This window comes from Curtobacterium sp. 9128, assembly GCF_900086645.1.
Taxonomy (GTDB): domain Bacteria; phylum Actinomycetota; class Actinomycetes; order Actinomycetales; family Microbacteriaceae; genus Curtobacterium.
Map to the genome: position 1 here is coordinate 226,483 of NZ_LT576451.1, position 114,623 is coordinate 341,105.

The window sequence follows — 114,623 nt, forward strand, 5'->3', positions numbered from 1 at the left end:
TTGTCCGCGTTCACGATGATGACGTAGTCACCCATGTCCATGTGCTGGGCGAAGGTGGCCTTGTGCTTGCCGCGCAGGAGCGCCGCGGCGTGGGTGGCGAGACGGCCGAGGACGACGTCGGTCGCGTCGATGACGATCCAGTCGTGCTGGACGTCTGCCGGCTTCGGTGAGAACGTGCGAGTCACAGGAGTGCTGCTTTCGTGTCGAGGTGAGGAGTCCGTGAATCCCGCTCCGGTCGGGGTTCCCCGCGGCAGAAGCCGGTGGAACGCCCGGGTGGAGGGCTCATCTGACTGTCCGGCGCACATGGCGCGCAGACCAAGGTGAGAGCCTACCGGACCGGCCTCCCGCTGGTCAAACGCGACCGGATCGGTCCGGGCGGCCGAATCGCGCGTAGGAGGTCGAAACGCGCGTAGGTGGCCCGAACTTCCGACCACCTACGCGCGTTTCCGCTTTCCACCGCGCACGCCATGGGTTGCAACGCGCGCACACGGCGGACGGGAGGCGCGGTGCCAGCTGGCACCGAGCCTCCCGTCCGGCATCTGGTCACGCCCAGGGCGAGACTCGCGCCCGGCGACAGTCCTCGCGGCCCACACCGCGAGAACCGTCGCTCACCCCGAGACTCGGCCCCCCACCCCACGACGACGCGCCACCAGCACACCGGCACCAGCCGCGAGGAGCAGCAGCGCCGCAGCGATGCCACCCGTCAAGTCGGCACCCGTGAACGCCAGCGCACCCGTGACCGGGTCGATCGTGATCATCGTCCACCCGATCACCGACCCGTCAGCCGCCGTCACCACGATCCGGTGCGACCCCGCCGGAGCATCCGCCGGGATCGTCACCCGCACGCTCCCGTCAGCCGCGACCGTCACCGTCCCGAGCAACGTGGGCGTGGAGAACATCCACACGCTCACCCGCTGCCCCGCGTACTGCACCCCCACACCGATCGTGATCGTCTCACCCGGACGCGCCGACGACGGCGCCGTGACCGTGCCACGGTTCGCATCCGTCAGCGACGACTCCGACGGAGCAACCGGCGCCGAACCAGCACCAGGAGTCGGAGCCGGCGTCTGACCGGCACCCGGAACCGTGCCAGGGTCCGACGGGCCGGTCGGATCGGTGCCCGGGTCCGTGGGGTCCGTGCCCGGGTCCGTCGGGGTGGTGTCGCCGGTCAGGTCGAAGCCGACCAGGATCGGGTCGTGGTCGCTCGCCCGGTACACGTCGTCCGTGTACAGGTTCGTCGCGTTGTAGTTGTAGCGGCTGTACTCCAGCGCCACCGACTCGACCGAGTTGATGTTCCAGATGTCCACACCCGTCACCGTCGCGAGTGCCGCTGGCGAGGCGAGCACGTGGTCGAGCGACCCGCTCAGGCCGCTGTACACGTACGACCACTCCGCCGAGTCGAGCGCCGGCCCGAGGTCCGTGTAGCCGGCATCGTCGAGGACGACCATCGGGTCCTCCTGGCTGTAGGCGTTGAAGTCGCCGAGCATGAACACCTTGTCGGTGCCGTACTGCGTCTGCATCTTCGTGGAGAACGCGGCGAGCGCCGTCGCCTGCTTCACGCGGTCGGCGTTCGACGCCCCCTGGCCGTCACCCTGGTCGGCGTTCTCGCCGGTGCCGGACCCCTTCGACTTGAAGTGGTTCGCGATCACGAGGAACTCGTCGTCCGCCGTGCCCCCGACCGGACGGAACGCGTCCGCGACGGGCTGACGGGCGTTCGTGAACGCCGGATCGATGAGGATCGTCGACTCTCCCGTGGGTGCGACCCGGTCCTTCTTGTAGATCAGTGCCAGGCGGATGACGTCCTCGCTCGCGGGGAGCGTCTTCGGGGACTTGACGCACGCCCAGGTGTCGGCACCGGTCGCGGCGTTGAGCGCGCCGACGAGGGTGGCCACGGCGGCGTCGCGGTCCTGGCCGAACTCGGCGGAGTTCTCGATCTCCTCGAGCGAGACGACGTCGGCGCCGAGACCGTTGATCGCCTTGACGATCTTGACCTGCTGGCGCTCGAAGTCCTCCTGCTCGGCGGCGCCGCGGGCATCGCAGCCGGAGTTCACCGTGACGGGGTCGCCGTCGCGGTCCGTGTAGTACGAGCAGCCGGTGAGCTGGTCGCCGGTCGTCGGGAAGTAGTTGAGGACGTTGAAGCCGGCGAGCTTGAGGTCGCCGCCGACGTCCTGGGGCTTCGCCGTGCGGACGTTCGAGAAGGTCGCGGGCAGATCGGTCTTCGCGGTCGCGCCGGTGATCGGCGACGTGGGCTGGAACTTCCACGAGTCGTTGCGGTAGTCGAGGACGACGGGCTTCGTGAAGGTCGCCGCTGCTCCGACGGTCACGGGCCCCTGCGTCAGCCAGGACACCGGGATCGACTTGTTCGCCTGGGTCAGGAAGTTCGTGCTGCCGCCGTCGTCGAGCGTGACCTTGCGGGCGGCGTTGTCGGCCTCGACCGCCTTGGCCGCTGCACTGCCCGGACGGGCGACCTCGGTGGGCTGGATCAGCCGCTTCGTGCCCGACGCCAGGACGATCTCGCCGTACTGGTTCGTCGTGTAGTTGTCGGCGACGGTGTAGTCGCCCTGCGGTGCGACGAGCATGCTCTCGAGCGACTCGCGCTGTGCGTCCGAGGACGGGAACGCGACGGTGGCGGCCTGCGGAGCCGGCACGGTCTCGGTGAGCTTCGTCATGCCGCTCGCGGCGACGTTCAGCTCGGTGAGGCCGTAGTACTCGCTCACCGAGCCGGTGAGTTCGACGTAGTCGCCCGCTGCGACCCGGGACGCGGTGGCCGAGGAGAACACGAAGACCCCGTCGGACGCGGTGTGCGTGCCGAGGTCGATCGCACCGCCGGTGCCCGGGGTCTGCACGGTGTAGCCGTTGAACCCGCCGGTGGCGTACACGGCGGTGACGACGCCCTTCGTGACGACGGTCTTGCCGACGTACGGCGAGGTGTCCGTCGTGCCCTGCAGCTGCGCGATGGTGACGGCCTCGGCAGGAGCACCGGGGTCTGTCGGCTCAGTCGGCTCCGTCGGGTCCGTCGGCGTCGTCGGCGCGGTCTCACCGGCTGCGTTCGTCGGCGTGAGCGTCGTCGTGACGGAGAAGTCCGCGGCGTTGTCGTCGCTGTCGACCGTGCCCTGGCGGACCAGGCCGTTCGGGACGGTGTTCCCACCGTCGACGGTGCGCACGTGCCCCTCGAAGGTGTTCGACGCACCGTAGCCGAGGAGGTCCACGACCCCGGCGGTGCCCGCCGCGATCGCGCCGGTCGGCAGGGTGAGCGCCTGGGACTGGTCGGACAGGACCAGCGTGCCCGTGGTGCCCGAGGTGTTCAGGGTCGCGGTGTCGTCCGCGGCGGGCAGCTCCGCACCCGTCGCGCCGTTGCCCGCCATCGTGACGAGGAACGTCCCGTTCGCGGGGACGGTGCCCGCGAGGCCGCTGGTGCTGAACGCGGCCGAGCCGGTCGCCGAGCGGTACTGCAGCGACCAGCCGTCGAGCGAGACCGGGACGTCGGTCGGGTTCGCGATCTCGACGAACTTCTTGTTGAAGGCGGCGTTCGCGCTGCCGCCCTTCAGGTAGGCCTCGGCGATGACGAGGCCCGTGCCTGCGGTGTTCGCACTGGCGACTGAGACGGAGGCGAGTGGCGCTGCGAGGAGTGTCGCGGCCACCGTGGCGCACAGCAGAGTGCGGCCGACGATCTTGGGCATGCTGACCTTCTGGTCGGAGACGTGGATGGTCAGACCGTACCGACCTGCAGAGTCCCTCAGGTTGCGCCCAGGTAAATGATTGCGATCGACAACATCACGACCCGACGGGTACCCACTCCCGCCCGACCCGGTGCACCGCCGGCCCGTGCCCCGGCAGCACGATCTCCGGGATCGGCAGCGCCCGGGCGGACTCGAGCGCCACTGCCTGGTCCGCCGTGAAGAACGGCGTGATCATCCGCGGCCTGGGCGTCCACGACGCCGGCTGCGTGTCGTGCCGCGAGACGACGGCGTCCCCGGTGACGATCGCGTCCGCGGCCGGCAGGAGGTACGCGGTGGACCCGTCGGTGTGCCCGGTCGCCGGGAACGGCGTGATCGCCCGGCCCTCGAAGTCCGCTCCGGTGAAGGCCCGGACGCTCGGCACCGTGGTCGGCCGGAGCGCGTCGGACCGGATCGCGCGGGCGAGCCACCGGAGCACCCGCGCCGACGCCAGCCGGCCGCCGATCTCCGCCGGCGTGACCTGCTGCCGCGAGGGTCCTCGGACGTTCGACAGCTCGTCCGCGTGCGCCAGGACCTCGACGTGCGGGTGCTGTTCGAGGATCCCGGGGATGCCACCGACGTGGTCGACGTGCCCGTGCGTGACGTAGATGCGGCGGAGGTCGTCGAGATCGTGTCCGGCGTAGCGCACGGTGTCCAGCACCAGGTCGGTGTCAGCGGGGTAGCCGGCGTCGATGAGGGCGACGCCGTCTTCTTCCGCGAGGACGACCCAGTTCGAGACGGGCCCCTCGACGAAGACCACCCCTGGTGCCACGGAGACGACGGACCGGGGTTCGCGGGAGCTCATCCCCCGACGCTATCCGAGCCGGACGGTGCGGAGCGCCGCGCCCGCGTCTGCGATGCCCGCGCGGCGAGCTCGTCGTCGGCCGGGTAGCCGACCTCGGTCAGGGTGAGACCGCGCGCCGGCGCGACCTTGAAGGCGCTGGTCCGCTCCCCCGCGACGCGCAACTCCTCGAGACGGTCCGGTCCGAAGCGCCCCTCGCCGACGGCGATGGTCGCCCCCACCATGGCGCGCACCATGGAGTGGCAGAAGGCATCGGCCTGGAGGCTCGCCACCAGCACGCCGTCCGGCTCACGGTCCCAGCGGAACTCCTGCAGCGTCCTGATGGTCGTCGCGCCGTCGCGCGGCTTGCAGAACGCCGCGAAGTCGTGCAGCCCGAGCAGGGTCAGCGCACCGCGCTCCATCGCTCCCGGGTCGAGATGCCCCGGGTACCAGGTCGTGTGCCCCCGACGGAGTGGATCGCGGGGGGCGTCGAGGTCCGCGACGCGGTACGTGTAGCGGCGCCAGAGCGGGGAGAACCGGGCGTCGAACCCGTCGGGCGCGACCGAGACCCGGCTGACGACGACGTCCCCGAGCGGCCCCGCGAGCCCGTTCAGGCGCTTGACGAGCCCGTCCAGCGGCGAGCGCCCCGATCCCCGCTTCGTGCTGAGCGCACCCCACTGCTCGGCGGACAGGTCGAGGTGCGCGACCTGCCCGGTGGCGTGCACTCCGGCGTCGGTGCGTCCGGCGACGGTCAGCTGCGGCGCGCTGCCCCAGCGGCTGAAGACGGTGGCGAGCGCGTCCTCGAGCGCGCCCTGCACCGTCCGCAGTCCCGGTTGCTTGGCCCACCCGGAGAACGCGGCGCCGTCGTACGCGACGTCGAGCCGCAGCCGCACCCCGCTCTGCAGCCCGTCGCTCTCGCTCACACCCCAACGGTACCGATGTCAGCGCCGCGTCAGTGCCGTGTGAGCGCCCGGCGGCAGCATCGTCCTCGACATCGACGAAAGGAACTGCGATGACGACGACACCACTCGCGGTGGAGGCCACCGGCCTCGTCAAGACCTTCGGGCAGAACCGCGCCGTGGACGGAGTCGACCTCCGCGTCGAGGCCGGCACCGTGTACGGCGTGCTCGGCCCGAACGGCGCCGGCAAGACGACCACGATCAGCATGCTCGCGACCCTGCTCAAGGCGGACGCCGGCGAGGCCAGGATCTTCGGCCACGACGTCCGGCGGGAGCCCCAGGAGGTCCGCCGGCTCATCGGCGTGACCGGCCAGTACGCCAGCGTCGACGAGACGCTGAGCGCGACCGAGAACCTGGTCGTGTTCTCGCGGCTGCTCGGGCTGTCCCGGGCCGAGTCGAAGCGGAAGTCCGCCGAGCTCCTCGAGCGCTTCGGCCTGACCGAGGCGGCGAAGCGCCCGCTGAAGAACTTCTCCGGCGGCATGCGTCGTCGGCTCGACCTGGCGGCGAGCCTCATCGCGCAGCCGCCGCTCATCTTCCTCGACGAGCCGACGACGGGCCTCGACCCGCGGACCCGTGCGCAGATGTGGGACACGATCCGGGAGCTCGTCGCGACCGGCTCGACCGTGCTCCTGACGACGCAGTACCTCGACGAGGCCGACCAGCTCGCCGACCGCATCGCCGTGATCGACCACGGCAGGGTCGTCGCAGAGGGCACCGGCGACGAGCTCAAGGCGTCGATCGGCACCGCGTCGCTGCAGCTCCGGCTCGCCGATGCGCTCCGACTCGACGCGGCGAGGACCATCGTGCGCCAGACGCTCGGCGTCGACGCCGTCGCGAGTCCGGAGGGGTCCCGGCTGACCGCGCCGATGGCCGAGCCGGACCGTGTCACCGACCTGCTCGTGTCGTTCCGCGACGCGGGCATCTCCCTCGCCGAGATGAGCGTGCAGAAGCCGACGCTCGACGAGGTCTTCCTGACCATCACGGGCAAGCCGACCGCCGACGCGGCGGACGAGGACGCCCAGCGCGAGCTCGAAGGGAGCATCGCATGACCACGCTCACCCCGCAGGCTCCGACCACCCCACGCATCACCCCGCGACCCGGGGTCGGCGGCACGGGCATCGGTGCCACGATCCGGCAGTCCTTCACGATGGCGTACCGCGGCCTGATCAAGGTCCGTCGCACCCCGGAGCAGCTCTTCGACGTGACGCTGATGCCGATCGTCTTCACCGTGATGTTCACGTACATCTTCGGTGGCGCGATCTCCGGCAACGTGGCGTCCTACCTGCCGATCATCATCCCGGGTATCCTCGTGCAGACGAACATCACGTCGTCGATCGTCACCGGCGTCCAGCTCCGCGAGGACATGGACAAGGGCGTGTTCGACCGCTTCAAGTCGCTGCCGATCGCCCGCATCGCCCCGCTCGCCGGAGCGCTGCTCGCCGACACCGTCCGCTACGCCATCGCGACGACGATCACGTTCATCACCGGCTTCGCGATGGGACTCCGACCAGAGGGCGGCTTCGGCGCGGTGGTCCTCGCCGGTCTGCTGGTCATCGTCGTCGCGTGGGCGATCAGCTGGATCTTCGCCTACTTCGGCGTCGTCGCCCGCACCGCGTCGAGCGTCTCGGGCATCTCGAACCTCGTGCTGTTCCCGCTGACGTTCCTGTCGAACGCGTTCGTCCCCGCCGACACACTGCCGGACTGGCTGCGTTGGTTCTCCGAGGTCAACCCGATCTCGCACCTCATCACCGCGGTCCGTGAGCTCGTGAACCACGGAGCCGTCGGCGGCGACCTGGTGTTCTCGCTCGTCGGCGCAGCGGTCGTCGTCGCGGTGTTCGCCCCGCTGACGGTCCGCGCCTACATGCGGAAGGCGTGACGATCAGGCGCTGAAGCGCAGCTCCTCGAGCAGCACGCGCGCCCGCGAGACGGCCTCGGCCCGGTCCCATCCGGCCGAGGCCGTCTCGGCGTCCGCGAGGGGTCCGGCACCGACGACGGCGCCGAGGACCCCGCGCAACCGGTCGTGGGCGAGGACCGCGAAGTCCTGTCGCGAACCGAGCCGTCGTGCGAGGCCCCAGCACCGGGCCGCGTGGTCCGCCGCACCCTGCCGTGCGGCGGCGACCGCCAGCCCGAGCAGCGTGGTCCCGATGACGGGCAGGTCGATCCACCACGGGTGCAGTCGGAGCATCACGAGCGCGCCGACACGCAGGCGACGCGGCACGTCCGATCCGGACGGGAGGCCCGGTTCGGCTCCTGCGGGTCGGCTCGCCGCCGCCTCGTCCTCTGCCGCGATGCGTGCCGCGCCCGCCATCAGAGTCCAGTTCGGCGTCTGCTTGCGATGCGCGGTCACGGCGTCCCAGGCCCGCGCGTACTCGGCCGCCCCTGAGGCCACGTCGCCGTCGCTCCGTGCGCACTCGGCGGCGATCGCGATCGCGAGGACGGCCATCTGCACGGCTTCCCCGTCGGGACCACCGCGGTTCGCCACCGGCTGGTTCGCGAGGTCCGCTGCGACCTGCCGCGCGCGGACGACGTCGCCCGTCGCCGCCGCGCACAGCCCGACGGTCCACCCGATCTCGTAGAGGTCGTCCTCGGCGCCGAACACCTCGAGGCGGGTGCGCGCGACGTCGGCGACGACGAGCGCGTCCGCGTGCCGTCCGGTCTGCGCGAGCAGCTGGGTCATCGTGACCGCACCCGACCCCAGCGCCCATGCGTCGTCGGTCCTGGTGGCGAGTGCCTCGGCGCGCTGGGCGTAGCGGAGCGCGTCGTCGAACTCCCCGTCGTTCTCCGCCAGCGGGGCGCTCAGCATGCACGCCAGGCAGGCCACGCCGTCGTCCGGGTCGTCACGGAGCGCGGCGAGCAGCCGCAGCCCGTCGTCCGGGCGGCCGAGCGTGAGCAGCAGTGCCGCCTGCGCGTCGAGGACCGGGAAGCCGGTGGTCCCCTGCCGGACGACCCGGCGGAGCATCGCGATCGCGCGCACGGAGGTCCGGCGGTCCGAGAACGCCGCGGAACCGCCGATCAGGACGAGACCCAGCGTCGTGGCGGCTCGATCGCCGGGGGGCGGCTGAGCGGTCCTGAGCAGCGCGACGACCTCGGCGGCGACCGCGACGACCTCGCCGTGGGCACCGCGCAGGGTCCAGTACCCGCCGAGGGCCGCGAACACCTGCGCGAGCGCCGACCGGTCCTCGGCGACGAGGCTCCAGCGCAGCAGCGTCACGAGGTTGTCCGCCTCGCGGCCGATCTCGCGAAACCACCGTCGCTGCGGTTCCCCGGTCGCGGTGAAGACGTTGCGGGTGGCGGCGAAGTCCCGCCCCCAGCGGATCATCGCTGCGCGGACCTCGTCGGTGCGCCCGCGTTCGTCGAGGCGGGCGGCACCGAACTCGCGGACGGTCTCGAGCAGCCGGTACCTGATGTCGGCACCCTCGTGCTCGACGAGCTGGACGAGGGACTGCTCGACGAGCTCGGCGAGGGCGTCCAGTGCGTCGTCCCGCTGCTCGGGTGCCGCGACGGCCTCGACCGCGTCGACCGCGAGGCCGTCCGGGAAGAGTGCCAGCCGGGTCAGCAGGTCCTGGGCACCGTCGTCGAGGAGCCGCCAGCTCCACTCGATGACGGCGAGCAGGGTGCGGTGCCGCTCGGGTGCGCTCCGGTCGCCGCCGCGGAGCAACGCGAAGCGGTCGTCGAGCCGCCGTTCGATCTCCTCGACGCCCATCCCGCGGATCCGCGCGGCGGCGAGCTCGATCGCGAGCGGCGACCCGTCGAGCCGTGTGCAGATGCGCCGCACGGTGTCGAAGGGCAGGACGGCACCGGGGCGGGCGGCTCGTGCGCGGTCGGTGAACAGCCGGACCGCCGCGCCGTCCGCGTCGACGGGCAGCGGTGCGAGGGGCGCGACGACCTCGCCGGCGATGGCGAGCGGTGCACGCGACGTCGTGAGGATGCGGAGGGACGGGAGCTGGGCGAGCAGGTCGGCGGCGAACGCGGCGACGTCCTCGACGAGGTGCTCGCAGTTGTCGAGCACGAGCACGGTGGGTTCCTCACCGAGCGCACGGAACACGCGGCCCCGCAGGTCGGCGACGACGGCGTCCCGCAGCGCCCGGGCGGACCGTACCTCGGCGATCCCGAGCAGCGCGCCGAGGGCGGGGACGACGTCCTCGCCGGCGGCCAGTGGTGCGAGCTCGAGCACCACGACGCTGCGGTCGGCCGGGAGCGCCGCCGCGACCGCCTGCGCGAGCCGGGTCTTCCCGAGCCCACCGGCACCGAGGACGGTCACCAGCCGTTCGCGGGACAGGAGGTCCATGACGGCGGCGAGGTCGGCCTCCCGTCCGACCAACGCGTTCGGCGCGGCACGCAGGCCGATCCGTCGGACGCTCCCGGAAGCGGACGCCGTCCGGCGGAGCAGGTCGGCGTTCAGCCGCACCAGGTCGGCGGACGGGTCGGCACCGAGCCCGTCAGCCAGCCGCTCCCGGTGGGCCGCGAAGACCGCGAGCGCTTCGCTGGTCCGGCCGGCGGCGGCGAGCGCGCGCATCGATCCCGAGACCGCGACCTCGTCGAACGGGTCGGAGGCCGCTTCTTCGTGCCACAGCCCGACGGCCGCGTCGGCGTCACCGGCGTCGAGCATCGCCGTGCCGAGCGCCCGGCGGAGCGCACGTCGCGCCACCTCGGCTCGTTCGGCGAGCGCCGTCCCGAGGTCGCCGTCGACATCGGCGCCCGGATCTCCCCGCCACAGGGCGAGCGCCGCCCGACTCGTGTCGTCGGACGTGTGCCGGGCCTCGGCGACGTGTTCGGCACGGACGAGGTCGACGTCGTCCGGTCGGACGTCGAGCGCGTACCCGGTGCTCGTCGACACCACGAGCCCCTCGGCCGTGCTCCGCCGGAGCCGGGACACCAGGGTCTGCAGGGCCGCCCGCGCGCCCCTCGGCGGTGCGTCGGCCCAGAGCTCGTCGATGAGCGCGTCCGTCGTCATCGCATGACCGCGGGCGAGCACGAGCGCGGTCAGGAACGCCCGCGGGAGCGCCCCGGGGACGGGCACCGCCGCGCCGGACGGGTCCTCGACGAGGACCGGTCCGAGGACGGCGATGCGGGGCTGCTGCGGCACGGAGCGAGTCTACGGACGGTGTTGTGCGATCGTGATGCGGGCACCGATCGGCGGGTACCACGGCGTCCTAGCCTGAGCGTATGCGCATCTTCACGAGGGGGGTCGTGGCCGTGGCGCTCGCGACCACGGCGATCGTCACCGTCGCCAGTTGTTCCACCGCGTCGTCCGCAGGGCCGACACCGGCACCGTCGCGCAGCGCCGCACCGTCGGCCACGCCGACCGAGACGGCCTCCGGCGTCGACTTCGGTCCGTCGCCGGAGTCCGACGGCGTGCCGACCTGTGCGCAGCTGCTGCCGTCGGACCTCGTCACCCGAGCGGTCCCCGGCACCACCGTGCTCGACCCGATGACGACGCAGGACCACGTCCTCGGCGCCTGGACGACCGCGACGACCAGTGGCGGTACCGACTGCTGGAGCACCAACGGTGTCTCGCTCCTCGACGACGTCAGCCCCGGCGGGCAGGGCGATCCGATGTACGAGGGCGTCGGGCTCTCGGTGCTGCCGGACGCGGCCCCCGAGCACGCCGATGCCACCGAGCACGTCGATCCGTCGACGGACCCCGCGTCGGTGTACTGCGGGGCCTCCGACGCCGCCCGCGTGAGCTGCAACGGGCGTGCGCTCGCCGGGAACGCTTGGATCGACCTCTCCCTGACCCGCCTGCAGACCACGGCCGACGCCACCCCGGAGCAGGTGCAGCCCGCGTTCCAGGCGCTGCTCGACCACGTCGAGGAGACCGTCGCCGCGGCACCGGTCGCGGGGGTGCAGACCGAACACGATGCAGCGTCCTGGAAGCCGAGCACCTGCACGGCCGACCGGGTGAACGCCGACACCGCCGTCGCACTGGTCGACCCGTGGTCGCTCGGCTCCGACGTCGGCGCCGAGCCGACCTACTACGCGCTGAACCGTCTGGGTGCCGCGGCGTGCTCGTTCGGTCCTGCCGAGCAGCCGTTCTCACGAACCGGAGCCTCGTACTCCTCGATGCCCGACTCGGGATGGGTCGTCAGCGCTCGCCTCGGCGACGGACTCATCGACCGACGCGACCGGCTCGAGCTCGACGGTCTCGCCGAGGACGCCGCCGCCTGGCGCACGTGCGACGAGGCCGCGTGCTCCGTCGACGTCGTGCAGGACGGCACCTGGACGCACTACGTCCTGTTCTCCTGGGCCGCTCCGAACGCGAGCTCGGCGATCGAGCGCTGGGCGGAGTCGTCCCTCACCGCCTGACGTCGCGCCGGTGACCGAACGCGGACGGCCCCGTCGACGTGTCGAGGTCCTCCGTCGCCCGCCGCTCGGACTCCACGATCCCCCGGAGCGACACCAGCGCAGCCGACGTCACCGCGACGTGCGACGGGTCCTCCTTGCTCGCATCGAGGGCCCGCTCGACCTCGGCGATCGCGTCGTCCCCTGCACTCTCCGGGCACTCGCCGCGGATCATGCACGCGAGTTCGCGGAACGCCTTCGCGAGCGGTTCGGCGAACGCCGGGTCCGGGCGGCCGAGTCCGTCGGACACCGGACCCGAGCGGGCGACGAGCTCGGTGAGGTCCGTCGTGTACCAGGCGGCCCGCTCGAGCGCCCGGAACCGCGCGCCGTCCTGCTGCAGCCGAGCCCGTGACCCGCGGAGCGCCCCGCGGGGGTTCAGCTTCCGGCTCTCGTGCGCGATCGAGACCCGGGACCGGACGTCGGCGATGGCCCGGTCGAGCCGGTCCTGCTGCCTGTCCCATGCCTTCTCGTCACGCTCGTCGGCCTCGAGCACCGCGGCGAGGCCGTCGAGGTGGTCGGCGAGCACCTCGTTGACCGCGTCGATCCGGTGTTCGGCGTCCCAGAAGCGCAGCGGCGGGAAGACCAGGAAGTTGACGAGCAGGCCGACCGCGACGCCGACGGCCATCTGCACGAGGTACCCGAGCGAGTACCCCTCCGCGTGCGCACCGCCGACGAGCAGGACGAACAGCGCCGCGGTGGACACCCACGAGCTGCCCTCGCCGAGGATGCGGAATCCGCCGACGAGCACTCCGATCCCCACGGCGAGGGCGATCGCGATGAACCCGGGGTCGCCGATCCACATCGTGAACCCGGCGATCACGATCCCGAGGCCGATGCCCACGAGGGTCTGGATCCCGCTCCTGAGCCCCGCGAACACCGTCGTCTGCATCGCGACCACGGCCCCGAGCGGCGCGTAGTACGGGTAGTCCGACGCGACCCCTGGCACGTGTCGAGCGATGAACCAGGCGAGACACGCGGCGAACGCGGCCTTCCCGGCGTGCAGCAGGCGCGGCTGTGTGCCCGAGGTCCGGCTCCAGCGCCAGACCCTCGTTCCCACCCCCGCGACGTGTTCGAATCCCATGGGTCCTCCGGTGTCGGCCCGCACCCGATGGGCCGACGGGTCACCCTACGATGCTGTGGCTGGGAACGACACGGCCCCCACAGCGTGCGCTGCGGGGGCCGTGTCGTGTGGTGCTGGGGTTACTTGTCGTCCGACTTCTCGTCCGACTTGCCCTCGGCGTCTGCCTCGACCTCGGCGGCAGCCTCGGTCTCGGTCTCTTCCGCGACGGGAGCCGACTCCTCGGTGGTCTCGGTCGACTCGACCGGGGCCTCCTCGGTCGTCTCGTCGGCCGCCGACTCCTCGGCTGCGGGCTCCTCGACCGGCGCGGCGGCGGCCGGAGCCGACTTACGCGAGACGGGGGCCGGCGTGCCCGAGACGGGCTCGAGGACGAGCTCGATCGACGCGAGGGGAGCGTTGTCGCCCTTGCGGAAGCCGAGCTTGGTGATGCGGGTGTAGCCACCCTGGCGGTCCTCGACCTGCGGGGCGATCTCGGTGAACAGCGTGTGCACGACGGTCTTGTCGCGCAGGATGCTGATCACGCGACGACGCGCGTGCAGGTCGCCACGCTTCGCGAACGTGATGAGACGCTCGGCGACCGGGCGGAGGCGCTTGGCCTTCGTCTCGGTGGTCGTGATGCGACCGTGCGTGAAGAGGGCGTTGGCGAGGTTGCTCAGGAGCAGGCGCTCGTGGGCGGGGCCGCCACCGAGGCGGGGGCCCTTGGTGGGCTTCGGCATGTCAGTTCTCCAGTGGTGAAAGTGGTGCGCGCTGCGTCAGCGGCACGCGTGCGCGTGAGCGCGAGGTCAGTTGTTGGACTCGTCCTCGTCGTACCCGCTGTAGAAGTGGGCGCCGTCGAATCCGGGGACGGTGTCCTTGAGGGACAGGCCGAGCTCGGTGAGCTTGTCCTTGACCTCGTCCACCGACTTCTGACCGAAGTTGCGGATGTTCATGAGCTGCGTCTCCGACAGGGCGACGAGCTCGGACACCGTGTTGATGCCCTCCCGCTTGAGGCAGTTGTAGCTGCGGACCGACAGGTCGAGGTCCTCGATCGGGGTCTGCAGCTCGTTCGAGAGCACTGCATCGACCGGCGCGGGGCCGATCTCGATGCCCTCTGCCGCCGTGTTGAGCTCACGGGCGAGACCGAAGAGCTCGACGAGCGTCCGACCGGCCGACGCGATGGCGTCGCGCGGCGTGATGGCCGGCTTCGACTCGACGTCGACGACCAGACGGTCGAAGTCCGTGCGCTCACCGGCACGCGTCGCCTCGACGCGGTAGGTGACCTTCAGGACGGGCGAGTAGATCGAGTCGATCGGGATCTGACCGGCCTCGCTGAACTCCGAGCGGTTCTGCGTCGCCGAGACGTAGCCGCGGCCACGCTCGATGGTGAGCTCGAGCTCGAAGCGCGCGGTGTCGTTCAGGGTCGCGATGACGAGGTCCGGGTTGTGGATCTCGACGCCGGCCGGCGCGGAGATGTCCGCAGCGGTGACCTGACCGGCACCCTGCTTGCGCAGGTACGCCGTGATGGGCTCGTCGTGCTCGCTGGAGACGACCAGGCTCTTGATGTTGAGGATGATCTCCGTGACGTCTTCCTTCACACCGGGAACGGTGCTGAATTCGTGGAGGACGCCGTCGATACGGATGCTCGTGACCGCAGCACCGGGGATCGAGGAGAGGAGCGTGCGGCGCAGCGAGTTCCCGAGGGTGTAGCCGAAGCCAGGCTCGAGCGGCTCGATGACGAAGCGCGAGCGGTGCTCGGAGATCGACTCCTCGGTGAGGGTGGGGCGCTGTGCAATGAGCACTGTGGGATTCCTTTCGGCGAAGTGTCCGCTATATGACACTTGGCGGTACGACGGGGCCGGCGAGGCCCCGACGGGTCTGTTGAGTTGTGATCACGCGCACCAGAGTGCGCGATCGAACGACCAGGAATGGCCGTCCCCGCTCGTTCCCGTCAGACGGGTCTTCCCCGTCAGGGACCGAGCAGGGGACGGCCGGTTGCTCCTCGCGTCAGACGCGACGGCGCTTGGGCGGGCGGCACCCGTTGTGCGCCTGCGGCGTGACGTCGTTGATCGAACCGACCTCGAGGCCGGCGGCCTGGAGGGAGCGGATCGCGGTCTCGCGGCCCGAACCCGGACCCTTCACGAAGACGTCGACCTTCTTGACGCCGTGCTCCTGCGCCTGACGCGCAGCGGACTCGGCGGCGAGCTGCGCCGCGAACGGCGTCGACTTGCGCGAACCCTTGAAGCCGACGGCTCCGGAGGACGCCCAGCTGAGGACGGCACCCGACGGGTCGGTGATGCTGACGATCGTGTTGTTGAACGTGCTCTTGATGTGGGCCTGGCCCACTGCGACGTTCTTCTTCTCCTTGCGGCGCGGCTTGCGCGCGGCAGTCTTGGGGGTAGCCATCGGGGTCTCCTATCGAGCCTTCTTCTTGCCTGCCACGGTGCGCTTCGGGCCCTTGCGGGTACGAGCGTTGGTCTTGGTGCGCTGACCGCGCACCGGGAGACCACGACGGTGGCGAAGACCCTCGTAGCTACCGATCTCGACCTTGCGGCGGATGTCGGCGGCCACCTCGCGGCGGAGGTCACCCTCCACCTTGAAGTTGCCCTCGATGTAGTCGCGGAGGGCGACGAGCTGGTCGTCGGTGAGGTCCTTGACGCGGATGTCACCGGAGATACCGGTGTCCGCGAGCGTCTTGACCGCGCGAGTGCGGCCGACGCCGTAGATGTACGTGAGTGCGATCTCCACGCGCTTCTCGCGCGGGATGTCGACGCCTGCTAGACGTGCCATGTGCTGGCTGCTCCTGTTGTCGATGGAGGTGTGGCGCAGTGCCGGTGCTCGGGCCTCCGACCCGAGGTGTCCCCCCGGGCGCGGCCGGAGCCGGACCAGGGTTCTGGTACTGCGTTTGCGGTGTTCAGTTGTGGATCCTGCGCAGGCCGCCTGTCGGCGTCCGGTCAGGCAGTTCCGGGGACTAGCCCTGGCGCTGCTTGTGACGCGGGTTGCTCTTGCAGATCACCATGACGCGGCCCTTGCGGCGAATCACACGGCAGTGCTCGCAGATGGGCTTGACGCTGGGGTTGACCTTCATTGCTGTTTCCTCGTGCTCGCTGGCTTCGTGCCCGGCAGGCTTGCCGAGTCGTTCCTTTCCAGCTCGCGGATCACTTGTAGCGGTAGACGATCCGGCCGCGGGTCAGGTCGTACGGGCTCAGCTCCACGATCACGCGGTCCTCAGGGAGGATGCGGATGTAGTGCTGGCGCATCTTCCCGGAGATGTGCGCGAGGACCTTGTGCCCATTGGTCAGCTCAACGCGGAACATCGCGTTGGGCAGAGCTTCGAGCACCGAGCCTTCGATCTCGATGACGCCGTCTTTCTTGGCCATAGCCTCACTGTCGCTTGGTTGGATTACCGGTGTGATCCCCGAGCCGGTCTGCGGGTCGGTCGCCACGCCGAGAGGGCATGACACACCAAAGATCGATCTTATGGGAAAGTGGTCCGATTGCCAAGTGCAGCCGGCGCGCCCCCAGAGCTGGGGTGTTCCTGAGGGACGGGCCAGCGTTCCACAGTGGTTCCACGGCGCGTTCGAGGGGATGGACATGGGTCCAGCCCTACGGTGACGATGCAGCCACCCGAACGGAGACCACGTGCCCGACGCCTCTCGGCCCTTCGCTCGTCACGGACGACTCCCGCGACGACGAGCCTGGACGACCCTCCTGTCGATCGTCGCCTCCACCCTCGCGGTGGTGCTCGTCAGCGGGACGAGCGTCGCGGCCATCGCCGGCGCGCAGCTCGCCGGCGCGCCGACGTCCGTGAAGCTCAGCACCGACGACCAGAGCGCCGCGAAGACCGCCGACATCACGGCCATCAAGGGCGGCGCGAACATCCTGCTCATCGGCAGTGACACCCGCGTCGGGCAGTTCGACGCGAACGAGGACGTCGAGGGCGCACGCAACGACGTGACGATGCTCATCCACGTCTCGCAGGACCACACCCAGCTGACCGCGGTGAGCTTCCCCCGCGACCTCATGGTGCCGATCCCCGCGTGCACCAACCCGGAGACGGGCACGAGCTACCCCGCAGCGACCTCGGCGCAGTTCAACACCGCACTCGGCAACGGCGGCGTCTCCTGCGTGGTGGACACCGTCGAGAACCTCACGGGATTGAGCATCCCGTACGCGGGCCTCATCACCTTCGACGGCGTGATCGAGATGTCGAACGCGCTCGGCGGCGTCGACGTCTGCGTGGCGAAGGACATCGACGACACCTACACGGGGCTGCACCTCACCGCGGGGTCACACTCGCTCGAGGGCTCCGACGCGCTCGCCTTCCTGCGGACCCGACACGGCGTCGGCGACGGCAGCGACCTCGCCCGCATCAGCTCGCAGCAGGTCTTCCTCTCGGCGCTGCTCCGCAAGGTCACCTCGGACGGCACCCTCTCGAACCCCATCACGCTCTACAAGCTCGCCGGCGCGGCCCTGAACAACATGGTCCTGTCCGACGGGCTGAACCAGCCGAAGACGCTGGTCGGCCTCGCGAGCATGCTCCGCGGGATGAGCACGTCGAGCATGCTGTTCGTCCAGTACCCCGTCGCCGACGACCCCGACGACAGCGCACGCGTCATCGTGGACCAGACGACCGCCCACACGCTCAACGTCGCACTGCAGACCGACGAGAAGACGACGCTGAGCGACTCGTCGACCGGTCGCGCATCAGAGGACCAGAGCGGATCCTCCGGCACCGCCCCGTCGTCGGCTGCGACGCCGTCGAGCGAACCGACCGGCACGAGCACCAGTACGAGCGCAGCGAGTCCGTCGTCGACGCCGTTGCCGTCGTCGATCACCGGACAGAGCGCGGCGGAGGAGACCTGCTCCGTCGGCAACTGACGCCGACGGGGCGGGGCCGAGCCGAGCCTCCAGGCCCTGGAGGCTCGGCTTACGGGATCGGGACCGGCGTCACTCCCAGCGGGGCCAGGGCAGCCGCCCCACCGTCGCTGGCCGTGAGGACCCAGATGCCGTCCGCGTGGACCGCGACGCTGTGCTCCCAGTGCGCCGCGTCGGCGCCGTCCAGGGTCCGGACCGTCCACTCGTCGTCGTCCGTCGTGCTGTCGATCGTGCCGGCGGTGACCATCGGCTCGATCGCGACCACCAGCCCGGGACGGACAGCGGGGCCCGCGCCACGGACGCGGTAGTTGAAGACCGGGGGTTCCTCGTGCATCGACCGGCCGATGCCGTGTCCGGTGTAGTCCTCGACGATGCCCCAGGCGCCGGTCTCGTCGATGGCGTCCTCCACCGCGTCGCCGACCTCGTTGAGGTGCTTGGCGTGCGCCAGCGCGGCGATGCCGTGCCAGAGCGACCGTTCGGTCGTGTCGCAGAGCGTCTGGCGCGCCGCGGTCACACCGGCGTCGCCACCGGGCACCACCGTGGTGAAGGCGCTGTCGCCGTTCCAGCCCTCGACCTCGGCGCCCGCGTCCACGGACACGATGTCGCCCGGTTGCAGGACACGGTCACCGGGGATGCCGTGCACGATCTCGTCGTTCACGGACACGCACAGGGTGTGGCGGTACCCGGGCACCAGCTGGAAGTTCGGGATGCCGCCGCCGTCACGGATCGTCCGTTCGGCGATGGCGTCGAGCTCGCCCGTGGTGGCCCCCGGTCGGATCGCCGAACGGACCGCGTCCAGCGCCGCCTCGGTGAGGAGTCCAGGGCGCACCATGGCGCGGAGTTCCTCGGGCGTCTTGTAGATCGAGGGCTTGCGGAAACGGACCACGCCGGGGTCAGACGCCGGCGGTGAGCCCGCGCGACGCGAGCGCTGCCTGGATGCGGTCGCCGACCTCGTCGATGGCGCCGAGGCCGTCGACCTCGACCACGAGACCGCGCTGCTGGTACGCCGCGACGATCGGGGCGGTCTGCTCGACGTAGACCTGCTGGCGACGACGGATCGTCTCCTCGTTGTCGTCGCTGCGGCCCTGGTCCTCGGCACGCTTCAGGAGGCGCCCGACGAGCTCGTCCTGGTCGGCGACGAGCTGCACGACGGCGTCGAGGCCGGTGCCCTGCTCGGCGAGCAGCGCGTCGAGGTACTCGACCTGCCCGACGGTGCGCGGGTAGCCGTCGAGCAGGAAGCCGCTCTCGGCGTCGGTCTCGCCGAGGCGGGACTTCACGAGCTCGTTCGTCAGCGAGTCCGGGACGTAGTCGCCCGCGTCCATGATCGCCTTCGCCTGGACCCCGAGCGGCGTGCCTTCCGAGACGTTCTTCCGGAAGATGTCACCGGTGGAGACGGCGGGGATCCCGAAGGACTCGGCGATGCGGCCGGCCTGGGTTCCCTTTCCCGCTCCGGGAGGTCCGACGATGATGAGACGTGCGCTCAACGGAGAAGCCCTTCGTAGTGACGTTGCTGCAGCTGCGAGTCGATCTGCTTCACGGTCTCGAGACCGACACCCACGATGATGAGGATGCTCGCGCCACCGAACGGGAAGTTCTGGTTCGCGCCGAACAGCGCCAGTGCTGCCAGCGGGATGAGCGCGATGAGACCGAGGTAGAGCGAGCCGGGCAACGTCACCCGGGTCAGGACGTAGTCGAGGTACTCGGCGGTGGGACGACCGGCACGGATGCCGGGGATGAACCCGCCGTACTTCTTCATGTTGTCGGCGACCTCTTCGGGGTTGAAGGTGATCGCGACGTAGAAGTAGGTGAACCCGACGATGAGCAGGAAGTACAGGACCATGTAGAACCAGTTGTCACCCGAGGTCAGGTTGTTCTGGATCCAGGTCACCCACGCGGCCGGCTCCGAGCCGTCGGAGGGCTGGTTGAACTGCGCGATCAGGGCCGGCAGGTAGAGCAGCGACGAGGCGAAGATGACGGGCACGACGCCGGCCATGTTCACCTTGATCGGGATGTACGTGTTGTTGCCGCCGTAGGTGCGACGCCCGACCATGCGCTTGGCGTACTGCACCGGGATCCGCCGCTGCGACTGCTCGACGAACACGACGGCCATCATGATCACCAGGCCGACCAGGATGACGAACAGGAACAGCTCGAACGACTGCGACTGCTCGATCGCCCAGAGCGCCGACGGGAACTGCGCTGCGATGGACGTGAAGATGAGGAGCGACATGCCGTTGCCGATGCCGCGCTCGGTGACGAGCTCGCCCATCCACATGATGAGGCCGGTACCGGCGGTCAGGGTGACGACCATGAGCATGATCGCGTACCAGCTGTCGTTCGAGATGATCGACGAGCAGGAGGCGCTGGCGTTCGTGCCGAAGAGCTGGCCGGAACGGGCCACCGTGATCAGCGTGGTGGACTGCAGCACACCGAGCGCGATCGTGAGGTAGCGCGTGTACTGCGTCAGCTTCGCCTGGCCGGTCTGGCCCTCCTTGTAGAGGGCGTCGAAGTGCGGGATCACGACGCGCAGGAGCTGCACGATGATCGACGACGTGATGTACGGCATGATGCCGAGCGCGAAGACCGAGAGCTTCAGCAGCGCGCCACCGGAGAACAGGTTGATCAGGTCGTAGAGACCGCCGGAGGACGATGCGCTCGCGAGGCAGGTCTGGACGGCTGCGTAGTCCACGTACGGGGCCGGGATGTACGACCCGAGCCGGAACAGCGCGATGATCGCCAGGGTGAAGCCGATCTTCTTGCGAAGATCGGGGGTGCGCATGATGCGCGCGACCGCTCTGAACACGAGAACTCTCCGAACTACTGGGACCGGTCTTGCCGATCGAGCCGGGCGAGGCCGCCCGTGGCCGGGACGCCGACCGCGCGACCCGGGACCGTCGGCACGTGGCCGACCAGCTCCGGGTCTGTCATCAAGGAAACCGTAACGGCGGCCCGTGCGCAAACGCACGGGCCGCCGACGGGACTACTGGGAGACGGTGCCGCCCGCAGCCACGATCTTGTCCTGGGCGGAGCCCGAGACCTTGTCGACCGTGACGGTGAGCTTCACGCTGATGTCACCCTGACCGAGAACCTTGACCTTCTCGTTCTTGCGGACGGCGCCCTTGGCGACCAGGTCCGCAACGGTGACGTCGCCACCGTTCGGGTAGAGCTCCGCGAGCTTGTCCAGGTTCACGACCTGGTACTCGACGCGGAACGGGTTCTTGAACCCGCGGAGCTTCGGGGTGCGCATGTGCAGCGGCATCTGCCCACCCTCGAAGCCGACGCGGACCTGGTAACGGGCCTTCGTGCCCTTGGTACCACGGCCCGCGGTCTTGCCCTTCGAGCCCTCACCGCGACCGACACGGGTGCGGTCCTTCTTCGAGCCAGCGGCCGGACGAAGGTGGTGCACCTTCAGGATCTGGACGCGCTCGTTCTTCTCGTCGCTCATGCGTCGACCTCCTCGACCTTCACGAGGTGCGCCACCGTCGCGATGTACCCGCGGTTCTGGGAGTTGTCCTCGCGCAGGACCGTACGGCCGATGCGCTTGAGACCCAGGCTGCGGAGCGTGTCGCGCTGGTACTGCTTCTCGCTGATGACGGACTTCGTCTGCGTGATCTTCAGCATGGCCATCAGGCACCTGCCTTCTCGGTCGCTGCGGCACGTGCTGCCGCCTCGGCCTTCAGGAGGCGAGCCGGCACGACGTGGTCCACGTCGAGGCCACGACGTGCGGCGACGGCGCGGGGTTCCTCGAGCTGCTTGAGGGCCTCGACCGTGGCGTGCACGATGTTGATGGTGTTCGACGAACCGAGCGACTTGCTCAGGACGTCGTGGATGCCGGCGCACTCGAGCACGGCGCGGACCGGACCACCGGCGATGACACCGGTACCGGCAGCGGCCGGGCGCAGGAGGACGACGCCAGCGGCGGCCTCACCCTGCACCGGGTGCGGGATCGTGTTGCCGACGCGCGGGACGCGGAAGAAGTTCTTCTTCGCCTCTTCGACGCCCTTGGAGATCGCCGTGGGGACCTCCTTGGCCTTGCCGTAGCCGACGCCCACGAGGCCGTTGCCGTCACCCACGACGACGAGCGCCGTGAAGCTGAAGCGACGACCACCCTTGACGACCTTCGAGACGCGGTTGATGGTCACCACGCGCTCGAGGAACTGGCTGTCGCCACCGCGGTTGTTGCGGTCGCGGCCCTGCTGACGGTCACGACCGCCACCACGACGGCCACGGTTGTCGGCCGAGTCGCGGTTGTTGGACGCGGAGCCGGCAGCGGTCTCGACCGGACGCTCGGCGACGGGGGCAGCAGCCTCCGCCTTGGCGTCGGTGGACTTGGTCTCCTCGGCGCTGGTGGCCTCGGTGGTCTCCTCAGCGCTGGTGGCCTCGGTCGTCTCCTCGACGGCCGGGGTCTCCTCGGCGTTGCTGTTGTTCGCGATGTCGCTCACAGGTTCAGCCCTCCTTCACGGGCACCATCGGCGATCGCGGCGACGCGACCGGCGTACTTGCTACCACCGCGGTCGAACACGACGGCTTCGACACCGGCGGTCTTCGCACGCTCGGCGAGGAGCTCGCCGACGCGACGCGCCTTGGCGGTCTTGTCGCCGTCGAACGAGCGGAGGTCGGCCTCCATCGTCGACGCGCTGGCAAGGGTGTGACCCTTGGAGTCGTCGATGACCTGCACGAACACGTGACGTGCCGAGCGGGTGACGGCGAGACGCGGACGTGCCTCGGTGCCGGTGATCTTCTTGCGGAGGCGGTTGTGGCGACGGGCCTTGGCAGCCGCCTTGCTCTTGCCTCGGGTACGAGTTCCGATAGCCATGATCACTTACCTGACTTTCCGGCCTTGCGGCGCACGTTCTCGCCCGCGTAACGGACACCCTTGCCCTTGTAGGGCTCGGGCTTCCGCAGCTTGCGGATGTTCGCAGCGACCTCGCCGACGGCCTGCTTGTCGATGCCGTTGACGGTGACCTTGTTGTTGCCCTCGACGGCGAAGCTGATGCCCGCCGGCGGCTCGACCGTGATCGAGTGGGAGTAGCCGAGCGCGAACTCGAGGTTCGAGCCCTTCGCCTGGACGCGGTAACCGGTGCCGACGACCTCGAGGCCCTTGGAGTAGCCCTGGGTGACGCCGATGATCTGGTTCGCGATGAGCGTGCGGGTCAGGCCGTGGAGCGACCGGGACTCACGCTCGTCGTCCGGGCGGGTGACGAGGACCTGGTTCTCCTCGACGTTCGCCTGGATGGGCTCCGCGACGACGAGCGCGAGCTCGCCCTTCGGGCCCTTGACCGCGACGTTCTGACCGTCGATGGAGACGGTCACGCCAGCGGGGATGTCAATGGGAAGACGTCCGATTCGTGACATGTTCGATCACCAAACGTAGGCGAGGACTTCCCCACCCACGCCCTTCTGCTCGGCTTCGCGGTCGGTCAGGAGACCCGACGAGGTGGACAGGATCGCCACGCCGAGGCCACCGAGGACCTGCGGGATCTCCGTCGACTTCGCGTAGACCCGGAGGCCGGGCTTCGACACGCGCTTGATGCCGGCGATCGAACGCTCGCGCTCGGGGCCGTACTTGAGCTCGATGGTGAGGGTCTTGCCCACGCGGGCGTCCTCGACCTTCCACTCGGTGATGTAACCCTCGCGCTTGAGGATGTCAGCGATGGTGGTCTTGAGCTTGCTGCTCGGAAGCGAGACGGCGTCGTGGTGCGCCGAGTTCGCGTTCCGCAATCTGGTCAGCATGTCTGCGACCGGATCGGTCATCGTCATGATGTGATTCCGTTTCTCGCCTGGTTTCGACACCCGTTCCACGAATGCCGACCTGAGCGATCGAGTGACTCCAGGGCGATTCCCCGGAGTCTGTGTTCGTGCGTGCGGGCCGGAGGACTCGAGAGTCCTTCGGCCCGCAGCGCCCGAAGTAGTTTAGACCGTCTGCTCGGCAGAGCGGAACGGGAAGCCGAGCTGCTTGAGCAGGGCGCGTCCCTCGTCGTCCGTCTTCGCGGTGGTCACGACGGTGATGTCGAAGCCGCGGACACGGTCGATGCGGTCCTGGTCGATCTCGTGGAACATGCTCTGCTCCGTGAGACCGAAGGTGTAGTTGCCGTTGCCGTCGAACTGGCGGTCGCTGAGACCACGGAAGTCGCGGATACGGGGAAGCGCCAGCGAGAGCAGGCGGTCCAGGAACTCCCACGCGCGGTCGCCACGGAGGGTGACGTGCGCGCCGATGGCCTGGCCCTCACGCAGCTTGAACTGCGCGATGGACTTGCGGGCCATCGTGACCTGCGGCTTCTGACCGGTGATCGCCGTGAGGTCCTTGATGGCCCCCTCGATGATCTTCGAGTCGCGAGCTGCCTCGCCGACACCGGTGTTCACGACGACCTTGACCAGGCCGGGGACCTGGTGGACGTTCGCGTAGCCGAACTGCTCGGTCAGCGCCGCCTTGATCTCGTTCTTGTACTTCTGCTTCAGGCGCGGCTGGACCTTGTCAGCCGTCGCGGCAGTCGTGTCAGTCATCAGAGCTTCTCACCAGACTTCTTGGCGTAGCGGACTCGGACGGTCTTCTTGACACCGTCCTTCTCCACCTCTTCGGTGCGGAAACCGACGCGGGTCGGCTTCTTCGTCTTGGGGTCGACGATCGCGACGTTCGACACGTGGATCGGGGCCTCGTGCTGCTCGATGCCGCCGGTCTTGGAGCCGCGCTGCGTCTGGCCGACGCGGACGTGCTTCGTGACGAAGTTCACGCCCTCGACGACGACGCGGTTCTTGTCCGTGAGGACCTCGATGACCTTGCCCTGCTTGCCACGGTCGCCGCCACGCTCCTGCGTCGCGCCCGTGATGACCTGGACCAGGTCACCCTTCTTGATGTTCGCCATGGCTTACAGCACCTCCGGCGCGAGCGAGATGATCTTCATGAACTTCTTGTCACGAAGCTCGCGACCGACCGGACCGAAGATGCGCGTGCCGCGCGGGTCGCCGTCAGCCTTGAGGATCACTGCCGCGTTCTCGTCGAACTTGATGTAGGAGCCGTCGTTGCGACGGGTCTCCTTCTTGGTGCGAACGATGACCGCCTTGACGACGTCACCCTTCTTCACGTTGCCGCCGGGGATGGCGTCCTTCACCGTGGCGACGATGACGTCACCGAGACCGGCGTAGCGACGACCCGAGCCACCGAGCACGCGGATGGTCAAGATCTCCTTGGCACCCGTGTTGTCGGCGACCTTCAGGCGGGATTCCTGCTGAATCACTGCTGTCTCCTATTTCCGCAAGCGGGCCGCGAGGCCTACTTGGCCTTCTCGAGGATCTCGACCAGGCGCCAGCGCTTGGAGGCGCTGAGGGGACGGGTCTCGCTGATCACGACGAGGTCGCCGACACCGGCCGAGCCGGCCTCGTCGTGTGCCTTCACCTTGGAGGTGCGGCGGATGACCTTGCCGTAGAGGGCGTGCTTCACGCGGTCCTCGACCTCGACGACGATGGTCTTGTCCATCTTGTCGCTGGTCACGTAACCACGGCGCGTCTTGCGGTAGCCGCGGGTGAGGGCGGCGGAGTCCTTCTCTTCGTTCGCCATCAGTTCTCCTCGGCGGTCTCGGCCTCGGTCGACTCGACCGGCTTGTCAGCCTTCTTCGTCGACTTCTTGGCCTTGGTTGCGGTCTCGACGGGCGCGGGGGTGGCACGGATGCCGAGCTCGCGCTCGCGGAGGACGGTGTAGATCCGGGCGATGTCGCGCTTGACGGCACGAAGACGACCGTGGCTCTCCAGCTGGCCGGTGGCCGACTGGAAGCGGAGGTTGAAGAGCTCCTCCTTGGCCTTCTTCAGCTCGTCAGCAAGACGCTCGTTCTCGAACGTGTCGAGCTCCGTCGGACGGAGCTCCTTGGAACCGATCGCCATTATGCGTCGCCCTCCTCGCGCTTGATGATGCGTGCCTTGAGGGGCAGCTTGTGAATTGCACGGGTCAACGCCTCGCGGGCGATGTCCTCGCTGACGCCGGAGAGCTCGAAGAGCACGCGGCCCGGCTTGACGTTCGCGATCCACCACTCGGGGGAACCCTTACCGGAACCCATGCGGGTCTCGGCAGGCTTCTTCGTGAGCGGACGGTCCGGGTAGATGTTGATCCACACCTTGCCGCCACGCTTGATGTGACGCGTCATGGCGATACGAGCGGACTCGATCTGACGGTTGGTCACGTAAGCGGGGGTCAGGGCCTGGATGCCGTAGTCACCGAAGGAGACCTTGGTGCCACCGGTCGCCTGACCCGAACGCTTCGGGTGGTGCTGCTTGCGGTGCTTGACTCGACGGGGGATAAGCATGGTTACGCCTCAACTCCTGCGCCGGCCGGCGCGTCCTGCGGGGCCTGCTGCTCGCGGCCGCCACGGTCGCCGCGGTCGCCGCCACGACGGTCACCGCGGTCGTTGCGGTCGCCACGCGGGCCTCCACGACGCTCGGGGCGCGACGAACGCTGGTTCGCCTGCTCGCGAGCGAGCTCCTTGTTCGTGATGTCGCCCTTGTAGATCCACACCTTCACGCCGATGCGACCGAACGTCGTCCGGGCCTCGTAGAAGCCGTAGTCGATGTTGGCGCGGAGCGTGTGCAGGGGCACGCGGCCCTCGCGGTAGAACTCCGAGCGCGACATCTCGGCGCCGCCGAGACGGCCGGCGACCTGGATGCGGACACCCTTGGCACCGGCGCGCTGTGCACCCTGGAGGCCCTTGCGCATGGCGCGACGGAACGCGACACGAGCGGAGAGCTGCTCCGCGATGCCCTGCGCGACGAGCTGGGCCTCGGTTTCGGGGTTCTTGACCTCGAGGATGTTGAGCTGGATCTGCTTCTTGGTGAGCTTCTCGAGCTCGCCACGGATGCGCTCCGCCTCGGCGCCGCGGCGACCGATGACGATGCCAGGACGCGCCGTGTGGATGTCCACGCGGACACGGTCACGGGTGCGCTCGAGCTCGATGCGGGCGACGCCGGCACGGTCGAGGGTCTTCTTCAGGTACTGACGCACCTTGATGTCCTCGGCGACGTAGTCGGCGTAGCGCTGACCCGGCTTCGTGCTGTCGGTGAACCAGTGCGAGACGTGGTCCGTCGTGATCCCGAGGCGGAAGCCGTACGGGTTGACCTTCTGGCCCATTACTTGCTCGCCTTCTTGCTCGTCGCGGCAGCAGCCTCGGCCTCGTCAGGGGTCGCGAGGACCACCGTGATGTGGCTGGTGCGCTTGTTGATCCGGAAGGCCCGGCCCTGAGCACGCGGCTGGAACCGCTTGAGGGTCGTGCCTTCGTCGACGAAGACGCGGCTCACGTAGAGGTCGCGCTCGTCGAGGAAGCTGTTCGTCGAGTCCGCCTTGACACGTGCGTTGGCGATCGCCGAGGCGACCAGCTTGTACACGGGCTCCGAAGCGCCCTGGGGGGCGAACTTCAGGATGGCGAGCGCCTCGTGGGCCTGCTTGCCGCGGATCAGCTCGATGACGCGACGGGCCTTCTGAGGCGTGACGCGGATGTGTCGCACGCGTGCGATCGACTCCACCATTTCGTTCCTCCTCTGCGTCGCCGCCTTAGCGGCGACGGCCCTTCTTGTCGTCCTTCACGTGACCGCGGAAGGTACGGGTCGGCGCGAACTCGCCGAGCTTGTGACCGACCATCGATTCGGTGACGAACACCGGGATGTGCTTGCGTCCGTCGTGCACCGCGATGGTGTGCCCGAGCATGTTCGGGACGATCATCGAGCGGCGCGACCACGTCCGGATCACGTTCTTCGTGTTGGCCTCGTTCTGCGTGACGACCTTGCGAAGCAGGTGCTCGTCGACGAAGGGGCCCTTCTTCAGACTGCGTGGCATCTTCTGAACTCCTACTTGCGCTTCTTGCCGGCGTTACGGCGACGGACGATGAGCTTGTCGCTCGGCTTGTTCGGCTTGCGCGTGCGACCCTCGGCCTGGCCCCAGGGGCTGACCGGGTGACGACCACCGGACGTCTTGCCCTCACCACCACCGTGCGGGTGGTCGATCGGGTTCATCGCGACACCACGCACGGTCGGGCGGACGCCCTTCCAGCGCATGCGGCCGGCCTTGCCCCAGTTGATGTTCGACTGCTCGGCGTTGCCGACCTCGCCGATGGTGGCGCGGCAGCGGGCGTCGACGTTGCGGACCTCGCCCGACGGCAGACGGAGCTGCGCGTAGGGGCCGTCCTTGGCGACGAGACGCACCGAGGCGCCGGCCGAACGCGCGAGCTTGGCGCCGCCACCGGGGCGGAGCTCGATCGCGTGGATGACCGTACCCACGGGGATGTTGCGCAGCGGCAGGTTGTTGCCGGGCTTGATGTCAGCACCGGGGCCCTGCTCGACGACGTCGCCCTGCTTGAGCTTGTTCGGCGCGAGGATGTAGCGCTTGGTGCCGTCCACGAAGTGCAGGAGCGCGATGCGCGCCGTGCGGTTCGGGTCGTACTCGATGTGCGCGACCTTGGCGTCGACGCCGTCCTTGTCGTGACGACGGAAGTCGATCACGCGGTACTGGCGCTTGTGGCCACCACCGATGTGACGGGTCGTGATGCGGCCCGAGCTGTTCCGGCCACCGGTCTTCGGCAGCGGACGAAGCAGGGACTTCTCCGGCGTCGAACGGGTGATCTCGGCGAAGTCGGCGACCGACGAGCCGCGACGACCCGGGGTCGTCGGCTTGTAGTTACGAATAGCCATGATGTTTTCCCTCTGGTCCTCAGCCGACAGCCGTGAAGATGTCGATCGAACCGGACTTGAGCGTCACGATGGCGCGCTTGGTGTCCTTGCGCTTGCCGATGCCGAAACGCGTGCGACGGGTCTTGCCAGGACGGTTCAGCGTGTTGATGCCGGCGACCTTGACGTCGAAGATCTTCTCGATGGCGAGCTTGATCTCGGTCTTGTTCGCGCGGGGGTCCACGAGGAACGTGTACTTGCCCTGGTCGATGAGGCCGTAGCTCTTCTCCGACACGACGGGCGCGATGATGATGTCGCGCGGGTCCTTGTTGAAGCCGCTCATGCGGAGATCTCCTTCGCGGTCTTCGACGCGATGAAGGCGTCGAGGGCGCTCTTGCTGAAGACGATGGCGTCCGAGACGAGGACGTCGTATGCGTTCAGCTGGCCGTACGAGAGCGCGTGGACGTTCGGCAGGTTGCGGATCGACTTGAGCGTGAGCTCGTCGTCCGACTCGAGCACGACGAGCACGTTCTTGACGGGCGCGACCTTCTCGAGGAGCGTGCGGGCGGTCTTGGTCGACGGCACCTCGGCCGCGACGAAGCCCTCCACAGCGGAGATACGGCCACCGCGGGCACGGTCCGAGAGCGAGCCGAGCAGCGCAGCGGCGATCATCTTCTTCGGGGTGCGCTGCGAGTAGTCGCGCGGGGTCGGTCCGTGGACGACGCCACCGCCGGTGTGCTCGGGAGCACGCACCGAACCCTGACGGGCGCGGCCGGTGCCCTTCTGCTTGAACGGCTTGCGACCAGCACCGCGGACCTCGCCGCGGTTCTTGGTCTTGTGGGTGCCCTGACGCGACGCGGCGCGCTGCGCGGTGACGACCTGGTGGATCAGCGGGACGTTGGTCTCGACGTCGAAGAGCTCGGCGGGGAGCTCGACGGAGCCGGACTTGACGCCAGAGACGTCGAGGACGTCGATCGTGGTTGCAGTCGTGGTGGCCATGATCACTTACCCTTCACGGCGGTGCGGACGAAGACGGAGCGACCGCGAGCACCGGGGACGGCGCCCTTGACGAGCAGCAGACCCTTCTCGGCGTCGACGGCGTGCACCGTGAGGTTGAGGACGGTCACGCGCTCTCCACCCATGCGACCGGCCATGCGCATGCCCTTGAAGACACGCGACGGGGTCGAGGAAGCACCGATCGAGCCGGGCTTGCGGTGGTTGCGGTGGGCACCGTGCGATGCGGAGACGCCGGCGAAGCCGTGGCGCTTCATGACACCCGCGAAGCCCTTGCCCTTGCTCGTGCCGACGACGTCGACCTTCGCGCCGGCTTCGAACGTGGCGTCGACGGTGAGCTCCTGGCCCAGCGTGTACTCGCCCGCGTCCGACGTGCGGATCTCGGTGAGGGTGCGGCGCGGGGTGACCCCGGCGGCCTCGAAGTGGCCAGCGGCCGGCTTGTTCACCTTGCGGGGGTCGATCTGGCCAGCGGCGATCTGGATCGCCTCGTAGCCGTCGCGCTCCACGTTGCGGATCTGGGTGACCACGTTCGGGCCGACCTCGATCACGGTGACGGGGATGAACTTGTTGTTCTCGTCCCACACCTGGGTCATCCCGAGCTTCTTGCCGAGGAGGCCCTTGACGGTCTTGGTTGTGTTCGCCATCAGTTCAGCCCCCTTACAGCTTGATCTCGATGTTGACGTCGGCCGGGAGGTCGAGACGCATGAGCGAGTCGACGGCCTTCGGCGTCGGGTCGACGATGTCGATGACCCGCTTGTGCGTGCGCTTCTCGAAGTGCTCGCGCGAGTCCTTGTACTTGTGGGGAGAACGGATCACTGCGATCACGTTCTTCTCGGTGGGGAGCGGCACCGGGCCGACCACGGTCGCACCGGCACGGGTCACCGTGTCGACGATCTTCCGGGCCGACGTGTCGATGACCTCGTGGTCGTACGACTTGAGCCGGATGCGGATCTTCTGTCCCGCCATGTGTTCTCTGTCCTCTCTGCGCCGCGCACCCTCGGGCCGCCTGACGCCGCCGGGTTCCGCCCTGTGCGGACCTGGCTGTTTGCGTGAATCACCGGACGCATCCGCTGGGGATGACCGCTGTTCTCCTGTCAACCGCGCGGACGGTCATGCCGTGTTGCACACGACGGCCCGCGTGGACGTATCGCCACCCCTGCTGAAGGACACGGGTGTCCGTCACGTTGTGGGGCTTCGATGTGTTCTGCTGCCTGCGGCCCAACCCAGCCCTGCTGGACAGGGGGGTTGTGCACTGCCAGTGCAGTGATCCTTCGGGGCGCGAACGCCCCGGGAATTTCGGAACCGGACAAGTCTCCCATAGCCCGGGGTTCCGTGCAACCCGGGCGTGTCGCGTTTCCCCGGGCGTGTCGAGACCAGCGTACTTCCCCGGTCTGCCGCGGATCCACCGGCCTGGAGGCCCGGCTCGCGTCCGCCCCGCAGCGCACGTCCCGAGACGCATCGGACGACCCCGCCGACATGCGTCGCGCCCCCTCCCGGACATCGCGCCCCGGTGTGGCGGGGTGCGGTGTTCGTGAGGGGGCGCGATGGGCAGCCGGGGTGCTCGGGTCAGTCCTCGTCGGGGACGACCGGCGGCACGAACCACGGCGGGAAGACCGCGACGCGCGGGACGTGCCCGCCGTGCTCGGACAGGATGTCCTTCACGGCGTGGCGTGCACGGTCGTTCGGCACGCCGATGACCGCGACCGACGAGAACGGCACGCTCGGCCCGGCGAGGACCTCCACGCCGTGCATCTCCGGGTCGGTGAGGTCCGTGCGGCGCAGCAGGTTCGCGGCTGCCTCCGGACCGACGGCGAACCGGACGTCCTCGGCGTCGGCGTCCGTGTCCGCCAGGATCACCGATGCACCGAAGGCGGCGGTGGGGACGACGAGCACGACGTAGTCGACGCCACGGGCGTGCCGGGCGGCGTCGGACCAGCGCTCGGTGTCGTGCGCCCCGCGTCGGACCTCGTCCCAGCGCGCGCCGTCGGGCGAGAGCGAGAACGGGACGTGGCTGGCGACGCTCGACCCGTCGGGAGCGGTCGCCGCCGCGCGGGCCGCGCGGGCAGCAGGGGCGCTGATGTCGTAGGACGGTGTGACCGCGTCGGACGCGAGGATCGCCCCGTCCGCGACGATCCCGTCGAAGTTGTCGATGTGGGTCACGTGGTGTGCGCGCAGGGCGCCGAAGACCCGGGCGGCCGGCATGTCCGGCTCAGCGGTGCGCAGCGCGGTCGCCTTCGCGCGGGCGGGCGAACCGCCGGGGGTCGACCGCAGCGAGGTGCTGACGCGGGTGCGCCGCGGCGCAGGGGCCTTGGGGACGTCCGGCACCTCGCGCTGTCGAGGCGCGCAGATGTCGCAGAGTTCGGTGGGGAATCCGTGGATGCACTCGTCGGTCACGACTGATGTGGGTCCTTCCGTGCCGCGTGGGGGTGGGACGGCACGAGGGTCAACGCTACGTCATCCCGGACGCGTCGCGGCACCGATGCAGGTCATTGGCGGTAGAGCAGCGCCCGGACCTCGGACTCCGCGGCGTGCTCGCGCTTCGGATCGATGGTCTCGCCGTGCTCGTACGCGTCGAGCAGGCGGGGGTCGACGTAGCTCTGCCTGGCCACCGTCGGGGTGTTGCCGAGGACCTCGCTCGCCGCCTTGACCGCGTGCGACACCGCACGCTTCCGCTTCGTCTCGCTGGACTGCGGCCCGGTCTCCGCCAGGTCGATCGCCGCCGCGACCGTGCCGTGCAGCGTGCGGAAGTCCTTCGCGGTGAACTCGTCGCCTGCACGCTCCTTGACGTAGGCGTTGATGTCCTCGGCCGACAGCGGCTCCCAGTCGGCTCCCCTGGTCGGACGGAAGGACAGCAGCCGCGCCGTTGGTCCGCGTCGCTTCATCCCGGCGATCACGCTCGACAGGTCGGCGTCGTGGATGGACGACGACCACTCCTGCCCGCTCTTGCCGGGGAAGGAGAGCTCGATGTCGTCACCGGACACGTGCGCGTGCGCACAGAGCAACGTGGAGAGACCACGGCTGCCGTGCTCGGACGCGTACCGTTCCGACCCCACCCGCAGCGATCCCTGGTCGAGCATCCGGAACGCCGCAGCGAGCGCGCGTCGCCGATCCGGCTCGGGGCGTCGCAGGTCGAGGGTGACACCGCGGCGTGCGCTCGGGAGCGACTCCGCCAGGGCGAGCGCCCGGTCGTACTTGATGCGGTCCATCCGCTCGCGCCAGGACGGGTGGTACATGTACTGCCGCCGTCCGACCGCGTCGATGCCGGTGGCGAGGACGTGGCCGTTGTCGTACGGCGAGATCCAGACGTCCTCCCACGCCGGCGGCACGACGAGGTCCTCGAGGCGCTGCCGGACACCGGGGTCCGTCACGGTCTGCCCGTCGGGGTCGCGGTACGAGAAGCCCTTGCCCGAGCGGACGCGGTGGTAGCCACGACCGTTGGTCGCGGATCTGCGGAGGCGTGTCACCCCTCCGAGCAAACACGACCCGCCTCAGCAGGGCAGCAGGAAGCGACGGATCGCGCACCGCGACCCGGCGGATCCCACCGGCAGACGAGGTGGTGGCGACCGACGACGGACGGGAGGACCGGTGCGGGCGTGCACCGGTCCTCCCGTCCGTCAGGCGGTCGCCGCCCGCCGCTCGGTCACCGCCCGCCGCTCGGTCACCGTGCGTCGCGTCGGCGGCGGATCAGGAGCAGCAGCAGGCCGACCGTGAGCGCGAGCAACGCGAGCGCTCCACCGAGTCCCAGGCCCGCCGCACCGGTGAACGCGAGCGCACCGGGCTGCGGGTCGGCGCGGACCGGAGCCGGGTCGCTCGCGCGGAGCGGATCCGTCGCGACCGCACCGGTCACCTGCGTCGTCGCGGACCGGACGGTCGCGACGTTGGTGATGCGGTCGGGGGCGTCCGCGGCGACCCGGACGGTCAGCTGGATCGCGATCCGGTCACCGCTGGCGAGCGGCTCGTCGAGCGTGCAGGACACCGTCGAGCCCGTCGTGCAGGTGACGGCGCGGTCGTCGACGCTCACGAAGGACAGTCCCGTCGGCAGTGGGTCGGTGACCACGACGGGACCGGGGTCCTCGGTGGGCCCGGCGTTCCTGACCGTGATCGTGTACCCGACCGTGCTCCCGCGGACCAGCTCGGCGGTGTGCGTCTTCGTCACGGAGAGGCTCGAGAGCGGCTGGACCGCGAGCTCGTCGTCGGCGTCGTTGTCCGCCAGCGTCGTCTCGGTGGTCGTCGTCGCGACCGTCGCCGTCGGCGTGACGCCGGGGTAGGCAGCAGCGGTCGGCGTCTGGTGCACCGTGATCGCCGGCGCCAGCGTGCCGGCCGGCAGCGTGCCGCTCAGCGCGAACGACACCGTCGTGCTGCCGTCGGCGTTCGTGACGACCCCGGTGACCGTCCAGGCCGGATCCGCCTCGGTCGAGACGTACGTCAGGCCCTTCGGCAACGTGTAGGTCGCGGTGACGGCCGCCGCGTCGGAGAGCCCGGCGTTCCGGACCTGCACCGTCTCGGGCAGGTCCTTCCCGATCACGGCCTTCCCGCTGTGCCCGATGCTGATCTGGACGTTCGCCACGGCGGCGACGGGCAGCGGGGCCACCGCGGTCCCACCGTTCGTCCCGATCGGCTCCGGCGTGCCCTGCGCGGTGATCGCCGCGCGGTTCTCGATCGCACCGGCCGTGTAGCCAGACGCGATCGCCGTGGTCAGCCAGAGTCCCGGCGCGTCGGTACCCGCCACGACGGTCGACCCCAGCGTGCACGTCACGACGGTGGTGTCCGTGGTGCCGTCACACGTCCAGACCGCACCGTCGGACTCCGCGGCCACGAACCGCATGCCCTCCGGCAGCTGGTCGGTGACGACGGTGTCCGGCTGCTCGTCGGACGGTCCCTCGTTGCGCACCTGCAGGTACCAGACCTGCTGGCCGCCGGCGGTGGTCGTCTTGGAACGGTCCGTCGACCCGGTCCGGTCGACCGGCGTCTTCGACAGCGTCAGCGCGGCGTGCGTGGTCACGTCGACGTCGGCCCCCGCGGTGTCGTCCGAGGGGTCGGGGTCGTCCGTCCCCGACGAGACCGTCGCCGTGTTCCGGAGCGTGCCGGCAGGCGTCCCCGAGGCGATCGCCGCCGTCACGTGGAACGTGGCGGACGCACCGGATGCGAGCGTGCCGGTGGACCAGGTGGTCGGGTCGACGCCCTGTTCCCACGCGTCGTCGTCCGTGGTGACCGCGGTCACGGTCATCCCGGCCGGAACCGTGTCGGTCCACGTGACGCGCTGGGCGTCCGAGGGGCCGGCGTTCGTCACGGTCACGTCGTAGGTCACGTCCGTGCCGGCGTCGGCCGTGGCCGCGCTGGTCCTGGTCTTCGTGATCGACAGGTCCGCGGAGGTGGTGACGTCGACGGTCGCGTCGTCGTGCGCGGTCTCCCCCTTCGCGGTGACCGGCGCGGCGGTGGCGGTGTTCACGATGGACGAGCCACGGAACGAGGCGGGGACGTGCACCACGACGCCGATGGTGTCCGGATCGGTCGCACCAGCGGCGATGCCGTCGGTGCTCACGAGGGTCAGGACGCCGTCGACGTTCGACTCCACGGTCCAGTGCGCGGCGGTCCCGTCGGTCAGCCCGACGTACTCGACGCCGACCGGCAGCGTGTCCTGCACGCGGACGCTCGGGGTGGTCGCGTCGCCCGCCGGCAGGTCCGACGGCCCGTCCGGGTTCGCGACCTGGATCGTGTAGGTGACGTCCTCACCGGCGTCGACCGACTGGACGTCCGCGGTCTTCGTGACCCGCAGTCCGACCGTCTGCGTCGCGGCGCTCGAGGTGCTCGCGGTCTGTGTGGCCGCGTTGTCCGAGCGCACCACGGCCGTGTTCGCGAGGGTGCCGGAGAGGTCGGCAGGCGTCGTCACCGTGATGGTGAACGACGACGTCGTCCCGGCACGCAGGGTGCCGTCGAGCACGCAGGAGACCGTGTCGTCCGACGTGCACGTCCAGTCGCCGTCGGTCTGGGACCCGCCCTGGAGGCTCGTCCCCGACTCGAGCGCGTCGGTCACGACGACCTTCCGCGCGTCTGCCGTGCCGGTGTTCCGGACCGTGATGGTCCAGTCCGCCGGCTCGCCCGCCACGAGGCGGTCGCTCGAGAACGCCTTCGCGATCGTCAGCGAGGTGGTGTCGTCGACCGGGGTACTCGTGTTGCTGACGTCGTTCGACGCCTTCGGGTCGGTCGTCGACGGGTCGACGGCGACGCGGGCGGTGTTCGCGATCGTCTGCGACGCCGTCGTGTCCGGCTGCACCGTCGCCGTGACGGTGATCGGCGGTGCGGTCGTCCCGTTCGCCAGGCCGTCACGGGTGCAGGTCAGGGTGTTGCCGTCGGTGTCGCACGTCCACCCGCTGTCGTCCGCGACGGTCGCCTGCTCGAGCCGCACGGTGCTCGGCAGCGTGTCGGTCACGGTGACGGTGCCGCGGGCGTCGGAGACGCTCTGCTCGGCCGGGTCACGGACGTTCTGCACCGAGAGGGTCCACGTCGCGGTCCCACCGGCGGTGAACCGATCGGCTGCTGCCGTCTTCGTGATCGCGAGGTCCGCGATCGCGACCGGGGTGGTGCTCGCCGAGTCGGAGTCGTTCGCGTCGTTCGGGTCGAAGGTCTGGCCGGTGCCCTGGTGGATCGTCGCGCTGTTGCGGATCGCGGTGAGCGGGGCGTCGGCGGGCAGCGTCAGTGCGACGTCGAGCTCCGGGAACGCCGAGCCCGACGCGACCACGGCGCCGTTGACGCAGGTCTGCTCGTCCGTGCCGGTCGTCGTGCACGTCCAGCCCGACCCGGAGAACCGAAGCGTGGCACCGTCCGGGAGCCCGGCGACGGTGTCCACCACGGTCGTGCCGTGAGCGGCGTCCCCGCCGGTGTTCGTGACCACGATCGTCCAGGCCTTCGCCGTGGTCGCGCCGGCCACGACGTCCGCGGTCGTCGCCTTCTTGGCGATCGACAGGTCGGCCGCGGCGATCGAGGCGGTCGCGGTCGCGTCGGTCCCCTTCGTGCCGTCCTGCTGCTTCGGGTAGGTGGTGAACGAGCCGGCGCCGCCGTCGTACCCGGTGCCGCCGGAGGCGTCCGTGATCGTCGCGGTGACGTGGTTCGTGTGCTTCGTGGCCGTGCCCGCCGCGGTCGCGGCGGCCGTCGTCGGGGTCGCGCGGTAGTGCAGGGTCAGGGTCTCGTTCGTCCCGAGTGCCCCGAGGTCCGCCCAGGTGAGCGTGGTCCCGGCCACCGACGGGTCGGGAGCTGCCGTGCTGGCGCCTCCGTTCCTGGCGGTCGTCGAGCTGCCGGCGTCGTAGGTCCACCCGTCGGGCAGGACGTCTCGCGCGGCGACGGAGGTCGCGGCACTGCCGGTGTTCGTGAACGTCACCGTGAAGTCCGACGGGACGCCGATGTAGGACAGGCCGCCGGCGGTGTCGTTCGACTTCGCCACGGCGACGGACGGGAACGACGGGGTCACCGACGCGCTCGCGGTGGTGGGGCCGTACGAGCCGCCGTCACCGTCCGAGAGCGAGGTGTAGGTGCCCGTCGAGGCGGTGTTCACCAGGGCGTTGCCGGTCAGCTCCGCGTCCTCGGCGAGCACGGCGTGGTACGTGTACGTGGTCCTGGAACCGGTGCCGAAGGTCGTGCTGGGCCAGGTGATGACACCGCCGCCGCACTTCGCATCGGTACTGAGCATGCCGCCGCCGGAGATCCGTGCGGGGTCGACCACGATGCCGTCCGGCACGCAGTCGGTGACGCTCGTGCCGTACGCGGGCGAACCGGAGCTCGAGACCGTCACCGCGTAGGTGATGTCCTGGCCCGGCTCGGCCTTCGCGGTGGTCGTGGTCTGCCCGGCCACCGTCGCCGACTTCGCGATCGCGAGGGACGGGGTCACCGCGGTCGCGTTCGCCTGGTTCGACGTCGTCGATGCGTCGGTCGGCTCGGCACCCTTCGCCGTCCGGTCGTAGGCGAGCTTCGCCGTGTTCGAGTAGGCGGTGCCAGACGACTGACCGGCACCGACCCGCACCCGGACGTCGACCGTGATCGTCAGCGGTGCGCCGAGCCCCGACGCGATGTCGGAGATCCGCACCGTGACGGTCCCGGACGCGACCGATGGGGTGACGGTGACCGAGGAGTCGCTCGCGGTCGCGATCGGGGTCCCGACCGCCGTCATGCCCTTCGGCAGGGTGTCCGTGATCCGGCCGTCGTACATCGCGACGTTCGCCGGGACGGTCGCGGTGATGCGGTAGGTCGCGGTGTCGCCCGCGCGGATCGGGAGCGCGTTCTTGTTCGCGGGGTTCGTCGTCGCGGTCCCCGTGCCGGCCCCGGTCGTGGCGTTCCACGTCGGCGCGGTGAGCGTCTTCGCGATGGACGGTCCGGACACGGTCACGGTGTTCGTCGTGGTCGCGACCTGGACGAACGACGTGTTCGCCGTGGCGTAGTCGGTGTCGAGGCTGGACGCGAGGACCCTGGCGGTGTTCACGTACTGCCGTCCGGCGGGGGCGGCCGTCCCCACCGTCGCGGTGACGGTGATCGTCGCGGAGCCGCCGGCGGCGGCCAGGGTGCCCACCGACCACGTGTGCAGCGTGGTGCCGGTCGGACAGGAGCCCAGTGCGCTCCGCTGCGCGCTCGTCGGCGTGCTCTCCGCACGCGAGCTGCTCGTGAGGGTGAGGTCGTCGGGGAAGCAGTCCGCGATCACGGTCGACCGCGCGTCCGCGGTGGACGCGGTGTTCTTCGCCGTCAGCGTCCACGTCACGGTGTCCCGACCGGCGACCGTCCGGCCGCCCAGGTTGTTGGTCTTCGTGATGCCGACCTGCGGGGGCTGGACCGCGATCGTCCTCGCGGCGGTGCTCGTCGACGGGGTACCGTCGGCCGGCTTCGACGAGAACGTCGCCGTGTTCGTGACCGTGCCGGGGGCGGTACCGGACGCGTCGTACTTCCCGACCCCCTTCGTCACCACGAGCCCGGATGCGGTCACGGAGAAGATCGCGTTCGAGTCCTCGGCGTTGTCGAAGGTCTCGGGGAAGACGACGGCACCGGCGCCGAGCGCGTTCCCCGTCCCGGTCAGCGTGTAGGTCTGCCCGGCGTAGGTCCCGTCGACGTCGGTGGACTGCGCCGAAGCCGGCACGGTGATCGTGCCGCCGTCCGGGAAGGTCAGGGTCCAGCTGCTCGCGGACGTCGTCGAGACGTCGGGCGGCAACGGGTCGCTGAGCGCGCCGTTGCCGACGCTGGTGTGCGCCGGGACGGTGGCGGAGTAGGTGTACGTCACGCCCTGGCCGGGCGCCGCGGTGTCACCGGAGAGGTTCGTCGTGGAGTCGGCGACCGCGCCGCCGCGCTTCTCGACCGCCACGGCCGGGATCGACACGGCTCGCGAGGCATCGGCGTTCGGCGCAGTCCCCTGCCCTGCCGCCGGCGTCGCGGTGAAGGTGCTCCCAGCGGTCTTCTCCGGGATCCAGGTGGTCGTCGTGTCCGCGTTCGTCGTGGTCGTGAAGCTCGTGACCGATGCCGTGTTGGCGTACGCCGTGCCGACGTACCCCGGGGTCGGCACGGTCAGGTCGTACGTCAGCGCCTTCGTGGCAGCGGCGTCGATCGAGGAGATCGTCCAGCGGAGGTAGCGCGAGGACGCGTACTGCGACGCGGCGCCGGTCGGAGCCGGACCGCAGGCTCCGTCGTCCGAGATCGCCGCGACGGCAGCACACTCGACGCCGGCCGGGAGCGCGTCCCACACGGTGACGTCGCCGATGGCCGCGCTGGTGCCCGTCGCGGGCTCGTTGCCGACGGTCAGGCGGTAGTGCAGCGTCGCGCCCTCGGTCGTCGTCGACGGGTTCGTGACCGCACCGCTGGCGTCGACGATGTCCTTCGCGAGGGTCGCGGTGGGCGTCCCGGCCACGGCGTAGCCGACCGAGGTGCGGAGACTCGTCACGGCGCCGGCGGTGTTCTGCTGGGCGACCTTCATGAGGTTGTCGGCGAGGTCGACCTTCGTCGCGCTCGAGCCCTGCGAGGTGATGCGCGCGGCGACGTAGAGCACGACCCGTGCACCGTCGGTGTCACCGTCCACGTACGTGCCGCTCGCGCCGGAGACCGTGTGCCCGATCGCGAACGCGCCCATCGTCGACGACGAGGACTTCAGGGCGACGTCCGACTCCGGGACCGTGCTCTCCGTCCCGTAGGACCAGTCGGTGTCCTCGGCCCAGCTGCTGCCGGCCGTGGTGTGCACGGGGAGCATGTCGGTGATCGTCGCGTTGCGGCTCTGCACGCCGGCCGGGAAGTCCACCTGCAGCTTGAAGCAGACCAGGTCCCCGAGCTGGAAGGCGTCGCTCGGGGTGGCAGTCACATAGGAGCCGGGCCGGCCGTCGGCGGTGCAGTCGGCGGAGCTCGTCACGCCGTCGCTCGCGCTCCGCGGCAGGACGGACTTCGAGATCACCGGCGCCTTCGACGTGATGGACGCACGGGAGTCGTCGACCACCTTCGTGTCGCCGCTGTCGCCGTGGACACCGGTGGAGGTGCCCGTCATCGCGACCGTGTTGTCGAACGAGTCACCGGCGGACGTCGGCCCGCCGGAGCCCGTGACCGAGTAGGTGGTCCGCATGAGCGCCTGGTAGCGGACGGTCGTCACGCCGTCTGCCGCCATGTCCGCGATGTGGAACGAGATCGTGAACTTCCCCGTGGCCGAGTCGTACGCGACACGGTCGACGGTGGCGTTCGTCATCTGCTGGTTCAGCGACGCGTTCATCGAGAGCGTGCAGTCCGCGGGGAAGGTCCCCGTGGTGGGCGTACCAGTCGGGAACGCGGGGCAGAGTCCGTCGCCGAGCGTGTCGGTGAACGTGATGCCCGCCGACGACTCGTACTCGCTCGCCCGCACGTCCAGCGAGTAGGTCGCGAACTTGCCGGCCGCGAAGGAGCCATCGGCCGGCGTGGTGACCGACTTCGCCACGGCGAGGTCCATCGCCTCGACGGTGAGTGCGGCGCTCGCGGACTGTGCCGAGGTCGCCGTCCCGCCGACCTTGCCCGTGTAGGTCCCGGCGGCGACGACGGTGTTCTCCTGCCCGCGGCCGTTCGACGTGGTGTCTGCGGTGTCCTGACGGGTCGAGGGGCCGTTGTTGTTGTCGAGGTTCGCCTCGTCGTGCAGGTCGGTGGCGGCCGGTGCCGACACGGCCCCGGCGGGCTTGCCCGTGCCCTGCCCGCTGAACGACATGGTGTTCTCGAACAGCGGCACGGCGGCGAGGTACTTGATGGTGACGGGGGTGTTCGTCAGCGTCGGGATCGACCAGACGACCTTCGTGAAGACCTTGCCGTTCTGTCCCGCGACGTCGTCCACCGTGGTCACGCTCTGCGGCGTCAGGCAGGCGCTCTGGTCCCACTCGCCCGTGGCGCCGGCCGCCGTGGCGGACTGCAGCGACGGCGCACCCTCGTACTCGGGCCCCGAGGTCGTGTTGTCGATCGTGCCGCAGCCGAGGAACTCCAGCCCCGCCGGCAGGAGGTCCGTCACCGTGACGTCCGTGCTCGGAGCCGTCGCGGTGTTCTGCACGGTGAGCGTGTACACCGTCGGGTGGTCGTGGACGCCGCGGACGAGCTCGTTCTCGGGGCTGCCCTCCGCCTTCGTGATGCGGATCGCGGAGATCGACGTCGGGTTCGAGGTCGCCGTCGCCGAGTTCGACGTGTTCGTCGCCGGAGCCCCGGTGGCGTCGAACGTCGGGATGTTGCGTGCGTCGCTGTTGACGGCGATCTGCGCCGTGCCGGTGAACGACGTGCCCACCGGGAAGACCGTGTCGGACGCGGTGACCTGGAACGCGATCGACTTCTGGTCGCCCGAGACCAGGTCGGACACGTTCGAGAAGACGAGGAGCGTTCCGCCGTCGGCGAGGGTCGTCGTGCTCGGATCCGGGAGCGCCGTGCCGTCCGCCGTCGCCTTGCCCGCGACGTAGGTCACGCCGGCCGGCAGCGTGTACGAGTACCCGAGGTTGTAGAGGTCCGTCCCCCCGGAGGCGTCGGCGGTGTTCTTCGCCGTGAGCGTCACCGTCGCCGGCGCCCCGCTCAGGACCGAGTCGTCGGCCTTCGCGGTCACGGTGACCGTCGAGGCCGCCGATGCGGGCTGCGCGATCGCGAACACCGCGAGGAGCCCGGTCACCAGGGCGATCACCACCGCCATCGCCACGGATCGGGGGCGTGCGGGCAGGAGGGACAGTCGCATCGGAGAGTGCTCCCGAGTCGTCGTCGGATGACGCGAGGCACAGCAGACCGCGCCGTCGACCGGGCAGGGCCGAGCAGCGTGAAGGGGGTGTTCGGGTCACCGCGGCACCCAGGGCGGTCCCGCGACTCCACGGTATCGAGCATGCAGACGGACCGATGCACCCAGATCGGGGTACACCGTTGTCCGCCGTCCGAGGGACGCGAACACCCGCCCGGCGAGAGCCGGACGGGTGTGGGGTCGCAGGAGTCGGCGCGGGGCTACTCGTTGCCGACGTGCTTGTCGACGTTCGCGGCGGCGTCGTCGATCTTGTCGTCGAACTTCCCGCCGGTGACCTTCTTCAGGCCGTCCGCGAGCCCGTGGATGATCTTGTCCGAGACCTCTTCCACCTTCTCGCTCCTGACGGCCTCCTCGATCTTGTCCTTGTTCTCGTCGACGAAGGCCTTCGCCTTGTCGGTGACCTCCTGCGCCCTCGCGGAGACGTTCTTCTGGATGTCGTCGAAGCCGGCCATGGTGCCTCCCTGTCGGCCGGGGTCCCGGCCATCCGATGGCCGGGTGGTCCGGCCGCTTGCGAGACATGTTGCCCGACCGTGCGCGATCTGTCCGCAGCACGCAGCACCGTCCCGGCAACGACGAAAGCGGGGCCGGACCCGAAGGTCCGACCCCGCTGACGCAAGGAACGAGCGTTACTTGATGATCTTCTCGACCGTGCCGGCGCCGACCGTACGACCACCCTCACGGATGGCGAACCGGAGGCCCTCTTCCATGGCGATCGGCTGGATCAGCTCGACCGTCATCGCGACGGTGTCGCCGGGCATGACCATCTCGGTGCCCTCGGGCAGCGTGATGACGCCGGTGACGTCCGTGGTGCGGAAGTAGAACTGCGGACGGTAGTTCGCGTAGAACGGGTTGTGACGACCGCCCTCTTCCTTGTTCAGGATGTACGCGTTCGCGGTGAACTCGGTGTGCGGCGTGACCGAACCCGGCTTCACGACGACCTGGCCGCGCTCCACGTCCTCACGCTTGAGGCCACGGATGAGCAGACCGGTGTTGTCACCGGCGACTGCCTTGTCGAGCAGCTTGCGGAACATCTCGATGCCCGTGACCGTGGTCTTCTGGGTCGGCTTGATGCCGACGATCTCGACCTCGGAGTTGAGGTCCAGCTCGCCGCGCTCGACGCGACCGGTGACGACGGTGCCACGACCGGTGATCGTGAAGACGTCCTCGATCGGCATGAGGAAGGGCTGGTCGGTGGCGCGCACCGGGTCCGGCACGTGCTCGTCGACCTGGGCCATGAGGTCCTGGACGGACTTGACCCACTTCTCGTCGCCCTCGAGCGCCTTGAGCGCCGAGACCTGCACGACGGGTGCGTCCTCGTCGAACTCCTGCGAGCCGAGGAGCTCACGGACCTCGAGCTCGACGAGCTCCAGGATCTCCTCGTCGTCGACCATGTCGGACTTGTTCAGCGCGACGACGATGTACGGCACGCCGACCTGGCGAGCGAGCAGCACGTGCTCACGCGTCTGGGGCATGGGACCGTCGGTGGCGGCGACCACGAGGATCGCGCCGTCCATCTGGGCCGCACCGGTGATCATGTTCTTCACGTAGTCGGCGTGACCAGGAGCGTCGACGTGCGCGTAGTGGCGCTTGTCGGTCTGGTACTCGACGTGCGAGATGTTGATCGTGATGCCGCGCTGGCGCTCTTCGGGAGCGTTGTCGATCTGAGCGAAGTCACGGGCCTCGTTGAGGTCCGGGTACTGGTCGTGCAGAACCTTGGTGATCGCCGCCGTGAGCGTGGTCTTGCCGTGGTCGACGTGACCGATGGTTCCGATGTTGACGTGCGGCTTGGTGCGCTCGAACTTGGCCTTGGCCACTGTGGGTCCTCCTCAGGACTCGGATGCGAGACCCCCGGGAGCACCCCTGTCAGGGATGCCGAACCGTTGGCACGCGGTGTGTGTGTCTTTACTTTACTTGGTGGCGAGGGGCCCGTCGCCGGGCGCCCCCGCCTGTGGAGAGCACGCTCGGAAGAGCGTCACTCCCCCTTGGACTTCGCGACGATCTCCTCGGCGACGTTGGACGGGACCTGGTTGTAGGTCTCGAACGTCATCGAGTAGACGGCACGACCGGAGGTCTTCGAACGAAGGTCCCCGACGTAGCCGAACATCTCGGACAGCGGCACGCTCGCGCGGACCACCTTGACGCCGGAAGCGTCCTCCATCGCGGCGATGTTGCCACGACGCGAGCTCAGGTCACCGATGACGTCGCCCATGTACTCCTCGGGCGTACGGACCTCGACGGCCATGATCGGCTCGAGGATGACCGGACCGGCCTTGCGAGCCGCTTCCTTGTAGGCCATCGAGCCGGCGATCTTGAACGCCATCTCGGACGAGTCGACGTCGTGCGCCTGGCCGTCCTTGAGGATGGCCTTCACACCGACGGTCGGGTACCCGGCGAGGATACCGACCTGCATGGCGTCCTGGATACCGGCGTCGACCGACGGGATGTACTCACGAGGCACGCGACCACCGGTGACGGCGTTCTCGAACTCGTAGACCTTCTCCGCCGTGACCTCCATCGGCTCGAGCGCGATCTGCACCTTCGCGAACTGACCGGAACCACCGGTCTGCTTCTTGTGGGTGTAGTCGTAGCGCTCGACGGTCTTGGTGAGGGTCTCGCGGTAGGCCACCTGGGGCTTGCCGACGTTCGCCTCGACCTTGAACTCGCGCTTCATGCGGTCGACCAGGATGTCGAGGTGGAGCTCGCCCATGCCCTTGATCGTCGTCTGACCGGTCTCGGCGTTGAGCTCGACGCGGAACGTCGGGTCCTCTTCGGCGAGCTTCTGGATGGCCGTGGAGAGCTTCTCCTGGTCAGCCTTGGTCTTCGGCTCGATCGCCACCTCGATGACGGGCTCCGGGAAGGTCATCGACTCGAGGACGACCTGGTCCTGCGGGTCGCACAGGGTGTCACCGGTGGTGGTGTCCTTCAGGCCGATGACCGCGTAGATGTGACCGGCGGTGACCGCGTCGACCGGGTTCTCCTTGTTGGAGTGCATCTGGAAGATCTTGCCGATGCGCTCCTTCTTGCCCTTGGTCGAGTTGATGACCTGTGCACCGGACTCGATGTGGCCGGAGTACACGCGGACGTAGGTGAGGCGACCGAAGAACGGGTGCACCGCGACCTTGAACGCGAGCGCCGAGAAGGGCTCGGAGGCATCCGGCTTGCGGATGATCTCCTTCTCCTCGTCCTTGACGTCGTGGCCGATCATCGGCGGGACGTCGAGCGGCGACGGCAGGTAGTCGATGACCGCGTCGAGCATCGGCTGGACGCCACGGTTCTTGAACGCAGAACCGCAGAGCACCGGGTAGAGCTCGCTGTTGACGGTGAGCTTGCGGATCGCAGCCTTGATCTCGGCCACCGAGAAGTCGGTGTCGCCCTCGAGGTAGCGCTCCATGAGCTCGTCGTCCGCCTCGGCCACGCGCTCGATGAGCTTCTCGCGGTACTCGGCGGCGCGGTCGGCCAGGTCGGCCGGGATCTCTTCGATCTCGTACTTGGCGCCCATCTGGACGTCACCCTTGGCGTCGCCGCGCCAGGTGAGGGCACGCATCTCGACCAGGTCGACGACGCCCTCGAAGGAGGACTCCGCACCGATCGGGAGCTGCAGCACGAGGGGCTCGGCGCCGAGGCGCTTCACGATCGTGTCGACGGTGAAGTAGAAGTCCGCACCGAGCTTGTCCATCTTGTTGACGAAGCAGATGCGCGGGACGTTGTACTTGTCCGCCTGACGCCACACGGTCTCGGACTGGGGCTCGACGCCCTCCTTGCCGTCGAAGACGGCGACAGCACCGTCGAGGACGCGGAGCGAGCGCTCCACCTCGACCGTGAAGTCCACGTGACCGGGGGTGTCGATGATGTTGATCTGGTTGTTGTCCCAGAAGCAGGTCGTCGCGGCTGACGTGATCGTGATGCCGCGTTCCTGTTCCTGCGCCATCCAGTCCATCGTGGCGGCGCCGTCGTGGACCTCACCGATCTTGTGCGTGATGCCCGTGTAGAACAGGATGCGCTCGGTGGTCGTGGTCTTGCCGGCGTCGATGTGCGCCATGATGCCGATGTTGCGGACCTTGTTCAGGTCGGTGAGCACGTCCTGTGCCACAGGGTTCCTCCGGAAGAGTTGTAGGAGATGGTGGTCGGCCGGGCGCCGTGGGTCTTGCCCTGACGGCGCCCGAACCGATCAGCCAGGTACGCCGGGATTACCAGCGGTAGTGCGCGAAGGCCTTGTTCGACTCGGCCATCTTGTGGGTGTCCTCGCGACGCTTGACAGCGGCGCCGAGACCGTTCGACGCGTCGAGGATCTCGTTCATGAGACGCTCGGTCATCGTCTTCTCGCGGCGAGCCTTGGCGTACGAGGTCAGCCAGCGCAGGGCCAGCGTGTTCGCACGGTGCGGCTTGACCTCGACCGGGACCTGGTAGGTCGAGCCACCGACGCGGCGGCTGCGGACCTCGAGGGTCGGACGGACGTTGTCGAGCGCCTTCTTCAGCGTGACGACGGCGTCCTGGCCGTTCTTCGACGAGACACCTTCGAGTGCGTCGTAGACGATGCGCTCGGCGAGGCCCTTCTTGCCGTCGAGGAGGATCTTGTTGACGAGCTGGCTGACGATCGGTGCGCCGTAGACGGGGTCTGCGACGACGGGACGCTTGGGGGCGGGACCCTTACGAGGCATCTAACTCAACCCTTCTTCGCGCCGTAGCGGCTACGCGCCTGCTTACGGTTCTTGACGGCCTGGGTGTCCAGTGCGCCACGGATGATCTTGTAGCGGACACCCGGGAGGTCCTTCACACGACCGCCGCGGACGAGCACCATCGAGTGCTCCTGCAGGTTGTGGCCCTCACCGGGGATGTAGGCCGTGACCTCGGTACCGTTCGAGAGCTTCACACGAGCGACCTTGCGCAGTGCCGAGTTCGGCTTCTTCGGGGTGGTGGTGTAGACGCGGGTGCACACACCACGCTGCTGGGGGTTCGCCTTGAGGGCCGGTGCCTTGGTCTTGACGACCTTGGGCGTACGACCCTTGCGAACCAGCTGCTGAATAGTAGGCAACTGTTCTCCTGGTTCTTCGCTCGTGTTCTCTGGCCGACGTGGTCCGTCGGCATCCTCGCCCACGCGAACGGCCGCCTGTCAGGCGGACGTGGTTTGGGGGCGGACTGTCCGGATCAGGTCGACGACCTGCCGAACTTTTCGGGCGCGCCCGAGGGCGCACACCCGGAAGAGCCTACCTGCGTACCCTCGCGAAATCAATCCGGGCGCGTCGTCCTGGAGGCCCGTGGAATCGGCCGTCGGCGAACGCACGTCCGCCGGCCGGTCGCGCCGGGCGCGGGGCGCGCCCTGGAGCCCGCCACGCGCTCCGGCGTGCTGCCGTCGGGGAGGCGGGTCGGGCCTCCCGTCCGGGACGGAGCCGACCACCAGCGTTCAGGAGCCGGTGTCCGACGACCCGTTGCCGATCGACGACTCGAACGTCGCGCCCGCGTCGGTGAAGCCCGTGATGTAGCCGGAGGCGTTCACGTTGATCGGACCGGCCGTCGCCGTGCCGGAGCCAGCCGGCCCCGTGAAGTTCGCCGTGAACGTCGCCGAGCCGTACGACGACGTGGTGACCATCCAGCCATCCGCGAGCCAGCCGTCCACCTGCACGGTCGGGCGGGCGTCGAGCGTCCACTTCTGGTCGGTGTAGGTGTTCGCCGGGTTCTCGCCGTACGCGTAGAAGCTGCAGCCGTCCGGGGTGGTCGATGTCGAGGCGATGCAGCCGTCCACCCAGGCGTTCACGGCATCCGTCGCAGCCGCTCTGCCGTCGTCGGTGAGCGTCGTCGTGATCGAGACCGGCGTCGACTCCGCCGCGGCGAACCCGCGGACGTCCGCCGTCGCGGTGTCGGCCGTGAACCACTTGCCGCCGTCGACCGCGACGTCGTACGAACCCGGGAGCGCACGCAGGGTGAGCCCGCCGGTCTTGTCCGTGGTCACCTTCTGGCCGGCGACCGCGACCGTGGTGCCCGCCGGGGCCTGCACGACGACGTCCACCGATCCGAGGTCGGGGGCCTGGAGCTCCCACTTCGGGAACACGCCCCAGTCGGTGCCGGTCTTGTCGAGGGTGAACGTGGCGGCGACCTGGCGTCCGCTCTGCGTCAGGTACGCGCCCACCGTCGCGGTGTCGCCGTCGGTCTTCGTGGCGGCGATGCGGTACCCCGTGACGCGCGACTTCGCCTTGGCGTACGCGGCGTCGGTCAGCAGGACGTCGTCCTTCGCGTGCTCGATGCCGGCGTCGGTCAGGGCCGCGTCGACCTTGCCGGACCGGAGGTGGTCGAGGAACGCCTCGACCTGGCGTTCCGGCGCGTGGCTGTTCGAGCCGACCGAGTAGCCGACCCCGCCCGCGACGGCCAGCAGCACCACGGCCGCTCCGCCCGCGATGATGCCGATGATTGCCCCGCGGCGCATCCGCTTGCGCGGCCGCGGTGCCGGCGCTGCTGCAGCACCCGTCGGCGCCGGCGCTTCGCGCGTGCCCGGCGCCGGCGCTTCCCGCGTGCCGCTGATGTCCGCGACCCGTGGGACGGATCCCCATCCGTCCTGCGGTGCGGTGTCGTCCGTGCTCATCGGTCCCCCGTGGTCTCGCTGCCGCGCTGTTCCGGCGGCACCGATATCCTACCGGCGACCGCCGTCAGTTCGACTGCTTGGCCTGGTGCCTGGCCATCGCGATCCCGCCGATCACGCAGAGCAGCGCGATCACGACCGAGCCGACCACGAACGGGCCGAGGGCGTAGCCCGCCGGGAACACCAGGAGCTCGGTGACGTCCTGGCGGATCAGCGCGTAGCCGACCGACCCGACGCCGAGCATCACGAGGTAGCTCGTCGCGGCTGCGACCAGGCCCGTGACGCCGGGGTTGCCGTCCGGGATGCCGAACGCCGTCGCGAGGAACACCACCACCGCGCCACCGAGGACCATCGCCGGGCCGAGGTACGGCGTCGCGTCGGTCTGGGAGATGATCGCGATGTCGGCGAGGAGGGACTCGAACCCGCTCACGGCGATGACGAGCGCGATGAAGAGGATCGACGTCATCGTCGCCACCAACCACCGGGACATGGACCGATGGTAGCGCCGGTGACGGATGTCGTGGCTGGTGTGGCGGGTCGGGTGGCGGGTTCCCGCACCGGACCGTGGAGCGGACACAGCACCACGACGATGCGCGGTGCGGTGTCCGTCGCGTGGTTCGGCGAGGTCAGCTCGCGGGCTGCTCCTGCTGCGCGCGGTCGTGCTGCTCGCGGTCGTGCTGCTCGTTGCGCTCGGCGCGGCGCTGCTCCTGCGCGGCGTTCACCAGCGCGATGGCGATCGCTGCGGTGATGACCGGGACGCTCTCGGTCATGGGGGCGGCGGCGGTCGTCGGTTCGGCCGGTGCGGCCGGTTCGGCCGGTTCGGCCGGTTCGGCCTGGAGGCTCGGGGGTGCGTCCGCCGTGTCGGTCACGTCCGGCTCGTGGTGCCGGACGGCGGGGCCGATGACGGGCAGCACCGCGGTCGTTGCCGCCGGCTCTGTCGAGAGCTCGTGGTGCGTCTCGAGACCGGCCCGCTTCGCCGTGCGACGCGCCCTGGCCATGCGGACCAGGACGACGACCGCGACGACGGCCCAGATGCCGTTCACGATGGTCGACGGCACGGCGTGGTGGGCGGCGACGTTGACCGCCACCGCGAGTCCGCCGACGAGGTTGAACAGCTGGTAGACCGGGCCGTTCGGGAGCTTGCCGGTTGAGAACAAGATGTAACCAGCGAGGACGGTTACGGCTCCGAACCATCCGAGGAATTCCACGATTCCAGACAACACGCGCGACTCCGGGCACGACGAGGAACGGCCGATTCGAGCCGACCGTTCGAGAGGGTGTGACGAGCCGCAGAACGCGGCATCGGGAGCATCGTACGCACAGCGGGAGCCGCCACGGAAGAGGCTTCGGCGTGGCGGCTCCTCCCCCAGTTGGCGGGGTGCTGGTCAGCCCTTCGCGGGGGTCGTTGCGGAGTCGGCGAGCACGTAGATCGTGCCGGTCAGCGACCACGACTGCGCCTCCATCGGCGGCTTCTCGTCCGTGCTCGTCGCAGCGATGCCGCTGACGAGGAACAACCGCGCCCCGCTCTGCGCCGCCTGCGTGAAGGCAAGCGCTTGATCGTACGAACCATCGACTGCGACGGTGACCGAGATCACGGAGAAGTTGGAGCTGGTGATCAGCGGATCGCTGTGCGGATCGGCCGCCTGCGGGGTAGCGGCAGCAGTCGGCGCCGCGGTGGACCCGGGTGCCGGTGTCGCACTCGCCGAAGCCGACGGAGCGGCCGTCGCGGTACCGGCCGGAGTGGTCGAGACGGGGACGTACTGTTCAGGGTCGCCGATCGTCACGCTCGTGATCGTCACGCCGGACGACGTGGCGAACCCGTTCAGCGACTCCACGAACGGGTCGGTGTCTGCAGTGGACGGGAGCGATGCCTGGAGCTTCGCGAGTTCCGCCTTCGTCGAGTCGAGGCTCTCGTTCGCTTTGGCAAGACGCTCCAGCTCCGTGCGGTTCCTGTCGTTGGTGGCGTCGATGGTCTCCTGTTGTGTCCCGTTGCTCGCCGCCTGTGCGAGCTGCGGCTGGACACCGAGGAACCAACCACCGGCGAGCACTGCCACGGTGACGACGAGTGCGATGACGAGGGAGAGACGGTTCTTGCTCATCGGTCTGCGTCCTTCGTGTACTTACCGTCGTAGGCCTTGTCGTCGAGTTCGATGTCGATCACCGAGCTGTAGCGGGCCGTCTCCTTCTCGTACGAGATCGAGGAGATCGTGGACCCGACGTACCCGCGTAGCGACGAGAGCCTGCCATTCCAGTCCGAGACCGACGGGATCTCGGAAGACTTCACGGTGATCGAGACGGTGGCGACACGTGACTTCGAGAGCGCAGCGGTTGATTGCGAGAACGGTTCGACCGAGTCTGCAGAGGCGATGCGCATCGCACTGATCTCGACGCCGTCCGGGAGGACACTCTCGACCTCGGACAGCGTGTCGTGCCAATCGATCTCGGACGCGCCGCCGACGGCCTGCCCGGCCTGGAGCAGCTGCGTCTGCTGCTCCGCGGTCCGAACATCGGCGAAGCGCTGCTGCTGCGCGAGCAAGGTGGACGTCTCGGCTTGCGCGGAAGCGAGTCCTGCCGCCGTGCCCAACTGGTGCGCGACGGCAGCGCCCGTACCGAGCATGACGGCGGCTCCGGCGACCACCACGCCGAACCAAGCCCGGCGAGCGATGCCGCGCTCTCGACGGTCGGCACGGACCTCTTGGGGCAGGAGGTCGACACGGGGCTCCAGGCCGACGGCCGCGGCGTTTTCCGAAGTGCGGTCACGATGCCCGCGGCGTTTCGAATCGTCCGCTTTCAGGGTGGGCGTCGGGCGAACTTCTGTGCTGGTCATGCTGCTTTGCCTCCTACCGCGAGCCCGTAGGCGACCGCGATCGTGTCGCCGTGGACGGCGATGTCTTCCTCACGGATCGAGCGGCCGACGCCGGCGGCCGCGAACGCGGAGCCGATCTCGACGGGCAGGTGCGTGTAGTCCGCAAGAGCTTCACGGAAGCCGATGAGACGCGACCCCCCGCCGACGAGCACGACACTCGCCACGGATTCGCCCGGACGCGTGTTCACGAAGTAGTTGATCGTGTTCCGGAGACTCGCCATGAGTTCGTTCACGGTGTCGAACGTCGCCGCAACCGCTCGGGCGTCGTCCGGTGTCTGTGCGACTCGGCCGATCCCCAGGTGACGCTTCACTGCTTCCGCCTGCTCGAACGAGATGTCGAGCCGCGCAGCCAACGCCTTCGTCACGTCGTTGCCGCCGGTCGGGATGATGCGGACGAACTGCGGGACGCCGTCGGTTGCGAGAACGACGCTCGTGGTGTCGGCTCCGAGTTGGACGAGCGCCGTCGTTCCCTTGCGCTGCTGCCGACCGACCACGACCCGCGTGAGGGCGAAGGGGATCAAGTCGACACCGACCGGGTTGAGCCCGGCGAGCTGGACGGCCTTCACGTTGGCGAGGACCGCGTCCTTGATCGCTGCGATCAGGAGACCGTGCAGCACCGGGCCGGACTCACTCACGCCTTCGGCCGTCGGGTAGAAGTCGAGGATGGCGTCGCCGACCGGGACCGGGAGCATGTCCTGGACCTGGAAGGGCAAGCTCTCACGGATCTGTGCGAGCGGAGCCCGCGGCACGGTCAGATCCCGCGAGAGGACGCGCTGGTTCCCCATTCCGAGCACGACGTCGCGGGAGCGGAACCTGCCGATCGACCAGAGCTGCTTGAGTGCGGCCGCGACGGTGTTCTGCTCGAGTACCTCGCCACGGCTCACCGCGCCCGCCGGGGTGGGGACCTCCGCAAAACGCACGACGGTAGGGCGAGGACGATCTGCGTCCGCTACCTCGACTGCACGGATCGATGACCCCGCGATGTCGAGGCCGACGATGCTCTTGCCCATGATGCTGCTTTCGTTGGTGGAGGTGGACAGTCGGGTCAGGCGACGCCGAGGATGGCGAGGTACGCACCCATGAGCCGGTCACCCAGGAGGATTCCGACCCAGGCGCCGACGAGCATCGACGGGCCGAACGGCAAGCCGCCGCGCCACCGCGCTCGACGGAGGATGATCAGACTGATCGCGACCGTACCTCCGACGACGAACGCCCCGAAAGCTCCCACTGCGAGGGGTCCCCATCCGAGGTACGCGAGGACGAGACCGAGCACGACGGCGAGCTTCACGTCGCCGAGCCCCATCCCACCCGGCACGGCGACGGCGAGCGCCAAGTACCCACCACCGAGGAGGACCGCACCCAGCAGCCCACGGGCGAGGGCACCCCAGTCACCGGTGAGCGCCGAGACCACGGCGAACAGCACGAGGAGGACAACCGCCGATGGGTACACGATCGCGTTCGGGAGACGGTGGGTTTCGAGATCGATCAGGGCGAGCGCAACGCTGATCGCCATCAGGTACAGGAACGCGACGAGGAGCACCGCCCGGCCGACGGCATCGCGCGGAGCGATCGCCTCGAGCGGAGACAGCGCGATGAGCCCGACGACCGCGAAGAGGATGCCTGTGCCGAGCTCCACGATCGGGTACCGGGGCGAGATGGACACGTCGCAGTCGCGACAGCGCCCACCGAGGACGATCCACGACACCACCGGGATGTTGTCACGCCGTCGGATCGCGTGCCCACAATTCGGACACGCGCTCGCCGGAGCGACGACCGACAGACCGGCGGGCACCCGGTAGACCACGACGTTGAGGAACGACCCGGTGACCAGCCCAAAGGCGCCGGCGAGCACCGCCGTGAACATCGACGCGGTCATCGGCACACCCCTGCCGTGGTCTTCGCGCACGAACCGTCCACCTGGTACGCGGACTGCACCTCGATCTGCGTCGTCACTCCGTACGACGTCGAGACCGGTTGGAGGAACTTCGGTGGTGCGGTCGTCAGGAGTCGCTGGTCGTACACGTAGTTCTTCGAGAAACCGGTGCCGCCTGTGGTCGCCACCGGACCTCGCCAGTTCTGCGCGATCGATCCGACGACCTTCAGCACACCGAGCTGCGGACCGATGTCGTAGTTCTGGTTCCAGAACGTCCCGGCGTTGCTCGCGATCGCTGCGCTCACCGTGATGCCGGCGCCCCGTACCCGGTTGAGCAGTCCGACGCCCGCGTTGTTGCAGCGCGAGTAGTCGGTCACGTACCCGGCCCACCAGGAGCCCGTCGTCGGGTACGAGGTGCACTTCGCAGGGTTGTAGATCTCGACGGCGTTCTGCCCGACGAGCCCGAGGATGTCGCTCGTGCCGTCGACGTAGGTGATGTCGCCGGTCACCCAGATCGTCCCCGACGAGGCGATGGTCATGGCTCCGGAGAACGCGCCACTGACGAAGACGTCTCCTGCCGTGCAGGAGTAGGTGTCCGACGCCGACCCGGTTTGGTAGGTGGATCCGGACCCCGAACTCCCGCCGTTGATCCACTCTCCGGACGCTGGGTAGCCCTGGCCGTTGCTGAAGGTCTGGTTCCCTGCGGTGCTGGACGAGCCGTTGCCGCGCACGGTGACGGTGGTCGTGCAGTACGTGTTCGTGTACTTGGACGGGTAGCTTCCGGCGGCCCAGGTGTTCACGTTGTTCGCGGCGGACGGGATGTCTTGGACGTACATGAGGTTCGAAGGGAGGGTGGAGATCGTCGCACCTGCGGCGCTCTGGAGGTCTCCGACGGCACCGCACAGCGCCGCGGCCTTCGCCGTGTCGTTCGTTTCCGTCACCGCACCGGACACGCTGTCGACCTTGACCTGCGTCGCCTTCGACCACGGCGACCAGACCGTCATCTTGCCGTTCCCGAGGAAGCTGACCCGAGTCGGCCCTGTGTACAGGCAGCCGGGACGGGGAACGGTCGCCGGGATGTCGGTCCGCGTCTCCTGGGACATGTTGGAGTTCAGCGCTGGCAAGCCGAGGTACGGCACTGCACTCGCCGCACCTCCGTTGAACATACCGTTGCACGTACCGCTCGACGCGCGGACCGAGGTGTCGTGCTGCTCGACCGCGCCGTTGAACGTCGTCGCGCACGCAGCGGTGAAGACGTCGTTCGTCCGGATCGGCCCGTTGAGGACGTCCGTACCCGCGAATTGGACCGCCTGGCACTTGTTGCTGACGCCTGACTGCCATTGGTAAGCGGTCGTGCATGAGCTGCCCGAGATCGCCGGGTTCGACGACTCGTAGTTCGTGAAGTACAGGTAGTTGATGAAGCCATCGCCCTTGAGGTTCGCGACGAGTGACCGGACACTGCCGCCGGACTTCCCGGTGACGCGCACGCGGAGGATGCCCTTGGACGAGTAGTTCGAGTTGTCGACCTCGTACCGGTACCACTGGTCCGACGACCCGACGACCGGCGCCCACGTCGAACCGCTGTTGGTGAACGCCGCGTTGTTGTCGTTGCCGGTGAACGTCGACCCGCTCGACTTGCTGAACTGTGCCGCCGCGTTGCCGTAGAGCGCGTAGCCGTTGTCGTTCGAGAGCTTGGCCTGGTAGTCCGCCAAGCCGGCGTACGCAGCGGTGATGGCGTTCTGGAAGTTCCTGTCGGCCGCCGACTTGATCGCGCCCGAGGTGGACACCGCCACCATCGTCGCGACCAGCAGCAGCATCACGGTGCCGAAGATGACCACGTTCGCGAGGACCATGCCGCGTTCGTCGCCGTGTTCTCTCCCGAGGCGTTCGCCGATCCACCGGATCATGGGGTCCCTCCGCTCGTCGTGCCGTACGCCACGTTGAAGAGGTACAGGGTGTTCTGGATCCGGGTGTTCCCGGATGCGCCGGCCGTGGTCGACCCGAGCTCGAGGTTGGTGCGCACGGCCCGGATCTTCCCGAGTTGTGCCGCCGCGAGCGAGCCGTCGGCTTGCGTCGGGAGGACGCCACCGTCGGCCCCGAGATAGGTGAACAACGGGTCACCCTCGACCGTCGGGGATGCGATGGGGCCACCGAGGACGGCTGACGTGTTCGGGGTCTGGGTCGGGGCCGGGAACGAGTAGAAACCTCCGGACGCCGTGCCGGCCCATTGGTCCTGGACGAGCTGCTTCGATGCGTTCAGCGAGTAGCGCACCTGGACCGGGTTGTCGGTGCTGCTGCCATCGAGGTTGATGTAGGCGTAGAACGTGAGCTGTGTGCCGCTCGCCTGTGTGACCGCCGATGCGTACGTCCCGTCCGACTTCGGCAAGAGGCTCGCAGCGTGGACGTACCTGGTGACGGAGTTCATCACGATCGACGCCGATCGGGCGTTCTGATCCGACGTCGTGTTCGTCGTACCGGCGCGGAGGGTCGCGGTGAAGAACCCACCGACCGCGACGAGGACGATCATCGAGATGCTCAGCGCGATGATCAGCTCGGACAGACTCACCCCGGACTGGTCGCGGTGGAACCGGGTCATCGAACGCATCATGATGTCTGCCCGCGCGGATCGAGGGTCAGCGTGTTGTCGTAGTTGATGACGACGAGGGCGGTCTTCTGGTTGACGTTGCCCGGTGTGACCGGCTTGACGTTCGACGCGTTCGACGCAATCTCGTTCTTGGTGGTTGAACCGAAACTCGTTCCGGAGTACAGCGTCCAGGTTCCGAACGGCAGGGCGATCGTCGCGGAGTCACCGGTGGTGACGGGGAACTTCATCGTCATGCCCGCGGAGCAACCAGGATCGCCTGCTCCGGGGTTCGCTGACGACACCGCTGTGATGTAGCGGTTCTTCACACCGTTGACCGTGGCCACGCCCATCATCACCGACGCGTTCGAGGGCGAGCCGGGACTGACGTTCACGGTCTGCGGGCTCACGCCGATTGCACCGGTCTGACTCGGCGTCGACCAGGACGACGGATTCGGGCTCAAGCAGCTCGTGCTGGCACTCGTGCTGTTCGAGTACGGACCGGCGTAAACGGTGTACCCGGAGGTGAACGGGAACACGGGGAGGTTGGGGGTGGACGCCGAGTTCACGACGAGCGAGCTGCTCGTGACGTCCCACGGCTTGATCGTGTCGAGGCCGCCAGCTGAACTGGAGAGCACCGTGACCATGTTCGTCGGGAGCGTCGCTCCGTAGGTCTGCGCGTACCGCAGCGTCAGCTGGCTCGCCTTGTCGTAGACGAACGGCACCGGTGAGCTTGCTCCAGCACTCACCGTGATCGGAGACTGGGTCGACGGCTGAGCCTGGTTGGTGTCGATCCCGCCGGAGACGTTCGCCGTCACGGAGTAGTCCCCCGGCACGACGTTCACGGCGTAGGAACAGCCCTGCGCGTCGGTCGGCAGCGGCGCGGTCGAGAGCGCTGCACCGCCGCTCACCGGAGTGATCGTCACCGAGACGCCCTGGAACGGGGCGCCCGATGCGTTGACGGCGGACACGATGACCGTCCCGTACCCCGGGTCGGTCACCGCGTCGCTTGGTGCGATCGCAGAGGTGACCGTTGTCGAGGACATCCCACTGCCCTGCTTGGGCCAGGACACGGTCTCGACCACGCTCTTGTACGCGAGCTTGCCGTTCGAGGTCCCGCACGCGCCGCTCGCGCCGTCGCTCTGCACCCACGTGACCGCGCGGTCGATCTGGTAGGTGACCCCACCGATCGTCTTGGTGTTGCTGGTACCGGCCTTGCTCACGACGTTGAAGATCCCGGCGGTCGACGCCGCAGCGGTCTGCCGCAGCATGTCGATGTCCTGCGACGCCAACGCGACCGCGGTCTCGCGTCCTCGACTGCTCTGCGTGAGTTGGAGCGTGTTCGCGATCCCGTAGGCGATGCCCACGGACATCACGGCGAACACCATCATCGCGACCATGACCTCGATGATCGACAAGCCCGCGTCGCGGTCGGTCGGGTCGATCGGACGCAGGACGCGCTGCAGTCGTCGGAACATGGTCACCTCCTTCAGTCGGGGTGTTCGTACGAGGGGCGGTCCGTCAACAGACGGACCGCCCCTCGGAAGGTCATTCAGATCAGCAGGTGCCAGTAGCCGCAGCCGTGGTGTCGGTGATCTTGTAGTCAGTGGCGGTGGCGCCCTTCGCGGAGATGCAGAAAGACGAACCCGTCGCAGCCGGCACGTAGGTGAAGACCGTGTCGGTGCTCTTGGTCCAGCCGTACGGGGTCATCGTGGCCGAAGTACCGAACTCCGTCGTCGTCGGAAGCTTGCCGTTCTTGTCGGTCTGGAACGCGATGACCGCAGTCTTGGCGTTCGCGAGGTCGGACTTGACGGTCGCGTCCTTGGCATTGTTCTGGACGTTGAGGTACACCGGGATCGCGATGGCCGCGAGGATACCGATGATGATCACGACGACGAGGAGCTCGATGAGCGTGAAGCCCTTCTCCTCTTCGGCCAGGAGACCCTTGCGGCGAGCGTCGAGCTTGCCCATGAGAGCGAAGTACATGGTTGTTTCCATTCGTTCAGGAATGTCGGGTGGAGTTTTGTTCGGGGCTTTGCTCGCCGCCGATGGCAAGCGTATTCGGGGCGGTTTCTGGGCATAATCCCGAGAACGGGGGTCACCGACAAACAAAATGCCCCCAGTAACGGGGGCACTCGTTGACCAAACCACCCCCGAACGGAGGTCGCGCGGTCGGGCTCGTCAGTGGACGAGCGACGTGATCTGGAAGATCGGGAGGTAGAGGGCGATGATCATGCCACCCACCACGACGCCCAGGAAGGCGATGAGCAGCGGCTCGATGAGCGACGTCAGCGCCTCCGTCGTCGATTCGACTTCCGAGTCGTAGAAGATCGCGATCTTCTCGAGCATGACTTCCAGCGAACCCGCATCCTCGCCGACGGCGACCATCTGCGAAACCATGCTGGGGAAGACCTTTTCCTTCGCCAGTGGATCTGCAATGGATTCACCTTTTCGGACGCTTTCTGAAACGCGTTCGAGAGCACGCTGCACGACGAAGTTGTTCGAGACCTCGCCGACGATCTTCAGTGCCTGCAGAATCGGAACGCCAGCACCGATCATGTTCGAGAAGTTCCGCGCGAACCTCGCGATCACGATCTTCTTCGTCAGCCCACCGAAGACCGGCATCCTGAGGAGGAGCGGATCACGGAAACTGCGGAACCGATCGGTGTTCTTGTTCGCGCGGTACCAGACCCACCCGACGACGACGGCGACGGCGAGGATCGGCGCCACCCACCGCATGGCGTGGGACAGCGTGACGAGGATCTGGGTCGGAAGCGGGAGTTTGCCCCCCAGGCTCGAGAACATGTCCTGGAAGATCGGCACGATGAAGACGAGCATCACCACGACGGCGACGAGTGACATCACCAGCACGACGACGGGGTAGGTCATCGCCGATTTGATCGTCGAGCGGAGCTTGTGCTCCTTCTCGAAGTTCGTGGCGATGGAGTCCATGGCCTGGTCGAGGAAGCCGCCGGTCTCGCCTGCTCGGATCATGTTGATCATGATCGGCGGGAAGTCGACCGGGTACTTGGCGACGGCGTCTGAGAAGGAGACACCGCGCTCGACGTCATCGCGGACCTTGCCGATGATGTCCTTGAGCTTCTTGTTCTCGGTCTGGTCGGCGAGGATCGTCAGCGCGCGGAGCAACGAGAGCCCCGACGACAGCATCGTGGACGCCTGCCGCGACATGATCGCGAGGTCCTTGAGGCCCACGCCCTTCGAGAACCCCGGGATCTTGATCTCGGTCTGCAGCCCGGTGCCGGCCTTCGCCTCGGTGATGGCGATCGGCGAGACCCCCATCGTGCGGAGGCGCTGGACGACAGCACCCTCGGACGCGGCGTCGAGCCGACCCTTGACGAGCTTGCCGCCGCCGTCGCGGCCCCGGTAGTCGAACGCGAGTGACATCAGTGGCCTCCGGAGAACTTGTCGCCGAAGTCGATCCCGCTCGCGGCGATGGCCGCTGCGGACGAGTCGGACGGTGATTCGACGCGCTGCACGAGCCGGTCGAACCCTTCGTGGTCGTGGACCTTCTCCATCGCCGCGCGACGCGTGATGGTGCCGACGTTGACGAGTTCGGCGAGGTCCTGGTCCATCGTGTGCATGCCCGCGTCGCGACCGGCCTGCATGGCGGAGGTGATCTGGTACGTCTTGCCCTCGCGGATGAGGTTGCCGATGGCGGGGGTCGTGGTCATGATCTCGGTCGCGACGACCCGGCCGGAGCCGCTGGCCTTCGGCACGAGCGTCTGGCAGACGACGCCTTCCAAGGTGGAGGCGAGCTGCGTCCGGATCTGTCCCTGCTGGTGCGGCGGGAACACGTCGATGACGCGGTCGATGGTGCCGGGAGCGCTCTGCGTGTGGAGCGTCGCGAACACCAGGTGGCCGGTCTCGGCGGCGGTCAGCGCGACGGAGATCGTCTCGAGGTCGCGGAGCTCGCCGATCAGGATGACGTCGGGGTCCTGACGGAGCACGTGCTTGAGCGCCTTCGCGAAGGAGTGCGTGTCCGCACCGACCTCGCGCTGGTTGATGATCGCCTTCTTGTGGTCGTGCATGAACTCGATCGGATCCTCGACCGTGACGATGTGGTCGGCACGGGTCTCGTTGACCAGGTCGATGAGCGCGGCGAGGGTCGTCGACTTGCCGGACCCGGTGGGGCCGGTGACGAGCACGAGCCCACGCGGCAGCTTGGCGAAGTCGCCGACGTGCTCCGGGATCCCGAGCTGCTTGAGCGTCTTGATCTTGGTGGGGATGATGCGGAAGGCCGCTCCCCAGTTGCCGCGCTGCTGGTAGTAGTTCACGCGGAAGCGGTACTCCGGCGACAGCGAGTACGCGAAGTCGAGCTCCTGCTCGTGGTCGAACTGCCCGGCCTGCTCGACGGTCATCAGGGTCTTCAGCGCCGCGATGACCTTGTTCCGCGCCCAAGGCCCGCCGGGAACGGCGGGGCGGAGTCCGCCGTCGACACGGACGGTCGGCGGGGCGTCGGCGGTGACGTGGAGGTCGGATGCGCCCTGGTAGACGACCTGGGCGAGGGCGGTGATGAGGTCGGGGTCCGCGACTTCACGAGCGTGGCGCGTGAAGCCGATCTCCGGCAGCGGCTCGGCACCCGGTGCGACGGCGGGCGTCGCGAACACGGTGGGTGCGTGCACGGCCGGGAGGACCGTGGTCGGTTCAGCAGGGACGACCGGCAGGTGCTGGGTCGCCTGGTCCGCGTACCCGTAGGACGCCATCGAGGGCGGGACCGCCGCCGGCGGCGTGGCCGGACGCGCCTGCGGCTGCGCGACCGGCACGGCGACGGGCGAACCGGACGGTGCGGGCCACCCGGCGAGGTCGTCGGACAGGTCGTAGACGGGCACGGCTGGCGCGGGCGCAGCGGCAGGGGCCGGCGCAGCGGCGGTCGCCTCCGACTGCGACGCCAGGCGCGCGGCACGTCGGCCGCCGACCTCGGTCCCGGGACGGCCGGGGTGCCAGCCGTCGATGGGGTCGTTGACGTCGGGGATGTCGTACACGGAGTCGGTCATCGGTTCGTGCCCTTCGCCTACGCCACCACGCGCAGGATCTCGTCGACGCTCGTCAGCCCGAGCTTCACCTTTTCCCAGCCGTCCTGCCGGAGCGTGAGCATGCCCTGCTCCTGTGCGACGCGGCTGATCTCGGCGCTGGAGGCCCGTGCGACGGCGAGGCGCTCGATCTCCTCGGAGACGGTCATGACCTCGTGCAGGGCGATGCGACCGCGGTACCCGGTGTTCGAGCAGACGGCACAGCCCACCGGTGCGAAGAACGGCGGGATCGTGGCGTCGTCGTCACCGACGAAGCCCATCACCCGGAGCTGGTCGAACGTGTACTCGGCCGGGGCCTTGCAGCGGTCGCAGAGCTTGCGGGCGAGACGCTGGGCGACGACGCAGTCGAGCGCCGAGCCGACCAGGAACGGCTCGATGTCCATCTCGGTCAGACGGGTGATCGCCGAGGGGGCGTCGTTCGTGTGCAGCGTGGACAGCACGAGGTGACCGGTGAGCGATGCCTCGATCGCGATCTGGGCGGTCTCGTGGTCGCGGATCTCACCGAGGAGCACGACGTCGGGGTCGGAACGCAGGATCGACCGGAGCGCGGACGCGAAGGTCAGGCCGGCCTTCGGGTTGACCTGCACCTGGTTGATGCCCGCCATCCGGTACTCGACCGGGTCTTCGACCGTGATGACGTTGATCTCGGGTCGGGCGACGGCGTTGAGCGTCGTGTACAGGGTCGTCGACTTGCCCGACCCGGTGGGGCCGGTGACGAGGATCATGCCGTACGGCTTGGAGTAGGACCGCTGGTACGCGTCGAAGTTCTGCTCGAGCAGGTTGAGGTCCTTGAGGGACATCGACGTGTTCGTGTTGTCGAGGATTCGCATGACGACCTTCTCGCCCCACACGGTGGGGAGGGTCGCCACGCGGAGGTCGATCTGGCGGCCACCGTGGCGGACGGACATGCGGCCGTCCTGCGGCTTGCGACGCTCGGCGATGTCGATGTCGCTCATGATCTTCAGACGGCTGATGACACCGTTCTGGATGTTCTTGGGCGCAGGGGCCATCTCGTGCAGCACGCCGTCGATGCGGTAGCGCACCCGGACCTCGTGCTCGCCGGGCTCGATGTGGATGTCGGACGCGTGGTCCTGGATCGCCTGCGAGACGAGCAGGTTCACGAAGCGGACGATCGGGACGTCGTCGAGCGAGCCCTCGCCGATGTCGACCTGCTGCTGCGCATTCGCCGTCGCCTCTTCTTCGAGGGAGGACGTCAGGTCGTTGAGCTCGTCGTCGGCACGCAGGTAGCGGTCGAGCGCCGCGGCGAGGTCGCGTTCCTCGACCTGGAGCGGCTTGATGGCACGGCCGGAGGCGGCACGGGCGTCGTCGACCGCGAGCACGTTCGTCGGGTTCACCATCGCGAGGACGAGGACCTCGCCCTCGAAGCCGATGCCGAGCACCTGGTGCCGCCGGCAGAGCGCCGCTGGGAGCATCGACACCGCGGTGCCGTCGACCGGGTAGTCGGTCAGGGGGACGGTCTTGGAGTTGTTCGACGCCGCACGTGCGGTGATGAACTGCGCCTCGCTGACGACGCCACGGTCGACGAGGGAGCGGATCGAGCGTTCGTCGATCTCCTCGTCGCCGGTGAGCGAGTCGAGGTGCTCGATCGGGAGTGCTCCGTTGAGGATCAGGATCTCGGAGAGCGTCGCCATGAGTCTCGCTGCCTCCTTCGGGTTGCGTGAGGACGTCGTGGTGCGTCGACAGGGTTCGACGCCTGTCCACGCTATGGCCGGGACCGGCGGGTACCGAAGTCCCAGAATGAGGGCCGGAGGGCATCGGGGCGCACCCAGAACAGGGGACGGTGGACGGGCGCGGAATCGATCGTGCTGTGGAGGAGAGGAAATCCCTCGACGTGCGCGGCACTCGCAGGACATGATGAGTCATGGACATCACGAGCGTGACCGTGGGGCTGCCCGTCACCGACATCGAAGCGTCCTGCCTCTGGTACGGCGCGGTGTTCGAGCGCGTCGAGCCTGACCTCGAGCCGGACGAGGGCATCGCCGAGTACGAGATCGGCGGCATCTGGATCCAGCTCTTCGAGGATGACCAGGCCGAGGAGAACGCGGTCATCGTCCGCTTCGGCGTCGACGACGTCGCCGCGCAGCACACCCGGATCGGCGCGCTCGGCATCGACGTCGGCCCCATCGAGTGCGTCGACGGCGCCGTCGACTGGTTCGACGTCCGCGACCCCGACGGCAACGTGCTCAGCCTCTACTCGCTCGCGGACGAGACGGGGCGCGGATCAGGCGGTCGCGACAGCGACGCCGGCCGCACGATCTAGACGCGACCGAACGGCGGACGGGAGGCTCGGTGCCAGCTGGCACCGAGCCTCCAGTCGGTCTGTGGCAAGGAGATCCGGCAAGCCCTGGACAGGCACCCGGCACAGTGCCAACATGGCCGCCATGCAGAACACACGTATTTCAGATGTGGTACAGCGGCGATGCGCAGCGGCGGTCGTCGCCGCAGCGCTGGTGCTCGGATCGACGCTCGTCGCGTCCCCGGCGCAGGCGGCGCAGTTCACCGCGAGGGTCGGCGCGATCGCGCACAACGCGGGTGACGTGACCCTGGCGGGTACGGGTGACGCCGGCGATCTCGTCTCGATCACCCCCTCGGACGGTGCGCCCATCGAGACCCGCGTCAAGCCGAACGGCTCGTGGCGGACAACGGCGCACGTCGACGGGTTCGGGGACCACACCTTCCGCGTCGCCGACTCGATCGGCTCCCCCGTGGCGACCCTCCGCGCGAGCACCCACGAGGTGAGCTTCGAGCGGATCATGGTCGCCCGCGAGAACTGGAACCGGTCCCTGAAGATCGACGGCATCGGCTTCGAGCCCCGCAGCCGCATCGAGCTCACCCTCGACGGCGTACCGACCGCGACCACCACGACCGACCGCGACGGCGCCTTCGCCCACCGGATCTCCGGCGTGCGCTTCGGCGACCACACCCTCACGACCGTGGAGCGCTTCGACGGGACGGAGCAGCTGCGCGTGAACACCTCGGCGAAGCTCGAACCCTCCCCCTTCGTGGACGCGGTCCGGGTCGACCCCGTCGCCCGCACCGTGCACCTCGAGGGGCGCGGCCCGGCCGGCACCGACATGCGGTTCGTCGACGAATCAGGAGCGCCGTGGTCACTGACCGACGGGCAGGACTGGACGGCGAACACCGATGGCACGTGGAGCGCCGATCTGGCGTACCCGCCCGCCGGGACCCGGTTCATGGGCATCGTCGCCGAGGTGTACGACGCCGGCAAGCTCATCGGTTCCACGACGAGCGGAGCGACGATCCCGTTCCCGGTGACCGCGGACGTGACGAAGGCCACCGCCAAGAAGCTCGTCCTCAGCGGATCCGCCGAGCCCGGCGCCCGCCTGTCGTTCACCGACGCCGACGGCACACCGGTGACCGACGCCGACGGCAACCGTGTCGAGCCGCCGGTGCCCGGGTCGTCGCAGTGGACCGTGACGCTCGACCCACGTCGCATGGCCGGCGGCACCGTGACCGTCTCGGCCACGGGCGACGACGGTCCCCTCGGCAGCGTCACGCGGACGTACCGCTGACCACATCCAGTCCGGCAACGAGCGAGGGCCCCGCATCCTGGTGGATGCGGGGCCCTCGTCAGTGGATCACCCGGCTCAGTTGTACGTGCCCGGCGTGAAGTCGTCCGACGAGAAGCTGTCGAAGTCGACGAAGCTCAGGTCGGCGTCCGAGAACGACGAGTCGTCCGCGAAGATGCGGTTCGGGTACCGCTCCGCCTTCGCTTCCTCCGTCGCGTTCACGTCCACGTCGCGGTACCGGCTGAGGCCCGTCCCGGCGGGGATGAGCTTCCCGATGATGACGTTCTCCTTGAGGCCGACGAGGTGGTCCTGCTTGCCCTCCATGGCCGCCTGCGTGAGCACGCGGGTGGTCTCCTGGAAGGACGCGGCGGACAGCCACGACTCGGTCGCGAGGGACGCCTTGGTGATGCCCATGACCTCCTGACGAGCGGAAGCGGTCTTGCGACCCTCCTGCAGCGCCGCACGGTTGATCTCGTTGTACCGCGAGCGGTCGACGAGCTCACCCGGGAGCAGGTCCGTGTCGGCGTGGTCGACGACCGTCACCTTGCGGAGCATCTGGCGGACGATGACCTCGATGTGCTTGTCGTGGATCGGCACACCCTGCGAGCCGTACACGTCCTGCACACCGTTGACGAGGTGCTTCTGGACCTCACGGACGCCCTTCACACGGAGGACCTCCTTCGGGTCCACCGTGCCGGCGATGAACTGCTCGCCGAGCTCGACGTGCTGGCCGTCCTCGATGAGGAGGGTCGCACGCTTGAGCACCGGGTAGATGAACGGCTCGTCACCGTTGTCCGGCGTGAGGATGATCCGACGACCCTTGTCCGTGTCCTCGACGACGACGCGGCCGGGGGCCTCGGCGATCGGGGACGCGCCCTTCGGGGTACGGGCCTCGAAGAGCTCGGTGACACGGGGCAGACCCTGGGTGATGTCGTCGGCGGACGCCGAACCACCCGTGTGGAAGGTACGCATCGTCAGCTGGGTACCTGGCTCACCGATGGACTGCGCGGCGATGATGCCGACGGCCTCACCGATGTCGACCAGGTTGCCCGTGGCGAGCGACCGGCCGTAGCACTTCGCGCAGACACCGACGGCCGACTCGCAGGTCAGCACCGAGCGCACCTTGATGCTCTCGACACCGGCCGCCACCAGCTTGTCGATGAGGACGTCACCGACGTCCTCGCCTGCCTCGGCGACGACCGTGCCCTTCGCGTCCGTCGCCGGGGTGGCGAGGGTGCGCGAGTACACGGTGTTCTCGACGCGGGCGTCGCGGACGAGCTTGCCGTCGGCGTCGACCGTGGCGATCGGCAGCTCGAGGCCGCGCGTGGTGCCGCAGTCGTCCTCGCGGATGATGACGTCCTGCGAGACGTCCACGAGACGACGGGTGAGGTACCCGGAGTCCGCGGTCCGGAGCGCGGTGTCGGCCAGACCCTTCCGAGCACCGTGGGTGGCGATGAAGTACTCCGCCACGGTCAGGCCCTCGCGGTACGAGTTGATGATCGGGCGGGCGATGATCTCGCCCTTCGGGTTGTTCACCAGACCACGCATACCGGCGATGTTGCGGACCTGCAGCCAGTTACCACGGGCGCCGGAGGACACCATGCGGTTGATCGTGTTGTCGATGGGGAAGTTGTCCCGCATCTCCTGCGCGATCTCGTTGGTGGCCTCGGTCCAGATCTTGATCAGGTCGGCGCGACGTTCCGCGTCGGTGATCAGACCCTTGTCGAACTCGCCCTGGACCTTGGCGGCCTGCGCCTCGTAGCCCGCGATGATCTCCTTCTTGCGAGGAGGCGTCACGACGTCGGAGAGCGCGACGGTCACACCGGAGCGCGTGCCCCAGTAGAAGCCGGCGTCCTTGATCCGGTCGAGCGCAGCGGCCGTCTCGGTCTTGGAGTAGCGCTCGGCGAGGTCGTTGACGATCGCGGAGAGCGTGCCCTTGTCGGTGACCCGCTGGACGAACGGGTAGTCCGCCGGCAGGGTCTCGTTGAAGAGCGCGCGACCCAGGGTCGTCTCGAGGAGGATCGGCTGACCGACCTCGTAGCCCTCGGGGGCTTCACCCTCGGCGAAGTGGACACCCGACATGCGGATCTTCACCTTGGCGTTCAGGTGCAGCGTGTTCTGGTCCTTCGCGAGGATCGCCTCGGCGACGGAGGAGAACGCACGGCCCTCACCGACGGCGCCCTCGCGGACGGTCGTCAGGTGGTGCAGACCGATGATCATGTCCTGCGCGGGCAGGGTGACCGGACGGCCGTCCGACGGCTTGAGGATGTTGTTCGAGGCGAGCATCAGGATGCGTGCCTCGGCCTGGGCCTCGACCGACAGCGGCAGGTGCACGGCCATCTGGTCACCGTCGAAGTCCGCGTTGAACGCAGCACACACGAGCGGGTGGAGCTGGATGGCCTTGCCCTCGACGAGCTGCGGCTCGAACGCCTGGATGCCCAGACGGTGCAGCGTCGGCGCACGGTTCAGCAGGACGGGGCGCTCGCGGATGATCTCCTCGAGGACGTCCCACACCTGCGGACGCGAACGCTCGACCATGCGCTTGGCCGACTTGATGTTCTGCGCGTGCGACAGGTCGATGAGGCGCTTGATGACGAACGGCTTGAACAGCTCGAGGGCCATCTGCTTGGGCAGACCGCACTGGTGGAGCTTGAGCTGCGGGCCGACGATGATGACCGAACGACCCGAGTAGTCGACGCGCTTGCCGAGCAGGTTCTGGCGGAAACGACCCTGCTTGCCCTTGAGCATGTCGCTCAGGGACTTCAGGGCGCGGTTGCCGGTTCCCGTGACGGGGCGACCACGACGACCGTTGTCGAACAGCGCGTCGACCGCTTCCTGCAGCATGCGCTTCTCGTTGTTCACGATGATCTCGGGGGCACCGAGGTCGAGCAGGCGGCGGAGACGGTTGTTGCGGTTGATCACACGACGGTAGAGGTCGTTGAGGTCCGAGGTGGCGAAGCGGCCACCGTCGAGCTGCACCATCGGGCGGAGCTCCGGCGGGATGACCGGGACGACGTCGAGGACCATCGCTGCCGGCGAGTTGCCGGTGGCGAGGAAGGAGGAGACGACGCGCAGACGCTTGATCGCGCGGATCTTCTTCTGGCCCTTGCCCTCGGCGATCTGCAGACGGAGCGACTCGGCCTCTGCGGCCAGGTCGAACGCCTCGAGACGGAGCTTGATCGCCTCGGCGCCCATGTAGGCGTCGAAGTAGATCCCGAACCGGTCCTGCAGCTCGTGGAAGACGGCGTCCTCGGGCTTGAGGTCGCCCACCTTGAGGTTGCGGAAGTCCTCCCACACGCGCTCGAGGCGGGTGATGTCCTCGTCGAACGACTTGCGGACCTGGGACATCTCCTTCTCGGCGGTGTCCTTGGTGCGGCGCTTGATGTCGGCCTTGGCGCCCTCTTCCTCGAGCGCTGCGAGGTCGTCCTCGAGCTTCTTGAGGCGGTCGGCGATGATCGAGTCGCGCTGGTTCTCGAGGTTCTTGATCTCGAGGCGCATCTCGTTCTCGAGACCCGGCATGTCAGCGTGCCGGCCCTCTTCGTCGATGCTGATGATCATGTACGCGGCGAAGTAGATGACCTTCTCGAGGTCCTTCGGCGCCATGTCCAGCAGGTAGCCCAGGCGCGACGGGACGCCCTTGAAGTACCAGATGTGCGTGACGGGTGCGGCGAGCTCGATGTGGCCCATGCGCTCACGACGGACCGAGGACTTGGTGACCTCGACGCCGCAGCGCTCGCAGACGATGCCCTTGAAGCGGACACGCTTGTACTTGCCGCAGGCGCACTCCCAGTCCCGGGAAGGACCGAAGATCTGTTCGCCGAACAGACCGTCCTTCTCGGGCTTCAGGGTGCGGTAGTTGATGGTCTCCGGCTTCTTGACCTCGCCGTACGACCACTGGCGGATGTCCTCGGCCGTGGCGAGGCCGATCCGCAGTGCGTCAAAGGAAGTTGCTTCGAGCAATGTTCTTCTCTCTTGCTGAATTCGAAACGTTGTCGGGCGGGGCGGGATCAGATGTCGTCGACGGAGGACGACTCGAACCGCGAGGAGATGTTGATGCCGAGCTCTTCAGCGGCACGGAAGACCTCGTCGTCCGTGTCGCGGAGGCTGACCGCCTGGCCGTCGGCCGAGAGGACCTCGACGTTCAGGCAGAGCGACTGCATCTCCTTCATGAGGACCTTGAAGCTCTCCGGGATGCCGGGCTCCTGGATGTTCTCGCCCTTGACGATCGCCTCGTAGACCTTCACGCGGCCGAGGATGTCGTCGGACTTGATCGTCAGGAGCTCCTGGAGGGCGTAGGCGGCGCCGTACGCCTCGAGCGCCCACACCTCCATCTCGCCGAAACGCTGTCCACCGAACTGCGCCTTACCACCCAGCGGCTGCTGCGTGATCATCGAGTACGGGCCGGTCGAACGGGCGTGGATCTTGTCGTCGACCAGGTGGTGGAGCTTCAGGATGTACATGTACCCGACCGAGACCGGCTCCGGGAACGGTTCGCCGGAGCGACCGTCGAAGAGCTGGGCCTTGCCGGAGGAACCGATCAGGCGCTCGCCGTCGCGGTTCGGGAGCGTCGAGTCGAGGAGGCCCTCGATCTCACGCTCGTAGGCACCGTCGAACACCGGGGTGGCGACCTTCGTGCCGGGTGCCGCGCTGCGCGCCGCCTCCGGAAGGGCCGATGCCCACTCCTGGACGCCCTCGACGTTCCAGCCCTGCTTCGCGAGCCACCCGAGGTGGATCTCGAGGACCTGGCCGAAGTTCATGCGGCCGGGGACGCCGAGCGGGTTGAGCACGATGTCGACCGGGGTGCCGTCCGCGAGGAACGGCATGTCCTCGACCGGCAGGATCGTCGAGATGACGCCCTTGTTGCCGTGACGACCGGCGAGCTTGTCACCGGCGGTGATCTTGCGCTTCTGGGCGATGTAGACGACCACGCGCTGGTTGACGCCCGAGCCGAGCTCGTCGTCGCCGTCCTGCGCGTCGAACACCTTGACGCCGATGATCGTGCCCTCTTCACCGTGGGGCACCTTCAGCGAGGTGTCGCGGACTTCGCGCGACTTCTCGTTGAAGATGGCGCGGAGGAGGCGCTCTTCGGCGCTGAGCTCGGTCTCGCCCTTCGGCGTGACCTTGCCGACGAGGATGTCGCCGGGGCGGACCTCGGCACCGATGCGGATGATGCCGCGCTCGTCGAGGTCGGCCAGGAGGTCCGGGCTGACGTTCGGGAGGTCGCGGGTGATCTCTTCCTTGCCGAGCTTGGTGTCGCGGGCGTCGACCTCGTACTCCTCGATGTGGATCGAGGAGAGGGTGTCGTCCTTGATGAGGTTCTGCGACAGGATCATCGCGTCCTCGTAGTTGTAGCCCTCCCACGGCATGAACGCGACGAGGAGGTTCTTGCCGAGCGCGAGCTCGCCGTTCTCCGTCGCGGGGCCGTCGGCGATGACCTCGCCCTGCTCCACACGCTCACCGGCCGAGACGACGACGCGGTGGTTGTAGCTCGTGCCCTGGTTCGAGCGGTCGAACTTGCGCAGGTAGTACGTCTGCGTGCCGCCCTCGTCGAGCTGCAGGGTCACGGCGTCGGCCGAGACCTCGGAGACGACACCGGCCTTGTCGGCGGTGACGACGTCGCCGGCGTCGATGGCGGTGTAGCCCTCCATGCCGGTGCCGACGAGCGGCGACTCGGAGCGGAGGAGCGGCACTGCCTGGCGCTGCATGTTCGCACCCATGAGGGCGCGGTTCGCGTCGTCGTGCTCGAGGAACGGGATGAGCGACGTCGCGACCGACACCATCTGGCGCGGGGAGACGTCCATGTAGTCGACCTCGTCCTTGGCGACGAGTTCGACCTCGCCGCCCTTCTTGCGGACGAGCACCTTGTCGTCGGCGAAGTGGAACGAGTCGGTCAGCGGGGCGTTGGCCTGCGCGACGACGAACTCGTCCTCTTCCGAGGCGGTGAGGTAGTCGATGGTCTTCGTGACCTCGCCGTTGACGACGCGACGGTACGGGGTCTCGATGAAGCCGAACGAGTTGATCCGACCGAACGACGCGAGCGAGCCGATCAGACCGATGTTCGGGCCTTCAGGAGTCTCGATCGGGCACATGCGGCCGTAGTGCGACGGGTGGACGTCGCGGACCTCGACGCCGGCACGCTCACGGGACAGACCACCCGGGCCGAGGGCCGAGAGACGACGCTTGTGCGTCAGGCCCGCGAGCGGGTTGTTCTGGTCCATGAACTGCGACAGCTGGGACGTTCCGAAGAACTCCTTGATCGCGGCGACGACGGGACGCACGTTGATGAGCGTCTGCGGCGTGATCGCCTCGATGTCCTGCGTGGTCATGCGCTCGCGGACGACGCGCTCCATGCGGGACAGACCCGTGCGGACCTGGTTCTGGATGAGCTCGCCCACCGCGCGGATGCGACGGTTGCCGAAGTGGTCGATGTCGTCCACGTCGAGGCGGAGCTGCACCGGCTCGCCGTCGCGGACGCCGTCGATCGTGGTGCGCTCGGCGTGCAGCGAGACCAGGTACTTGATCGTCGCGACGATGTCCTGGACGGACAGCACCGAGTCGGACAGCGGCGCGTCGATCCCGAGCTTGCGGTCCAGCTTGTAGCGGCCGACCTTCGCGAGGTCGTAGCGCTTCGGGTTGAAGTAGAAGTTGTCGAGGAGCGCACGCGCGGCCTCGGCAGCGACCTGCTCGCCCGGACGGAGCTTGCGGTAGATGTCCTTGAGCGCCTCTTCCTTGGTGAGGATGGCGTCCTTCTCGAGGGTCGACTCGATGGAGGCGAAGCCCTGGAACTCGTCGAGGATCTCCTCGCTCGTCAGGCCGAGGGCCTTGAGGAAGACCGTGACCGACTGCTTGCGCTTGCGGTCGATGCGCACGCCCACCTGGTCGCGCTTGTCGATCTCGAACTCGAGCCATGCGCCACGCGACGGGATGATGCGAGCGGAGTAGATGTCCTTGTCGGACGTCTTCTCCTGCTGACGCTCGAAGTACACGCCGGGGGAGCGGACGAGCTGCGAGACGACGACACGCTCGGTGCCGTTGATGATGAAGGTGCCGCGCTCGGTCATGAGCGGGAAGTCGCCCATGAAGACCGTCTGCGTCTTGATCTCACCGGTCATGTGGTTCATGAACTCGGCGTTGACGTACAGCGGGGCGGCGTAGGTCTTGCCGCGTTCCTTGCAGTCGTCGATGGAGTACTTCGGGTCCTCGAGCTCCGGGGACGTGAACGAGAGCTGCATGGTCTCGCCGAGGTCCTCGATCGGGGAGATCTCCTCGAAGATCTCCTCGAGGCCGGAGTGCAGCGCGAGGTCGGTACGACCCTGCTCCTGCCCCTCGGCCAGTCGGGCCTTCCAGACGTCGTTGCCGACGAGCCAGTCGAAGCTCTCCGTCTGGAGAGCGAGCAGATCGGGAACCGTGAGGGTGTCCGTGATCTTGGCGAACGAGAGTCGCGAGTGGTTGCGACCGTTCTTGGGGTTGGTGGATGCGTTGGGCGCAGCAGCCAAGGGTGTGACCTCCGTAGGCCCCGTCGGGCCGGTACTGACGAGCAGCATGTAGGTGAGTGGATTGAACGCTCGGCGCAACCCTCGAAGACACGCGATCATGGGCCAGCCGCGTGAGCGGGAACACATGTGCGATGATCTGGGTGAGCGGTGCCCGCCGACATATACGGGACCGAACTCACCGGGGCGGGCGTCGACCGCAATATGACGACACGGATGCCAGGGAGCGCGAACTGCCATCATAGGCAGCGCTCGCGCACGATGTCCAGTCCTGGCTTGACCAAGATCAGGACTGCCGTGTATAAGCAGCGGCGACCAGCAGCCATTCCCGGCCGTGCGCTCAGCCCAGGCGTTCGCGCTCAGCTGCAGCCGAGCCTCCAGTCAGGCCCGCCAGCGCACGGAACGCGTCTTCCGGACGCCGCGTCCGCACGAACGTGACGCGACCACGCTCGTCCGTGAGCTCGATGCCGAGCCCCGGGGTGAGCAGCAGCGCCCGGACCCCGCGGCCGAGCCGCAGGCCGATGCCGCCGTACGTCGCCGCGTCGGCCTCGACGAGACGGGCGTCCACGATCCGGTGCCGCGCGATCCGCCGGGGCGGGAGGGGGCGGAAGTGCAGGGTGACGTGCGTGTCGGTCACCGTGAACCCGGACCGCGCCAGCAGCAGGAGCAGTCCGACGACGACGCCGACGAGACCCGGGACGAGGAGCGCCGCCTCCGGTGCCTCCCCCGGCCAGCCGAGCACGGCCGCGGTCAGCCCGACACCCGCCGTGAGGAGCGCACCACCGATCACGCGCATCCAGACGGGGGCCGTCTCGCGGTCCGCGTGGAACGGACGGGAGGCGCGGGTCGCCACCGCTGGCACGCTCGGCGTGGCGGGACGGTGCGTCTGGATGCTCATGGTGTCGGCGGACATGTCGGGTCTCCTGCGGTTGTGGCCGGCGGATGCTGCATCCGTATTTTACATAACGAACGCAATGTACTCAATGGTCGGTGCGCGCGAGCACGCCGAGGAGCCGCAGTCGGACTGCGGGTGACGGCGTGGGGTGCACTGCACAGCGACGCGCGTCACGGTCGGCCGGCGTGCGGACCCGCGGGGAGGTGGGGGCTCCAGGGGGTCGACGCACCCGGCACGACGACGGTCGTCGACGATACGTCAGGACGCTTGGCGTTCACTGGCCGTTCATGTGTACGCATTCATCTGGGCGGCGGTGAGCACGCATCAGCCGGCCGGCCGCGCTCGCGCGTCAGCGCAGGGCGAGGGCGACGGCCTCCGCGCGGGTGCGGACACCGAGCTTCTGGAACAGCTGGTTCACGTACGACTTCACGGTCGGCACGGTGAGGAACAGCTCGGCGGCGATCTCCGGGTTCGTCCGGCCGTCGGCGATGCGCTCGAGCACGTCGGCCTCACGCGGGGTGAGCTCGGGGAAGCGCTGCCGGAGGGACGCAGGGGGCCTGGTCACGGCCGTCCGGGCCAGCGGGGTTCCGGTCAGCGGCGTTCCGGTCAGCGGCGTTCCGGTCAGCTGTGCGACGAGTCGTGCTCCGACCGCGGCGTCGAACGTGGACTGCCCGGACGCGACGGCGCGGATGGCGGTGGCGATCTCCACGCGACCGGCGTCCTTCGTCAGGTAGCCGCGGGCACCTGCTCGGAGCGCGGTGGTGATGGACTCGTCGTCGGCGAACGTCGTCAGCACGAGCACGGCCACGTCGGGGTGCTCGGCCGTGATGCGCGCGGTGGCGGTCGGACCGTCGACGTCCGGCATGCGCAGGTCCATCAGCACGACATCAGGGGACCAGCGTTCCACCGCGGCGAGCGCCTCCGCTCCGTCGGCGGCCTCTCCGACGACCTCGAGGTCCGGCACCAGGGACAGCACCGTCACCAGACCGTCGCGCACGATGGCCTGGTCGTCGACGACGAGCACGCGGATGGTCACGCGTCCGTCACGTTCTGCACGTCCTGCGCGTTCTGCACGTCCTGCGCGTCTGGTTCGTCGACGCGGGCGCCGGCGACGGGGACGTGCATCGCGACGACGAACTCGTCCTCGGAGCGTTCGGCCTCGACGGTGGCGCCGGCGTCCAGCTCCGCGAAGCGCTCGTGGATGCCGATCAACCCGTGCCCGCCGCCGGAGAGCGGGTTGGCGACGACCACGTCGACGGCGTCGCCGTCCCGGATCACCGAGAGGGACACCGGTCGGCCGGGGGCGTGGCGGCGGGCGTTGCTCAGGGCCTCCCGGGTGCTCGCGACGACGACGGCGCGGTGGGCGTCGTCCAGGTCCGCGAGGGCGAGGTCGCCGGTGACGACGAGTTCTCCGCCGAAGTCGCGGTGGGCGGCGACGAGGGGGTGCAGGCCGGCGTCGGGTGCGTCGGGTGCTGCGGCTGGGGCTGTGTCGGTGGTCGCGGCTGGGTCTGTGTCTGCGGCGGCGTGCGTGTCCGCGTCTGCGGCGGCGTGCGTGTCCGCTTCTGCGTCGTCGCGGAGGGCGTGCACCGCCCGGCGGGCCTCGGCGAGACCGTCGGCCGCGAGGGTGCGCGCGGCACCGGCACGCTGCGTGGCCTCGTCGACCCGGCCGGCCTCGAGCAGGGCCTCCACCGCGTCGAGCTGCAGCACCAGGCCGCCCAGGGAGTGCGCGAGGACGTCGTGGATGTCCCGGGCGGCCCGCGACCGGTCGGCCAGGAGCCGGGCGCGCTGCTGGTCGCGTTCGGCCTGGCGCGCCTGCTGCTCGGCGACGCGGTACTGCCGCCGGCTGAACCCGACGAGGATCCCGAGGACGAGCCCGGCGCACGACCCGAGGACGAAGTGCACGGTGGCGCCCTCGAGACTCGCGGAGACGGCGATCTCGACGAGGGCGACCAGCGCGGCGACGACTCCGGTCCACACCGGGACCGCTGCACTCGCCTGCAGCACGACGATGCCGACGATCACCGCCGCGATCATCAGCGCGTCGGTCGGAGCGACCACCGCGGAGCCCGCGACGACCATGACCGCGCCGGCTGCCGCCATCGTGCAGGGCGTCCTGACGAACTCCCGGAGCGTCCACGCCGCGATCGTCACGCCGCCGACGACCCAGACCCACGGTGGGAGCTCCTCGGCGATGCCGTTCCTGATGAACCAGAACGTGACGGCGACGATGCCGACGGCGCTCAGCACCCACCCGAGACGCGAACGCGACCGGCCCGCGGACGGGTCGGTCGGCTCGGGGACGGACAGCAAGGTCACCTGACCATCATGCCGCGGGTCCGTCCGGGGATGCGCTGGTCGATGACGAGCGCGCGGGCGGCACGGTTGATCGCGAGCATCAGCAGGATCGCGCCGGTGGAGGTGAGGAGGTGTGCGCCCATGTTCCCGCCGACGACGTCCAGCCCGACTCGCACGGCGATGAGCACGAACCAGAGTCCGGCGCCGTACCAGCCGGTGCGGGACTGGATCGTGCGGCCCTTGTCATCAGGGGTCGACACCGTCCGGAAGCGGGTCATGGTGCCCATCGCCAGACCCACGCCGACCGAGATGAGCGCCTCGATCCCGAGGAAGACGATGTCCGTCGTGGTGATCGTGGCCTTCGTCTGCGCCAGGACGACGACGCCGATGACCGCCATCACGAGCGGGGTGCGCCAGATCCGCGCCGGGTCGAGGTAGCGCCAGGTCGCCTGCCGGTACGCCAGGAACCCGACGAGCGCGAGCCCGATGACGATGTTCGCGATGAGCTGGACCGACATGATGTGTGCCTTTCGGTGGGGTCCGGCGGGGGTTCCCGACCGGTGATCCCATCGTGGTTCGGACGCTCAGCGGGCCACACCAACCACGGGTGGGGACGTGGGTGGTGATCGCGTGGTGTTCCATGGACCCATGGCTGATGCGTTCGACGGGTTCAAGCTCGGTGCCGGGTTCTCGGTGATCGAGCCCGACCGGCACCGGCCCGGCTCGTTCACGCTCGTCGTCGACGGCACGCCGCAGTCGCACGTCGACCTCGAGGACCCGACCCACCTGGCGTTCGAGTACATCCGTCGGATCGGTCACGCCATCGACCTGCTGCCGCCCGGACCGATCACGGCATTGCACCTCGGCGCCGGTGCCCTGACGCTCCCGCGCTACGTCGCGGTGACCCGACCGGGTTCCCGGCAGCAGGTGATCGAGCTCGAGCGCGATCTGGTCGACCAGGTGCGTGAGGCCCTGCCGTTCCCCCGAGGCGCCTCGATCCGGGTCCGGTACGGCGATGCGCGCGAGGTCCTCGGCAAGCTCCCCCACGGGCTGCGCGGCACCGTCGACCTGGCCGTCGTGGACGTGTTCGGCGGCGCACGGATCCCGGCACACGTGACGAGCATCGAGTTCTACCGCGAGGTCGCCGAGTTCCTGTCCCCGACGGGCATCGTCGCTGTGAACGTCGCCGACGGTGCCGGTCTCGCCTTCGCAAGGGGCCAGGCGTCGACGCTGCAGTCGGTGCTGCCGTCCGTCGCGGCTGTCGCGGACACCGGCATGCTGAAGGGCCGTCGGTTCGGCAACATCGTGCTGCTCGGCTCCCCCACGGACCTCCCGGTCGCGGACATGCCCCGCCGGTACTCGTCCGACCCGATGCCCGCGAAGGTCGTGCACGGGGCGGAGCTCCGGTCGTTCATCGCCGGTGCGCCGATCGTCACCGACGCGACGGCCGTCGCGTCTCCGGAACCGAACCGGTCCGTCTTCGGCGCCTGACCCGGACCTGCTTGCGGGCAACCTGGTGGTGCCGCTGCCAGGATGGGTGCTGAACGACCGCGCAGGTGCGTGGACGAACGAGACGGGGAAGCGCTCATGACGAACGACGACCGGAGCAACGAGGACCGGCCGGGCGACGGCCAGGCACCGAGCTGGGGCGAGCCCGCTCCGCAGCAGCCGACGCAGCAGCCGCCGGCTCCGCAGGACGATGCACCGCGATACGGCGAGCGCATCACCCCGGCGTCCGCACCGCAGTACGGCGAGCAGGCAGCACCGCAGCAGCCGCAGTACGGCCAGCAGCAGCCGCAGTACGGCCAGCAGCAGCCGCAGTACGGGCAGCCGCAGTCGCAGTACGGGCAGCCGCAGTACGGCCAGCAGCAGCACGACCAGCAGCAGGGCGCTCCGACGTGGGGCGGTCAGCAGCACGCAGCAGCGGCACCCGCGTCCGCCGGCGCCCCCGGGTGGCAGAGCTACGAGGAACCGAAGGCGAAGAAGAAGACCGTCGGTGTCATCGCGTTCGTCCTCGGGCTCGTCGCACTCGTGGTCGGCGTCATCACCGGCTACCTCTTCGGCACCGCGATCGTCCAGAGCAGCGCGTTCGACCAGCTCCTGCAGAACGGCGGGAGCACGACCCCCGACCCGTCGCAGTTCCAGGACATGGAGAACGACCCGGCGCTCGCGGGTGCTGGTGTGCTGTTCCTCCTGGGGACGGTGATCGGTCTCTGGGCCCTGGTGCAGGGCATCATCGCGATCGCGACGAAGCGCGGACGCGGCTGGGGTGTCTTCGCGGTCGTACTCGCGATCGTCGCGGTGATCGCAGTGCTCGTCACGTACGCAGCAGTCGCCGCGGTCGCGGTCTCGAACGGCGTCTCCTGAGCAACCGCGTGTGGCACCGGCCGCTCCCGGGCACGCACGGTTACCCTCGACCCTGATGTCCCCCGACGACCGCCAGCACCTCGACGACCAGGACGACCGCGCCCGGGAACCGCGCCACGCGGCTCCCGTCACCGCCGGTGTCAGCCCGGGCAGCACCTTCGCGCCCATCAGCCTCCGTCCGGCCGTGGACGTGCAGGTGGTCCAGGACCGCCTCCGTGCCCTCGGGCAGAGCCGCAGCACCGAGGCCCTCGCCGAGCGCGCGGAACTCCTGCGCCTGCTCGGCCGCCTCGACGAGGCCCTCGTCGTCGCGGAAGAGGTCTTCCGGCTGACCATGTTCACGGGGGAACGCGCCGACAAGGTCGCCGCACGGATCCGGCGTGCGCACGTTCTGCACGACCTCGGCCGGTACGAGCGGGCCGCGACCGAATCGGCCCTCGCCCGTGACACGGCGGCGACGGAGGAATGGCCTGAGCTCGAGGGCGCTGCCGCCGAGCTCGAGGGCTGGTCGCTGTTCGAGCTGAACCGCTTCGAGGAGGCGCGCGAGGTCCTCGGTCGCTCGTACGAGGCGTTCCGCGCCGCCGGGGCCCCGTCCGAACGCACCGACGCGCTCCGCTCGGCCGTCGAGGCGGCGATGCGCGCGTCCATCGCCCAGCCGGCGGCAGCTCCCGAGCGCCCGACCGCCGACCGTCCCCGCACCGCACGAGAGGCAGCGGTCCGTCGCGAGACCGACCCGGTCACGCGCGTCGCCGAGCCCGTGAAGGAGGTCCCGCCGGTCCGCCGCCGGGTCCTCGGGGCACCGGATGCCGCCCGCACCGAGGCGGACAGCCTCTGGGGCAAGCTCTCCGATCGCGCCGACCGGACCGACCGCTCCCAGCGGCAGGGCCCAGCCGACCGGTGACGTCGCTCGACCAGGTCCGCTCCCGCGCCGCGGAGCTCATCGCGGCGCACCTGGGCACCGGGTCGTGGTCGTTCGGCTTCGACAACGCCAAGACCCGTGCAGGTCAGTGCGACTTCGCCAAGCGCCGGATCACGGTGAGCAAGCACCTCGCCGTCCGGTTCTCGGACGACGACGTCGAGCAGGTCCTGCTGCACGAGGTCGCGCACGCCCTGAGCGGTGCCCGCGCCGGGCACGGGCCGAAGTGGCGGCGCACGGCTGCCGCGATCGGGTACACCGGGTCCCGCCTGCACGACGGCCCGATCGCCAGCGAACTGGCCCCGTGGGTCGGCGAGTGCCCGGCAGGACACGAGCACTTCCGCTACCGCACGCCGACCAGACCGTTGGCGTGCGCGAAGTGCTCCCGCCGCTTCGACGAGCGCCACCTCATCACGTGGACCCGCCGGGCGGACGTCGCCCGGACGGAGCCCGCGCGTTCCGAACTCGGCACCGAGGCGCGCCGGTAACCCGTTAGCCTGGGCGGATGCAGACGGGGCAGAACATCCGCACGGACTCGGGGTCGTCGTGGTTCTTCGACGCCGGACGGATCGCCCTCGACTTCGCGCACACCGGCGGGTTCGCCGACGACCCCGACGGACGACGCCCCCGCGCTCAGCTCGGTGAACTCCTCGTCACGCCGGCCGACCTCGACGAGTGGTTGAGCGACCACACCGAACCGATCGACGTCGGCGCGAGCGCCCGCGAGCTGCAGGACGCCCGCGAACTCCGCGCCGCCATCGGCCGTCTCGCGGTCGCGGCGGCGCCCGCGCCGGCGTCCACGGCTGCCGAGCGCACCGCGGTCGCCGCCGGCCTGCGTGCCGGGACCGGCCGCACGCGCCCCGCGCCAGACGACATCGACACCGTCAACCTGTTCGCCGCCCTGCCGGACGTGCCCCCGAGCCTCCCGGGTGGCCGTCGCCGGGCCGGAGCGAACCGTGTGCGGCTCGCACAGGCGCTCTCGAGCGTCGCTCGCGACGCCGTCGCCCTGTTCACCGAGGTCGGGTTCGACGACGTGGAGGCCGACGGCCGGCCGACCCGCCTCAGCCGCTGCTCGGCGCCGGACTGCGGGCTCGTGTTCTACGACTCGTCCCGCGGCGGCACGCGCCGGTGGTGCGCGATGCAGCGCTGCGGGAACCGCGCGAAGGTGCGCGCGCACCGCGCTCGGCGCGCCGCCGCCTGACCTGCGGGTCGGCGAGCGCGTCGAACGTCACCGACCCCGAACGACAGAACCGTTGTCGTACGACAACGATGCTGTCGCAACCCCGCGCGTGCAACTGTTGCGGCCGCGTGGGAGCGACACGACCGTTGTCGTACGACAGCGACTCTGTCGTTCCGAGTCGACAACCGGAACGGCGCGCGCCTACTCCGCGCGCCAGGTGATCGTCGAGTCGCCCTCGGGGGCCTCGTCCACGGGCGCTGCACGCATGTAGCTCACCGCGTCGACGGTGGAGTCCTTCGGCGCCAGCAGCACGGCGCAGACGTCCGCGGTGCCGGTGCCCGTCAGCGCCGACGTGATCGCCTTCCGGTCGAACGGGCACGCCTCCTGCAGGACGTCGTTCCGGTCGCTCGCGGCGAGCTCCGGCCCGGCCTGCAGCTTGTCGGCCGCGCGGAGCCCCCACGCGTCGTTCGTCAGGTCTCCGACCGCGTCCGGGTCGAACGCACCGGACACCCGCTTGACGGTGAAGTGCGCGAGGTACGCGTCGTCGCCCTTCGGGTTCAGCCCGAACTGGTCCATCGCGGCCGCGGTGACCCGCTCGACCTTCGTGGCGCGGATGTCGAGCTGCCCGTGGAACGCGGAGCCGTTGAGCTTCGTCGTCACGGAGTCACCCATGTCGTGGCCGCCCTGCGCGCACCCGCTGAGCACCGCGGCGGCGGCGATGGCGAGCACGCTCGCCGTGGTCAGTCGTCGTCTGGTCCCCTGCATGGTCGCCACGGTACGGACCCGGGAGGCTCGGGGCACGTCGTCGAAGCAACCTCGCGTCCGGCGCGGGTCGGGACGGGCGCCGTCAGCAGTCGGTGACGACGTGGTCGGGATCGCCGAGGTCCTGGGACTTCCCCCAGTCGGCGAAGGAGAGCTCGACGGTTCCGGTGGTGTCCGATGCCCGGAACGAGTACGGCACGGGCTCCCCCACGGCGGAGACGACGAGCGACCCGATCGGGGAGGACCCGTTCGCGACGACGATCTGCACGCGGGCGTCGTCGCCGGTGCCGGTGACCGCCCCGGGGTGCAGCGTGACGTCGGACCCGGTACCGAGCATGCTCCGCAGCAGGTCGTCGGGCTCGGTGAACGGCGCCAGGTCCCGCACGGTGGCGGAGGTCGCGGGCACGCACACCCGGCCGCTGGTCACCTTCGCGAGACCGGACTGCGCGGCGAACGCGGCGTTTCCGGACACCCACACGTCGTCGGCCCGGCGACGGGCATCGAGGGACACGTCGCCGACGGACAGTCGCAGCGCGGAGTCCTCGGTCGTGCCGCGGTAGTCGATCCGCACGGTCCGGCCGGGCACCGTGTCACCGGACCCCTTCGCGGCGGCGGGGTCCGGCACGAGCTCGGTGACGGTGCCCGTCGCGACGACGGGCTCGGAGCGCATCGCCGCGAGGACGTCCTGCAGTGCGGTCGTCCCGTCGACGGTCTCGATGCCGTTCCTCGTACCGTCCACCGGGGCCTGCCCGCCGAACCCGGTGGCGGTCGGGGTGACCGCGATGTCCGTCGGAGCCTGCCCGGAGCACGCGGTCAGCACGAGCGCCGTCGCGACGACCCCGGCGGCGGCCGACCAGCGCCGCACTCGTGCGTCAGCCCGCATCGCCCACGCAGACCTGCTTCGCGCCCTGCTCCGACAGCGCACCGGCGTCCGTCGGCACGCTCTTGCCCTGGTTGTCGGCGGTCGCGCGGACGACGAAGCACGAGTCGGCGTCGTACAGGCCGGACGACTTCGGGATCCAGACCTCGGTGCCGCGGACCAGCCGGCTGACGTCGACGGGCTTCGTGCCGGGTTCGACGACGAACACCGACCACGCGACGTCGTCGCCCTTCCAGGACACCCGGACGTTCCCGGAGCCGGACTGCACCGCGAGGCCGGACGGCGACGGCGGTCCCTCTGCGGTGACGGCGCGGACGACGAGCACGGCACCGATCACGACGGCGATCAGGGCGAGGGCCGCGGAGACGAGGAACGCCGGGTGCCGCCAGAGCGGGCGGCGGGTGGTCTCGGTGCGCTCGAGCTCGGGCAGGACGCCGATGTCCGACCCCATCGCGCGCTTCGGGGTCTGGCTCTGGACGCCCCACTGCTCGTAGAGCGCCGGCTGCCCCGGGTCCCAGCCGAGCCGGGTGCCCTGCCGCTGCTGGGAGGGCGCGGCCGAGGTCGACGGTGACGGAGCGGACGGCACCGGGACGGAGGGGATCGGCGGGACGACGGGTGGTGACTCGCTCAACGGACCGGTTCCTCCCCAAGACGGTGATGCGGACCCCACGGTGCGGATCGCACGGCAAGCATACGGACGACGACGGCCCCCGCGATCACGCGGGGGCCGTCGGGACGGATCAGAAGGTGAGCGAGCCCTCGATGTCCTTGGCCTTCATGCGGGCCAGCGCGAGGTTCGCCTTCGCCCGGTCCAGCACGAAGTAGATGAAGACCTCGGGGTGGCTCGCCAGCGGGCGGATGATGTGGAACTGCGAGGACAGCGTGATGAGGATGTCGTCGATCGAGTCGGCGAGACCGAGGGACTTCGCGGTCTTGAGCTTCGCGCGCACGACCTCGGTGTTGCCCGCGGCGGCGAGCTCGAGGTCGATGCCGCTGCCGGCGCCGCCGAGCAGCATGCCGGAGCCGCTGTCGACCACGGCCGCGGCCATGGCGCCGTCGACGGAGACGAGTTCGTTGAGGGAGTCGGTGATGGTGGCCATTCGGGTTTCCTTGTCGTTCGGTACCGACGCGCAGGGACGCGCCGGGCCCCGCCGCGGTGGCGAGGAGCTTCGGTGCCGGGCTCGGATCAGGAGCCGGCGGGGACGGGAGCGGGGACCGCGAGCGCCTCGGCGATGCGGGTCGCACAGCGGCGGGACACGGTCAGCGCCTTGCCGAGCATCTCGTCGGTGTCGAACAGGGCGGCGAGCACGATCGTCTGCCCCGGGATGCGCATCTGCACGACGTGCCCGCGCTCGGCGGCGATGATGACGTACTCGCTGGTACCCATCGTGAGCTCGCGGGCGACGGCCTCGCTGAGCGCCTGGATGGAGCTCGCCATGCTGGCGAACCGGGCCCCGTCGGTCGGTGCGGAGGCGCTGTCGGACAGGCGGACGATCTCGAAGCCGTCGTCGCTGAGGAGCGACGCGGTGATCAGCGACGTGGTCATGTCGCGCATCGCGGTGAGCTCGACGCGACCGAGGTCGATGACGACGGGATCCTGGTGGGGGGCGAGTGACATCAGTGCACTTCCTGCGCGGGAGCGGGAGCCGCTGGCGCCATGGCCGCGCGCATCTCGATGTTGGCGACGAGCGTCAACAGGACGGTGGTCATCTGCTCCGGCTCGCGGGGGTCGACGGTGAAGACGGGCACGAGCATCTCGGGGTGCGCCGCGGACAGGGCGTCGGAGAACGCGTCGGTGGAGGTCCCGCCGACGACGTCCGCACGGGTCACCCCGACCACGACACCGCCGCGGTCGTGCAGGTCGCGGAACTCCTCGATGAACTCGAGCATGCTCGCGACCGGGTCGGGTGCGTCGGCGTTCACGAGCACGACGAGCCCACGCGCGCGGTCCTTCAGGATCTGCCACATGAAGTCGAACCGGCGCTGTCCCGGGATGCCGTACAGCCGGACCTTGTCGACGTCGCCGACGGTGATCTCGCCGTAGTCGAGCGCCACCGTCGTGGTCGCCTTGTCCGCCGTCTCGCGGTCGGTGTTCGCGGCCTCGGTCCGGACGACGGGGACCTCGCTGAGCGCCTCGATCGCGGTGGTCTTGCCGGCGCCCATCGGGCCGGCGAACAGGATGACGTGCTCGGCCATCAGCGGGCCAGCCGGTCGAGCAGGCGGCGGAAGAGGCCACCGCGAGCGGGTGCGGCCGTGGCCGTGGCGGTGACGACCGGGCGGTCGAACGCCGGACGGGCCATCGCGACGTCGGGGGCCGTCGACCGGAGGATCCGCATCAGGCTGAAGGCGTTGACCACGCGACGGGCCTCGGCGGGTGCGACGTTCGCCTGCTCGGCGAGCTCGTCGATCGTGAGCGACGCGTACCCGAGCATGGACGTCATCCGCACGTGGTCGGGGGTGTGCGCGAGCGTGGTGAAGTTCGGCCAGCGCTGCAGCCGGTAGGTGTCGTCGCGCTGCAGCCACCAGGCGAGCTCACCGGGGAAGGAGTTGAGGCCGATGTGCCAGAGGAGCGACTGGAGCTCGTTCCCCGGCGTGGTCGTGACGGCGGAGTCCTGTTCGCGGGACTCGCGGCCGACCCGCAGCTCGAGCGGCTCGATCGGCATGTCGGCGAGGTCGGTGGACCACCAGTAGGCGTTCGCGGTGACGTCGATGAGCAGCGGCTCGTGTCCGGCGATCTCGACGCGCAGCACGTCGTCCTGCGCGTCCCACATCGGCCGGAGCGCCATGGCGACCCGGGTCCAGCCGAAGCGCGGCATCGCTCCCGTGTCGTCGGACATGACGGGCACGCGGTCAACGGCCCCGTCCGGCAGTGCGGGCTCCATCGGCGCTGGCTCCATCGGTGGTGTCTCCATCGGTGGTGTCTCCTCCTGGGGCCGGTACCCCCGGCCGTCTCCCCTCGGGAGCCGGTGTGCACCCGTTCGGACCCTCTGATCCAAGCGGTCGGGCGGACGTCCCCGGAAGCCCCCGTCTGGGCGGCACCTGTCGGGGAGGTGCGCGCCGCCTATCATGAGGTCGTGCTCCGGGGGCGTGCGACGACGGCGGGACGAGGGCGGCTGGGTGCCGTGCTCGTGTCCGTCGCGCTCGCTGCGGTCGGCGTCGTCGCACTGACGGGAGGCCCGGCTCCGGCCGCGCAGGCGGCGAACGCCACGCAGCGGGTGGACACAGCGCGGGTCGACACAGCGGCGGCCGGCACAGCGGCGGCCGGCTCGGCCGACTCGACCGGCTCGGCCGGCTCGGCCGACGGGGCGGCAGCGGCGTCGGATCCCGTGCGGGTCGCCGTCCCGTACACCGGCAAGGCCGACGTGGCGCTCGGCGACGGGTGGACGGTCGCCGACTGCGGGCGCGTGAACGTGCCGACGGGCGTCGCGATGGCGTGCTCCGGCGACTCGCTGTCGCTCACGTCGAAGGGCTACCGGACGGACTTCGGGACGGTGCTCATGACCGTGCCGCTGCGTTCCGCGTCGTTCGACCTCGACGTCACGTACCTCGTGTCGCTGGCACCGCCGACCGCCCCGACCCTGGACGGGCAGACCTACGACTACCCCTTCGCCGCGGGGACGACCGCGTCGATCCCGTGGTCGGACCTCGGCGTCCGCTGCGACGGCTGCGCGGCAGGGCCCCGGATGACCGTCGTGTCCACGAAGCCCGCCGGCTTCGTCGCCACGGTGACGAGCACCGGTCTGCTGGTCCGCGGGCCCGAGGACCGGACGGGCACCGCGACCGTGCGGCTCCGCGCGACCGACGACCAGGGACACTCGGGCACCGCGAAGGTGAAGGCGGTGTTCGTGGACCAGGGGAAGTCCGGCATCGCCGCTGACGACGTCGTGCGCCGACTCGGTGCCGACGGCTCCGTGACGATCGACCTGCACGACCTGGCCGACGCGCAGCAGGGCACCGTGACGATCGACGGGTGCGGCACCCCGGTCGCGGGCACCGTCACCTGCGCCGACGACGGCACCGCCACGTATCGTCCGGACGGCACAGCCCGTCCCGACGGGACGATGCGCGCCGCCGACCAGTTCTCCTTCCACGTCCGCACCGCCTCCGGCGACCAGGCGACCGGTACCGTGACCGTGCTCCCACGCGAGGGCACACGGACGGCGGCCACCGCATCCGGGACGGTGGCCACGGACGACGACCGCGGCGTGCGGTACCCGGCCACGGGCCTCCAGGCTGACACCGGGGCGACGACCGCGCACAGCGTCGTCCGCACCCTGCCGTCCGAGGACGACACCGCCGCAGGCGGCGGGTCCACCGGACTCCTCACCCCGCTCACAGCACCACTCGACCGCATCACGAACGGAAACCGATGACGCTCCGGCTCAGCCTGCAGGACGCGACCTTCGTGGTCGACGCGACCGACGTCACGAGCGTCGCCGAGGTGGCGGCCGGACTCGGGGTCGACCCGGCCACCATCGCGCCTGGTGCCGCTCCGGAGACGTCGTTGGCCGACGCCGGGATCCTGAACGGGTCGACGCTCCCCACCCGGGCACCGAGCGAACTGCCCCCTGGGCGACCGCGGCTCGAGGTCGTCGGCGGACCGTTCTCCGGCGAGACCGTGCCGCTGCCCCTCGACGGACCGCTGCGCATCGGCAGCTCCGGCGCCATGGAGCTCTGCGTCGCCGACCCGTTCCTGCGGCCGCACCACGCGACCATCGCGCTCGACCACGGTTCGCCGGAGAGCACCCCCACGCCCGCGATGCCCGGTCCGCTGCGCGCCGTGCTCAGCGTGATGGACGGGGCCGACGGCGTCGTCGTGAACGGCAGGGCCGTCACGGGGACCGCGGACATCGTCCCCGCCGACGTCGTGCAGATCGGCAGCTCGGTGTTCCGCATCGGCATCGAGCCCTACGTCGACGCCGACCTGGCCCCCGACGAGGTCGGCATGCGCGGCTTCAACCGGAGCTCGCGGATCATGCCACCGGCGACCCCGCCGACCGTGGTGCTGCCGGGTGACCAGCCCGACGACGTCGACAAGACCCCGATGCCGTGGCTGTCCGCCGTGATCCCGGTGGTGCTCGGCGTCACGATGGCGTTCGTGTTCGCGCGGCCGATCATGCTCATGATGGCGGCGGCCTCGCCCGTGATGGTCGTCGGCACGTTCCTGACCCAGCGCTCGCGGGCGAAGAAGAAGGGCGTGAAGACGTTCGAGGAGTGGCGGCAGGACATCGCCGACACCCGGGTCCGCATCGCGCAGCTCGTCCGCGAACAGCGCCTCGACTCCTGGTACCGGAGCGTCGACCCCGTGGTGATCCGCGACATCGCCACCCGGCCGCTCGCGCGCCTGTGGGAGCGCCGGAAGCGCGACGCGGACGCCCTGCACGTGCGCGTCGGCGTCGCCGAGGTCCCGCTGCAGGCGAACTTCCAGGGCGGCAAGGCGAAGAACGCCTCACCGCACCACGTCGGCGTCGCGCCGGCTCCGGTGGACGTCGACCTGTCAGCAGGGGTCGTCGGCATCGCGGGGCCGGGCGACGTGACCCGCGCGCTCGTCCGGTCGATGCTCGCCGCCGTCGCCACCCTCCGCTCCCCCCGTGACACCCGCATCGTCGTGGTCTGCGAGGACGAGGACGCCAGCAGGTGGGAGTGGACCCAGTGGCTCCCCCACACGCAGCAGGCCGAGGACGGCGCCTTCGCGCTCATCGGCAACACCGACGACGCCCGACGGGAGCGCATCCGCGAGCTCGCCGCGCTCGTGCAGACCCGCTCGCGTGCGGGTTCCGCCGTCAGCGCGCGCGACTTCGACACCGACGTGGTGCTCGTCGTCGACGGCGCCCGCGAGTACCGCACGCTCCCGGGCATGGTGCAGGTGCTCGAGCAGGGCGCACTCGTCGGCGTGCACGTCGTCGCACTCGACAGCGACCGTGCACGCCTGCCCGAGGAGTCCCGCACCGTCGTGGCCGTCGACGCCGACGACCGCTCGCTCGCCCGGCTGGAATCGGACGCCGAGTACCACGCGTCCGTGCTCCTCGACGGGCTGTCGGTGCCCACCGCCGAGCGCATCGCCCGCAGCCTGTGCTCGATCCGCCACGTCTCCGGCGTCGGCGACGAGGGCATGCTGCCGACGAGCGTCCGCTACGTGGACCTGCTCGGCGTCGACCTCGACGACCCGGCGCCGATCGTCGCCAGGTGGCAGCGCTCGCCGCGTCGGACGCACGTCGTCGTCGGAGCAGGAGCGGACGGCGAGTTCGCGATCGACATCGCCGCGGACGGCCCGCACGCCCTCGTCGCCGGTACGACGGGCTCCGGCAAGTCGGAGTTCCTGCAGGCGCTCGTGGTCTCGCTCGCGATGGCGAACCGCCCGGACGCGCTCAACTTCGTGCTCGTCGACTACAAGGGCGCCTCGGCGTTCGCAGACTGCTCCCGCCTGCCGCACACCGTCGGCATGGTGACGAACCTCGACGCCCGTGAGACCGAGCGCGCCCTGACCTCGCTCGACGCCGAGCTGAAGCGCCGCGAGACGGTGCTGCGCCTGCCGGAGCTCGGCGTGAAGGACGTCGACGCCGCGTGGTCGAAGGACCCGGACGCCGCCGCCCGCAACGGACTCGCGCGGCTGATGATCGTCATCGACGAGTTCGCCGAGCTGAAGACCGAGCACCCGGACTTCATCGACGGACTCGTGCGCATCGCCCGTGTCGGCCGGTCCCTCGGCGTGCACCTCGTCCTCGCGACGCAGCGTCCGTCCGGGGTGATCACGCCCGAGATGCAGTCGAACATCAACCTCCGCGTGGCGCTCCGCGTGACCGACCGCGCCGACTCCACCGACGTGCTCGGCTCCCCCGAGGCGGCGCTCATCAGCCAGGCCACTCCCGGCCGCGGCTTCGTGCGGGCCGGTCTCGGGGCCATGCCCAGCGGGTTCCAGACCGCCCGCGTCGCCGGCATCCGCCAGGGCGTGCAGCGGGTCCAGCGGCAGCTGCCGAAGATCGCCCCCGTGGACTGGGAGGGCGTCGGCTACGCCCCGCGCTTCCCCGTCCGGCGGCACGCGGCAGCGCCCGTCGACCACGACGACACCGACCTCCGCGCGCTCGTCGACGTCGTCACCAGGGCGACCGAGTCGCTCGGCATCCCGAAGAACTCCTCGCCGTGGCTGATGCCGCTGCCGTCGCTCCTGCCCCTGTCGCAGGTCGCGGGCGGAGCGGGTGCCCCGACGACCGTCACGCTCGGCATCGAGGACGTCCCCGGCCAGCAGACCCAGCGCCCGCTGACGTGGGACCTCGAGGCGGGGACGCACCTGATGTTCCTCGGCGGGGCATTGTCCGGCCGGACCACCGCGCTCCGGACCGTCCTCGCGCAGGCCGTCGAGCGGATGAGCCCGAACGACCTGCACCTGTACGTGATCGACCACGGCAACGGCGGGATGCTGCCCCTCGCGCAGGCCCCGCACACCGGCGCCGTCGTCACCCCGCTCGAACCCGCACGACTCCCGCGCCTGATGGACCGGCTGATCGAGGAGCTCGCCCGCCGCCAGGGCGTGCTCTCCCGCGCCGCCGTGGGCACCATCGTCGAGCAGCGCCGGGCGCACCCCGCGGATGCGCTGCCGTACATCGTCGTCGCCGTGGACGGGTGGGACCGTGCCACGAGCTCGATGCAGCCCGAGGACCTGCTGCCGATCCGCGAGCAGATGACCCGGGTCCTCCGCGAAGGACCCGCCGCCGGCATCCGCGTCGTCGTCACCGGAGACAAGACCGTCGCCGCCGACCGGATCGCCGGGTTCATCAGCGACCAGTACGTGCTCCCGATGCGCGACGTGAACGACTACCGCGGCGCCGGGGTGATGGTGCGGGAGCTCCCCGAGACCGTCCCGGCCGGGCGCGTGTTCTTCGGCGCGACCGTCCGCGAGGCCCAGCTCGCCGTCCTCGGCCAGGACGCCTCCGCCGAGGCCCAGGCGGCAGCCCTCCGCGGCACGGTCTCCGCCGCCGTCGAACGGTGGACGGACACCGTCGGGCAGGACCCGTTCCGCGTCGACGCGCTGCCCTCCCGGGTGTCCCTCGCCGAGGCGCAGGACCTCCCCGTCGCGACCGGCCACCCCGCCGACGGCCCCACCGCCGGCGTCGGCGGCGACGAGCTCGCCCGCATCACCCTGGACTGGCCGGCCGCCGGCGGGTTCCAGGTCGTCGGCGAGCGCGGCACCGGCCGGTCCACCGCGCTCACGTCGCTCGCGCACCAGCTCGTCTGGGCAGGACGCCCCGTCATCGCCGTCGCGACGAAGCCCTCGGTCTTCCAGACCTGGGCACGCGAGGCGGACGTCCCGCTCCTCACCGACCCGATGGGCTTCATGGACCTCGGACCCGCGATCGGCCGCTACGAGGACCCCGCCGAACTCATCACCGTGCTCATCGACGACGCCGAACTCGTGTCGAACACGCCGCTCGAGAACTCCCTGATGGGTGACCGCGCGCGCTTCGTGTTCGTCGTCGCGACCAACCCGGACGCGGCCGCGAAGACCTTCAGCGGCCCCTACGGCGAGGTCCGGCGCACCCAGGAGGGCATGATCCTCTCGCCGTCCAGCGCTCTGCAGGGGACCCAGCTGTTCGGGCAAAAGGTGCCGAAGTGGATGGTCGGGCGCCAGCCCGCCGGAGGCGGCGCGATCCACCGCCGCGGCGAGTGGACGCAGGTGCAGGTGCCCGACCCGGCCGCCTGACGGACGTGCGGTGCCCGTGCCGGGTGATCGGAGCCTCCCGTAGGCTGTGACGCTGGAAGCGCGAGACGGGGGATGACGACGGATGGCTGCACGCTGCTCGTACTGCGGAGCCGAGCTCCGGCCGAACAGCATGTTCTGCCTGTCGTGCGGCCAGCTCGCCACCGGTGGACGGCGCTCGACGCCCGCCCCGGTGAGCGACACGTCCGAGGTGCCGCCGCAGCCGTCGGCGTCCGTCCCGCCGCCACCCGCTGCTCCGTCCCGTCCGTCGCCGGGTCCCGCCGACGGACTGGAGGCCCGGATCGCCGCCGCCCCGCCGGTCGCCGCACCCGGTCTGCCGCAGCTGGTCTTCACCACCGGACAGACCCTCGTGGTGCGGGATGGCACCGTGCTGCTCGGTCGGCGGCCGGAGGACATCGCGGCTGCTGAAGGCGCTGCCGCGTTCGCGCTGGACGACCCGGACCGGTCGATGTCGCGGGTGCACGCAGCGGTGGTGTTCGGGGCGTCGGGGTTGCGCGTGGTCGATCGTGGGTCGGGCAACGGCACCGTGCTCCGGCGAGGGGACCGGGAGGACCGGTGCCCGGAGGGGCTGCCCGTGGAGCTCGTCCCGGGGGACGAGCTGTGGTTCGGGTCGGTGGGGGCGCGGGTCCGGTGACGGAAGCCGACCGAGCCTGGGCGCAGTTCTTCGCGGAGGACCGCCGGTTCGAGGTGACGTCAGACGCCGTGGCGTACGCACGGATTCGGCGGAACACGACCCTGTCGGTCCTCGCCGCCGTCATCGCCGGCGGTGTCCTCGCTGGGCTGGCGTTCTGGACCGGGCGTCCGGTCGCGATCGTCCTGGCGTCGATGATGATCGTCGCCGGGATCGTGTTCGTCGTGGTCGTGCTCCGCAAGGCACCAGCGCTCCTCCGACAGCAGGCGGGGCGACCGGCCGCGAGCTACTCCGTCGGGAACGACGGGGTCGGTCTGCCGTTCGTCCACCTGTCGTGGTCGTCCATCCGCGGAGTCTTCCAGGTGGACGAGACCGAGGCCGTCGCAAGGTCCCGGAGGCGGCCGGGCATCCCGGGGCTGGCTGCCCGATGGTCGGCCCACAACGGGCGAGCGACGAAGCACCTCGTCTTCGTCGTCGAGGACGGCACCGCGCTCCGACGCCGCGTTGACCGCCGCTCGCGAGGCATCGTGAAGACCTGGCCGGGCGGGACTGAGCCGTCGTTCGGCACGATCTGGCTCGATCTCGATCCGGTGCTCGCGGACCAGGACGTCGAGCGCCTCGGCACCGCCGCGTCGGTGCAGGCGAGTCACCGCGGGATCGCGACGACCTGGTCACGAGGTTCCGCCGACTATACCGAGTACATGGGGCGTCTGTCGGGGGTGTTCGACGGCCTCGAACGTCCGGCAGTGCCGCCGAGGTCGGTCGGGAACCCGTTCGTCGGAGAACACGAGCGCTAGGCTGATCGGCGCGCGACGGGACCGCGCACTCGATCCGGGGAACCGAGGGGACGACGACGTGGCTGACGCACTCGCCGAACGCTGCACGATGCTGGGTGGGCCGGTGATCGGTCTGATGCAGGCCGTGATGGGCAGCCAGGTCAACGCGATCCGGTTCGTCGAGGTCATCGAGCGCGCGAGGGAGATCCAGCGGATCGTCGCGCGCGGCACCGAGGGGATCGACGACCCCGCGTACACGCGATGGGTCGCGACCGCGCCCGTCGTGCTCGACGAGATCATCGACGGTGCCGAGCACCGCGATCGCGATCGTGTGTGGGCGGCGTTCTCGGACCCGGAACGCGGGATGAACGCGCTGGCCGCCGCGTGCACCGGACAGCCCGGCTGGTAACGAGAGGACGACAGTGGACGACGCCACGAGACAGAGCTGGCAGGCATTCTTCGCGCAGGACGGACGGTTCGACGTCCACTACGACGCAGAACGCTTCCGGAAGATCGCGAGCAGGAACCTCCGAGACGCCGTCGTGCTGATCGCGTTCATCGTCGTGGTACTCGTGCTCGTGCTGCTCTGGGGGCGACTCGGTCCGGTCATCCTCGGCATGCTCCTCTTCGTCGTCGGCGGGATCCTCGCGATCGTCCTGCTGCGGCGTCGACTCTCGCTGCTCCGCCCGGCCGGTGGCGCTCCCGGGCTCCTGCTCGGGGTGTCGAACCTCGGGCTGCACACCCCGCTCGTCCCGCTCATCGACTGGACCAGTGTGCGGGCGGTGTTCGCGGTCGACGAGTCCGCGCGGCTCGCGCAGAAGCGTGGCCAGCGCAACGTCGCGGGCACGGCGGAGGTGTGGGCGGCAGGCAACGGCAAGGCGACCAGGCACCTCTGGTTCCTGCTCGAGGACGCACCCGACCTGCGGTCGCAGGTGGTCGACCAGCGCTGGGCGAAGGGTTTCGAGACCTTCACGAACGTGAACGGTCCGGCGTTCGCGCAGTACATCCTCGACCTCGACACCGTGCTGTCGCACGACGACACGAGGAAGATCATGGCCGCGGTGCTCGTCCAGGCACAGGCACGTGGCATCCACGCCGTGGAGTCGCTCGGCGCGTCGGACTTCGCCGAGTACGCGAGCATGCTGAGCGGTGTCACCGTGGACGGGGTCGTCCCGCCCAAGCCGGAAGGCGTCACGGGGAACCCCTTCGTCACCCGGTAGTTGTCGATGCATCCGCATCGATGGTCGACGGATCCTCACCGCACGGCGTACGCTCCGTTGCAGAGCGCAGCATCCGCTAGGCTGCTGCCGTCTGCCCCTCGGAAGAGGGTCAGGACCAATCGGGGGGTAGGTCGTTCGATCGCCCCAGGACACACGTGTGTTTCTTGGAGGAACCATGGCGGACATCCGCGTCACTTCGGAGTCGCTCTCAGGCGTCTCGAACCAGCTCCAGTCGGGCTCGCAGTCGATCGAGTCGCAGCTGCAGAACCTCAAGTCGCTCGTCGACGGCCTCGTCGGTGGCGACTGGTCGGGTGCCGCGTCCGGCTCGTTCCAGGACCTCTACCAGCAGTGGGACCAGTCGGCAGTTCAGCTGAAGGAGTCCCTCGCCGGCATCAGCCAGCTGCTCTCCCGCGCGGCGCTGTCGTACGAGGAGTCGGAGAACTCGATCTCGGGCACCTTCCGCTGATCGACGGCCACTGACGGCGAGCTGTTCCCCCGGGAACGGCTCGCCGCTCCAGCAGGGGGAACGAAATGGTGCAGTACCGGGTCCGACCGGAGAGCCTCGGCGAAGTCGCCCAGATGCTCCGCTCCGTGGTCGCGACGTTCGACGGCCACATCTCCGAGACGGACGCCGCAGTGCGGAACGTGGTCGACACTGCCTGGAAGGGCGAGGACGCGACCGCCTTCCAGAGCACCTGGGGCGAGTTCCAGGCGAGTTCGGCGGTGCTCCGGGGTGTCCTGGAGAGCCTCGCCGTCCGCCTCATGAGCGCGGAGACGGCGTACCACGGCAACGAGACCTCGCTCGGTGGTGCCTTCGCCGACACCCGGAGCCAGCTCACCCCGCAGACGGCCCGCGACAAGGCCGGCCTGTCCGACCGGGTCACGGCCGACGAACAGCGTGCCGAAGCGGTCTGGACCGACCTCGAGGAGGACCGCACGTGAGCGACCAGCAGGCGGACATGGAGAGCCTCCGCCACCTCGTCGACAGCATGCAGCGCCTGCACGACTACTGCGCGCTGCTCCAGCAGGGTGCGACCACCTTCGCGTACATCCTGCCGAACGAGTGGCAGGGCCCGGCGATGAGCGCGTTCATCGCCAGCTTCGAGCAGTGGAACGCCGGCGCCGGGGCGCTGACGTCGTCAGCTGGTGACCTGCAAGAGCGCGCCCACGCGATCGAGGCCACGTACCAGGCCACCATCGACGCACTCGACCAGTCGTGGTCCAAGTTCCAGGGGGAGATCAGCGGATGACGATGGTCCGGCTCAACGCCTTCGGCCTCGCGGCCGACGGCGACGACGTCTCTGGCGTCGCACACGACATCTCGACCGCGTGGAGCACGCTCCACTCGGCGCTCCACGGCACCGCAGGCATGGCCGGCGACGATGAGAGCGCCGAAGAGTTCGCCCACGTCTACGACAGCCAGGCGAAGAGCGCTGCGACGTCTGCGAAGAACCTCGTCGGGATGCTCGCCGCGTTCGAGACACTCCTCGCCGGCACCGGCTCGGCGTACAAGGACGCCGAGATCGCGAGTGCAGGGCAGCAGGGCGGTTCCGGGATCGCCATCCCATCGAGCGACTTCGCGGTCGCCACCGATCTTCCGTCTTCGCTCGGGGCCGGCTGGCCGGGCGGGTGGGGCAAGGTCGAAGACGTCCTGCAGGACGCGCTCCGGGCGATCGGCGTGCAGCTCCCCCAGGGCGACCCCGACAAGCTCTCCTCCGCCGCGGAGTCGTGGAACTCGTACGAATCGTCCCTGCGGACCGCCTCGAACCGCCTCAGCGGGGGGCTCGCGCAAGTCAACGCCGCAGACATCCCGCAGAAGGCCACGATCCTCGCCGCGAAACAGACGATGTCCGGGCACATCGGCACCGCCGCCGACGCCGCGACGGGCGCCGCCGCATCGCTGAAGCAGATCAAGGCGAACTACGACCAGGCCGCCGAGGAGATCCGCTCGATGATCGAGCAGCTCCTCGCCGAACTCGCCGTCGACGTCGGCATCAGCATCGCGCTGTCCTTCGTGACGTTCGGCCTCGGTGCGCTCGCCGGCGCCGCGAACGGCGCCCGACTCGTCATCACCTGGGCAAACCGCATCGCCGGCGTCATCCGGAAGCTCGCACTGCTCAACAAGATCCACGCGGAGCAGTTCCTCAAGGCCGCGAACATGCTGCGCAAGCTCGAGCACGGCTCCTTCGTGACGCGGTTCACCTACGAGACCGTCAAGGGCACGATCAGCGGCACCGCTGCCCCCATCATCGTCAACGCCCTGCACGGCAAGGGCACGTCGATGAACGACATCATCGCGACTGCAGCCGGCTCCGTCGTCGGTGGCGCGTTCGGTGGGTTCGGCGGCGCCGCGCTGAGTCGCGTCGGTCGGGGTGCTGCGAACGAAGCGGCCGGAACCGTCGCGCCGACGTTCTGGAAGGCCACCGCGGTCGAAGGTGCCAAGAGCGCCGCGACCGGTGCGGTCGGCGGAGCTGCCGGCGGCGTCACCCAGGACGGCCTCGCTGCGGTCATGGACCCGGAGAACCACCACTTCAACGTCCTGCAGTCGCTCGCCGGTGGCACGGTGCTCGGGACCGTCGGCGGTGCCACGATCGGTGCCGGAAGCCACGCCGTCTCCACCGGGTGGCACCACGTCACCGGTGGCGGACACTCTTCGGGCGACGGCGGGACGGTCGACGTCGACGTGACGCCCGTCGACGCGTCGACGAACGTGGACACGAGTTCCTCGTCGAGCGCGCCCGCGGCTCCCGCAGCCGACACGGGGTCGCACGCTCCGAGCATCGAGCAGAGTGCACCCGTCGCCGGTGGGAACGCCGCCGCAGCGCCCAGTCATGCCGGTGGCGGCGATCGCCCGCACATCGACGGGTCGCAGACGCCAGTCGTGAACGAGTCCGCGCAGGCGAGCACCTCGGCGCACGGCGCGGGTGAGCGGCCGCACATCGACGGGTCGCAGACGCCCGTGGTCAACGAGGCAGCGCACGCCGGGTCGACGGCGGACGGCGCCGGGAACCACGTGGCGGTCGACCACGTGGACGCGCCAGCGCACGTCGAGACGCCCGCGCATGACGGCGCGTCGGCGCACGCCGATGGCCCGACCGCTCCGCATGAGGCAGCGCCGTCTCACGGAGGACCGAGCGACGGTACCCCCGCTCACGACACCACCGGGACGCACGAGACGACCGCGGGGCACAGCGCGGCGTCCGGCCACGAGCCGAGCGGCACCCACGACGGCACGACTGCTCCCGCGACGCCGAACGCGGCTGAACACAGCAGCGCTGCTGATCACAGCACCGCGGCCGACGACGCTCCCACGTCCGGAGCGGACAGTAGCCCCACGACGCAGGTCGACGCGACGCAAACGCATGCTTCGGCTGAGTCGCCCACAGTGGTGGAAGGCGGAGAGCAGACAACCCACACGGCAGGCGAGACGTCGAACTCGGCTCCGCAAGAGAACCTCAGCGCCGGGACCATCCGATCGGACGTCGCGGATTCGGGCGCGCCCTCACACGCGGACATCACATCGGCAGAGTCGCGTATCGCGCACGACCCATCAAGCTCGGCGCCTCATGACGCTGCCCCATCGCAGACCACCCGCGACGCTGCTTCTGACGAGAACGCGGTCTCAGCTCCTACCGAAGGGCATGACGGCGGCCGCGCGGTCGGGACAGACGATCACTCGCCCCTCGGCGCCGGCTCGAACCACCTGGCGAGCGCAGGGGGCGCTGCGGCCGCAGGCGCGGTCGCGACGCACCCGTCGGTCTCACGCGGAGCCGCGCCTGCCACGGCCGGCCAAGGCGGGCACGGACAGGATGCCGCTCCCGCCACATCGGCAACAGAGTCCGAGACGGCCGCTGGCGAACGAGGAACGGCCACCACGGACTCTGACGGCCCCACCAACGGAGAGGACCTCCGTACGCGGCACCTCACGACGTACACCCGTTCGGAGTTGGATCGCGTCGCATCGCTCAACGATGCGGACCGGACCATCCTGCCCGGCGAGGAACTCCGGAAGGTCCTCGATCCGAAGGACGTCAAAGCAGCGATCGGTGAACGTTTCGATCTCGAAGCCCGCGACTCGTACGGCCCTGTCACAGAATCGCAGTACGGCGCTCCCGCGAACGCGCGTGGGTTCCACGCGCGCGCGTCGGCCTCGACCACGACCCGTGCGGACGAGTTCCGCGCGAGCCTGGGCCTGAACTACTCGGGCACGCCGTACTCCGGCCAACCAGACCAGCCCATCTTCTTCCTCGACCACCGGGTGAGCGGCGCAACGGCCGCTCGGTTCATCTCGGAAGACGAGCCCCTCCAGATGGTGCGAGAAGTCGCGGCCGCACGACCGGATTGGGACGACCTCTCCACTGCGCAACGGCGCGAGGTCATCGAGCAGGGGTACCGGGACACCGAGCTGTACTCAGGACTCGACCCGGACGCGGCATCGGACTTCCGAGGTCACCTCGATGCGCGCGTCGCGGATGCGCTGAAACCCTTCCCGATCGGCGGCGCTGAAGCGGACGCGTCGACGAATCCGTATCGCGGGAACGGTTGGGCCGGCATCGACGGGTACGCCACGCGTGAATTCAGCGCACGCAACGAGGGCGGAGTTCCGTGGGGGACGTTGCCCGAGATCACGGACGGTGCGACGATCTCCGTCCGTCGCAACGGGGAGCCGGATCATGTGCTCGCAGTCTTCCACCGCATCTCGCCCACCGAGGGCGAGTGGCTCCCGCTTTGGTGACTCCCGTCTCACGGCCGATCACGCTGCGAGTCGTCGGTCGTGAGGGAGCTGCGCAGCAGATCGACGCATTTGCGGACGTCTACGCGTGGTGGCACGGACTGTCGGTCCGGCTGGCCCACGACGTCGCCGACCGGCTGATCGGCGAGGGACAGAGTGGCCAGGCAGAGGTCGAACGTGCAGGCGCCCAGCTGCTCGATCGAAGCGGTGACTTCCTGGTCGAGCTCGACGACCGCGAAAGAGAGCTCGTCGGGCTGCGAACCCGGATCGTTGTCCAGCACCCGGTCGACTCACGGCCGGTTCTGGATCGCAGCGCGCTCCCGGTTCTGGACCTGCCGACGGTGTTCTCCAGGACGACGCTCCTCGGGAGCTTCCGCGGAGCGGACGCGGAGCTGGTGGCAGAAGACGACGACGCAGTCTTGCTGCACGTGTCGTCCGGACCGATGCCTGCCAGTGGACTGCTGTTCGGCCGCTCCGGCGCATGGCGCGGGTGGGTGAAGCGAGAGGACTTCCTCACGACGAATGCGAAGACGGTCGTTTGGGGTGGCGCATCCGCGCCCGGGGTGCGCGTCGGCACATGGGTCGAGGTCGACGGACGTCTGTACCCGCTCCGGTTCCCGGACCGGGACGGCCCCCTCGCAGCGCTCGACTCGAGCTTCCCGGAGTTCCCACGAGTCTCCGTAGCGAGCCCTCGGGTCGGAGCGTCTGCGGCCGTGCCGTGGTCGGCCGTCATCGCGGCACCGGTCTTCGGCGCAACAGCTGAAGTGTCGGGAGTCCCCGTCCAGCTCGACGCCTCAGTGTGGCCGTGGCGCGCGGACTCCATCCGTGTCAAGTCATCCGAGCCGTTCCCCGAACGTGCTCCGGACGGGTACGCGTGGCGTCTGCCGGGCTCGGATCCGACCGTCGCACACGTTCGGTACGTCGACCTCGATCAGTTGTCCTCGCCTGACGAGCACGCCACGTTCCGTCACATGTCGTACACGAACGGTTCTTCCCACTGGCGATCCGTCTCCTAGGGTGGTCACAAACCCAAGATCGATTCCGAGGTCACACGAATGAGCGAGCGCGCGGTCGTCCAGAAGGCACTCACGCCTGCGATGTCGGACGCCATCTTCCGATCGAGCTACGAGCGGATCGCCGGGTACGTCGTCCCCGCCGACGATGTCAACGGTGTCGCTGGGATCCCTGACCTCCTCAGCCTCCATGGGCTGCGCTTCCCCGGTTCACCGTTCCACGACGAACTCTCCCAGGTCGACGTCCTCCGATTCCCCTCGGGATCCAACCTCAACGCCCAGCGAGCCCTCGGCGGCACGAGCGCGGAGGAAGCACAGCGAAACGGCGGCACGTTCGTCGAGCACCCCCCGTTCAACGGTACGGGTTTCGCTGCCCTGGACCGCCCTGCGGTTCCGGTCTACTGGGTACCGACACACCGTCCGCCGGTCGGAACCGAGTTGTGGCGGTACGAGGTCAGCGGCTCGTCGAGGTTCCTCGCTCGTTACGGAGGCGTCGCGGTCGGATGGACATTCCGGCAGGACCTCGAGGCTCGCCGGCCAGCCCACGGGCGAGACCTCAGCCGCTTCACCGGTGGTCTTGCGCGGATAGCCGGGGAGGTGTTCCTCGCCGATCTCGTCGAGGACGGTGTCGATGTCGTTGCCAGTGGGTCCGACGTGGCGCCGTTCCTTTCGCCGTCGGACAACGGACTGCACGTCGCACATCTGGCGCTCGATGCAATTGAGGAGTACTTCGAACTCGATGTCCGGGCGAACTTCAACGGCATCGACTTCCGCGTCACCGGGCAACGTCACGACACCCGATCCGGCGCAGTGCTCGAAGCCACGAGCCTCACGCACAACGTCCAGATCTTAGAGGCGCTCGGGTTGACGAAGATCGACGCTGGCGTCTACGAGGCCGACCTGCCGCACGAACTCCTCGACACCGCGCACACCGAGCAGGTCCAACTCCCTGGCTGGCCCGGAACGACCCGGCAGCCGAGCTGAGCGGGTGCTGCACCACACGGTCGACGGCGCTCCGACGATCCGGCGCGTCTACTCGGCGTCGCCGGATCGTCTCCTCGAATCCGAGATCCGATCGTTCGATGGCTCGACAGCGCCACCGGAACTCGTGCAGCGCGACGTCACCGCATGGTGGAAGGGGATCCCGGTCTCGGTCGCGTTCAACGAGAACACGATCACGCTCCGCGGCTGGGCAGACACCGTGTGGCTCGAGGCCAACAGCGTCCTGCCGCTCGACGACCGGGCCGGGTGGTTCGCGATCCGCGTCCCCGACCTCTCGGCAGTCTCCGGGCTGCGCACGGTGGTTTCCACATCCTCATGGGCGGACGAGTCAGGCGAGTACGGACCGTACGCGGTGACAGGCGAGCGCCTCGCCGACTTCGATCCGCACCCGGCCGAAGACCTCCGCGAGGTCGCCTGGACGCGTTCCGACGGCGGCGAGCACGTTGGAACGGTGGAGTGGAGGCGCGCGCTCGGGTACTTCCAGAACGAGCCCGTTGACGTCCTCGCGTCGAACGGCGGGCAGCTCTGGGTGACCGTCCCGGACACGAACCCGCTCGCAGCGCGCGGGGAACGCATCACCGACGCGCCGTTCACCGACCTGTACCGCGGCCGCTCAGCGCTCTGGCTGCCGCGCGACGACGTCGGGCCGGTCGCGCCGTACACGATGACCATAGAGCAGCAGGGACCGCTGCAGCGCACCCGCGGGTCCTACGCACGGGTCAACGGGCTGTGGCGTCCGATCGACTCGACGAACGCCGCCGTCGCCGGGGACCGCCTGCCCCGGTTCGTCCAGACCCTGTCGCCACTGCCCGAGCACCCCGACGACGCATTCGTGTTCGCGTTCCGAGCACCGACCGCGGCTGATGACGTCACGTCGGAACGAACGGCACCGGGTACGGTCCGCGTCGACGGTGCCGAGGTCGAGCTCGCGGAGCCGTACTCGGCGTGGAACGGCTCCGACCGTCTTCGCGTGTACACGCAGGATGCACTCGAAGCAGTCGCCTCTGATGGCTTCGATCGCGAGACTTCGCACCTCAACCGCCGTCCGATCGCGACCGTCCGGAGCTTCGAGATCGACTACTGACCCGCTCTGTTCGGAATGGTGCAGCAACAACGCGTCAGTGCCAGAACACTGCGTCCCTGACGCGCCCGATCGGAATGTCGTGCCCGACCACCGCCGCTACCCGGATCGCCGCGGTCACGGCGGCGGCTCGGCCGGACGCATCCGCGTTCCAGACGTCCGGGTAGCCCGCTTCTCCGGGCAGGTGCGGCGCTGGCGGTTCGAGGTCGTAGCCGGCGGCGCGTCCGAGGAACGGAGCGTCACCGTCAGGTGCCTCGGTCCATTCGGTCACGGTCCCGTCCGGGTGCGCCACCGCGATCTTCTCGTACAGCATGAGGGTCTTGTAGCCGTTCGGGATGCGCTCCTGGGCTTCCGCGAGCACGAGATCGCGATCCGGATGGCAAAGGCTGACGTAGTCCTTCCCGCGCACCCAGTACTGGCGATCAGCCGAGAGATCCGTAATTGGTCGGCCGCCCACCGGCCACCGAGAGTTCGACAGACGACGCTCGCCGTCCGTGCGTGACCGCTCGAACTCGCCCCACCAGCGCTTGATGTTCCATTGCCCAGCCATTGCGCCAACGGTACTGACCAGACGGACCTTCACCGAGCCTCCAGTCCGACACTCCGCACCATCGCACAACGCACCGAATCCCTGAATTCGGCGTGCCGAATTCTCTGGCATGCTGGTCCCCATGACCGACACCGCCACCCCGCGCCTCGCCTCCACCGGCGAGTCCCCGAGGAAGCGCGCTGCCAGCCTGACGCTCCTCGGTCCCGCGTTCGTCGCCGCCATCGCGTACGTGGACCCCGGCAACGTCGCCGCGAACCTCACGGCAGGGGCGAAGTACGGCTACCTGCTGCTCTGGGTCCTCGTGGCGGCGAACGCGAGCGCCGTGGTGGTCCAGTACCTGTCGGCGAAGCTCGGGGTCGTCACGGGCAAGTCGCTGCCGGAGCTCCTCGGCATGCGCATGAAGCGCACGCCCCGGCTGCTGTTCTGGGCGCAGGCGGAGATCGTGGCTGCGGCGACCGACGTCGCCGAGGTGATCGGCGGCGCGCTCGCCCTGCACCTGCTGTTCGGCCTGCCGCTCGTCGCTGGAGGGGTGATCACCGGTGTGGTGTCGATGGCGATCCTCGTGCTGCAGAACCGGCGGGGCGCCCGCACGTTCGAGGTCGTCGTCACCGCGATGCTCGCGATCCTGACGATCGGGTTCTGCGCGGGGCTGCTGTTCGCGCAGGTCTCCCCCGGCGAGCTCGTGTCAGGGCTGGTGCCGCGGTTCGAGGGTTCCGAGTCGGTGATGCTCGCGGCCTCGATGCTCGGCGCGACCGTGATGCCGCACGCGGTGTACCTGCACTCGGCGCTGGCCAGGGACCGGCACGGGGACACCCCGGCTGGGCCCGAACGGCGACGGGTGCTCGTGATGACGCGGTGGGACGTGGCGCTCGCGCTGGTCGTGGCCGGCGGGGTGAACGTCTGCATGCTCGTCCTGGCGGCGGCGACGCTGCCGGGCGTGCCGGGCACGGACTCGATCCCGGGGGCGCAGGCGGCGATCGCGACGCACGTTGGGCCGGTCGTGGGCGTGCTGTTCGCGGTGGGGCTGCTGGCGTCGGGGCTCGCCTCGACGTCGGTGGGCTGCATGGCCGGCGCGGAGATCATGCACGGACTGCTGCACGTGCGGGTGCCGCTCCTGGTGCGGCGGATCGTGACGCTGGTGCCGGCGATCGTGCTGCTCGCGCTGAACGCCGACGCGACGATGCTGCTCGTGGTGAGCCAGGTCGTGCTGAGCTTCGGGATCGCGTTCGCGATCGTCCCGCTGGTGGCCTACACGTCCAGGCGGAGCGTGATGGGCGCCGACGTCAACGCCGTCGGGACGCGGGTGGTCGCGTGGGTGATCGCGGCGGTGATCGTCGCGCTGAACGTCGCACTGGTGGCTCTGACGCTGGCCGGGTGAGCCGCACCGCGGGGCGGCGGCGCGGCGCACCCGCCCGGACTACTCGACGACCTCGACGCCCTTCCAGAACGCCACGTAGCCGCTGTAGTCCTTGCCGACCCGGTCGAACGACGAGGGGATCGGCGTCGGGTACGACCACGCGGCATCAGGCAGCGTCTGGTCCCCGGCGTGCACGGTGTAGTACTGCGTGTCGCCCTTCCACGGGCAGTGGTACTGCGTGTCGCTCTCGGTGAAGAGCTCGGTGTTGACGCTCGACGGCGGGAAGTACCAGTTGCCCTCGATCTTGATGAGGTCGTCCTCGGATGCCTCTGCGATGACGGTGTCGCCGGCGACTGCCTTCATGGTGCGCTCCTTCGTTGGTGAGCGGTGTGCTCACCCGTCCGGAACGCTACGCGCGCGCCTTGTGTTCCCCCGGGCGGATCGTCACGAGCTCCGGCCCGGCGGCGAGCGCCGCGTGCACCCGCTCCGGCCCGATGCCGCGAGCCGCTTCCGAGGCACTGACGAGGTGCTTCACGGCCCGCCGCAGCCCCGTGTACGCGGCGCACGCGGCAGCAGCCTCCGGCGAGGAGTGGTCGATCCCGACGACGGACAGCGCGTCGATCACGGCGCCGGCGCCGAGCATGTCCTCGACGGCGAAGTCCGGCGCATCGGGCACGTCGACCGACTCGCCTGCGGCTTCGGCGGCGTCGCCACCGGAGGGCGCGTGGTCCAGCCCGGCGGCGATCACCGCGACGACGCACCGGTCACCACGCTCGGCCTGGAGGCTCGTCACCCGTTCCGCGATCGCCGCTGCGTTGCCGAGGTGGCCGGCCACCACCTCGGGCCCCGCCGGCAGCAGGCGGCGCACCGCCCGGTGGTCGGCACGATCCGGTCCGGCGGTGCCCGGACCGGCGGGGAGGACGTCCACCCAGACGATCAGGTGCGCTCCCACGGCGACGCGGTGGGCACCCGAGACGCCCCATCCGAAGCGGACCTGGTACTGCTGCTGGCCTCGTTCACGCACCCCGTCACGATAACGCCTGTGGAGCGCCTGTCCCTTTCCACAGGGCGCCCACTCGGAGCCGTTCACGAGGATGCCCGACGGTACGATCGAGTCCCATGGAGATCGCCCCCGCACCCACCCTGACCGGCGACCGCGTCACGCTCGAACCCATCGCGCACGAGCACGCGGACGACCTCAGGGCGGCGGTCGCCGACGGCGATCTGTGGCGCACGTGGTACTCCTCGATCCCGGCGCCCGCGCAGGTCGACGACGAGATCGACCGTCGTCTCGCGGAACACGCTGCTGGCCGGATGGTGCCGTTCGCGGTGCGTGACCGGCCGACCGGACGCGTGGTCGGATCGACCACGTTCATGAACGTCGACACGGCGAACCGCCGGGTCGAGATCGGATCGACGTTCTTGGCGAAGTCCTCACAGCGCACCGGGATCAACACCGAGTCGAAGCTCCTGATGCTGTCCCACGCGTTCGACGTGTGGCAGTGCATCGCGGTGGAGTTCCGGACGCACTGGCACAACATGCAGTCTCGCGCGGCGATCGCGGGCCTCGGCGCCAAGCAGGACGGTGTGCTCCGGAACCACCAGATCGGCCGGGACGGCACGCTCCGCGACACCGTGGTGTTCTCCATCACGTCGTCGGAGTGGCCGACGGTACGGCTCTCCCTGGCCGAGCGGCTCCGGCGTCACGACCGGGCAGAGGGCTCGCGTCGCCGTTCCGCCCGGCACGCCTGACCTACTCGGTGCTGCTGCGCACCGTGCGGCCGTCGAGCGGCTGCGTGGGGCGGTCGTTGTCGTGGTGGACGGCCGTCAGTGCGTCGATCTGGTCCTGGCCGAGCTCGATCGGCGTCGCGAGGACCACCCAGTGCACGCCTTCGGTGCAGGGCGGCGTCGTGAGCGACCCGTCGTAGGCCCAGTAGGCGCGGTTGGTGGGCAGCATCGCCGCGACGTCGACGACGTGGCTCCTGGCGGACGTCTCCCCATCGGCCGCTCCGGCGATGTAGGGGTCGAACGCGGCGTCGTGCACGCCCGCCTCGGCGAACACCGCGACGACCGCGAGATGCCCCTTTGCATCGGCGTGCACGAAGTGGAACTCGACCGGGTACCGCTTGCCCTCGACGGTGTGCTCGGACGGAGCGTGGAAGTGCATCTGCTGCAGGTGGTGCGCGGTGCCGTCGATGACGGTCGTCTCGCCTGAGCCGGCGGTGAGCTGCACGGTGCGGCCGTTGTCGGCGGTGGTCTCGGTGACCTCGCCCTTCTCCACGTCGAGGTCGAGCGGGGCGTCGTGGCCGAGTGCCGGGAGGTCGATGGGCGACTGCGCCTTCCCGGCGGCGCAGGTGCGGTAGTCGTCGGACACGGAGGCCCAGTGCGCCGGGTCGTCGGTGCCGTCGTAGGCCCAGTGCGCCGGGCTGCTGGTGGCGGAGGGACCGGGCGTGCCGTGCGCCGTCGTCGTGGACGCCGCACTGCACGCGGTCAGCGTGCCGAGGACAGCGAGGGTCAGCCCGGCCGCGGCGAGGCTCCGATGTGTTGAGATCATCGGGCTATTCTGCATGTTGCATATCTGATGGTCGGTCAAGTCGTCGAGCTCCTTCCTGTGCCTCGACTCAGCAGCGCGGATCGCTCGGTACGGGCGTCAGGCGAGCGAGTAGTCGACGGTCCGGTCGCCGAGGGGCTGGACGGGGCGGACGTTCTCGACGTGCGCGGCCTCGAGGTCCGCGAGCTGGTCGGCGCCGAGCTCGATCCGGTCCTCGAGCACGATCCAGCGGACGCCCTCGCTGCACGGCGGCGTTGTGAGGGAACCGTCGTACCGGTAGTGCGACCGCGCCTCGGGCAGCATCGCGTCGAGGTCGACCGTGCTCTCCCGCCCAGCGCCCGCCGTGGCCCCCGCGACGAAGCTGTCGTACGCGGGGTTGTGCGCACCTCGATCGGCCAGGACCCCGACGACCGTGAGCGCCCCGTCCTCGTCCGCGTGGACGAAGTGGAACTCGGCATCGGCTGCCTCACCCTCGACGGTGTGCTCAGAACCGGCGTGGAAGTGCAGCTGCACGAGGTGCAGGTCGTCGCCGCCGATCCGGGTGCGCGCGCCGTCGGCGGCCGTGAACTGCACGGTGTGCCCGTTGTCGGCCGTGATGCCCTCGACCGGGCCGGACGCCTGGAGGTCGAGTGCCGCGCCGCGCTTCGGAGCGGGCAGGTCGATCGGCGACTGCTCCTCGCCGGAGGAGCACGTGCCGTACTCCGATGTCAGAGCACCCCAGTGCGACGGCCCCTCGTCACCGGTGTACGACCAGACCGAGCCGGGGTCCCCGCCGTGGGCATCGGCGGCATCGGGCTCGGAGGACGACGAACACCCGGCGAGCAAGAGCAGCGCCACGGGGACGGCGACGAGGGACGGGGTGGAACGGGGAAACCTGTGCATGCTCACATATTGAAATATCAAGTATCTGTAACGCCTGAGTGGTCACCTCGGTACGGTCACGCGTATGCACGTGGGTCTCCGCCTGGTCCTCGACGCCCCTGTCGACGTCGTCCGTGATGCCCTCATGGCGCCGGAGGTGATGGTCGGTGTCACCAAGCCGTTCCTGGTCTACCGCTCGCTCGATCCCGACGGGTTCCCGTCGCGGTGGACGCCGGGCCGGCCGCACCCGATCGCCGCGAGCGCCTTCGGGCTGCTGCCGAGCGGGACGAGCCACGTGGACATCGACCGGTACGAGGTGGACGGCGTCCCCGTGCAGCGCGACAACGGCGGCGGGACGAGCGGCTTGTTCGCCCGCATGGACATGCGGCACCGGATGGCCGTGACGGAGCTCCCGGACGGGACGACGCTGTTCGTCGACCGGCTCGACTACCGGATGCACCCGTGGGCGCTCGGTCTCGCACTGTGGCCGGGCATGTGGGTGATCTGGCAGTGGCGGGCACTCCGGATGCGGCAGCAGGCCCCGACCTGGCCCCCTGCCTGACGCAACGCTCCGCACGGAATCGAGCCGAGCCTCCCGTCCGCCGCGGAGCGGGCGTAGCCTCGACCACGTGAGCCAGACGCGCCCCCAGGAGCCGACGACCGACGACCGCGTGCACAGCACGCTGGCGACCGTGGACTGGCGGCGCATGACGTTCGACCTGTACCGCCGCGTGCGCGCCACCCCCGACCCTGAGACGGCGCACGCGCTGTGGCGGGAGACCCGCGACGCGATGTTCGCGGAGCACCCGGCCAGCCCGCTGCTCGACGAGGACGCCCGCGACTTCGAGGAGCTCCCGGTCCCGCCGTACGACCCGGAGTGGCGCTTCCGGGCCCGTGTCGAGCCGGCCGAGCCCCAGGTGCTCGACGTCGAGACCGGCACGGACGGCATCGTGCACTTCGACCGGCTCGGCATCGTGACCCTGCCCGGCATCGGGTCGCTCGACGTGTGGTCGCACGGCGGCTACGCGGGCGGGGTGTTCATCCCCGTGAAGGACGCCAGCGCCGGGAAGGCCCGCGGGACCTACGGGGGCGGACGCTACCTGCTCGACACGATCAAGGGCGCTGACCTCGGCGGCGACGACGGCGAACTCGTGCTCGACTTCAACTTCGCGTACAACCCCTCGTGCGCGTACGACCCGGCGTGGGCGTGCCCGCTCGCGCCTCCCGGCAACACCGTCGCGGTGGCGATCCCCGTCGGCGAGCAGTACGACTTCTAGGGTGGGCGCGATGTCTTCGACCGGGCTCGTGGCGATCGACGCCGGAGGGCGGATCCCGCCGTTCGAGCAGGTGCGGTCCCAGATCGCCGCCCAGATCACGGCCGGCTACCTGGTGGACGGGCAGCGGCTGCCGAGTGTCCGGGCGCTCGCCGACGAACTCGGGCTCGCGCCGGGGACGGTCGCGAAGGCCTACACCCTGCTCGAGGAGACCGGGCTCGTGCACACCGCACGGGGCGCGGGCACGCGGGTGATCCGACCGGCGGCCGTGCCGGAGGACGTCGTCGCAGCGGCCCGTGCGCTCGCGGCCGCCGCGCGCGGGGCCGGGTTGTCGGCGGACCAGGCGACGGCGGCGCTCCGCGACGTCTGGCCCGCGTAGGCGCGGCGGGCCCTCAGCAGCGCTCGAACACGTACGCCGGCTTCGACACGGGCACCAGGTCCCGGTCGCGCAGGATCGTCATCGTCGGGCGGTCGTCGAGGTCGCAGACGGACGACCACGACCGGCCGATGTTGTCCGAGTACTCGATGTCGATGACCCGCGCGCCGTAGGTCTTCGTGTACGCGGCGCACTCCCGGTACTTCACGCACTCCTCGGCGACGACGAAGTCGAACCCGGTGTCACGCTTGCCGGAGGCCCCGAGCTGCGGGGTGTTCTTCTGCCCGGCGGCGAGCCCGTGCGCATGTGCGACGTCGACGAGCGCCGAGGCCAGCGCGAGGTTCCCCGACCGGGTCAGCGCACCGTGCGACCGCGTCCACGAGTCGAGGTTGTCGAACTCGACGGCGTCGAACCCGCGGTCGCTGCACCGGGCGATCGACTTCGTCAGCACCGACACGATCGAGTCGCGCGCGGCGGCCGTCCTGGTGTCGAGGAACATCTCGTCCGGCCACCCCGGGTCGGACACCGGATCGCCGTCCTCGTCCCGCAGCAGGGCGTCGGCGTGCGACCGCTTCCACATCGACGCGTCCTCCGGCTGGGTCTGGAACCCGTTGACGTAGCAGACGTTGTACTTGCCGGACGCGGGGTGCGCGGTGCTGTCGCGCTCGACGATCGTCACGTCCTCCGCTGGCCGGTACGCGCCACCGAGCTGGTAGTCGGGGACGCCCGAGGTCGGCAGGTTCGTGTAGTCGTGACCCCCGGATGCCGGAGACGAAGCAGTCGCGCAACCGGACACGAGCAGGGTCCCCACGACGACGGCACCGATGAACAGGGTCCGTGACAGCATGCACGGATCATCCCACGAGCGGGTTTCGGGTCCACCCGCTATGATGGGTCGTACTCGAGGCGCCGATCGCCTCGTGCGTCGTACGGACGCCCCCGAAACCTCCCGGTCGAACTCGACCGATGCGTATCACGCACCACCGCTCCCCCGGAACCCGTCCGGGTCGGAACACCGGTGCCAGGCTCTCTGCTGCGGCGACAGTGCCCGCACCGCCGCGCCCACTCCCGAGCACCAGCTCCCGAGCGAGCACCGGCACGCGGACATGCTCCCGCCCGCGCGCTGATCCGAGCGCGCACCACGGCCGGCAACGGCCCGAAAGGTCACCATGACCAACCTCACTGCTGACGTCCGCTTCGCCGATCTCGGCGTCCCGACCCCGATGGTCGACGTGCTCGTCGCCCAGGGCAAGGAGACCGCCTTCCCGATCCAGGTGGACACCCTCCCCGACTCCCTCAACGGCAAGGACGTGCTCGGTCGTGGCCGCACCGGCTCCGGCAAGACGATCGCCTTCGCGATCCCCCTCGCCGCACGCCTCGCCGCCAACCCGCGCAAGCGCCGCGCCGGCCGCCCCCGCGCCCTCGTCCTCGCCCCGACGCGTGAGCTCGCGACGCAGATCGACGCGACGCTCGCCCCGCTCGCCAAGGCGATGGGCCTGAACACGACGACGATCTTCGGCGGCGTCTCGCAGGGCCGTCAGGTCGACGCGCTCCGCGGTGGCGTCGACGTCGTCGTCGCCTGCCCCGGTCGCCTCGCCGACCTGATGCAGCAGGGCCACGTGTCGCTCGACGCGATCGAGGTCACCGTCCTCGACGAGGCCGACCACATGGCAGACATGGGCTTCCTGCCCGGCGTGACGAAGATCATGCAGGCGACGCCCGAGCAGGGACAGCGCCTGCTGTTCTCCGCCACGCTCGACAACGGCGTGGACAAGCTCGTCAAGAAGTTCCTGCACAACCCGGTCATGCACTCCGTCGATGACGAGTCCAGCCCCGTCGAGGCGATGACCCACCACGTGTTCGAGGTCGCCGACGCCGACGCGAAGAAGGACCTCGTCCGGACCCTCGCCTCCGGCACCGGTCGCCGCATCCTCTTCATGCGCACGAAGCACCACGCCAAGCGCCTCGCGAAGCAGCTCTCGTCGCAGGGCATCCCCGCGGTCGACCTGCAGGGCAACCTGTCGCAGGGCGCCCGTGAGCGGAACCTCGCGAAGTTCTCCGCCGGCGAGGCCCTCGTCCTCGTCGCCACCGACGTCGCCGCCCGCGGTGTGCACGTCGACAACGTCGAGCTCGTCGTGCACGTCGACCCGCCGACCGAGCACAAGGCGTACCTGCACCGCTCGGGCCGTACCGCTCGTGCCGGTTCGTCCGGTGACGTCGTCACGGTCGTCATGCCGGCAGAGCGTCGCGACGTCGCGCAGATGATGCGCAAGGCCGCGATCACCGCCAAGCCGCAGCAGGTCAGCGCGAACTCCGCGCCGGTCACCGAGCTCGTCGGTGAGATCGCCCCGATCCGCCACGTGGCCGAGGCCCCGGTCCAGCAGCAGCAGCCGCGTCGCCAGCAGTCCGCCTCGTCCGAGTCCGCCGGTCAGGGTCGCGGTCGCGGCCGTGGTCGCGGCGGTCGGACGGGAGGCTCGGCCCCGGCCGCGCAGTCCGGCTCGGCTCCCAGCAGCTCGGGTGGACGTCGTGGCGGCCGTTCCGCGGACGCCGCGTCCGCTGGTCGCGGCGGTCGTTCCGCCGACACCGCGTCGGCGGGTGGGCAGCGCCGCGGCGGCGGGAGCCGTCGTGCGTCGAGCGACACCGTCCGCGGTGGCTCGGCTCCGGTCTGGTCGTCGGACGGTGGCTACGCTGCCGGTCGCTCGGGTTCGGAGTCCGGCGGCAACCGTCGCGGCGGTTCGCGTCGGGCCTCGCGTCCGGCCGGCTCCGCGCGCTGACGCCAAGGGGGACAACCTCAACGCTCCCTGCGAGCGGATGTCCCGTCAGGTGTAGCTTCTGGGTCACCGGAAGGCACGCAAGTGTCACCCGGTTGACCTGTCCACCGACGGAAGGAGCCGCCTATGGCTGGCATCGATGACATCAAGAACGCTGCCGAGAAGGCAGCCGGCAAGGCCAAGGAAGCCGTCGGGAACGTGACGGACAACGACCGTCTCAAGGCCGAAGGCCAGACCGACCAGGCGAAGGCCTCGGCGAAGCAGGGCGCGACCGACGTCAAGGACGCCGCGCACGGCGTTGCCGACAGCTTCAAGGACAACAAGTAAGACCCAAGTCGGTCGCACAGACCGCACTGCGAAGCCCCCGGATCCCATACGGATCGCGGGGGCTTCGTCGTGCTCGGGGCGCGTTACAGGAGCGCGCCGACGGAGGCGAGCCCAGCACGCATGAGGGCGCCGCGACCGCCTTCCATCTCGTCCGACACCGCAGCCGACGCGGCTTCCATCGGGCTCATCCACGTCAGCTCGAGGGCGTCCTGACGCGGCTCGCACGTGCCGGTGACGGGGACGACGTACGCCAGGGAGATCGCGTGCTGGCGCTCGTCGGTGTACACCGAGGCGCCGGGCAGCGGGAAGTACTCCGCCACGGTGAACGGCGCCGGGTTCGACGGCAACTGCGGGAACGCCATCGGCCCGAGGTCCTTCTCGAGGTGACGGAACAGCGCGGTGCGGATCGACTCGCCGAACATCACGCGCCCGGACACCAGGGTGCGGGCGATCGAACCGCTCGGGGCGACGCGGAGCAGCACGCCGACCTCGGTCACGACACCGAGGCCGTCGGTGCGGACGGGGATCGCCTCGACGTAGCAGATCGGCAGGCGACGGCGGACCGTCGCGAGCTCCTCGTCGGACAGCCAGCCGGAGTCGGGGTCAGGGGTGCGCAACGAGGCCATGCACCGTGTCTACCAGGGACCGGGGCGAAGCACGTGCAAGACCACGGGGTTGGGGATGGTTGATGCGTCAACTATTGTCGGCAGCATGATCGACCACAGCGCCGTCCAGTGGACCCGTCCGGCCGGCGAACGCGCCGGCACGCCCCTGCTCGTCCTGCTGCACGGGGTGGGGTCGAACGAGCGGGACCTCCTCGGGCTCGCACCCGCGCTGCCACCGACGTGGACGATCGCGTCGCTGCGGGCACCGATGGCATGGGGGCCCGGCCACAGCTGGTACCCGCTCGGCACGCCTGGGTCGCCCGCGCTCGAGCCCGTCGACGCCGCGGTGGACGGCGTCCTCGACTGGATCGACGCCGTCGCGGCCGACCACCCGCGGATCGGCCTGCTCGGGTTCTCGCAGGGCGGGTCGATGGCGCTGCAGCTCCTGCGCGCACGGCCGGCTGGCTTCGCGTTCGCCGTGTCGTTGTCCGGGTTCGTGGTGCCCGGTGTCACGGACTCCCGTGACGAGGCCCTCGCGGCGGTGCGCCCGCGGGTCTTCCTCGGGCACGGCGACCTCGATCCGGTCATCCCCGGCGAGGCCACCGCGCGCACGGCCGCCTGGGCAGCCGCGAACACCGACGTGACCGACCGAACCTACGAGGGCCTGCCCCACGCGGTGTCGGCGGCGGAACTGGCGGACGTGGCCGCCTTCATCGGTTCCTGACCCGCGCACGAACGCGATCGAGGGGACCACAGACGGACGGGAGGCCCGGTGCCAGCTGGCACCGGGCCTCCCGTCCCTGTGGTGTTGCGACGCTAGTCGGCGAGGATCTGCAGGAGGTCCTTGCGGAGCTGGTCGACCTTGGCCGCTGCGGCCTTGGTCTGCTCCTCCGTCGCGCTGGTGCGGTACATGTGCAGCACGCCCATCGTCTTGCGGAGCGACTCCATGAACTCGCGCTGCGCGTCCGGGACGCCGGGCGTGGACTCCCACGCCGCGGCGATCTCGTCGGCCTTCGCCTCTGCCTCGGCCTTGCCGGCGTCGGTGAGCTCGAAGAGCGTCTTGCGGCCGTCACCCGTCGAGACGACGAGGTCCTCGTCGACGAGCTGCTGGAGCGTCGGGTAGACCGAGCCGGGGCTCGGCTTCCAGGCGCCGCCGGTGCGCTCGGCGATCGTCTTGATGATCGCGTAGCCGTTCTGCGGGCCCTCGGCCAGCAGGCCGAGGATCGCGAGGCGGACGTCGCCGCGGCGGCGACGCTCACGGCCGAAGCCGGGGCCGCCGAAGCCCATCCCGGGACCCATGCCCGGGCCGAAGCCCATGCCGGGACCGAACCCGCCACGGCCGAAGCCGCCGCGTCCACCGTGGTCACCGCGGTCGCGGCCGGGGAAGCCGGCGCCGTGGTGCTGCCGCGCGCCGCCGAAGCGGGGGCCGCGCGGTCCGAAGCCGCGCTGCTGGCGGCCGTTGTCGTTGTCGTCGTAGTCATCCATGGTGCGCATGAGTGACTCCTTCCTGTGTTCGTGTTCGAAGTTGTCTCGCGTTTCCGAACTGTTCCGTTCGTATCGCGATGTGTTAACGATAGATCGGTAACTATCGCTCTGTCAAGCACTTCTGCTCGTTGGGTCGGTTGTCGGGGGTCGCGGGCAGGATGGGACGGACCATGACGGACGTGCTCGAGCGCTTCTCCCCCGCGACCGCGGAGTGGTTCCGTGGCGCGTTCTCCGCCCCCACCGCGGCGCAGTCCGGCGCGTGGGACGCGATCTCGACCGGTCGGCACGCGCTGGTGGTGGCGCCGACCGGGTCCGGCAAGACGCTGGCGTCCTTCCTGTGGTCGATCGACCGACTGATCAGCTCGACGGAGCACCCGCCGGCCAAGCAGCGCACGCGGGTGCTCTACGTCTCCCCGCTGAAGGCCCTGGGTGTCGACGTGGAACGGAACCTCCGCAGTCCGCTCGTCGGCATCACGCAGACCGCTCGCCGCCTGGGGCTCGAACCACCGGACGTCACGGTGGGCGTGCGGAGCGGGGACACCCCGTCGTCCGATCGGCAGAAGCTCCTGCGGCAGCCGCCGGACATCCTCATCACGACGCCGGAGTCGCTGTACCTGATGCTGACGTCGCAGGCGCGCGAGACCCTGGTGAACGTCGACACCGTCATCGTCGACGAGGTCCACGCCGTCGCCTCCACCAAGCGCGGGGCGCACCTCGCGGTGTCCCTCGAACGGCTCGACGACCTGCTCGACAAGCCGGTGCAGCGGATCGGCCTGTCGGCCACGGTGCGCCCGGCCGAAGAGGTCGCGCGGTTCCTCGGCGGACGCGCTCCGGTGGAGATCATCGCGCCGCCCGCGCAGAAGACGTTCGACCTGCGGGTGGTCGTGCCCGTCGACGACATGTCCGAGCTCGGGGCGCCCCCGGTCGGGGCTGACGCGTCGGACGCCCCGACGAACGGATCGATCTGGCCGCACGTCGAAGAACGCGTGGTCGACCTGATCGAGGAACACCGGTCGACGATCGTGTTCGCGAACTCCCGGCGGCTCGCCGAGCGGTTGACCGCGCGGCTCAACGAGATCCACGAGGAACGGGTGCTCGGTGCATCTGCCGACGACGCTGCGCTCGTGGCCGCTGGGGCTCCTCGGCCACAGTCACCGGCCCGAGCCTCGGCGCACGCGCCGGTCGCCCAGCCGAAGCGTCCGCCCGCCCAGGTGATCGGTCAGTCCGGGCAGACCGACGGCGGCGGATCCGACCCGTCGGTGCCCGTCCTGGCACGCGCGCACCACGGTTCCGTGTCCAAGGACCAGCGCGCCATCATCGAGGACGACCTGAAGTCCGGACGACTCCGGTGCGTGGTCGCCACCAGCTCACTCGAACTCGGCATCGACATGGGCGAGGTCGACCTCGTCGTCCAGGTCGAGGCACCGCCATCGGTCGCCAGCGGACTGCAGCGCGTCGGTCGAGCCGGGCACCAGGTGGGCGAGATCTCCCGAGGGGTGCTGTTCCCGAAGCACCGGGCGGACCTCGTGCACAGCGCGGTCACGGTCGAGCGCATGGTGTCGGGGCAGATCGAGTCGATCTCCGTGCCCGCGAACCCGCTCGACGTCCTCGCGCAGCACACCGTCGCGGCCGGGTCCGTCGACACCCTCGACGTCGAGCACTGGTTCGAGCTCATCCGGCGGAGCGCGCCGTTCAGCGGGCTGCCGCGCTCGGCGTTCGAAGCCACGCTCGACCTCATCACCGGCCGGTACCCGAGCGACGAGTTCGCCGAGCTCCGCCCGCGCCTGGTGTGGGACCGGGTGCACGGCACGCTGACCGGTCGGCCAGGTGCCCAGCGACTCGCGGTGACGAGCGGCGGCACCATCCCGGACCGCGGCATGTTCGGCGTGTTCATGGTCGGGGAGCGGGCGTCCCGCGTCGGCGAGCTCGACGAGGAGATGGTCTACGAGTCCCGCGTCGGGGACGTCTTCGCACTCGGGGCCACGAGCTGGCGCATCGAGGAGATCACGCACGACCGGGTGATCGTCAGCCCGGCGTTCGGGCAGCCGGGGCGGGTCCCGTTCTGGAAGGGCGACGGTATCGGCCGACCAGCCGAGCTCGGACGGGCGACCGGCGCCTTCATCCGAGAGGTCGAGGGCGCTTCCGACGCCGACGCCCGCGCCCGCGTCGCCGCCGGTGGGCTCGACGAGCGCGCGATCACCAACCTGCTGACGTTCCTCCGCGAACAGCGCGAGACCACCGGGCACGTTCCGAACGACACCACGCTCGTCGTCGAGCGGTTCCGTGACGAACTCGGCGACTGGCGGCTCATCCTGCACTCGCCGTACGGCATGCAGGTGCACGCCCCGTGGGCCCTGGCCGTCGCAGCACGCCTCCGCGAACGCCACGGCATCGACG

The 114,623-nt window shown here is 69.8% G+C and carries 111 protein-coding genes (2 of these 111 only partly in view); 32 read left to right on the forward strand and 79 right to left on the reverse strand.

What is annotated here, in order from left to right:
- The 4 genes from rplM to QK288_RS01115 form a co-directional block, all read right to left on the reverse strand.
- Positions 1-185: the 5' end (the start) of a 50S ribosomal protein L13 gene (rplM, locus tag QK288_RS01100; protein WP_022906970.1), read on the reverse strand. It extends 262 nt beyond the left edge of the window; 185 of the gene's 447 nt are visible here — the first part of the coding sequence; its start codon is at positions 183-185; its stop codon lies beyond the left edge, outside the window.
- Positions 186-608: 423 nt separating this feature from the next.
- Positions 609-3,680 (reverse strand): ExeM/NucH family extracellular endonuclease, encoded by a 3,072-nt coding sequence (locus QK288_RS01105; protein WP_281265989.1) that lies wholly within the window; start codon positions 3,678-3,680, stop codon positions 609-611.
- A gap of 94 nt (positions 3,681-3,774) precedes the next feature.
- Positions 3,775-4,521, reverse strand: coding sequence for an MBL fold metallo-hydrolase (locus QK288_RS01110; protein ID WP_281265990.1), 747 nt, complete (start codon positions 4,519-4,521; stop codon positions 3,775-3,777).
- On the reverse strand, positions 4,518-5,420 hold the full coding sequence (locus tag QK288_RS01115; protein WP_281265991.1) for a tRNA pseudouridine synthase A: 903 nt from the start codon (positions 5,418-5,420) through the stop codon (positions 4,518-4,520). The genes QK288_RS01110 and QK288_RS01115 overlap by 4 nt, the downstream gene beginning before the upstream one ends.
- A gap of 89 nt (positions 5,421-5,509) precedes the next feature.
- On the opposite strand from QK288_RS01115, the gene QK288_RS01120 reads away from it, so the two are divergent.
- Positions 5,510-6,505, forward strand: a complete 996-nt coding sequence (locus QK288_RS01120) for an ATP-binding cassette domain-containing protein (protein WP_281265992.1) — start codon at positions 5,510-5,512, stop codon at positions 6,503-6,505.
- Positions 6,502-7,332 carry an ABC transporter permease gene (locus tag QK288_RS01125; protein WP_281265993.1) on the forward strand — a complete coding sequence of 277 codons (831 nt, stop codon included), beginning with the start codon at positions 6,502-6,504 and terminating at the stop codon, positions 7,330-7,332. The genes QK288_RS01120 and QK288_RS01125 overlap by 4 nt, the downstream gene beginning before the upstream one ends.
- Before the next feature lie 3 nt (positions 7,333-7,335).
- Here the strand turns inward: QK288_RS01125 and QK288_RS01130 are convergent, their stop codons facing one another.
- The gene (locus tag QK288_RS01130) at positions 7,336-10,542 is read right to left on the reverse strand and encodes a BTAD domain-containing putative transcriptional regulator (RefSeq protein ID WP_281265994.1); all 3,207 of its coding nucleotides are present in this window, start codon (positions 10,540-10,542) and stop codon (positions 7,336-7,338) included.
- An 80-nt stretch (positions 10,543-10,622) separates the two neighbouring features.
- On the opposite strand from QK288_RS01130, the gene QK288_RS01135 reads away from it, so the two are divergent.
- On the forward strand, positions 10,623-11,762 hold the full coding sequence (locus QK288_RS01135; protein WP_281265995.1) for a hypothetical protein: 1,140 nt from the start codon (positions 10,623-10,625) through the stop codon (positions 11,760-11,762).
- Here the strand turns inward: QK288_RS01135 and QK288_RS01140 are convergent.
- The 7 genes from QK288_RS01140 to infA all read right to left on the reverse strand — a co-directional run bounded on the left by QK288_RS01140 (position 11,752) and on the right by infA (position 16,232).
- Positions 11,752-12,879 carry a hypothetical protein gene (locus QK288_RS01140; RefSeq protein ID WP_281265996.1) on the reverse strand — a complete coding sequence of 376 codons (1,128 nt, stop codon included), beginning with the start codon at positions 12,877-12,879 and terminating at the stop codon, positions 11,752-11,754. The genes QK288_RS01135 and QK288_RS01140 overlap by 11 nt on opposite strands.
- A 119-nt stretch (positions 12,880-12,998) precedes the next feature.
- Positions 12,999-13,592 (reverse strand): 50S ribosomal protein L17, encoded by a 594-nt coding sequence (gene rplQ, locus QK288_RS01145; RefSeq protein WP_281265997.1) that lies wholly within the window; start codon positions 13,590-13,592, stop codon positions 12,999-13,001.
- 66 nt (positions 13,593-13,658) lie between these two features.
- Entirely contained in the window at positions 13,659-14,654 is a 996-nt protein-coding gene (locus QK288_RS01150) for a DNA-directed RNA polymerase subunit alpha (protein ID WP_066656999.1), read from the reverse strand.
- Positions 14,655-14,859: 205 nt separating this feature from the next.
- Positions 14,860-15,258: a 30S ribosomal protein S11 gene (rpsK, locus tag QK288_RS01155; RefSeq protein WP_017885507.1), complete on the reverse strand. Its 399-nt coding sequence runs from the start codon at positions 15,256-15,258 to the stop codon at positions 14,860-14,862.
- A gap of 9 nt (positions 15,259-15,267) precedes the next feature.
- Entirely contained in the window at positions 15,268-15,642 is a 375-nt protein-coding gene (gene rpsM / locus QK288_RS01160; RefSeq protein ID WP_144760579.1) for a 30S ribosomal protein S13, read from the reverse strand.
- Positions 15,643-15,823: 181 nt separating this feature from the next.
- A complete protein-coding gene (gene rpmJ, locus QK288_RS01165) occupies positions 15,824-15,940 on the reverse strand; it encodes a 50S ribosomal protein L36 (protein ID WP_022903266.1) in 117 nt (38 codons plus the stop codon).
- A gap of 70 nt (positions 15,941-16,010) precedes the next feature.
- Positions 16,011-16,232 carry a translation initiation factor IF-1 gene (infA, locus tag QK288_RS01170; RefSeq protein ID WP_017885509.1) on the reverse strand — a complete coding sequence of 74 codons (222 nt, stop codon included), beginning with the start codon at positions 16,230-16,232 and terminating at the stop codon, positions 16,011-16,013.
- A 262-nt stretch (positions 16,233-16,494) separates the two neighbouring features.
- Between infA and QK288_RS01175 the strand changes: the two genes are divergently transcribed.
- The gene (locus tag QK288_RS01175; protein ID WP_281265998.1) at positions 16,495-17,733 is read left to right on the forward strand and encodes an LCP family protein; all 1,239 of its coding nucleotides are present in this window, start codon (positions 16,495-16,497) and stop codon (positions 17,731-17,733) included.
- A gap of 49 nt (positions 17,734-17,782) precedes the next feature.
- Here the strand turns inward: QK288_RS01175 and map are convergent, their stop codons facing one another.
- The 45 genes from map to QK288_RS01400 all read right to left on the reverse strand — a co-directional run bounded on the left by map (position 17,783) and on the right by QK288_RS01400 (position 62,214).
- Positions 17,783-18,616 (reverse strand): type I methionyl aminopeptidase, encoded by an 834-nt coding sequence (gene map / locus QK288_RS01180; protein WP_281265999.1) that lies wholly within the window; start codon positions 18,614-18,616, stop codon positions 17,783-17,785.
- Between the two features lie 7 nt (positions 18,617-18,623).
- Positions 18,624-19,214, reverse strand: coding sequence for an adenylate kinase (locus QK288_RS01185; protein ID WP_281266000.1), 591 nt, complete (start codon positions 19,212-19,214; stop codon positions 18,624-18,626).
- Positions 19,211-20,533 carry a preprotein translocase subunit SecY gene (gene secY, locus QK288_RS01190; protein WP_281266001.1) on the reverse strand — a complete coding sequence of 441 codons (1,323 nt, stop codon included), beginning with the start codon at positions 20,531-20,533 and terminating at the stop codon, positions 19,211-19,213. The genes QK288_RS01185 and secY overlap by 4 nt, the downstream gene beginning before the upstream one ends.
- Before the next feature lie 177 nt (positions 20,534-20,710).
- Positions 20,711-21,175 (reverse strand): 50S ribosomal protein L15, encoded by a 465-nt coding sequence (gene rplO, locus QK288_RS01195; protein ID WP_281266002.1) that lies wholly within the window; start codon positions 21,173-21,175, stop codon positions 20,711-20,713.
- Entirely contained in the window at positions 21,172-21,357 is a 186-nt protein-coding gene (gene rpmD / locus QK288_RS01200) for a 50S ribosomal protein L30 (protein ID WP_082517835.1), read from the reverse strand. Before rpmD ends, rplO begins: the two co-directional genes overlap by 4 nt.
- Positions 21,357-22,172 (reverse strand): 30S ribosomal protein S5, encoded by an 816-nt coding sequence (gene rpsE / locus QK288_RS01205; protein WP_281266003.1) that lies wholly within the window; start codon positions 22,170-22,172, stop codon positions 21,357-21,359. Before rpsE ends, rpmD begins: the two co-directional genes overlap by 1 nt.
- Complete coding sequence (rplR, locus tag QK288_RS01210) at positions 22,169-22,546, reverse strand: 50S ribosomal protein L18 (RefSeq protein WP_281266004.1); 378 nt, start codon at positions 22,544-22,546, stop codon at positions 22,169-22,171. The genes rpsE and rplR overlap by 4 nt, the downstream gene beginning before the upstream one ends.
- A gap of 2 nt (positions 22,547-22,548) precedes the next feature.
- Positions 22,549-23,085 carry a 50S ribosomal protein L6 gene (gene rplF / locus QK288_RS01215; RefSeq protein WP_281266005.1) on the reverse strand — a complete coding sequence of 179 codons (537 nt, stop codon included), beginning with the start codon at positions 23,083-23,085 and terminating at the stop codon, positions 22,549-22,551.
- A gap of 6 nt (positions 23,086-23,091) precedes the next feature.
- Positions 23,092-23,490: a 30S ribosomal protein S8 gene (rpsH, locus tag QK288_RS01220; RefSeq protein WP_281266006.1), complete on the reverse strand. Its 399-nt coding sequence runs from the start codon at positions 23,488-23,490 to the stop codon at positions 23,092-23,094.
- A 153-nt stretch (positions 23,491-23,643) separates the two neighbouring features.
- Complete coding sequence (rplE, locus tag QK288_RS01225; protein ID WP_281266007.1) at positions 23,644-24,234, reverse strand: 50S ribosomal protein L5; 591 nt, start codon at positions 24,232-24,234, stop codon at positions 23,644-23,646.
- The gene (gene rplX, locus QK288_RS01230) at positions 24,234-24,593 is read right to left on the reverse strand and encodes a 50S ribosomal protein L24 (protein WP_144760603.1); all 360 of its coding nucleotides are present in this window, start codon (positions 24,591-24,593) and stop codon (positions 24,234-24,236) included. Before rplX ends, rplE begins: the two co-directional genes overlap by 1 nt.
- Before the next feature lie 3 nt (positions 24,594-24,596).
- Positions 24,597-24,965, reverse strand: a complete 369-nt coding sequence (rplN, locus tag QK288_RS01235) for a 50S ribosomal protein L14 (RefSeq protein ID WP_071299494.1) — start codon at positions 24,963-24,965, stop codon at positions 24,597-24,599.
- Positions 24,966-25,000: 35 nt separating this feature from the next.
- Positions 25,001-25,285, reverse strand: a complete 285-nt coding sequence (gene rpsQ, locus QK288_RS01240; RefSeq protein ID WP_071276754.1) for a 30S ribosomal protein S17 — start codon at positions 25,283-25,285, stop codon at positions 25,001-25,003.
- On the reverse strand, positions 25,285-25,605 hold the full coding sequence (gene rpmC / locus QK288_RS01245) for a 50S ribosomal protein L29 (RefSeq protein ID WP_281266008.1): 321 nt from the start codon (positions 25,603-25,605) through the stop codon (positions 25,285-25,287). Before rpmC ends, rpsQ begins: the two co-directional genes overlap by 1 nt.
- Complete coding sequence (gene rplP, locus QK288_RS01250; RefSeq protein ID WP_123654821.1) at positions 25,605-26,024, reverse strand: 50S ribosomal protein L16; 420 nt, start codon at positions 26,022-26,024, stop codon at positions 25,605-25,607. The genes rpmC and rplP overlap by 1 nt, the downstream gene beginning before the upstream one ends.
- A 2-nt stretch (positions 26,025-26,026) precedes the next feature.
- Entirely contained in the window at positions 26,027-26,842 is an 816-nt protein-coding gene (rpsC, locus tag QK288_RS01255; protein WP_281266009.1) for a 30S ribosomal protein S3, read from the reverse strand.
- The gene (rplV, locus tag QK288_RS01260; RefSeq protein WP_123654823.1) at positions 26,842-27,237 is read right to left on the reverse strand and encodes a 50S ribosomal protein L22; all 396 of its coding nucleotides are present in this window, start codon (positions 27,235-27,237) and stop codon (positions 26,842-26,844) included. Before rplV ends, rpsC begins: the two co-directional genes overlap by 1 nt.
- A 25-nt stretch (positions 27,238-27,262) precedes the next feature.
- Positions 27,263-27,544, reverse strand: coding sequence for a 30S ribosomal protein S19 (gene rpsS / locus QK288_RS01265; RefSeq protein ID WP_017885529.1), 282 nt, complete (start codon positions 27,542-27,544; stop codon positions 27,263-27,265).
- A gap of 11 nt (positions 27,545-27,555) precedes the next feature.
- Positions 27,556-28,395: a 50S ribosomal protein L2 gene (rplB, locus tag QK288_RS01270; RefSeq protein ID WP_281266010.1), complete on the reverse strand. Its 840-nt coding sequence runs from the start codon at positions 28,393-28,395 to the stop codon at positions 27,556-27,558.
- A gap of 19 nt (positions 28,396-28,414) precedes the next feature.
- Positions 28,415-28,714, reverse strand: a complete 300-nt coding sequence (gene rplW, locus QK288_RS01275; protein ID WP_111009849.1) for a 50S ribosomal protein L23 — start codon at positions 28,712-28,714, stop codon at positions 28,415-28,417.
- Positions 28,711-29,370: a 50S ribosomal protein L4 gene (gene rplD, locus QK288_RS01280; protein ID WP_281266011.1), complete on the reverse strand. Its 660-nt coding sequence runs from the start codon at positions 29,368-29,370 to the stop codon at positions 28,711-28,713. Before rplD ends, rplW begins: the two co-directional genes overlap by 4 nt.
- Before the next feature lie 2 nt (positions 29,371-29,372).
- The gene (gene rplC, locus QK288_RS01285; protein WP_281266012.1) at positions 29,373-30,029 is read right to left on the reverse strand and encodes a 50S ribosomal protein L3; all 657 of its coding nucleotides are present in this window, start codon (positions 30,027-30,029) and stop codon (positions 29,373-29,375) included.
- A gap of 13 nt (positions 30,030-30,042) precedes the next feature.
- On the reverse strand, positions 30,043-30,351 hold the full coding sequence (gene rpsJ / locus QK288_RS01290; protein WP_017885534.1) for a 30S ribosomal protein S10: 309 nt from the start codon (positions 30,349-30,351) through the stop codon (positions 30,043-30,045).
- 600 nt (positions 30,352-30,951) lie between these two features.
- Complete coding sequence (locus tag QK288_RS01295; protein WP_281266013.1) at positions 30,952-31,779, reverse strand: DarT ssDNA thymidine ADP-ribosyltransferase family protein; 828 nt, start codon at positions 31,777-31,779, stop codon at positions 30,952-30,954.
- 92 nt (positions 31,780-31,871) lie between these two features.
- Positions 31,872-32,849: a DNA topoisomerase IB gene (locus tag QK288_RS01300; RefSeq protein WP_281266014.1), complete on the reverse strand. Its 978-nt coding sequence runs from the start codon at positions 32,847-32,849 to the stop codon at positions 31,872-31,874.
- 194 nt (positions 32,850-33,043) lie between these two features.
- On the reverse strand, positions 33,044-41,563 hold the full coding sequence (locus QK288_RS01305; protein ID WP_281266015.1) for an isopeptide-forming domain-containing fimbrial protein: 8,520 nt from the start codon (positions 41,561-41,563) through the stop codon (positions 33,044-33,046).
- Positions 41,564-41,820: 257 nt separating this feature from the next.
- A complete protein-coding gene (locus QK288_RS01310) occupies positions 41,821-42,072 on the reverse strand; it encodes an antitoxin (RefSeq protein ID WP_281266016.1) in 252 nt (83 codons plus the stop codon).
- Positions 42,073-42,246: 174 nt separating this feature from the next.
- Positions 42,247-43,434: an elongation factor Tu gene (tuf, locus tag QK288_RS01315; protein ID WP_281266017.1), complete on the reverse strand. Its 1,188-nt coding sequence runs from the start codon at positions 43,432-43,434 to the stop codon at positions 42,247-42,249.
- 158 nt (positions 43,435-43,592) lie between these two features.
- A complete protein-coding gene (gene fusA, locus QK288_RS01320; RefSeq protein WP_281266018.1) occupies positions 43,593-45,710 on the reverse strand; it encodes an elongation factor G in 2,118 nt (705 codons plus the stop codon).
- A gap of 97 nt (positions 45,711-45,807) precedes the next feature.
- On the reverse strand, positions 45,808-46,278 hold the full coding sequence (rpsG, locus tag QK288_RS01325) for a 30S ribosomal protein S7 (RefSeq protein ID WP_144760634.1): 471 nt from the start codon (positions 46,276-46,278) through the stop codon (positions 45,808-45,810).
- A 5-nt stretch (positions 46,279-46,283) separates the two neighbouring features.
- The gene (gene rpsL, locus QK288_RS01330) at positions 46,284-46,652 is read right to left on the reverse strand and encodes a 30S ribosomal protein S12 (protein ID WP_058728453.1); all 369 of its coding nucleotides are present in this window, start codon (positions 46,650-46,652) and stop codon (positions 46,284-46,286) included.
- A gap of 369 nt (positions 46,653-47,021) precedes the next feature.
- Positions 47,022-48,194, reverse strand: a complete 1,173-nt coding sequence (locus tag QK288_RS01335) for a hypothetical protein (RefSeq protein WP_281266019.1) — start codon at positions 48,192-48,194, stop codon at positions 47,022-47,024.
- Positions 48,195-48,258: 64 nt separating this feature from the next.
- Positions 48,259-48,681, reverse strand: coding sequence for a DUF6121 family protein (locus QK288_RS01340; RefSeq protein ID WP_281266020.1), 423 nt, complete (start codon positions 48,679-48,681; stop codon positions 48,259-48,261).
- A 136-nt stretch (positions 48,682-48,817) separates the two neighbouring features.
- Entirely contained in the window at positions 48,818-49,348 is a 531-nt protein-coding gene (locus QK288_RS01345) for a hypothetical protein (protein ID WP_281266021.1), read from the reverse strand.
- Positions 49,349-49,576: 228 nt separating this feature from the next.
- Positions 49,577-50,290 (reverse strand): type 4a pilus biogenesis protein PilO, encoded by a 714-nt coding sequence (pilO, locus tag QK288_RS01350; RefSeq protein ID WP_281266022.1) that lies wholly within the window; start codon positions 50,288-50,290, stop codon positions 49,577-49,579.
- Positions 50,287-50,829, reverse strand: a complete 543-nt coding sequence (locus tag QK288_RS01355; RefSeq protein ID WP_281266023.1) for a hypothetical protein — start codon at positions 50,827-50,829, stop codon at positions 50,287-50,289. Before QK288_RS01355 ends, pilO begins: the two co-directional genes overlap by 4 nt.
- A 185-nt stretch (positions 50,830-51,014) precedes the next feature.
- Positions 51,015-52,067 (reverse strand): type IV pilus assembly protein PilM, encoded by a 1,053-nt coding sequence (pilM, locus tag QK288_RS01360; RefSeq protein WP_281266024.1) that lies wholly within the window; start codon positions 52,065-52,067, stop codon positions 51,015-51,017.
- Positions 52,068-52,102: 35 nt separating this feature from the next.
- A complete protein-coding gene (locus QK288_RS01365) occupies positions 52,103-52,933 on the reverse strand; it encodes an A24 family peptidase (RefSeq protein ID WP_281266025.1) in 831 nt (276 codons plus the stop codon).
- Positions 52,930-54,837, reverse strand: coding sequence for a hypothetical protein (locus tag QK288_RS01370; RefSeq protein WP_281266026.1), 1,908 nt, complete (start codon positions 54,835-54,837; stop codon positions 52,930-52,932). Before QK288_RS01370 ends, QK288_RS01365 begins: the two co-directional genes overlap by 4 nt.
- A complete protein-coding gene (locus QK288_RS01375) occupies positions 54,834-55,526 on the reverse strand; it encodes a prepilin-type N-terminal cleavage/methylation domain-containing protein (protein ID WP_281266027.1) in 693 nt (230 codons plus the stop codon). Before QK288_RS01375 ends, QK288_RS01370 begins: the two co-directional genes overlap by 4 nt.
- Positions 55,527-55,534: 8 nt before the next feature.
- Positions 55,535-56,989, reverse strand: a complete 1,455-nt coding sequence (locus tag QK288_RS01380) for a prepilin-type N-terminal cleavage/methylation domain-containing protein (RefSeq protein ID WP_281266028.1) — start codon at positions 56,987-56,989, stop codon at positions 55,535-55,537.
- Positions 56,990-57,068: 79 nt separating this feature from the next.
- Positions 57,069-57,497, reverse strand: coding sequence for a prepilin-type N-terminal cleavage/methylation domain-containing protein (locus QK288_RS18845; protein ID WP_348639033.1), 429 nt, complete (start codon positions 57,495-57,497; stop codon positions 57,069-57,071).
- Between the two features lie 195 nt (positions 57,498-57,692).
- Positions 57,693-58,916: a type II secretion system F family protein gene (locus tag QK288_RS01390; RefSeq protein ID WP_281266029.1), complete on the reverse strand. Its 1,224-nt coding sequence runs from the start codon at positions 58,914-58,916 to the stop codon at positions 57,693-57,695.
- Positions 58,916-60,526, reverse strand: a complete 1,611-nt coding sequence (locus QK288_RS01395) for a type IV pilus twitching motility protein PilT (RefSeq protein ID WP_281266030.1) — start codon at positions 60,524-60,526, stop codon at positions 58,916-58,918. Before QK288_RS01395 ends, QK288_RS01390 begins: the two co-directional genes overlap by 1 nt.
- 17 nt (positions 60,527-60,543) lie before the next feature.
- Entirely contained in the window at positions 60,544-62,214 is a 1,671-nt protein-coding gene (locus QK288_RS01400; protein ID WP_281266031.1) for an ATPase, T2SS/T4P/T4SS family, read from the reverse strand.
- A gap of 230 nt (positions 62,215-62,444) precedes the next feature.
- Here QK288_RS01400 and QK288_RS01405 point away from each other — a divergent pair, with 230 nt between their 5' ends.
- Both QK288_RS01405 and QK288_RS01410 read left to right on the forward strand, forming a co-directional pair.
- The gene (locus tag QK288_RS01405; RefSeq protein WP_281266032.1) at positions 62,445-62,843 is read left to right on the forward strand and encodes a VOC family protein; all 399 of its coding nucleotides are present in this window, start codon (positions 62,445-62,447) and stop codon (positions 62,841-62,843) included.
- A 112-nt stretch (positions 62,844-62,955) separates the two neighbouring features.
- Complete coding sequence (locus tag QK288_RS01410) at positions 62,956-64,116, forward strand: hypothetical protein (RefSeq protein WP_281266033.1); 1,161 nt, start codon at positions 62,956-62,958, stop codon at positions 64,114-64,116.
- A gap of 75 nt (positions 64,117-64,191) precedes the next feature.
- On the opposite strand, the gene QK288_RS01415 is transcribed toward QK288_RS01410, so the two are convergent.
- The 6 genes from QK288_RS01415 to QK288_RS01440 form a co-directional block, all read right to left on the reverse strand.
- On the reverse strand, positions 64,192-68,073 hold the full coding sequence (locus QK288_RS01415) for a DNA-directed RNA polymerase subunit beta' (protein WP_281266034.1): 3,882 nt from the start codon (positions 68,071-68,073) through the stop codon (positions 64,192-64,194).
- A 47-nt stretch (positions 68,074-68,120) separates the two neighbouring features.
- On the reverse strand, positions 68,121-71,609 hold the full coding sequence (gene rpoB, locus QK288_RS01420; protein ID WP_281266035.1) for a DNA-directed RNA polymerase subunit beta: 3,489 nt from the start codon (positions 71,607-71,609) through the stop codon (positions 68,121-68,123).
- 337 nt (positions 71,610-71,946) lie between these two features.
- The gene (locus tag QK288_RS01425; protein WP_281266036.1) at positions 71,947-72,519 is read right to left on the reverse strand and encodes a hypothetical protein; all 573 of its coding nucleotides are present in this window, start codon (positions 72,517-72,519) and stop codon (positions 71,947-71,949) included.
- Between the two features lie 331 nt (positions 72,520-72,850).
- Positions 72,851-73,537: a response regulator transcription factor gene (locus tag QK288_RS01430; protein WP_281266037.1), complete on the reverse strand. Its 687-nt coding sequence runs from the start codon at positions 73,535-73,537 to the stop codon at positions 72,851-72,853.
- Positions 73,534-74,817: a histidine kinase gene (locus tag QK288_RS01435; RefSeq protein ID WP_281266038.1), complete on the reverse strand. Its 1,284-nt coding sequence runs from the start codon at positions 74,815-74,817 to the stop codon at positions 73,534-73,536. The genes QK288_RS01430 and QK288_RS01435 overlap by 4 nt, the downstream gene beginning before the upstream one ends.
- Positions 74,814-75,314: a hypothetical protein gene (locus QK288_RS01440; protein WP_281266039.1), complete on the reverse strand. Its 501-nt coding sequence runs from the start codon at positions 75,312-75,314 to the stop codon at positions 74,814-74,816. The genes QK288_RS01435 and QK288_RS01440 overlap by 4 nt, the downstream gene beginning before the upstream one ends.
- Positions 75,315-75,444: 130 nt before the next feature.
- Between QK288_RS01440 and QK288_RS01445 the strand changes: the two genes are divergently transcribed.
- From QK288_RS01445 to QK288_RS01465, 5 genes are all read left to right on the forward strand, one after another.
- A complete protein-coding gene (locus QK288_RS01445) occupies positions 75,445-76,287 on the forward strand; it encodes a fused MFS/spermidine synthase (RefSeq protein WP_281266040.1) in 843 nt (280 codons plus the stop codon).
- A 96-nt stretch (positions 76,288-76,383) separates the two neighbouring features.
- On the forward strand, positions 76,384-77,163 hold the full coding sequence (locus QK288_RS01450) for a DUF4064 domain-containing protein (protein WP_281266041.1): 780 nt from the start codon (positions 76,384-76,386) through the stop codon (positions 77,161-77,163).
- Between the two features lie 55 nt (positions 77,164-77,218).
- Complete coding sequence (locus QK288_RS01455; RefSeq protein WP_281266042.1) at positions 77,219-78,061, forward strand: hypothetical protein; 843 nt, start codon at positions 77,219-77,221, stop codon at positions 78,059-78,061.
- Positions 78,058-78,564 (forward strand): SprT-like domain-containing protein, encoded by a 507-nt coding sequence (locus QK288_RS01460; RefSeq protein ID WP_281266043.1) that lies wholly within the window; start codon positions 78,058-78,060, stop codon positions 78,562-78,564. The genes QK288_RS01455 and QK288_RS01460 overlap by 4 nt, the downstream gene beginning before the upstream one ends.
- A 17-nt stretch (positions 78,565-78,581) precedes the next feature.
- A complete protein-coding gene (locus tag QK288_RS01465; RefSeq protein ID WP_281266044.1) occupies positions 78,582-79,277 on the forward strand; it encodes a CGNR zinc finger domain-containing protein in 696 nt (231 codons plus the stop codon).
- A gap of 180 nt (positions 79,278-79,457) precedes the next feature.
- Here QK288_RS01465 and QK288_RS01470 read toward each other — a convergent pair whose 3' ends face one another.
- The 7 genes from QK288_RS01470 to QK288_RS01500 all read right to left on the reverse strand — a co-directional run bounded on the left by QK288_RS01470 (position 79,458) and on the right by QK288_RS01500 (position 83,810).
- The gene (locus tag QK288_RS01470) at positions 79,458-80,021 is read right to left on the reverse strand and encodes a hypothetical protein (protein WP_281266045.1); all 564 of its coding nucleotides are present in this window, start codon (positions 80,019-80,021) and stop codon (positions 79,458-79,460) included.
- An 82-nt stretch (positions 80,022-80,103) separates the two neighbouring features.
- On the reverse strand, positions 80,104-80,901 hold the full coding sequence (locus QK288_RS01475) for a hypothetical protein (protein ID WP_281266046.1): 798 nt from the start codon (positions 80,899-80,901) through the stop codon (positions 80,104-80,106).
- A complete protein-coding gene (locus QK288_RS01480) occupies positions 80,891-81,529 on the reverse strand; it encodes a hypothetical protein (protein WP_281266047.1) in 639 nt (212 codons plus the stop codon). The genes QK288_RS01475 and QK288_RS01480 overlap by 11 nt, the downstream gene beginning before the upstream one ends.
- Positions 81,530-81,638: 109 nt before the next feature.
- The gene (locus QK288_RS01485) at positions 81,639-81,998 is read right to left on the reverse strand and encodes a hypothetical protein (RefSeq protein WP_281266048.1); all 360 of its coding nucleotides are present in this window, start codon (positions 81,996-81,998) and stop codon (positions 81,639-81,641) included.
- Positions 81,999-82,084: 86 nt separating this feature from the next.
- Positions 82,085-82,516 carry a roadblock/LC7 domain-containing protein gene (locus QK288_RS01490; RefSeq protein WP_281266049.1) on the reverse strand — a complete coding sequence of 144 codons (432 nt, stop codon included), beginning with the start codon at positions 82,514-82,516 and terminating at the stop codon, positions 82,085-82,087.
- A complete protein-coding gene (locus QK288_RS01495) occupies positions 82,516-83,094 on the reverse strand; it encodes an ATP/GTP-binding protein (RefSeq protein ID WP_281266050.1) in 579 nt (192 codons plus the stop codon). The genes QK288_RS01490 and QK288_RS01495 overlap by 1 nt, the downstream gene beginning before the upstream one ends.
- Positions 83,094-83,810, reverse strand: coding sequence for a hypothetical protein (locus QK288_RS01500; RefSeq protein WP_281266051.1), 717 nt, complete (start codon positions 83,808-83,810; stop codon positions 83,094-83,096). The genes QK288_RS01495 and QK288_RS01500 overlap by 1 nt, the downstream gene beginning before the upstream one ends.
- Before the next feature lie 162 nt (positions 83,811-83,972).
- On the opposite strand from QK288_RS01500, the gene QK288_RS01505 reads away from it, so the two are divergent.
- From QK288_RS01505 to QK288_RS01550, 10 genes are all read left to right on the forward strand, one after another.
- Positions 83,973-85,271, forward strand: coding sequence for a hypothetical protein (locus tag QK288_RS01505; RefSeq protein WP_281266052.1), 1,299 nt, complete (start codon positions 83,973-83,975; stop codon positions 85,269-85,271).
- The gene (locus QK288_RS01510; protein ID WP_281266053.1) at positions 85,268-89,596 is read left to right on the forward strand and encodes an FtsK/SpoIIIE domain-containing protein; all 4,329 of its coding nucleotides are present in this window, start codon (positions 85,268-85,270) and stop codon (positions 89,594-89,596) included. The genes QK288_RS01505 and QK288_RS01510 overlap by 4 nt, the downstream gene beginning before the upstream one ends.
- A gap of 82 nt (positions 89,597-89,678) precedes the next feature.
- Positions 89,679-90,248 carry an FHA domain-containing protein gene (locus QK288_RS01515; RefSeq protein WP_281266054.1) on the forward strand — a complete coding sequence of 190 codons (570 nt, stop codon included), beginning with the start codon at positions 89,679-89,681 and terminating at the stop codon, positions 90,246-90,248.
- Positions 90,245-91,042 carry a hypothetical protein gene (locus QK288_RS01520; RefSeq protein ID WP_281266055.1) on the forward strand — a complete coding sequence of 266 codons (798 nt, stop codon included), beginning with the start codon at positions 90,245-90,247 and terminating at the stop codon, positions 91,040-91,042. The genes QK288_RS01515 and QK288_RS01520 overlap by 4 nt, the downstream gene beginning before the upstream one ends.
- 58 nt (positions 91,043-91,100) lie before the next feature.
- The gene (locus tag QK288_RS01525; protein ID WP_281266056.1) at positions 91,101-91,430 is read left to right on the forward strand and encodes a hypothetical protein; all 330 of its coding nucleotides are present in this window, start codon (positions 91,101-91,103) and stop codon (positions 91,428-91,430) included.
- 13 nt (positions 91,431-91,443) lie between these two features.
- Entirely contained in the window at positions 91,444-92,241 is a 798-nt protein-coding gene (locus QK288_RS01530) for a hypothetical protein (RefSeq protein ID WP_281266057.1), read from the forward strand.
- A 175-nt stretch (positions 92,242-92,416) separates the two neighbouring features.
- Positions 92,417-92,707 carry a WXG100 family type VII secretion target gene (locus tag QK288_RS01535; RefSeq protein ID WP_071299535.1) on the forward strand — a complete coding sequence of 97 codons (291 nt, stop codon included), beginning with the start codon at positions 92,417-92,419 and terminating at the stop codon, positions 92,705-92,707.
- A gap of 65 nt (positions 92,708-92,772) precedes the next feature.
- Entirely contained in the window at positions 92,773-93,183 is a 411-nt protein-coding gene (locus tag QK288_RS01540) for a WXG100 family type VII secretion target (protein WP_281266058.1), read from the forward strand.
- A complete protein-coding gene (locus QK288_RS01545; RefSeq protein WP_281266059.1) occupies positions 93,180-93,491 on the forward strand; it encodes a hypothetical protein in 312 nt (103 codons plus the stop codon). Before QK288_RS01540 ends, QK288_RS01545 begins: the two co-directional genes overlap by 4 nt.
- Positions 93,488-96,976 (forward strand): hypothetical protein, encoded by a 3,489-nt coding sequence (locus QK288_RS01550; protein WP_281266060.1) that lies wholly within the window; start codon positions 93,488-93,490, stop codon positions 96,974-96,976. The genes QK288_RS01545 and QK288_RS01550 overlap by 4 nt, the downstream gene beginning before the upstream one ends.
- Before the next feature lie 8 nt (positions 96,977-96,984).
- On the opposite strand, the gene QK288_RS01555 is transcribed toward QK288_RS01550, so the two are convergent.
- The gene (locus tag QK288_RS01555; RefSeq protein ID WP_281266061.1) at positions 96,985-97,254 is read right to left on the reverse strand and encodes a hypothetical protein; all 270 of its coding nucleotides are present in this window, start codon (positions 97,252-97,254) and stop codon (positions 96,985-96,987) included.
- Between the two features lie 774 nt (positions 97,255-98,028).
- Here QK288_RS01555 and QK288_RS01560 point away from each other — a divergent pair.
- Positions 98,029-98,970, forward strand: coding sequence for a hypothetical protein (locus QK288_RS01560; RefSeq protein WP_281266062.1), 942 nt, complete (start codon positions 98,029-98,031; stop codon positions 98,968-98,970).
- Between the two features lie 4 nt (positions 98,971-98,974).
- Positions 98,975-100,072, forward strand: a complete 1,098-nt coding sequence (locus QK288_RS01565; protein ID WP_281266063.1) for a hypothetical protein — start codon at positions 98,975-98,977, stop codon at positions 100,070-100,072.
- Between the two features lie 34 nt (positions 100,073-100,106).
- Here the strand turns inward: QK288_RS01565 and QK288_RS01570 are convergent, their stop codons facing one another.
- Positions 100,107-100,652, reverse strand: a complete 546-nt coding sequence (locus QK288_RS01570) for a hypothetical protein (RefSeq protein WP_281266064.1) — start codon at positions 100,650-100,652, stop codon at positions 100,107-100,109.
- Positions 100,653-100,740: 88 nt separating this feature from the next.
- Here QK288_RS01570 and QK288_RS01575 point away from each other — a divergent pair, with 88 nt between their 5' ends.
- Complete coding sequence (locus tag QK288_RS01575) at positions 100,741-101,997, forward strand: Nramp family divalent metal transporter (RefSeq protein ID WP_281266065.1); 1,257 nt, start codon at positions 100,741-100,743, stop codon at positions 101,995-101,997.
- A 39-nt stretch (positions 101,998-102,036) separates the two neighbouring features.
- On the opposite strand, the gene QK288_RS01580 is transcribed toward QK288_RS01575, so the two are convergent.
- Entirely contained in the window at positions 102,037-102,339 is a 303-nt protein-coding gene (locus tag QK288_RS01580; protein ID WP_281266066.1) for a DUF427 domain-containing protein, read from the reverse strand.
- 46 nt (positions 102,340-102,385) lie between these two features.
- A complete protein-coding gene (locus QK288_RS01585; protein ID WP_281266067.1) occupies positions 102,386-103,000 on the reverse strand; it encodes a hypothetical protein in 615 nt (204 codons plus the stop codon).
- A 95-nt stretch (positions 103,001-103,095) separates the two neighbouring features.
- Between QK288_RS01585 and QK288_RS01590 the strand changes: the two genes are divergently transcribed.
- A complete protein-coding gene (locus QK288_RS01590) occupies positions 103,096-103,728 on the forward strand; it encodes a GNAT family protein (protein ID WP_281266068.1) in 633 nt (210 codons plus the stop codon).
- A 1-nt stretch (position 103,729) separates the two neighbouring features.
- Here the strand turns inward: QK288_RS01590 and QK288_RS01595 are convergent, their stop codons facing one another.
- The gene (locus QK288_RS01595; protein WP_281266069.1) at positions 103,730-104,530 is read right to left on the reverse strand and encodes a carbonic anhydrase family protein; all 801 of its coding nucleotides are present in this window, start codon (positions 104,528-104,530) and stop codon (positions 103,730-103,732) included.
- Positions 104,531-104,626: 96 nt separating this feature from the next.
- Positions 104,627-105,409 carry a carbonic anhydrase family protein gene (locus QK288_RS01600; protein WP_281266070.1) on the reverse strand — a complete coding sequence of 261 codons (783 nt, stop codon included), beginning with the start codon at positions 105,407-105,409 and terminating at the stop codon, positions 104,627-104,629.
- Positions 105,410-105,473: 64 nt separating this feature from the next.
- Here QK288_RS01600 and QK288_RS01605 point away from each other — a divergent pair, with 64 nt between their 5' ends.
- From QK288_RS01605 to QK288_RS01615, 3 genes are all read left to right on the forward strand, one after another.
- Entirely contained in the window at positions 105,474-105,950 is a 477-nt protein-coding gene (locus QK288_RS01605) for a hypothetical protein (RefSeq protein WP_281266071.1), read from the forward strand.
- Between the two features lie 145 nt (positions 105,951-106,095).
- Positions 106,096-106,665: a DUF1684 domain-containing protein gene (locus QK288_RS01610; RefSeq protein WP_281267641.1), complete on the forward strand. Its 570-nt coding sequence runs from the start codon at positions 106,096-106,098 to the stop codon at positions 106,663-106,665.
- Between the two features lie 10 nt (positions 106,666-106,675).
- Positions 106,676-107,041: a GntR family transcriptional regulator gene (locus tag QK288_RS01615; RefSeq protein WP_281266072.1), complete on the forward strand. Its 366-nt coding sequence runs from the start codon at positions 106,676-106,678 to the stop codon at positions 107,039-107,041.
- Positions 107,042-107,054: 13 nt separating this feature from the next.
- On the opposite strand, the gene QK288_RS01620 is transcribed toward QK288_RS01615, so the two are convergent.
- Entirely contained in the window at positions 107,055-107,885 is an 831-nt protein-coding gene (locus QK288_RS01620; RefSeq protein WP_281266073.1) for an endo alpha-1,4 polygalactosaminidase, read from the reverse strand.
- Positions 107,886-108,207: 322 nt separating this feature from the next.
- On the opposite strand from QK288_RS01620, the gene QK288_RS01625 reads away from it, so the two are divergent.
- Both QK288_RS01625 and QK288_RS01630 read left to right on the forward strand, forming a co-directional pair.
- Positions 108,208-109,812 (forward strand): DEAD/DEAH box helicase, encoded by a 1,605-nt coding sequence (locus QK288_RS01625; protein WP_281266074.1) that lies wholly within the window; start codon positions 108,208-108,210, stop codon positions 109,810-109,812.
- A 123-nt stretch (positions 109,813-109,935) separates the two neighbouring features.
- Entirely contained in the window at positions 109,936-110,136 is a 201-nt protein-coding gene (locus QK288_RS01630) for a CsbD family protein (protein WP_111105972.1), read from the forward strand.
- Between the two features lie 83 nt (positions 110,137-110,219).
- On the opposite strand, the gene QK288_RS01635 is transcribed toward QK288_RS01630, so the two are convergent.
- Positions 110,220-110,762, reverse strand: a complete 543-nt coding sequence (locus QK288_RS01635; protein ID WP_281266075.1) for an NUDIX hydrolase family protein — start codon at positions 110,760-110,762, stop codon at positions 110,220-110,222.
- An 85-nt stretch (positions 110,763-110,847) separates the two neighbouring features.
- On the opposite strand from QK288_RS01635, the gene QK288_RS01640 reads away from it, so the two are divergent.
- Entirely contained in the window at positions 110,848-111,465 is a 618-nt protein-coding gene (locus QK288_RS01640) for an alpha/beta hydrolase-fold protein (RefSeq protein WP_281266076.1), read from the forward strand.
- A gap of 92 nt (positions 111,466-111,557) precedes the next feature.
- On the opposite strand, the gene QK288_RS01645 is transcribed toward QK288_RS01640, so the two are convergent.
- The gene (locus QK288_RS01645) at positions 111,558-112,235 is read right to left on the reverse strand and encodes a PadR family transcriptional regulator (protein ID WP_281266077.1); all 678 of its coding nucleotides are present in this window, start codon (positions 112,233-112,235) and stop codon (positions 111,558-111,560) included.
- 161 nt (positions 112,236-112,396) lie between these two features.
- On the opposite strand from QK288_RS01645, the gene QK288_RS01650 reads away from it, so the two are divergent.
- Positions 112,397-114,623: the 5' end (the start) of an ATP-dependent helicase gene (locus QK288_RS01650; protein WP_281266078.1), read on the forward strand. Its footprint extends 2,465 nt past the window's final position; the window shows 2,227 of its 4,692 coding nt (coding positions 1-2,227); it begins with the start codon at positions 112,397-112,399; the stop codon falls past the right edge of the window.

Excerpts from the sequence above, each read along its gene's own strand:
- QK288_RS01105 (WP_281265989.1), bottom strand. The coding sequence starts at position 3,680 with ATGCCCAAGATCGTCGGCCGCACTCTGCTGTGCGCCACGGTGGCCGCG.
- QK288_RS01110 (WP_281265990.1), bottom strand. The coding sequence starts at position 4,521 with ATGAGCTCCCGCGAACCCCGGTCCGTCGTCTCCGTGGCACCAGGGGTG.
- QK288_RS01120 (WP_281265992.1), top strand. The coding sequence starts at position 5,510 with ATGACGACGACACCACTCGCGGTGGAGGCCACCGGCCTCGTCAAGACC.
- QK288_RS01125 (WP_281265993.1), top strand. The coding sequence starts at position 6,502 with ATGACCACGCTCACCCCGCAGGCTCCGACCACCCCACGCATCACCCCG.
- QK288_RS01135 (WP_281265995.1), top strand. The coding sequence starts at position 10,623 with ATGCGCATCTTCACGAGGGGGGTCGTGGCCGTGGCGCTCGCGACCACG.
- QK288_RS01140 (WP_281265996.1), bottom strand. The coding sequence starts at position 12,879 with ATGGGATTCGAACACGTCGCGGGGGTGGGAACGAGGGTCTGGCGCTGG.
- rplQ (WP_281265997.1), bottom strand. The coding sequence starts at position 13,592 with ATGCCGAAGCCCACCAAGGGCCCCCGCCTCGGTGGCGGCCCCGCCCAC.
- rpsK (WP_017885507.1), bottom strand. The coding sequence starts at position 15,258 with ATGGCTACCCCCAAGACTGCCGCGCGCAAGCCGCGCCGCAAGGAGAAG.
- rpsM (WP_144760579.1), bottom strand. The coding sequence starts at position 15,642 with ATGGCACGTCTAGCAGGCGTCGACATCCCGCGCGAGAAGCGCGTGGAG.
- rpmJ (WP_022903266.1), bottom strand. The coding sequence starts at position 15,940 with ATGAAGGTCAACCCCAGCGTCAAGCCCATCTGCGAGCACTGCCGTGTG.
- infA (WP_017885509.1), bottom strand. The coding sequence starts at position 16,232 with ATGGCCAAGAAAGACGGCGTCATCGAGATCGAAGGCTCGGTGCTCGAA.
- rplO (WP_281266002.1), bottom strand. The coding sequence starts at position 21,175 with ATGAGCGACGAGAAGAACGAGCGCGTCCAGATCCTGAAGGTGCACCAC.
- rpmD (WP_082517835.1), bottom strand. The coding sequence starts at position 21,357 with ATGGCCATGCTGAAGATCACGCAGACGAAGTCCGTCATCAGCGAGAAG.
- rplR (WP_281266004.1), bottom strand. The coding sequence starts at position 22,546 with ATGGCTATCGGAACTCGTACCCGAGGCAAGAGCAAGGCGGCTGCCAAG.
- rplF (WP_281266005.1), bottom strand. The coding sequence starts at position 23,085 with ATGTCACGAATCGGACGTCTTCCCATTGACATCCCCGCTGGCGTGACC.
- rpsH (WP_281266006.1), bottom strand. The coding sequence starts at position 23,490 with ATGACGATGACCGATCCGGTCGCAGACATGCTGACCAGATTGCGGAAC.
- rplE (WP_281266007.1), bottom strand. The coding sequence starts at position 24,234 with ATGACTGACACGACTGCCGCGACGGCTGACAAGGTCCAGCCGCGCCTG.
- rplX (WP_144760603.1), bottom strand. The coding sequence starts at position 24,593 with ATGGCGAACATCAAGAAGGGTGACCTGGTCCAGGTCATCACGGGCGCG.
- rpsQ (WP_071276754.1), bottom strand. The coding sequence starts at position 25,285 with ATGGCGAACGAAGAGAAGGACTCCGCCGCCCTCACCCGCGGCTACCGC.
- rpmC (WP_281266008.1), bottom strand. The coding sequence starts at position 25,605 with ATGGCGATCGGTTCCAAGGAGCTCCGTCCGACGGAGCTCGACACGTTC.
- rplP (WP_123654821.1), bottom strand. The coding sequence starts at position 26,024 with ATGCTTATCCCCCGTCGAGTCAAGCACCGCAAGCAGCACCACCCGAAG.
- rpsC (WP_281266009.1), bottom strand. The coding sequence starts at position 26,842 with ATGGGCCAGAAGGTCAACCCGTACGGCTTCCGCCTCGGGATCACGACG.
- rplV (WP_123654823.1), bottom strand. The coding sequence starts at position 27,237 with ATGGTGGAGTCGATCGCACGCGTGCGACACATCCGCGTCACGCCTCAG.
- rpsS (WP_017885529.1), bottom strand. The coding sequence starts at position 27,544 with ATGCCACGCAGTCTGAAGAAGGGCCCCTTCGTCGACGAGCACCTGCTT.
- rplB (WP_281266010.1), bottom strand. The coding sequence starts at position 28,395 with ATGGCTATTCGTAACTACAAGCCGACGACCCCGGGTCGTCGCGGCTCG.
- rplW (WP_111009849.1), bottom strand. The coding sequence starts at position 28,714 with ATGAGCGGCTTCAACAAGGACCCGCGCGACATCATCATCGCGCCCGTC.
- rplD (WP_281266011.1), bottom strand. The coding sequence starts at position 29,370 with ATGGCCACCACGACTGCAACCACGATCGACGTCCTCGACGTCTCTGGC.
- rplC (WP_281266012.1), bottom strand. The coding sequence starts at position 30,029 with ATGGCGAACACAACCAAGACCGTCAAGGGCCTCCTCGGCAAGAAGCTC.
- rpsJ (WP_017885534.1), bottom strand. The coding sequence starts at position 30,351 with ATGGCGGGACAGAAGATCCGCATCCGGCTCAAGTCGTACGACCACGAG.
- QK288_RS01305 (WP_281266015.1), bottom strand. The coding sequence starts at position 41,563 with ATGCGACTGTCCCTCCTGCCCGCACGCCCCCGATCCGTGGCGATGGCG.
- QK288_RS01310 (WP_281266016.1), bottom strand. The coding sequence starts at position 42,072 with ATGGCCGGCTTCGACGACATCCAGAAGAACGTCTCCGCGAGGGCGCAG.
- rpsG (WP_144760634.1), bottom strand. The coding sequence starts at position 46,278 with ATGCCTCGTAAGGGTCCCGCCCCCAAGCGTCCCGTCGTCGCAGACCCC.
- QK288_RS01335 (WP_281266019.1), bottom strand. The coding sequence starts at position 48,194 with ATGAGCACGGACGACACCGCACCGCAGGACGGATGGGGATCCGTCCCA.
- QK288_RS01340 (WP_281266020.1), bottom strand. The coding sequence starts at position 48,681 with ATGTCCCGGTGGTTGGTGGCGACGATGACGTCGATCCTCTTCATCGCG.
- pilO (WP_281266022.1), bottom strand. The coding sequence starts at position 50,290 with ATGAGCAAGAACCGTCTCTCCCTCGTCATCGCACTCGTCGTCACCGTG.
- pilM (WP_281266024.1), bottom strand. The coding sequence starts at position 52,067 with ATGGGCAAGAGCATCGTCGGCCTCGACATCGCGGGGTCATCGATCCGT.
- QK288_RS01365 (WP_281266025.1), bottom strand. The coding sequence starts at position 52,933 with ATGACCGCGTCGATGTTCACGGCGGTGCTCGCCGGCGCCTTTGGGCTG.
- QK288_RS01370 (WP_281266026.1), bottom strand. The coding sequence starts at position 54,837 with ATGATCCGGTGGATCGGCGAACGCCTCGGGAGAGAACACGGCGACGAA.
- QK288_RS01375 (WP_281266027.1), bottom strand. The coding sequence starts at position 55,526 with ATGACCCGGTTCCACCGCGACCAGTCCGGGGTGAGTCTGTCCGAGCTG.
- QK288_RS01380 (WP_281266028.1), bottom strand. The coding sequence starts at position 56,989 with ATGTTCCGACGACTGCAGCGCGTCCTGCGTCCGATCGACCCGACCGAC.
- QK288_RS18845 (WP_348639033.1), bottom strand. The coding sequence starts at position 57,497 with ATGTACTTCGCTCTCATGGGCAAGCTCGACGCTCGCCGCAAGGGTCTC.
- QK288_RS01390 (WP_281266029.1), bottom strand. The coding sequence starts at position 58,916 with ATGTCACTCGCGTTCGACTACCGGGGCCGCGACGGCGGCGGCAAGCTC.
- QK288_RS01395 (WP_281266030.1), bottom strand. The coding sequence starts at position 60,526 with ATGACCGACTCCGTGTACGACATCCCCGACGTCAACGACCCCATCGAC.
- QK288_RS01400 (WP_281266031.1), bottom strand. The coding sequence starts at position 62,214 with ATGGCGACGCTCTCCGAGATCCTGATCCTCAACGGAGCACTCCCGATC.
- QK288_RS01405 (WP_281266032.1), top strand. The coding sequence starts at position 62,445 with ATGGACATCACGAGCGTGACCGTGGGGCTGCCCGTCACCGACATCGAA.
- QK288_RS01410 (WP_281266033.1), top strand. The coding sequence starts at position 62,956 with ATGGCCGCCATGCAGAACACACGTATTTCAGATGTGGTACAGCGGCGA.
- QK288_RS01425 (WP_281266036.1), bottom strand. The coding sequence starts at position 72,519 with ATGTCCGCCGACACCATGAGCATCCAGACGCACCGTCCCGCCACGCCG.
- QK288_RS01440 (WP_281266039.1), bottom strand. The coding sequence starts at position 75,314 with ATGTCGGTCCAGCTCATCGCGAACATCGTCATCGGGCTCGCGCTCGTC.
- QK288_RS01445 (WP_281266040.1), top strand. The coding sequence starts at position 75,445 with ATGGCTGATGCGTTCGACGGGTTCAAGCTCGGTGCCGGGTTCTCGGTG.
- QK288_RS01450 (WP_281266041.1), top strand. The coding sequence starts at position 76,384 with ATGACGAACGACGACCGGAGCAACGAGGACCGGCCGGGCGACGGCCAG.
- QK288_RS01455 (WP_281266042.1), top strand. The coding sequence starts at position 77,219 with ATGTCCCCCGACGACCGCCAGCACCTCGACGACCAGGACGACCGCGCC.
- QK288_RS01465 (WP_281266044.1), top strand. The coding sequence starts at position 78,582 with ATGCAGACGGGGCAGAACATCCGCACGGACTCGGGGTCGTCGTGGTTC.
- QK288_RS01470 (WP_281266045.1), bottom strand. The coding sequence starts at position 80,021 with ATGCAGGGGACCAGACGACGACTGACCACGGCGAGCGTGCTCGCCATC.
- QK288_RS01475 (WP_281266046.1), bottom strand. The coding sequence starts at position 80,901 with ATGCGGGCTGACGCACGAGTGCGGCGCTGGTCGGCCGCCGCCGGGGTC.
- QK288_RS01485 (WP_281266048.1), bottom strand. The coding sequence starts at position 81,998 with ATGGCCACCATCACCGACTCCCTCAACGAACTCGTCTCCGTCGACGGC.
- QK288_RS01490 (WP_281266049.1), bottom strand. The coding sequence starts at position 82,516 with ATGTCACTCGCCCCCCACCAGGATCCCGTCGTCATCGACCTCGGTCGC.
- QK288_RS01495 (WP_281266050.1), bottom strand. The coding sequence starts at position 83,094 with ATGGCCGAGCACGTCATCCTGTTCGCCGGCCCGATGGGCGCCGGCAAG.
- QK288_RS01500 (WP_281266051.1), bottom strand. The coding sequence starts at position 83,810 with ATGGAGACACCACCGATGGAGCCAGCGCCGATGGAGCCCGCACTGCCG.
- QK288_RS01510 (WP_281266053.1), top strand. The coding sequence starts at position 85,268 with ATGACGCTCCGGCTCAGCCTGCAGGACGCGACCTTCGTGGTCGACGCG.
- QK288_RS01515 (WP_281266054.1), top strand. The coding sequence starts at position 89,679 with ATGGCTGCACGCTGCTCGTACTGCGGAGCCGAGCTCCGGCCGAACAGC.
- QK288_RS01535 (WP_071299535.1), top strand. The coding sequence starts at position 92,417 with ATGGCGGACATCCGCGTCACTTCGGAGTCGCTCTCAGGCGTCTCGAAC.
- QK288_RS01540 (WP_281266058.1), top strand. The coding sequence starts at position 92,773 with ATGGTGCAGTACCGGGTCCGACCGGAGAGCCTCGGCGAAGTCGCCCAG.
- QK288_RS01550 (WP_281266060.1), top strand. The coding sequence starts at position 93,488 with ATGACGATGGTCCGGCTCAACGCCTTCGGCCTCGCGGCCGACGGCGAC.
- QK288_RS01560 (WP_281266062.1), top strand. The coding sequence starts at position 98,029 with ATGAGCGAGCGCGCGGTCGTCCAGAAGGCACTCACGCCTGCGATGTCG.
- QK288_RS01575 (WP_281266065.1), top strand. The coding sequence starts at position 100,741 with ATGACCGACACCGCCACCCCGCGCCTCGCCTCCACCGGCGAGTCCCCG.
- QK288_RS01580 (WP_281266066.1), bottom strand. The coding sequence starts at position 102,339 with ATGAAGGCAGTCGCCGGCGACACCGTCATCGCAGAGGCATCCGAGGAC.
- QK288_RS01590 (WP_281266068.1), top strand. The coding sequence starts at position 103,096 with ATGGAGATCGCCCCCGCACCCACCCTGACCGGCGACCGCGTCACGCTC.
- QK288_RS01595 (WP_281266069.1), bottom strand. The coding sequence starts at position 104,530 with ATGATCTCAACACATCGGAGCCTCGCCGCGGCCGGGCTGACCCTCGCT.
- QK288_RS01600 (WP_281266070.1), bottom strand. The coding sequence starts at position 105,409 with ATGCACAGGTTTCCCCGTTCCACCCCGTCCCTCGTCGCCGTCCCCGTG.
- QK288_RS01605 (WP_281266071.1), top strand. The coding sequence starts at position 105,474 with ATGCACGTGGGTCTCCGCCTGGTCCTCGACGCCCCTGTCGACGTCGTC.
- QK288_RS01610 (WP_281267641.1), top strand. The coding sequence starts at position 106,096 with ATGACGTTCGACCTGTACCGCCGCGTGCGCGCCACCCCCGACCCTGAG.
- QK288_RS01615 (WP_281266072.1), top strand. The coding sequence starts at position 106,676 with ATGTCTTCGACCGGGCTCGTGGCGATCGACGCCGGAGGGCGGATCCCG.
- QK288_RS01620 (WP_281266073.1), bottom strand. The coding sequence starts at position 107,885 with ATGCTGTCACGGACCCTGTTCATCGGTGCCGTCGTCGTGGGGACCCTG.
- QK288_RS01625 (WP_281266074.1), top strand. The coding sequence starts at position 108,208 with ATGACCAACCTCACTGCTGACGTCCGCTTCGCCGATCTCGGCGTCCCG.
- QK288_RS01630 (WP_111105972.1), top strand. The coding sequence starts at position 109,936 with ATGGCTGGCATCGATGACATCAAGAACGCTGCCGAGAAGGCAGCCGGC.
- QK288_RS01635 (WP_281266075.1), bottom strand. The coding sequence starts at position 110,762 with ATGGCCTCGTTGCGCACCCCTGACCCCGACTCCGGCTGGCTGTCCGAC.
- QK288_RS01640 (WP_281266076.1), top strand. The coding sequence starts at position 110,848 with ATGATCGACCACAGCGCCGTCCAGTGGACCCGTCCGGCCGGCGAACGC.
- QK288_RS01645 (WP_281266077.1), bottom strand. The coding sequence starts at position 112,235 with ATGCGCACCATGGATGACTACGACGACAACGACAACGGCCGCCAGCAG.